This window comes from Paenibacillus sp. FSL R7-0026, assembly GCF_038004485.1.
Taxonomy (GTDB): domain Bacteria; phylum Bacillota; class Bacilli; order Paenibacillales; family Paenibacillaceae; genus Paenibacillus; species Paenibacillus xylanexedens_A.
Window position 1 is genome coordinate 3919977 of sequence record NZ_JBBORG010000001.1, and the last position, 115343, is coordinate 4035319.

The window sequence follows — 115343 nt, forward strand, 5'->3', positions numbered from 1 at the left end:
CCAAATGCTTTGAATTTATTTCGTTGTTGTCCATCTGCATTGATCTCCCTCCAGCCATGAACGATTGTATTGATTTCATTCTTCAAAAATATAACATACCACACTAACGAATAAAAAAAACACTCCGGCTATCCTCTAACCTGTCTTCAATGAATAAGATGCACTTATTATTGAAGGATCAGGCTAAAAAACACCAGAGTGTTATAAGTTCATATGTGTTCAGACGCTTCACAGGCGTCCAAAGGTTTCATCACAAAAATCTGTATTGAGCTTCTATTAATCCATTATAGACGCCTTGTTTTTGGATCAGCTGCTCATGGTTCCCCTCTTCTTTAATTTCACCATGATCCAGGACGATAATGTTATCTGCATTCCGGATGGTTGAGAGACGGTGAGCGACCATAAAGGACGTTCTTCCCTGCAACAGCACCTTCAACGCTTCCTGGATTTTGAGCTCTGTCTCCGTATCAATGCTGGCTGTAGCTTCATCCAGAATCAGTATGCGTGGATCAGCAAGCAGCGCACGGGCAAAGGATAACAGTTGTCGCTGTCCCATGGATAATACGTTCCCGCGTTCCTCTACTTCAGTATCATATCCGCCAGGCAGCTTCATGATGAACTCATGTGCATTGACTGCTTTGGCTGCATCCTCCACCTCTTCATTCGTTGCATCCAGTCGTCCAAATCGAATATTGTCACGAATCGTACCCGAGAAGATGAAGGTATCCTGTAATACAATGCTGATCTGGCTGCGCAAACTCTCTACCGTTACATCCCGCACATCCTGTCCGTCAATGGTTAGACGTCCGCCGGATATATCATAGAAACGACTGATCAGATTGATGATCGTACTTTTACCTGAGCCCGTATGACCAACAAGTGCAATCGATTGTCCCGCAGCCGCTGAGAAGCTGATTCCTTTCAGCGCCTGTCTGCCCTTCTCGTATTCGAACACCACATTTTCGAATGCGATATCTCCTTTAATAGAAGGAAGTGGCTTGGCACCTGGTTTATCCGCAATACTTGGTTTTTCATCCATGAATTCGAAGATACGCTCCGATGATGCCATCGCAACCAGCAACTGATTGTACATCTGTCCCAGACGGTTGATTGGGTCCCAGAAGTTGCCGACATAGTTGGCAAAAGCCACAAGTAATCCCACAGTCAATTGACCTTCCTGAATCAGATAAGCACCAAACCAGAAGAGGATTAATGTACCAAATCCACCGGTAATCTCAATCAGCGGTCCAAAGCCCTGGTTCATCGCTGATGCTCTATCCCATGACTTTTTGCTGGACAGATTCATGTTGTCAAAATACTTCATGTTCTCTTTTTCCTGTGTGTAAGCCTGAGTCACTCGAATCCCCTGAATGGATTCATTCAAGTGGGAGTTAATACGAGAGTTCTTCATGCGCACATCCTGCCAAGCACGGCGGATTAGTACCCGCAGCTTTGTCGAGATGATAAACATGATTGGCACCGTAATAATTACGGCAAGACCCAGTTTCCAGTTAATCAACAGCAAGATTACAATGATCCCGAGCAGTTGCACGCAGTCGATCATGACGTTAACTGCACCGTTGGTGAATAGATCCTGAAGGGAGTTAATGTCATTCGTAACACGAACCAGTACCGAACCTGCCGGTCTTTTGTCAAAAAAGTTAAAGGACAGCTTCTGGATATGCTTGAACAGATCCGAGCGAAGGTCATAAATAACACGCTGTCCGATAATGTTTGTCAATTTGATCCGGTACGTATTGGCAGCCCACTGGATGAGATACAACACAAATATAGAGCCTGCGATAAGATATAGCATAGTCATGCTTGGCAACCCCGTTGCCGGTGCAATGGCCCGGTCAATCGCCATACTGATCAGAAAAGGTACGGACAATTTCGTAATGGTACCCAAGATCATCATTAGAATAACGAGTGGTAACAGTTGTTTTGCATAAGGTTTCATGTATGCAAATAAACGTCCGAATTCTTTCCAGTTAAACGGTTTTTCAATAATTTCATCATCCTGATACACAAATCGTTCATTCAGTTTCTTCTCAGAGGCCACTTTTGCCTCGCGCCTGTCTGCTATCGTTTCGGCACTCATGAATTCACCTGCTCCCCAGCCTCCCGCTTACCGCGGGCAATATAATCTGCATATTGAATTTTATAAACATCCTGATATGGTCCAGGCACTTCAATGAGTTCGGTATGTTTACCACGTTGTACCACGCGGCCTTCATCGAGCACCAGAATCTCATCTGCATGTCGTAGTGAAGATATCCGGTGTGCAATAATAAATGTCGTTCTGCCGCGCATAACTTCCTGGAAACCGGACTGAATCTCATGTTCCGTCTCCATGTCCACGGCGCTGGTTGCATCATCAAGTACCAGAATTTTCGGATTTTTCAGCAAAGCCCTTGCGATCGCGATCCGCTGTTTCTGTCCACCCGATAAACCCATACCGCGCTCACCAACCACCGTGTCATATCCGTCCGGGAACTCCATAATGAAGTCATGAGCCTTGGCCAGCTTGGCTGCACGGATGATCTCATCCATGGTGACGTTCTTAAGCCCGTAGGAAATATTATTGCGAATGCTGGATGAGAACAGGAATGTTTCCTGGAAAACAGAAGCGATCTGACTCCGCAAACTGCGGATACCTATATCTTTGATGTTTTTGCCATCCAGCTTGATCGTTCCCGAGTTGACGTTATAGGCACGCATCAGAAGCTGAATGATGGTCGATTTACCAGACCCTGTACCCCCGAGGAAACCGATTACAGAACCGGGTGCAGCATCAAAATTAATATCAGTTACCGCTGGCATTTTGTTGCCGTAGGCAAAGGTAACGGATTCAAATGTCACATGGCCATTCACCTGGTCTGCCTCAACAATGACTGGATCTTGCGTTTCTTCCACATCCACTGGCGTATTCAGCAGTTCGAGCACCCGTTCACCTGAAGCTTTGGATTGCGTATAGTTGTTGATATGGAACCCAAGGTTCCACATTGGACCGATTATGTACCAGATCAAACTGAAAAAGGCAACGAGTTCACCAAGTGTCAGCGTCTTCTGTATAACCATTCTTCCACCGATCACCAGCATCAGTACGATACTCACCGAAGCAAGAATCTCCATGATCGGAAAATAACGACTCCACAATGTTGCGGCATGAATCTGATTTGTTTTGTAACGTTCATTACGTGTGGAAAATTTCTCCACTTCATATGGCTCACGTGCAAAGGATTTTACCGTACGTACGCCAGTGATATTCTCCTGTACCGCTGTTGTCAGTGAACTGAGCGCCAGCCGCATCTCCTGAAACGCAGGGTGAATTTTGGATTCGAATCTCAGCGCAACGAAGGCAAGTAATGGGATGCATATGAGCGTGAACAGCGTAAGCTGCCAACTCATGGTCATCATCATGATTGCGCCGAATACGACCATGAAAACCATGTTAAGAATCTGGGCGAAACCAAATCCGATAAAGTTACGGATGGCTTCCAAATCTCCCGTGAGGCGGGACATCAGATCACCTGTCTTGGCCGTATCATAATAACGGAAGGATAAAAATTGAAGCTTTTCATAACATGCGTTACGAAGTCTGTACGCCAGGAAGTTACCCAAGCGTCCTCCAAAAAATCCGTGTAAAAACTGCATTCCCGCTTTCAAAATAACTACACCTAACACAGTCAAGGCAATTATGGGAACGTCTTCAAAAGTTCGCGGAACAATAATGTCATCAATCAGTATCCTCAGCATGTACGGATACACCAACCCAAGTGCGGTCGCTAAGGCGAGGAACAAGATTGATACAAATAAATACGTTCGCTTTTCCCAAAAAAAGGTTTGCAGTTGCCTAAGAACATCCATGTTTCTCCTCCTCTTATGTCGTTCAAAAATACTATGAACATTTATGAAGTTTATCACCGTACCCCATTCGCGGCAAAGCGAATAACAGACCATATTCTGCCTGCTTTCAGCTTATTGACGCATTAACGAAGGTAAATACCCACCTTTCAATCAAATGTTTGAATATTCTCTTTATTTCAGGTTGTTCGTACCAAAAAAAGGCTCCCTATATGCCTTTTGGGCAGGGGCCTTTTTGGGTTGATTTTCGCAACATTTTCAATGTGTTGCTGTATCATTCATTTTGTTTTACAAAGACTTCCAGAGAATACGCGTTATGCCGTGATTTTAACTGCGTTCAATCTGTTCCAGTTGGTTAGACAAGCTGGTCCATTGCTCCGCCGGAATTCCGCTCTCCAGTGTATCTTGAATTCCACTTACCGCCTCTTCCAGACGTTCTTCCAACTGACGGGATTGGTGTTGCAAGGATTGACAGAGCTGGTTGTCATAAAACTGAATCAGTTTTTCTTGCGCAGCAGGAAGAACTTCAATGATCATCTGTTTGAGGACAGGATCAAGTGCCTCCTGTAACCGCTGACGTCCATCCCCTTCGAAGAACTGCTTCGGATTACGGAAATAATTCAAATAGCTTTTCCATCCAGATGGTTCTTCCAGACGAACTTCTTCAAGCACAGGTGTACTCCAGCGTTCGTTCAGTGGCAGTGACACATCCACGCCCCCTGATAACTGTCTCACCTCATCTATACAATCCGTAACTTGCTTCATCAGCCAGGTCTGACCTGCTTGTTCAAGTCTGAGGGTGGTAGCGAGCAGTTCCTGCTCCAGTTCAATGGCAATCATGCGTAACAGTTCACGTCCACAGGCTGCAAAAGCCGCCTTCAGATTGCCTCGATCCTCCCGAAGTACGGATGGATGGAATGCTTCTGCCATGAATAGACCAAGACGATAAGCAAGCCGCTGCCGCACATGGAAGAGCAATTCTGCTGTTTCCTGTGACAATTCTTCCTTCATGGATCTTGCTGCAAGTTGCTGTATGCGCTGACGTGACTGTCCCTGAATCGTCTCCAGTTCATCCCGCCGCTGCTGCAATACTTCTTCACCCTGAGCCGCATCCTCTGCACGATTCTTCAGCCGCTGAATCACACGTGCCATCTCTTCGGAAGCTCCACCTACAGCAAGATCGGCTAATTCTCTGCCTGCAAATTGGTTGAACTCTTCCTCAAAACGGTTAAAACCAGATTGCTCAAGCAGCTTCGAATCCCCTTCCATCTTGCCTTCCATTGCCAGTATGCTGGATACCGGGAAGAGTCGTGGTGCCCGAATTCCATTACTGCGCAGTTGGGTACTCACATGATCGAGAACCTGCTCCAGTTCTTCCTCAGAGGAAGACAAGTCACTGGCATTCACAACAAAGAACATCTGATCCATGGCAGAACTATCTTTAACACGTCCCAACTGATTCAGGAACTGTCGATCTCCTTGGGAGAAAGCATGGTTGTAATACGTTACAAAAATGAGTGCATCCGCATTCTTCATATAATTGAAGGTTACACCCGTATGACGAGCATTCACGGAGTCCGCTCCTGGTGTGTCTACCAGTACAATGCCTTGTTCAGTCACATCGCAACTGTAATACAGATCGATACTGTCTACAAAACAGGACTTCTTCTCGTTTGCGACAAAGTTACGATAACCGTCCAGATCCACCAGCACATCCTGACCTAACTGGTCCGCTGTTTCTTCCCAGCCGGCTGCTGCCGCCTGCAAAAAGCTGTAATGCGGGCGCCCCGCGGGGTGTACATCCTGTGGTGAGAGGGAGCGTACTCGCTTCTGCCACTCCGCTCCCGGCTCACCCAGTCCGAGTAATCGGAAGGAATAGCCGAGGTCTTCCTGGAAGGCGTCCCGGGTCTTCATGCGGACCCGGGCTGTTCCATGCTCCGCGCCCCCGGCAGGAGCCATGATTCGGTTAATCGCCGCTGTTGTTGGATGCGGCGAGACGGGTAGTACAGCTTCGCCCAGCAACGCGTTGGCGAAGGAGGATTTGCCGGCGCTGAATGCTCCGAACAGCGCCAGAGTGAACGTGCCGCCCGCAAGCGAAGCCGCGCGTGCACGCAGATCCCGTACCGCCGACCCCATGGCGGGGTACGGCTCTACCAGCGCAGCAGCGGCTTCAAGCCGTGCCGCTGCTGCGTCCAGGCGTCGGCGGCGTTCAGCAACAGCCGCCGCCGATGGCCCAGGCACCGCCGCTGCGGCTGCGCGCTGCGCTGGCGGTGCCTCTGACGTCTGTGGCTGCGCAGCCACAGACGTTGACGTGCCCGCATGCGAACCGGGAGCTTCGCCCGGTTCTGGCACCGCGGGCACGTGCGGGCCCTTCACCTCCGGCAATAGCCCGGAGGGGAGGGGGCCCGCATGGGGCAGCAGGCTGCGCAGCCCTGCTGCCTCTGCGGCGGCGCTGCGCTGGAGCGCCGTGTAGCGCGCCGCCGCCGCGGATTGCTCCAACAGCGCTGCGCGGCTGGCGTCCAGCGCCTGGAGCGCGGCTTCGCCTCGCGCGCCCAGCGCCTCCAACATGCGGTCGGCCAGCATCATGGCCGACTTGCGATAGCGGGCCTCAATTTCGCCCCGCACATCTTTACTGAACTGAATCACATATTCTGGAGATACCTCTGCACTGACACTGCGTTTCATCTCCAATAGTGCTTCATCTACAGCAGGCAGCTCCGTATTAAGCGCCTGCTCCCACTCCGCTCCCCATAGCTGATGGGATTCACCCAGCTGTCTAAGCATCGTACGAATATGTACCTCAACTTGTCCGGAAGCCTGATCCTGTAACAGTCTGACCAGCTCAGAAGCACGACGTTGTTTCTCCTGCTCGGTTTTTCCACCTGAGAACAATAAACCTACCCTGAAACCTGGTTTGCGGCTCTCCAAATAGGCAGCAGCCGACGCACGAATATCCGCAGGAGTAAGATTTGCATTCGCCAGAAGAGGTTCAAGCTCCGCCCGGAATTTCTCACGCACTCGCGAAGGCCCGTTACGAATGTCTGCTGCTTGTTGATCAAGAAGCTCCAGCTCTCGTTCCAAGCGTTCAATTCCTTCCTTGCCACCAATTTCATCCAGCAGGGAATTCTCTTCGTCTTCACGTTTCTCGGCTTCTCTCGTCAGGTGTTGCTCCGTTACATGACTGGCCGAACTTGCCAAACTGTGCGTAATTAACGCTTCCTTCTCTTGCATCATGTGTCCAATGAGTTCCGGAAGCACATCCCACTGGTTGTAGCGATGCTGCTTGTCGCGGAGGGAAGTAAACAACAGTCCGTCATATCTGACTTCCCAGGCCGCAAATATAGCTTCGACACCTTCGGTATATTGGTCAAAAGAGAGCTCACGCTCCCGATGCTTGTCGATCTGGTTCACGATCAAAAACAACGGTTTGCCCCAATCCGACAGACTCTTGGCAAATGAAAGGTTTGTCTCGGACTGGACATGGTTATAGTCCATGACATAGAACACCACATCCGCCAGATGGAGCGCTGAATGGGTTGCGAGACTATGTCCGCGATCTGTTGAATCCACACCTGGTGTATCCAGCAGGACAGCATCATCTTTCAGCAGCGGAATATCATCCCATACCTCAATTGAGCTGTAAGCTCCACCATTTTTGCAATACTCCTCCAATTCCTCTGGAGAAACTTCAAGTGTTCCTGCCCCATTGTCAGCGCTTACGTTTGGAGTAGTATAAATAAGCGCTCTTGGCTTACCATTACGTATGGATACCACATTTGCACTTGTTGGAACGGGACTTGAAGGCAGCACCCGCTTACCGCATAAACTGTTGATGAGACTCGATTTGCCTGCAGAGAAATGACCACAGAACGCAATCGTCAGATGTTTCATTTCCGCCTTGCTGATTAAATCCGTTATAGCCTGTACAGCCGTATGGTCCCCTGTCTGCTCCATCGCTTCACGCAGCGGAAGCAGAGGTTTGGCCATTTCTTTTGGGTAATCTGTTCTGGACATGACTGGCCTTCCCCCTGGCTCCTCTAATTTGACATCCGTTTCGACGCCTATCTCTTTTACAACATTTATTTTAACATTATCAAGTTTGAATTTGAACGGTTGGAATTGAATATACATAAATGAACGTATAAGTTCTATAATCTAAAAAAAATAAAACCGAACAAGTCGGTTTTATCTGTAATACGTTTTATACTCGGTATTTAGCAAATGCTTACGCCAAGGGTCTGTTGCATGAATGCGATGCGATCACCTTAACCACAACGATCCTCATCACATTAATACAACAGAACCAATAGTGTAATCACTTCTTATGAAACTGCGTTCTCCATGGAAGGCAGCAAGATTTCAAATACTTGTCCATGTTGCAGAATTGTAATGTCTCTGCCTTTGTCTCTCATAACAACAACTTCGGGTTTAACGGACATACGCTCCAGATAATGTTCAGGCACGTCGCCAGAGTGGCTTACTGTGATGCCTTCTACTTCTTTTTCTTCATTTTCAGCCATTTCCTGTTCAACGATTTGTTCAAAGATATCGGAGAAGGCCTCAAAATTGTCAGTGTACACGGAAATGCATTTCATGATTATTCATCCTTTTCTGCTCATTAATTTATTTTTCGTTTTCGGGTGGTGACACGTTCCTTATCTTTCCTGATTTGGGACGTTTTCATACGTTTTTTCCCTTCCCTGCATATGTCCAGCAATGGACAGATATGACATGCAGGGTTCTGTGCCTTGCAATGGTAGCGTCCAAAAAATATAAACCGGTGGTGAGTTAAAGTCCACTCGTCCCGGGGTACGCGCTTCATTAGTTTCTTTTCGACTTCAAGTACGGAGTCATCCCAACCTGCAAGCGCCAGCCGCTTGGATACACGTTCAACATGAGTATCTACCGCAATTGCCGGTACTCCAAACGCATTGGAAACAACTACATTCGCGGTTTTCCGCCCGACACCTGGTAGCGTCACAAGCTGATCATGTTCCTGCGGTACATCACCGCCATACTGCTCTATTAAAATTCGGCACATGTTCTGAATATGCTTGGCCTTGTTCCGATACAAACCGATTCGCCGAATATCCTGTTCCAACTCTTCGAGAGGAACCGCCAGATAATCTGCTGGGCTTCTGTACTTCTGGAACAAATCTGCGGTTACCTTGTTCACCGTTTCATCGGTGCACTGGGCAGACAAAAGGACAGCTACCGTCAATTCAAATGCATTGCTGTGATTTAATTCGCAATGTGCATCAGGAAACATTGCTTCCATAGTTTCGAGTATATGTCTAACCGTCGCTGCATTCATGAAGAGCTACCTCCCACAAAATGACTCCACTCTGCGGAGCCTTACTTCGAAGCTTCATCCGAGTACTTTGCGGGGACCTCAAAAAGCTTGCAAAAAAAACGTCTTGATGCGGGAAAGATCCCGTATCAAGACGGTCATTCTTTTGATCCTCGAAAAGAAACGATTACTGTTTTTGAATCTCCAGAATAACATTGTTCAGGAGATACAATACAATATTATCATTATCTCTGAGAGATTGCACGCTTAAAGTATTGTCACCCTGGTGAACAAATACACTTGATCCGAGTGCAAAACGATAGTTTGTGTCTGCTGTCGTTTCCCGTTTAACCAAAATCTGGTTGCCAACGCCATCATAAGACCAGAATTGTTTGCTCATGACAGTTAGTACTCTGAAACGTGTGGAATTATCCGTATCTTTTGTCATTTCCACACGATCTCCTACCGTAAGACTAGACAATGAAGTTAATGTGGAGCCAGATTTTACGACTTTAACCGAACCGCTAACAGGCACGGTTTCAGTCTGGCCGTTAAACTGTTTGAGCGTTACAGATGAAGCATCCACCGCTGTAACTTCAGCCAGCGTACGCTTCACAACTTGAACCGCTTTTGGCGTAGCTCCTTCAAACGTTACATTAATCAGGTTACCTGCTGTCAGTTGTGAAGGCGTGATCGTCTGACCACTCTCTCCTGTCAGTACGGCTTGATCCACGTAGAACTGACTTGTCAACAGATCGGATTTTACTCGAATACGACTATTTGCTTCCAAGGCAACCACTTCGAATTGAGCCACAGTGTTCAGTGCAACCTTCTGCACTACATCCTGATTTGCTCCAAGCGTTACGGTCACTTTGTCACCAATCTTCAAATCTCCCAGACTTGCGCCCGATTTGTTATAGATCTCAACCGTAGGTGCGGTAGTATAAGGCACTGTAATCGTCTGATTACCAGACAACAAGCTGATTTTCTTGCCAGAAGTATCAATGTTGCTGATCGTACCTTCATACTTGTAAATCACTTTAACGGATAATGCACGTGTCCCCACATAGGTCAGATCCAATTTGCGACCATCATTTAAGAGTGACTCCAGACCAGCCAGTGTAGGTTTGGTTGTATTGTAATCCAGTTTGGTTTTCTCATCCAATGTAAATACAAACGGTTTTTTGTTGTTATCTAACACGGTAAGTAACTTTGTTTTACTATTGTAAGACACAACCGTTACCCCGTTCATAGGTTCCATTTGACGTCCAATCACCTGAATACGCGTTACCTGGTCGTCAGAGTTCAATGTCAACTCCACCTGATCCCCGTTCGTTGCATCTGTGATGAGATCATTTAGCGTCGCATCCTGAATACCATTAATAATAACTTCCGGCTTTTCAGTCAGCAATTTCGCCTCAAGGGAACCCCCTTCACGTTTAAACGTTAACGTGGACTGGTTGCCACCGATCTCAACCAATGTTCCGCGCACAGATTGCTCCACACCTTGAGACAATGTGATAGTTTGCAAAACACTGTCCTTTACGGTATATTTCACGGCACTGCCGGCTTTGAGATCAGCCACTGACATGATACGGTTTTGATATGTGATAAGCAGATTGTCATTGTATGCGAACTGTTCTGTAGCACCCGCTGCATTGACAAGTTTGATCGTTTTTCCAGAAGTGGATACTTCAGCAACTACGCCATTATCACTCTTGTTAACAATGCCGGATTTCACACGAATAGCGACTGTTTTTTTGTCAGCCGAGAACGTCTCACGCTGTACTTCGATGATGCTATCTGTCGTAATATCGGACAGTTTGATTGCATTACCATTCTGATCGATGAATGCAGTTGCCTCATCATAACTGTACGTTTCGTAATTCTCGCCCACAAAGATACCAATTTTATTACCAGACAATGAACGTGCAAATGTACCTTCAACACTTTCCACCTGCGGTGTAGCATCAACAACTTCCACATAGGAAGCCCCACCTGCCGAACCTACAATCATAACTTTCGTATACAGCTTCACATCTGTGGCGGAAGCACGAGTTTCACTGTCTTTCGTAAAGTAAGGCGTACTGCTGTTCACTGCGAAGTTAACGGCTTTTCCGTCCACAACCAGCGTGATCTGCCCATCTTTCAATCCTGTCACATAACCCGTGGATGTGTTCGGGTACGTTGTATCCGTTAACGATTCACCACGACTGAAGAAGGTAGCCAGTTGAGCACGGGTTACGGAACCAGTTGGATTGAATTTGTTGCCTTCCACACCTTTGGCCAGATCCAGGCTAACAGCCAGATTGACATAACCTTTACCACTTTCGGAAATACTTGCATTATCAGCAAATCCGGTAGATTGATTGTTTTGTGCCTTCGCTTCAGCATCCTTGTCCAATGAACGGATTAACAATTTCGTAATCCATTCCCGTGAAGCCGGTTTTTGACCCCAGGAGGTCTTGGATACATCCACCGTTGATTCTTCCGTTTTGTCAATCAGTCCCAGTTGAAGTGCCAGCGCGACATATGGCTTGAAATAATTTCCCACTTCCATGTTTGTCGGTAATGCCGCAGCCGTGTCGGTATTCAACTGGCCCTCTTGATTCATAAAACGGATTGCCATCGTTACAGCTTCTTGCTGTGTTACCGCGTCTCCTGGACGGAACAGGCCGTTGTTACCGAGAAGAATACCTTGATATGCCAGTTTGTACACATGTTTTTCAGCCCAGTATCCGACCTTGATGTCACTGAACAAACCAGTTGGTGCAGCCGTATTTGTTATTGCAGCAGTCTGACCCTGCCCCGTTTCTGTTGATTCTGCTGCCATGGCAGCTCCGCCGGCGCTAAGGGCCATCATGCCTGCAAGCACGGCTGATACTACTTTTTTAGAGTGTGATGTATGGTTATATTTAAAAGTCACCTATGATTCCCCTCTCTCATGTAAAACGACCCATATTCCGTGGATTCACGGTACAACAGCATGCTGTACATCCTATTCGGATCTTGTCATTGGATGTTCAAGATCCACATGGCCCATCAGACTCTCCGTCTGCTGACCATCCACCAGTAAATCAAGTGATTTTACTTCATCAAACTGGAAGAACGTTTGTTTTAGAGCATCCAGCGCATAAGATTCTCCACCTGCTCCAAGACGTGCCGTATCTGGCATATGAATATCCAGCGTAAGAGCTCCATCCTTGAACTGAACAGACTTCAATTCAATTTCTTTAGACCACAGCGGAACAAGTTTAGCGTCTTTGCTCTGTTGCAGTGATTCAAAGGCAGCTTTATATTTGGCATCATCCGATGCGTATGAAATCTCTGCCGAAGCTTTGTGCAACTCCAGTTCTTCTTCATCCGTATAGAATACAGTGATCGTTTTCTTTTCATTACTTTCGGAAGTTGCCGGCTTCTCCGTAGACGTTTCGCTTGGCGGAGTAGTTGTAGTCGCTTCCTCTGAGCTGCCTTCCTCCGTGGATTCTGTAGGCGTTGTATTCTCTTCAGGCTCAGCAGTTACCGGTTCGGTAATTGTTTCACCTTCAACCTCGGTTACATTGTTTTCAGTTCCTGCGCCTTGCGTCTGATTCGGAGCAGCTGTTGGCTTGCTTCCACATCCAGCAGCAACTGCCATAACCGTTACCAGCAAGGCTGCAATCCATATTTTCTTGTTCATTCTAACTCCGCCTCCTCAACATAAGGGCTTGTCCCTTATTTAATTCCCAGATACTCCTTGATTCCTGCAACAATCCCTTTGGCAACACTGTTCTGGAAACTCTCAGTGAACAGGGCTGCTTCGTCGCTCTTATTGCTAAGGAATCCACCTTCCAGCAGAACTGCTGGCATTGTCGTTTCACGGGTCACATGGAGACTTGCCGTTTTCACTCCACGATCCTTCAGTCCGGAAGACTGTAAAAGATACTTGTGCATCACTGTAGCAAGTGCTTTGCTGTTGGAGCGTGTATAGAATGTCTCTACACCGTTCGCAGCAGCAGGGCCACTGTTAGCATGAATGGAGATGAAGATATCCGCTTTTATGTCTTGTGCAATCTTCACACGTTCTTTCAATGCCAAAAATGTATCATCGCTGCGTGTTAACACAACGTCAATTTTGGATTCTTTTTTCAACAAGGCTTCCACTTTCAGAGCCATTGCCAGATTGAAGTCTTTTTCGCGTTTACCAGTTACACCGATTGCCCCAGGATCATGATCTCCGTGACCTGCATCGATAACGACAACTTTTTTGCCATTATTACCAACTGGAGGAGCAGGTGTACCACTTTGATTGTCGAGGTTAATCATAACCAGTCCGGAATCATTTTGCACACTGTACCCTTTTGAACTGGACAGATCGATCACAAAACGAATTGTAGATGGACTGTTGCTGTATAATGAGTAACGAATCTTCGACACATCCGGATAACCGCTAACGACGAGTTGTCCATTCTGGTTGCTGTCTAGAGCCTGTCCTTCACTGAATGAATCAGCAAATGCGGTATTCGGCAAGTCTATAACGATTCGATCTGGTCCTGTCATCGTGAAGACGTTCGGCTTCGTACTTCCGCTTGTTGCAATCATGAAGCGGTTGTCGCTGAAGCTGATGCCGTTCACCAGTACAAGACCTTCCTGATCCGATCCTCCGCCATTATTGCCAGAGTTCGGAGGAGTGGTTGTCCCGTTTCCGGAACCTGAATTCTGGGTAACTAATGTTACCGTCTTCGTGGTGTTGTTCCAACCCACCTTAAGACCCATTTCCTCACCAATAAATCGGAGAGGCACAAGTGTAGTACCGTTTTTAACGAGTGGCGGGGCATCCAGGTTTACGTTACTGCCGTTCACCGTTGCCGTCTTCTGTCCAACAATCATCTGCATGGCAGTGTTGTCTTTGCTGATAGTCACCGTTTGCGTTTGCTGCTTCCACTCCACGCTATATCCAAGATTTTCAGACACAACCCGGATCGGAACCATCACCTTGCTGTTGATAATTTCCGCTTTTGTATCCGATGGCTGTACGATTTCTTTTCCGTCTAGGATAATTTTCGTGTCTGTTGCTGCGTGACTATAGCCCGGGAATACGAGCCCAAAGACAAATAACAGTACCAAAAAACCGAACTTCTTCATCCTTCACCCCTACCATTCTCATATTTTTTTGCCGCATGTTGTCATTTTCCAACTCCGACTGACCGTTTGGGCATTACCAGACACCTATTAGACGCCCCTCGCTCTCAAAAGTTGCGAATATATTCCAACATAACAGAAAAAAAACGTTGTCAGATCAAGCTTTTTTTACATTTTAATGTCTTCTTTTTTCCTTATTTATCAAATATACATCTCTAAACAACGTACTACCCTAACCTTCATATTTGCGCACAATTCAATTTACAGTCCCAAAAATTCAACAATTCCGTCCACAATCGCCTGTGCACATTTGTCCTGGTATTCTTCCGTGAGCATGACTGCTTCATCTGTAGGGTTACTTAAAAAACCAAGTTCAAGTAACACAGCAGGCATGGTTGTTTCACGCGTCACATGCAGACTAGCCGTTTTAACCCCACGATCCTTGAGTCCTGTTACCGGCAACACATATTTGTGAAGAGTGTCAGCCAAAGTTTTGCTTTCTTTACGACTGTAGAGCGTTTCAATGCCGTTTGGTACCGGTGTAGTGAATTTGTTTCCATGAATGGATACAAAAACATCTGCCTGATTCAATTCAGCAATATCCACACGCTGTTTGAGCGAAAGTTCTGTATCATCCTGTCGTGTAATGACCGTTTGAATATTTGAGTATTTTTGAAGGATTGCCTGTACCTTCAGCCCTACAGCCAGATTGAAATCCTTCTCATAAGCTCCTGACAAACTCACTGCACCCGATTGACGACCACCATGTCCCGGATCAATGACCACAATCGTTTTGCCATCATTGGTAGGTACTGCCGGTTGGCTTGTCGGTTCTCCACTCGTGGCTGTCAGGTCAACGAGCAAGACATTGTTATCTCCAACAGACCATTTGGCTGTAGCCTTCTGACTCAGATCTAGAACGACACGAACGGTAGAAGGCGATTTACTGAACATGGCATACCGGACTTTGGAAACTATTGGTGAATCCGTAACGAGAATCTGTCCACTGCCATCCGGGTTAGAGGCTTGTCCCTGAATGAATTCCTGAGAGAATTTCGCTGAAGGCAGATCAACAATAATTCGGTCTGGCCCACCAATACTGGATACTTTGGGGCTAATATTACCGTTTGTTGCTACAATCAAGCGATCTCCGCTGAAGCTGATGCCTTGAAGTTCTGTCAAACCATCCGGGACAGGTGCCTCGATGGGGTCACTGTCACCTTCCGTTTCAACTACGGGAGGAATACTAAATAGGCTTACTGTCTTGGTTCCATTGTCCCAGCCAACACGCAGACCCATGCCTTCCCCAACAAAGCGTAACGGAACAAGCGTAGTTCCCTGTTTGATCAGTGGGGGCGAATCCAAGTTCACCACGTTTCCATTCACTGTAGCTGCATCTTTGCCAGCTGTCATTTGAATCGTACTGTTTCCTTTTTGAACCTGGACTGACTGAGTTTCCTTCTCCCACTTCACCTTATAACCCAGGTTCTCGGATACAATTCGAATGGGAACCATGACCGTTTTCCCGATATTCTCTGCAGGTGCACCCGTCTGCTGGTTAATGGTTACACCGTCGAGTACAATCGAGGGAGTGGTGTCTGCATGGGCCATGACTGGAAATAAACATAGGAACAGAAGAAAAACAACTGCTGCCGACCATTTTTTCATACCTCATCCACCATTCTTTTTGTCTTTTGAACATCCGACCTGATTCTCTGCACAGCATAACATCAATGAGCCTATGTAACCTTCCATAATCTACTAATCAGTTTATCAGATATTGTCCCTTCATCCGGTTACAACGTTGTCATATTCAGTCGGAAATAAGATAAAAAAGCAGATCACATTTAAGAACATAATCTCTTTTACATGAATGTGTATCGATTTCGTATCAGTGATGTCATAAATTGACGATATTCCATCTATTAATGTAACTTTAAAGTATACATATACCGGAATAGGAAGTATTACAAAAAAAACGGATCATTAGTTCAACGTACTCTTTAAGATGGAAATGAATACTCACACAAGTGTGCTCAAAGATAGACGCGTTTGGATTATACTCCAATCAAAATTGCTTCCCTAGAACTAAATAATGGCGAAGATTACATGTTGAAATATTTGGCCAAGAAAATTCAGGGGTTCTATGTATAGCTGACTTATTAAGCTAATTTAGCTTCTGAAATTACAAAAAGCTTCTGTCTCACCGATGGGAACAAGGTCCCTTGGGCGAGGCAGAAGCTTCCTGCTATACGATACTTTAACGATTAACCGAACAGTTTTGCCGCGTGGCGTTGTTCGTAAGCAGCGATTTCATCATCATGTTGAAGAGTCAAACCGATATCATCCAATCCTTGCAACAGGAATTGACGACGGTGCTCATCCAGATCAAAATCGATATGCAGTCCGTATGCATCAGTAATCGTTTTGTTTTCCAGATTTACATTCATCTCATAGCCTTCATGTGTCGCTGTACGTTGGAACAAGTCTTCAACTTGCTCTTCTGACAACTTGATTGGCAAGATTCCATTCTTAAAGCAGTTATTATAGAAGATGTCTGCATAAGATGGAGCGATGACACAACGGAATCCATAGTCCAAAATCGCCCATGGCGCATGCTCACGGGAAGATCCACAGCCAAAATTGGCACGTGAGATCAGGATGGATGCCCCTTCATAACGAGGTTTGTTCATTTCGAAGGAAGCATTATTGTTGCCCTCTTCATCAAAACGCCATTCATAGAACAAAAATTGTCCAAATCCGGTACGTTCAATCCGTTTCAGGAACTGTTTTGGAATGATTGCGTCTGTATCTACATTGACCCGGTCTACCGGTGCAACGATGCCTTGTAATGTTTTGAATTCTTCCATATTAAACGTTCTCCCTTCTGTCTGTTATAGATTAGATCGCTGCTTCTGTTTTGAAATTCCAGTCCCGTACGTCCACAAAGTGACCCTTAACTGCTGCTGCTGCTGCCATTGCCGGAGATACCAGATGCGTACGTCCTCCGCGTCCTTGGCGTCCTTCAAAGTTACGGTTGGAAGTCGAAGCACAACGTTGTCCTGGCTTCAATACATCCGGGTTCATCGCCAGACACATACTGCATCCCGCATCACGCCATTCAAATCCGGCTTCCGTAAAGATTTTATCCAAACCTTCTTGTTCAGCCTGAATTTTAACACGTCCTGAGCCTGGTACAACAATTGCTGTAACCTGACTGGATACCGTGTGACCTTTAGCCACTTGTGCTGCTGCACGCAGATCTTCGATCCGTCCGTTGGTGCAAGAACCGATAAATACATAATCAATTGGAATCTCGGCGATTGGTGTTCCCGGTTCAAGTCCCATATATTCAAGCGCTTTTTCAGCCGCTTTGCGTTCGTTTTCTGTAGGCAATTCAGCCGGAACAGGAACTTTCGAAGAAATGTCGGTTCCCATACCTGGGCTTGTTCCCCAAGTTACTTGCGGAATCAATGTCTCCACATCGATTTCAACCACATGGTCGAACTCGGCACCTTCATCGGTTACAAGTTGTTTCCAACCCTCTACAGCTTCATCGAATTTCGCATCCGCTGGTACGTATTCACGTCCACGCAGATATTCAAATGTTGTTTCATCCGGCGCGATCAATCCTGCTCTTGCTCCACCTTCGATGGACATGTTGCAGACCGTCATACGCTCTTCCATGCTCAACTCACGGATGGATTCACCTGTGTACTCAATAACATAACCTGTTGCAAAGTCTGTACCGTATTTGGCAATGACTGCGAGGATCATGTCTTTCGCGGTTACACCCGGGTTACGTTTGCCGACAAAACGAACTTCCATCGTTTTAGCTTTTGCTTGTTGCAAACATTGAGTTGCCATAACATGCTCAACTTCACTTGTTCCGATTCCGAATGCCAGTGCGCCAAACGCACCATGTGTGGACGTATGACTGTCACCACATACAATCGTTTTACCCGGGTGAGTCAGACCCAGTTCAGGTCCCATAACGTGTACAACGCCTTGATCAATCGTGTCCAGATCATACAATTTCACGCCGAAATCACGGCAGTTTTGCGAAAGTGTATCAATTTGTTGTTTGGAGATAGGATCTGTAATGTTGAAACGGTCTTTCGTTGGAACGTTGTGGTCCATTGTTGCAAATGTCAGTTCAGGGCGACGAACTTTACGTCCGCTGAGACGAAGACCTTCAAATGCCTGTGGAGAAGTTACTTCGTGCACCAGATGCAGATCGATATACAGAATGCTTGGTTTGCCTTCTTCTTGATGAATTACGTGATTTTCCCAAATTTTCTCAAACATCGTTTTTTTACTCATCATTTTCACCTCATTATAAGTTCGGTCCTTGGAAGAGCCTCTGTTTTCTTTAAAAAGTGAAGCTCTTGAATGACATAAATATATCACCCTGTCCTTCATTGTTCCAAGATATAATATCTATAGATGTAATAGGTTTAACCTATAATGAGAGAAAGACAAATAAACCACTGCTCATCGCAGAGGTTTCAATTGATAACAATTATCATTATCATATAAGTCTTATACTACGTTTCCGCTGCTTCGCTGTCAATGCTTTTTATCTAGAACATAAAAAACAGCCCTGAATCCAGAGCTGCTTTGCTAGTTTATGTTATGAAATGAAAATTTATTATATCAACGCCTTCTATAGGAGAGTACTTGTCCGACTACTGTATTACAAACCGTTATTCGCAATCACATCTTTGTACCAATAGAAACTCTTCTTTCGTTTTCTCTCCAGTGTTCCATTGCCGTCATTATCCTGATCTACATAAATAAAGCCATATCGTTTCTCCATCTCTGAAGAAGAATAACTAATCAGATCAATCACTCCCCAACTGGTATAGCCGAGCAGTTCAACACCGTCCAGAATCGCCTCATGCATCTGTTCAATGTGAGAGCAGAAATAATCAATACGATAATCATCCTGAATGCTACCATCCGCTTCAATCGTGTCTACCGCTCCAATTCCATTTTCAACAATAAACAAAGGCACCTCGTAACGGCTGTACAGTTCATTTAGTGAGATGCGCAGACCTACCGGGTCAATCTGCCAGCCCCAATCATTCGTTTGCAGATACGGGTTCTTTACCCCTCCAGTTGTATTGCCACTCACCTGCTCCAATCGGTCGCCATCCACACTTGATACCAGGGACATATAATAACTGAATGAGATAAAGTCCACAGTGTGTACTTTCAAAATCTCTTCATCCCCCTCAAGCATATCCAGGTTAATCCCTTTTTCGGCAAAAAATCTCTTCGTAAAGTACGGATACGCTCCACGCACCTGTACGTCCGTAAACATAAGATTGAATTGATTATCCCGGGAAGCAACAAGTACGTCTTCGGGATTACATGTATGAGCGTATGTTGTCAGTTTGGTAAGCATACATCCAATCTGGGAACCGGGAATGATCTCATGACAGTATTTCACTGCGAGTGCACTCGCTACAAATTGATGGTGCAACCCCTGATATACAGCTTGCTCCACATTTTCGAAACGCTCCGGAACAATACCACCACTCGTAAACGGATGACGAACAATGCTGTCAATTTCATTAAATGTAATCCAATACTTCACTTTGTCCTTATAACGGGTGAACACGGTTTTACAAAAGTGAACAAAATACTCGACAACTTTCCGATCCGTCCATCCACCGTGGTGATTCACCAGATACATCGGCATCTCATAATGCGACAACGTAATTAATGGTTCAATCCCTTGTTTCAGCATGCCATCAATAACGCGGTCATAGAACTGCAAACCGGCTTCATTCGGCTCTGTTTCGTTGCCATTCGGGAAAATTCGGGTCCAAGCAATAGATAAGCGCAACGTTTTGAGACCCATCTCCCCAAACAGGGCCAGATCCTCCTCATAGCGGTGGTAAAAATCAATGCCTCTGCGTTTCGGATATTCTCTGTCCGAGCTAGACTCCATCGCAGTTTTGATCTGTTCTTCATTGATCGCATTATGTTTTTTATACTCACTCTTGGCTACACCTTTTCGATAGATAGCAATGTCGGCTGTAGACACACCTTTGCCATCCACATTCCACGCTCCTTCTGCCTGATTGGCAGCAATCGCTCCTCCCCATAGAAAATCTTCTGGAAACGTTCTTGTTGTATTGGTCATTGTGTATTCCTCCTTGGATTATCTCTGTAACTCTTTGATTTTTGCTCAATTGCGACTCATGACCCGATTGATATGAATAATCAAATACATCATCTCTTCATTGGAGATCGTATGTTCAAAGCGGGCTTCAATATAATCCTTGATTAGCAGTACGCAGGCTTCTTCCTGCGGATATTTATTCGCGATCTGCTCAAAGAGCTCATGATCCTGCGTGTTTAATGTTTTATGTTCAAAAAGCCGTTGAATGAAAAACTGCAAATGAGTCAAAAAGCGTGAATAGTTGATGCTGTGTGTATCCAGCTCCACTTGATAGTGAATTTTGATAATATTGAGTACATCCTTGACTGTATTGGTCATCATCATGACCTGATTCATATTGTCATCATTCTGCTGGGCATTAACGAGATGAAAGGCAATATTCGCCGCTTCCTCTTCAGGCAGGGAGAGTCCAAGCTGTTTTTGAATGAGAGACAGGCCATGCAACCCGATACTGAACTCCTGTGGATAGAACTTTTTCACTTCCCACAACATTCGATTCTGGATCGTCATATTGTCCTTGAATCGCTTCATGGCCATATACAGGTGATCTGTTAATGAGACATAGAGATGATCACTCAGATGGCGGGACAATGTATGTTTGGCGTGGGAGATGATTTCATCAGCCAGAATCAGGTATTCTTTTGGCGTTTCCTTCATCAGGTCGGTGAGATCCGAAGAGATCGTTTCATTTTCAAGAACATAGATCTTCTCGATCTCATCCTCCCCTACGACATCTCCCGGTTTGCTCCTGTAGCCGATGCCCTTTCCCATCACAATAATTTCCTTGTCATCCTCACCACGTCTGGCAAGAACAATGCTCGAATTCAATATTTTTATGACTTCCATATCAGGCAGCCTGCCTTTCATTCATATTTCAGCGGGTTATAACACCGTAATTAATGGTTTCCCCGGTCCTGTTGTCGCCGCAGTTTCATTGCCCAGTATCTCCAAATAATCCGATGAATTGGTCACAATTACAGGGGTCGTCGTGTCATAACCTGCGGCTTGTATAGCTTCAAGATCAAATTCGATCAGGAGCTGACCATGAGAGATCTGTTCTCCCTCGTTCACTTTTACATCAAAATGCTGGCCTTTCAGTTTCACCGTATCCAATCCGACATGAATCAGAAGTTCTACCCCCTCTACCGATCTCAGACCGATGGAATGTTTGGTACGGAACACCGTTTCAACGGTACCATCAAACGGGGCAAACACCTTGCCAACACTTGGCTGAATGGCCATACCTTGTCCCATGGCTTCTTGCGAGAAGGCCTCGTCCTTCACCTCTCTTAATGGCAGAACTTTACCTTCCAATGGAGCAAAAACGATCTTTTTCGATTTGATCCCTGTGGATGGCTGGATTTCAGATTCGCCTCTCGCTTTGTTTGTAGGACTGCCTGCTATCGGCACTGCTGTTGGAACAACATCCTGAAATCCAATGACATATACGGCGACAAACGCGACAATGGCAGAGATCAGCATGGTAATAATCGCATAGATAATATTCATATGATCTTCACTGATAAACATAGGCATAGATGCAATCCCCGGACCCACGGCAGCATATGCCTTGAGATTCACAATACCTGCGAACAACCCAGCGACTCCGGCGCCGATCATGCAGGCAAACAGCGTTTTCTTGAGCCTTAAATGTACACCGTACAGAGCAGGTTCCGTGATACCGAATACACCTGAAATTCCTGCAGACAAAGCGACTTGTTTCAGCTTGATGTCTTTGGTTTTGAATGACACCGCCAGTGCGCCTGCTCCCTGCGCCATATTGGATGCCAGCATCGCGACCAGCACCAGTGTTTCATATCCAGGTGAAGCCAAGGCTGCGAAAATAATGGGATAAAATACTTTATGCATACCAAACATGACAATCAGAGGCATCAGTATAGCCATAATGACAACGGTCAACCATCCAATCTTATCCTGAATCCAATAGATCAGGTTGGACATTCCCGTTCCGAGATACATTCCCAGAGGTCCAAGTACAATCAGGGCAACTGGAGCAACAATGAGAATAACAATCAAAGGTTTAAGGAAAATTTTGACCGGTCCTGGTGAGATCTTGTCCGCGAACTTTTCAATGTAAGACATGAACCAGACCGTTAAAATAATCGGTACCACGGATGTCGCATATTGAACGGATGCAACAGGTATGCCAATAAAGGACACCGGATCTTCACCGCCAAGCAGACCAATCATATTCGGGTGTAACATGATTCCACCAAACAGAACGGCAACAAAGGGGTTCGTTTTAAATCTATTTGCACTTGAGTAGGCCAGTAGAATCGGAAGAAAGTAAAAGGCAGCATCAGACATGACACTCAAAACGGTATATGTCTGGCTCTCTTTAGACATCAGGCCGGTCACGGTCGCCAGTAGCAAAAGTGCCTTAAGCATGCCCGAGGCAGCAATGGCTGGGATAATAGGTTGGAAAATGCCTGCAATGACACTGGCAAAAGTATTAAACAGACCTTTGGGGCTATAATCCGCTTTTTGTTTCTCCTGAATCTCGTTTGATTGCCGAGTACCCATCCTCTTGGCCAGTTCATTGTAGACGTACGCGACGTCATTACCGATAATAACCTGATATTGCCCGCCGCTATTCACTGCGCCAATAACACCATCGAGGCTCTTAATTTCTTGGGTCTTCGCCATATCCGGATTCTTCAGGGTAAGTCTGAGCCTGGTAGAGCAATGAATTAACGTGTTGATATTATCATTGCCACCGACCAACTCCATAATCGATTGGGCTAATTGTTTGTGATTCATAACGACACCTCCGCCATTTCTTCATGATGGGAACAAAAAAAGACCTAAAAAGGGTAGGAAAAAGAAACTCTTCCCACCCAATCTAGGTCTTGCCTGCCGAACAGTAACACGCCATCGTTGGATGAATGTTATTCAATTATATGAACGAAAAAGAATATGAGCATTTGAAATGGTTCTGTGCTAACACTTGAAACTGCTAAACATGAAAACGTTGATTTTGTTTTACCCGGGTAAGTGGTTCTTATTAAGCGTTTTCAAAATCAGTATATCAACTCTTCTGATGGAGTGCAAGCGGTTAAGCGAAATTAATGATTTCTTCATCTGTAATGATATAATGGTGGCATAACGAAAGGAATGACCAATGACGATGGAATTCAGACAACTTCAATATACGTTGCAAATTGCGGCCGAACGCAATTTCTCCCGGGCAGCAGAGAAGCTGCATATTGCCCAGCCTTCATTAAGCCAGCAATTATCCAAATTGGAAAAAGAATTGGGTGTACTCCTTTTTCAGCGTAATACGAGTACCGTAGAGTTAACCCATGCCGGTGTTACGTTTGTCGAGCAAGCCCAGAAGATCGTAGATGCCGTGGAGCTATTGCGTCAGGAAATGTCCGATATCTCCCAGCTTCGCAAAGGTAAAGTCGTTGTGGGCAGCATGCCGATCACGGGCTCACACTTGCTCCCACATGTGCTTCCTGCGTTCCAACAAGCTTATCCCGAGATTGAGGTTACCTTATTGGAAGACTCCGGGCTTACACTTGAGAAATTGACAGCAAGCGGCAAAGCAGATCTCAGTCTGTTATCTCTTCCTTTACAAGAGCCAAGTCTCGCCTATGTTGCCATTGGAGAGGAAAAGATTGATCTGGCCGTTCCCCCGAATCACCCTCTAGCACGCAGGGCAGATCCGGAGCATCCGCTTCCTGTGCGAATTGAAGAGCTTCGTGATGAACCGTTTGTTGTATTGAAAAAAGGACAGGGTTTCCGCAAACTTACATTTGATCTCTGTGAGCAGGCTGGTTTTGATCCCCAAGTTGTGTTTGAAAGCACCAATATTGAAACCGTTCAGTCGCTGGTCGCCACAGGTATGGGTATTACCCTGGTTCCACGCTTTATTGCCCGTGCGCCGCGCAGTGAGTTCGTGCCTGTGTATGTGCCACTTGCTGAGCCTACTCCCAGCAGAACACTAGTTGTCGCTTATCGTCAAGGCAGAGTGCTGTCGAAGGCAGCCGAAGCATTCATCCATACGTTTCAACAAACCGTGACCGAACTGTCAAAGGGAGACTAAAAAATTTCTCCTATGAGTATGGGTACATTTCATACTGTAACAAAACAAAGGCTTGACCCTTATGGGCCAAGCCTTTGTCATATACTCGTTTCCCGCATCCGCAGGATAGAGTTCTTACATTGCAATCACAGTAACTGGTTACAGTACAATGTTGCTTGTTAAATTGTTTAGCTTCAATGCTAATTTATAATGTTAACGTAGAAACGTACATAAGAAAACTTCATGTTTGGCGGTTTATTTACGCAAATTACGATCGCTTGTCAGCCTGTTTTGCTGATTCATGACACGGCCTTCGTCCTGAACAGTTGAATCAGGGGGGGATAGCCCTCCTGCTCCATTCTCTAAGAATGCCCTTAAGTGATCTTCCCTTGTGTTATCCTGTTCCAGTCTCCTGAGCGTATCTTTCACATGGTTGTCCATTGATTGATCATCTCCTTGGTAACGGGATAGTTATCATTACCCGTGTCCTGGAAGAATAAACACTTTTTCTGAAGAATTTTATTTCAGTTTTTATTTTTTGCCAAAATAAACGCCAGGTCGACGGTCTTCAAATACGGGAATACGTCCGCGAACCTCATCTACCAGAGCTGGACGAATAATTCCGGTCACGATCTCTTCCTCTTCGCCACCTTCAGCCACAATCTCACCCCAAGGATCAATGATAAGGGAATGTCCGAAAAATTCAGTCTCTCCCCCTTTACCTACACGGTTACAGGCGATCACATACATCTGATTCTCAATCGCTCGTGCCGTAAGCAACGTACGCCAATGGTGCAGACGAGGGTTCGGCCATTCGGCCGGTACAATCAATGCCTTGGCACCATTCAAAGCAAGGGTACGGGCAAGTTCCGGGAACCGGATATCATAACAGATCGAAGCACCCGCTGTCAGACCGTTCTCCAATTCAAAAATTTCAGGTTCCGCACCAGGCTGCAGATATTTCTCCTCATCCATCAAACGGAACAAATGTAATTTATCGTATCGAGTTACCTGTTTTCCTTCACGATTATAAGCGTACATTGTATTGTATATTTGACCATCCCGTTTTTCAGCGATTGAACCGCCAACGATGGAAATTTGATGTTTTTGAGCAAAAGCAGACAGCCATTCCCGAGATTTCTGGCCTTCCGGGTCAGCGAGTTCATGAATTTGAGTCAAAGCGTATCCGGTATTCCACATCTCAGGTAACACAGCCAGCCCCAGATCCGGATATTGTTCTACCGCACGCTCAAGCAACGTCTGCATATGTTTATGATTGGCCTCAGGGTCTCCGAGTTGAATATCGCCCTGAATCAGGGCTACACGCATTTCTCCCTGTTGTTTTTCTGTCATGACAAGCACTCCTCTGAACCGTAATACCTGCTATCATAGCTTGATCCTCTTGAGGACTGCAACCCTGTTTTTATTATGAACTTGCACACAACAACTCAGGGAGCAGGGTCAACAATCGATCACTCGTGAGTGCATCACCCACATTCCAAGTTGACTCCTCCACAGGGTATACCCGTCCATTCTGCACAGCCGGAAGGGCCTGCCAACTGGGACTTTTCATCAGCATCTCTGTAGCCTGTCTTGCCACAACTTCCTCAGGCAGCATAACAAACACATGATCTCCCGCGTACTGACGTACCGCTTCAGCCGAAATTTCCTTATAGGCTCTGCCTGCCGAAAGTGCTTCTCTTACTTTGGTAACTGGCCTGAATCCCATTGGATGATATAACATAGGCGCCAGACCGATATTGCCCATAACAAATAATCGTGCACCCCGATGGTATGTAAATACGGATGCCGTTTCCCCCTCTTCAATCACAGTATGGATCTTCGCCCACATCTGCTCAGTACGCTCAGCATAGGTGGTTAGCCATTGTTCAGCCTGCGGTTGTCTGCCAAACCAGCTGCCCAATCTGCGCATTCGTTCTTCCAACGTAGCATGTGAATTGTAAGCAAGCGTCGGTGCAATCCGGTAAAGTTGTTCATACTGCTGTTCATTGCTGCTATCAAAAATAATCAAGTCCGGCTTCATGATAACAGCGGCTTCCACATTAACCGGGGCGACCGCGTCATATGTCCGATCTTCCAGCAACTGAATGCCCAGCATCAGCAGATCCCCAGCGGAATCTCCGTAATACATAATTCGCTCTGGGTTAACTGGAATATTCACATCATGACCCAACCAATCTTGTACTAATGTCTGCTGCTGAATCGATCTGTCATATTGACGAGGAGATAATCCGGTCATTTGGCGAAAACGCCTGCTGAAATAATACTCATCCTTAAACCCCACGCGGCTCGCTATATCCCGAAGTGGTTCATCTGATTTGCGAAGCCAATCCTTGGCATGTTTGATGCGTACATGATTCACATAGTCGAGCGGCTTGTGACCCGTGAGTTGTCTGAACAGGGTCGTATATTGTACAGGTCTGATCTCCGCAAGACGTGCCAGTTTCTGTACAGTGATTTCTTCAGCATAATGGTCGTCTACATACTGAATCGTACTGTGTAGTCTTGCTTCCATACTCTGTTCCGTCTTTGGAGAAGTGTACCGGGTAATGATCATCTCCATCCATTTTTGGAACTGTGCATTCAAATGACTGTATTCGGCATCTGTTTTATAATTCCGAATGACATACATCTGCTCCAGCAACCCACTTAACGGAGCATAGGGATAACCATTCAATTGGTTTCTGTGCTCAAATACAGGGCGGGTAAAGAGCTCGGGATCACCCGTCAACACATGAATAACATCAAAAGCCATTATGATATATTTCAATTCCGAGTTATTACGATGTTCAATCTGGTACCCCTCTCCCGGAGAAAGCGGATAAACACATCCCGTAGTAAACGGAAAATGTTCATGTCCTATATATAAACGCCCATCCCCTTCTTCACAGATCAGGAAGGCATGTTTCTCGCAAGCAACTTCCAACATCACCTGTTCAGGTGGTTCAATTCGACGTACCAGATGATCCAGCCGAAACATGAATGCTGAAAAGAACAACGTTCCCCCATCGGCATCCAAAGCCTGCATGTCGGTTCACCTCGTTTTTCTAAAATGAGAATAATTATCAATCATTCTGTATGGTCTGATTATAAGCGAGAGATTGTTAATAATCCAGATATGAGTTTAATCAGCAAAAAGAGCGTTCAACGAAATGTTGAAGGCCCCTTTTACTTTTTTTATAAATGCATTACTCAAAGGTGTTACTGCTGCCTCACTAGCTCGTCACCATTATTGAATCATCTGTTTTGGCAGCTCTTGTAACAGCCACTCCCTGGAAAGAGCATCACTCGAAGCTTTGGCGATATCAAAGCGATATACTTTTCCTTCTTTCACCGCAGGCAGGTTCTTCCAGATTGTACTATCCAGCAATTCCTTGGTGGATTGTTTCGCATCGTCGGTCACGGGATCCAGAATAAAAATCCGATCACCGGCAAATTCAGATAATTTTTCAGTCGAAATCTCTACAAATCCCATGTCTTCATCCAATACTTTCTGGATTTCCGCGGTTGGCTTCAGCCCGTCTTTTCCGTATAACAACTGTGGCAATCCTGCACCCGCCATGACAAACAGACGATTCCCGGGATACATGGTGAATACTGAAGCAGTCTCCCCTTCTTTTAATCCGTTCTCATGAAGTTGTGTCCACATCTCTTCAGTCGCTTTTTGATGAGCCGTAATCCAGTCCTCCGCTTCTTGCTTCTTGTTCAACAAGTCGCCAAGGATACGCATTCGATCTTCTATTGATCCGAACGAATCAAATGTAACCGTGGGTGCAACCTTCGCGATCTGATCGTATTGTGCCTCATCACTGTTCGAGAAAATGATTAGATCGGGATTCAAGGCTAGCGCCTTTTCCACACTGATAGGAAACCCTATATCCTCTGCCTGAGCAACCTGATCATCAAATACGGTTCCCTCTTGACGAAGTATGCCGACAGGAACAACACCAAGAGCGAGCAGATCCCCTGTAACTTCTCCATGATAGATAACTCGCTTCGGATTTACAGGGACCTCAACCTCATGGCCAGTCCAATCTTTGAATACTCGGGTCTCGCCCTCGTTCGTCTCTTCCGTTGCGGGTTGGGTCTCCTTGGTTTCTGTGGCTGCTTTGGAATCATCTGCGCCAGCAGCAGGTGTTGCAGCCTGATTTCCACATGCCAGCAGCAGAATGGATAACCACGTAACCGTAAATAATACTGCCGTATTTCGAATGCCCTTTTTCATTTCTATTTCTCCCCCTATATCATGTGCGTTGTGCAATAAATTAATGATATTGATTATCATTATCGGACATTATCATAAAACATGGCTTCTCTCAGCTCAATGGACAAAACTAAATGAGCACTTTCAGTTTTGTACAATACTCCGCTCTTTGCGCCTATGTACTGTATATTCAAGTGTATTTCCCTCTATACAGCTCGGGATTGGCGTGATAAATTAATGAGAACTATTTGCCATTTTTAATAACCGGAGTGATGAATCTAATGACCCATTCAGACCATATAACTGCTCGTTCAGCCTTTACGATACCAACTTCTGATGTGATGGCACAGCTGCCAACGCAATTTTTTGCTACCCTTGTTCAAAATGTAAATCGTGAAATCGCAAGTGGACATGACGTGATTAATCTGGGTCAGGGGAACCCGGATACACCTACACCACCTCATATTGTGAAAACACTGCAAGAGTCGGCTGAGAATCCCCTCTACCACAAATACTCCCCTTTTAGAGGGTACTCTTTCCTGAAGGAAGCCGTCGCCAAACGTTATAAGGAAGATTACAACGTTGATCTGGACCCCGAGACTGAAGTAGCCATTCTGTTCGGGGGCAAAACCGGATTGGTTCAGTTACCTCAGGTCCTGCTTAACCCCGGCGACACCGTTCTCGTTCCCGATCCGGGCTACCCGGATTACTGGTCTGGTGTAGCACTCGCCAAAGCAAACATGTCATTTATGCCATTGCTGGAGTCCAACGCATTCCTGCCGGATTACGAAGCTGTTACAGCCGAAAATCGGGAGAAGGCCAAGCTGATGTTCCTCAACTATCCCAACAATCCAACGTCGGCAACGGCTCCCCTTTCGTTCTACGAAGATACGGTTGAATTTGCCATTCAAAATCAAATCGTCATTGCCAGCGACTTTGCTTACGGTGCGATTGGATTTGACGGACATCGTCCCGTAAGTTTCCTGCAAGCCCCTGGTGCCAAAGAAGTGGGCATTGAGTTCTATACGTTATCCAAAACATATAATATGGCTGGATGGCGTGTTGGATTCGCACTTGGCAACGCAGAGATTGTCTCTAAAATCAATCTGCTTCAGGATCATATCTATGTCAGTCTTTTCGGTGGAATTCAGGCTGCGGCAACGGAAGCACTTACTGGCTCCCAGGAATGTGTTACTTCGCTGGTTTCACGTTACGAATCCCGTCGCAATGCATTTTATGACTCTCTTTCCTCGATTGGCTGGCAAGCTTCGAAACCCGCAGGTTCATTTTTCAGCTGGTTGCCTGTACCTGCCGGTTATACCTCTGCTTCATTTGCAGACTTGTTACTGCGAGAAGCCAAGGTGGCCGTAGCCCCAGGTATTGGTTTTGGTTCACATGGCGAAGGCTATGTGCGCGCGGGACTGCTAAGTGATGAAAACCGATTACGCGAAGCTGTGGAGCGGATTGGCAAGCTGAATTTATTCAAGTAATTTACAGGATCATAACCCCTTTGCATATGCCAAGTTTCCATGGTATGTTATAAGAAATATTGAACGAAACGTGATGACGGGACCAGTAAGAGAATATCAGTCGCGCCCAGAGAGTAAATTCCACCCTGCTGAAAGAATTTACCGCGGCTCTTCTCTGAAACCTACCCCTGAGCGGCCTGTTACGTGCAGGACAGTGCCTTCTGTTACAGGGCATGAAGCCGGATGATCTAATCATCAATAAAGGTGGTACCGCGGAAGTAACGAACTTTCGTCCTTTTTAACTAAAGGGCGGGAGTTTTTTTTGTACCCGCTAAAGCCTGCTCCAGAAGCACTTATTAATCATGTTTAAGGAAGTGAAACCATGACTTCACGTATTGTAGTTAAGATTGGAAGCAGCTCGCTTACAACGGAAGAAGGCGGTCTGGATCGCAGTTCGATCACTTTTTTTGCCGGAGAAATTGCAGCATTAGCTGATCAGGGTCATGAAGTACTCCTGGTCACCTCAGGAGCGGTAGCGGCCGGATTCCGGGAGATCGGTTACCCTCAGCGGCCCAAACAGTTGCATGAGAAACAAGCTGCAGCAGCCGTTGGGCAGGCATTACTGATGCAGGCATATCAACAGGCTTTTGCAGCGCACCGCGTTACTACGGCGCAAATTCTGTTAACTCGTACAGACTTTCACAGTCGTAAACGCATGGGGAATGCAGGTATGACCGTAGAGGAACTGCTTAAACAACGAGTGATTCCGATTTTTAATGAAAATGATACGGTATCGGTGGATGAATTGAAGTTTGGTGATAATGATCTATTGTCCGCATTGGTTGCAAACCTGGTGAAGGCACAGCATCTGATCATTCTTACCGATACCAACGGGCTGTACACCGCAGATCCGCGCAAAGATCCTTCTGCCGTGCGTTACGACCGTATTCCCGAAATCACGGCTGAGATCTACGCTTTTGCTGGAGGCTCAGGATCATCGGTTGGCACAGGTGGAATGCGATCCAAAGTTGATGCAGCCAAGGTTGCTACACGTGGAGGCGTACCTGTATTCGTAGGAAGTGTGAAAGAACCAGGAGATATGCAGAAAGCCGTTGATGGCACGGGCAAAGGAACTTACTTTGAGACACGACTCGCTTCGCTATCCCGTAAAAAGCAGTGGCTTGGCTTCATGTCTACTCCGCTGGGAACAGTCGTTGTGGATGATGGTGCTGAAGAAGCCCTTGTCCATGGGGGGCACAGTCTTCTACCTGTAGGGGTCAAGCGAGTACTGGGAACTTTCCATGCAGGAGACGTCGTAGAGGTCATTGGCATGGACGAAACTTTGCTTGGTCGCGGTATTGTCAATTATGATGATGACCAGCTTCGACTCATTGCCGGACTTCCCAGTGGCGAAGTAATGAAACAACTCGCTAGCATCCACAGACTTGAGGTTATTCATAGAGACGAGTGGATTACGTTAAAATAACTATGAAGCTATATAGTGGTTAAAATTTTAACTTTATATATATGAGGAGGAATTACGATGAGTGAAGTCAGAGAAAAAGCCAGCAAAGCCCAAGCAGCGGTTCCACAGCTGAACCGATTGAATACAGAACAGAAAAATACGGCCCTGCATGTCATGGCAGATGCTTTGATTAAGGAGACGGATTCCATCATTACGGCAAACGCCGAAGATCTGGAACGCGGCAGAGAACAGGGTACGCCGGAATCCATGCTGGATCGGCTCGCACTTAATAAGGAGCGCATTGCTGGCATTGCTGAAGGGTTACGTCAGATTGCAGATCTGCCTGATCCAGTCGGTGAAGTGTTAGAGACATTCACCCGTCCAAACGGATTACATGTTGAAAAATTAAGAGTGCCGATTGGCCTGATTGGCATCATCTACGAAGCTCGTCCTAATGTAACTGTAGACGCAGCCGGATTATGTCTCAAAACAGGTAATGCAGTGCTTCTGCGCGGCGGCTCCTCTGCCCTGTCTTCCAATCGTAAAATTGTGGAGGTGCTGCATCAGGCACTCACAACGACAGACATGCCTGCTGATGCTTTGCAACTGGTTGAAGATGCAGATCGTGCTTCCGTTGATGAGATGCTCAAGTTGAACGGGCTGCTGGACGTTATCATTCCACGCGGAGGCGCTTCCCTCATTCGTAATGTGGTTGCCAATGCAACGGTACCTGTCATCGAAACTGGGGCGGGCATCTGCCATACCTATGTGGATGAATCAGCCGATCCAGTTATGGCAGCCGAAATCGCCATCAATGCGAAGGCACAACGTCCATCTGTATGTAATTCCATGGAAACGTTGCTACTGCATGCCGCATACGCGGAAGAGCACCTGTCTGCTCTTGCCGAGCAATTCCGTGAGGCCAATGTGGTCTTGAAAGGTTGCGACACGGTGCGCCGTCTTGTTCCTTCTGCCCTTGAGGTAACCGAGGAAGACTATGCGACTGAGTACAACGACTACATTTTAAATATCCGGGTGGTCGAGAACCTGGACGAAGCGATGCAGCACATCGCACATTATGGAACCAAACATTCCGAGTGTATCGTAACCCGGGATACAGCCCATGCAGAGCGCTTTATGCATGATGTGGATGCAGCAGCCGTCTATCACAATGCGTCCACACGTTTCACCGACGGGTTTGAATTTGGCTATGGAGCCGAAATCGGAATCAGTACCCAGAAACTGCATGCTCGTGGACCGATGGGACTGCCAGCACTGACATCAACCAAATATCGGATTACAGGCAATGGACAGATTCGTCAATAATATCCCAGCACCAGTTATATAGGAGGAACGGTAAATATGAGTCAAGAGCAACAGACGTTACTACAACAGAAGATTACTTTCCACGGAGCAGGCGCGATGGCTGAAGCCATCGTGCGCGGACTGATCTCCCGCCTAGTCGTTCGTCCTCAGGATATTACGATGCTGAACCGCAGCAACCAGAAACGTCAGGAGGAGCTCAGTACCCGTTATGCAGTACATACCGGAACGGCTTCACAATCTCTGGATCACCTTGCCTCCACTCCGGTCATTGTACTCTGTATGAAACCCAAAGATGCTGCCGTAGCGCTGCGCGAACTTGGGCCACTGTTATCACCGGATCAACTGATCGTGTCTGTCATCGCCGGATTATCAATCCGCACGATGCAGTCCTTGCTTGGTCGTAAACAACCGATCGCGAGAACCATGCCAAATACATCCAGTACCATTGGACTTGGTGCAACCGGTCTTGCCTTCTCTGCGGAAATTACGGATGATCAGCGCAGTACGGTGATGACCATGTTTGAAGCGGTTGGTATCGTGACTATCGTACCTGAAGATAAACTCGAAGTGCTCACTGGGATTTCCGGAAGCGGCCCTGCTTATGTATACTATTTAATGGAGGCCATGATTGCCGCAGGTATTCGTGGTGGCTTATCTAGCCAGCAATCTCGTGATCTCACTGTTCAGACGGTGCTTGGCGCGTCACGTATGGTACAACAAACCGGTTTGGAACCGATGAAGCTTCGTAGTGATGTGACATCCCCGGGAGGGGCAACCCAGGCAGCACTGAAAACGCTGGACGAAGGAGATTTCTTTGAAAATGTAATCGCAGCCGTCAACCGCTGTGCAGAGCGCTCACGGGAGATGGGAGCTGCTTTGGAAGGGGATTTAAAATGAATAACATGTGCACAGCCACATATCGTCTGCATGATGATCATGCAGACTTTCGCAAGAAAGCTCAGTCCATCGCGATCGGCATGACCGTGGGTAGCTGGACGGAGTTGCCACAAGCCCAGCGTGAAGCGATGCAAAAACATCTGGGTGAAGTAATCAGCGTAGAAGTAAATGAAGCTGAAGGCATGGCTGCGGGTGAGCGTTACGCCGATATTACTATCGGATATCCTGATGTTAACTTCAGCCGTGATATCCCTGCCCTGCTCGTGACGGTCTTTGGCAAAATCTCAATGGATGGCCGGATCAAATTAACAAAGCTTGGTTTCTCGGATGGCTTCCTCAGTGCATTCCCGGGACCAAAGTTTGGACTGAATGGTGTTCGTGATCTGCTTGGTGTGCATGATCGTCCACTGTTAATGAGTATCTTTAAGTCAGTTATCGGGCTGGATGCAGATGAACTGCGTGAACAATTTATTCGTCAGGCCCTTGGTGGCGTTGATCTGATCAAGGATGATGAGATTCTGTTCGAAAATAAATTGACACCTATCGAAAAGAGAGTCGAGGTCTGCATGAAAGCTGCCGAACAGGCACGCCAGGAGACGGGCAAGAAACTTCTGTATGCAACCAATCTTACAGGACCTACATCTCGTCTGAAGCAACAAGCTGAACGTGCCATTGGTGCAGGAGCCAATGCCCTGTTGTTCAACGTATTGTCTTACGGATATGATGTCCTGCATGAACTCAGCAGTGATCCTGATATTAATGTGCCAATTATGGCTCACCCTGCTCTTGCAGGTGCACTGTATCCTTCACCACATTACGGCATGTCCGCTTCGGTTGTACTAGGCCAGTTGATGCGTCTTGCGGGTGCCGATCTGGTACTCTTCCCTTCTCCTTATGGTTCGGTTACGATGCCGAAGGAAGAAAATATGGCGATCACGGAGCAATTACTGACAGCTGATCTGCCAGTACGAACCAGTATGCCAGTGCCTTCAGCTGGTATCCATCCAGGCCTTGTACCGCTCATTTTGCGCGACTTTGGTACAGATGTCATCGTTAATGCTGGTGGCGGTATTCACGGACATCCTATGGGCACTGAGGCAGGCGGACGTGCATTCCTGCAAGCCATTGAGGCAGCTCAGCGTTCCATTCCACTCGCGCAATATGCAACCGAGCATCCGGAGCTGAAAAGCGCATTGGACCTGTGGGGTGGCGAACGATGAGAAGTGATAAAAAAACAGTCATTTTCTGTGACTTTGACGGTACGATTACGCTCTCGGACAATATTGTCGCGATCATGAAACATTTCAAGCCTGAGGGCATTGAAGCGATTATGAAAGATACGATTGAGCAGAACATCTCGCTGCGTGAAGGTGTTGGAGCCATGTTTGCTCTGTTGCCCGCATCGCAAAAAGATGAAATTGTGGAATTTGTGCTTGGACAAGCGGGGATCCGTGAAGGATTCAGCGAATTTCTTGACTACGTTCGCAGCGAAGGGATCGAATTCAATGTGACCAGCGGTGGTATGGACTTCTTTATCGAACCCTTACTCGCGCCATTCGATATCCCTAAGGATCATGTCTATTGCAATGGAGCTGACTTCTCGGGTGAAACCATTAAGATTGAATGGCCGAATCCCTGTCAGCCTCCTTGTGAAAATGGCTGCGGCATGTGCAAAACAACCGTGATTCGTACCTTCCCGGAAGAACAATACAATCGAATCCTCATTGGAGACAGTCTGACAGACTTTGAGGGTGCAAAGATTGCCGATCTTGTCTACTCTCGCTCCATTTTGACGGACAAATGTATTGAACTTGGTGTGGACCATGTGCCATTCGCTACCTTTTACGATATCATCGAAGATATGAAACAGAAGCAAACACAAGGAGTGCTGTAAACGATGGGCTTTGAAAAGATTACATTGGAACACAAACGTCAGGTCCTTGAAGAACTGGCTGATATTAAAGCGTTGTTCGCCAGTCGTAACTGGTTCCCCGGAACAAGTGGCAATCTGTCGATGCGTGTAGGAGATTTTGACCCGGAGCAATTTTATTTTGCTGTTACCGCCTCAGGCAAAGACAAATCTCTTCGCACACCGGAAGACTTTCTTTTTGTGGACAAACACGGCAAAGCGATTGAGACAACAACATTGAAACCAAGTGCCGAAACGTTGATTCACTGTGAAATCTATCGTTTGACTGGTTGTGGCGCTGTATTCCACGTGCATACCGTGTTTAACAACCTGATCAGTGAATTCTTTGGAGCAGATGGACACGTACCGATTCAAGGAATCGAATTGATCAAGGCTTTCAACATTTGGGAAGAAAATGCGGAGATTCGTGTACCTGTCCTGCCTAACTTTGCAGATATTCCATCTATCGCTGAATTGGTGCCAGGTGTACTTGATGCCAACGTACCAGGGATCTTGCTTCGGAACCACGGCATATATGCCTGGGGTAAAGATGCTTTTGAAGCGAAACGTCATCTGGAAGCGTTCGAGTTCCTGTTCGAAGTGATGTACCGTCAACTTCTGTTGAAGGGCGCCACGAAATAGCAATCATTTATTCGAAATCAAAGCTGCATAACCAAAAAACACGCCAGAGGCTGATATACGTAGCCCTTGGCGTGTTTTTATGCTATGGGATAACAGCGATTAGAAGGTTGCTCTGTCATCGTAGTGTCAGTGTAACTTTTCTTTAGGTCACTCTACAGTCGATCATCCCGATCCTTGAATAAAAAGAGACTGTCTGCTCCCTCATCATTTCGATGAGCAGCACTTTGGATACCCGTCCCCCGTTGCTTGCCAAACAGCAGTTTCAAACCGCCAAAAATGAGTAGCAAGGATACAATGACGGTGTTTAAATAGGAACGTATCTCATACGTCATAAATGCATTTGGGAAGAGCTCATTCAGCTGTGGAATGACAAGTCGGATCGTCAGGTAATATAGACCCAGCGCGGCAATCCCGAATCCAATCAGACGCTGATGGCGGGCCCAGTCCTTGAAGATCGGTTGATCAACCAAAGGCTCGCGTCCATAACGACTGGAGCACTGGAGCCCGTCAAAGAAGCTGTAGAACCAGACCAGTGGAATCATGAACAGAAACACAGATAAGTGAAGCAGGTCCAGAACATAGATGCTGCCCAGGAACAGGAACATCAATTGCATGCCTCTTTTTTGCAATCCCAGATAGAGATGACCCGCACCTGGAAAAGCGGAAAGCAGCGTTGCAAGCACTTTGCTACGTCGTCCGGCTACTCTGCCCATCTCCAATTCTTCGAATAAAGTCCGATCCTGTAACACCTCACCAGCCTGCTTACGGTGGACATGTTGCACCGCATCAAACATGCAGTATACCCATATTACAGGCAGTATGAGCAGGAACATTAAAAATACGGATTCATTGGTGATCGAAGCCACAAAAACCATCATGGCAAATGAACCAAAGAACGCCATCAGAAACGACAACCCGCGATGCAACAATCCCAGATGAAGGTGGCCCAATCCCGGAACAAATGAGAGCAAAATGGTGAAGAACCGTTCACCCTCACTGCCTTTTCGATACATGGGTTGACCATAGGGTCCCTCAGGATGGCCATATTCACCACCTGGATGTTGACGTAGCTCATCTTCATTCATCTGCTCCATAGGCCCTTGCTGACCCATGTATGCTCCCTGGTAGGCTGCTCCTTGGTGTGGAGGAGATCCATAAGGCGCACCGTATCCCCTATAATGTGCTTCTCGGGCAGAAGGTGTACGGAGCAGAACAATAACCATATCCAGCATGCTGATCCCCCAGAAGAAAGCAGCAAAAAGTGCACCGAAAATCAATAAATCTCGTTCATTAGTGACCATGGCTAACATGAATGAGCCAACAGCTGTTCCGAAGAAAAGCAATGGATAGATCACAGCCCTTGCAGCCCGTCCCCAATACATGAAACCGAGACCTGGTATCAGGTTTAATAGAAATGCGAGTAATTTGTTACGATCTGAGTGCACAGTCGTCATCCTTTCTTTTCAGGCAATGCGAAACTATTTATGGTTTAGGCTTGAGGTTATCCAGCCATGAAGTGGCTGCCTCCGTCCATTTCTCGGTAAATGACCCTCTGTGGTCGCCATCCTGGAACTTGTGATAGGGTGCTACCTTGTCAAAAAGTCCAGACGAGAGGAAGATCAATGTCAAACAGGCCGCTACCGCGTAATGGAACACTTTATGATCAAGCCAGCGCCGGTTTCGTCCAGCACGGGATTTGCGTTGTACCTTGGGTGATTGAATGCCCTCAATCCGATGCATGACTGAATCCGCAAAACCTGTCGGGTCATGTAGCGGAGGCAGTTCTCCATGTATACCAAGCGCTTCCAGATAGATGTCCATCGCATCCGGATCTTCCATCAGAAGCTGTTCCATTTGGTTCGCTTGAGTTTCACTCATATGGCCTTCAATATAATCAGTCCATTGCGCAGCGGTATACTTCTCCTGTTTACTCACGCCATTCATCCTCCTTCCAATGTTTTCGAATCCACTGCCGTGCACGATACAAGCGGGATTCCACAGTCTTCACAGCCACCTGTGCATCACTGGCAATCTGCTCATAATTTTTTTCGCTTAGATAATACGCAGTGATAATGTCACGATGCTGAGCAGGCAACTGATTAATTCGTTCGCGAAGTTTATCCTGACGTTCTTCACGAACGAGACGGGTAAGAACGTCTTCATCCCGTCCGGGCATATTGATTATTTTTTCTTCTCCACCCAGATCCTCAGCATTTCGTCTGCCCAGCTTGCGTTTGGCATCAATCGCTTTGTGAAAGGCAATTCGGGTTAACCACGTTTTGAAACCTTCAGAACGGTAGTCGGGGAGAGACTTATACATCTGTATGAACGCCTCCTGAGCTGCATCCTGTGCTTCCTGATCGTTCCTGAGTACGGAATAGGCCACATGGTATACATGCTGGCTGTACTTATCAATCAGAGTACGCATCTGGGATGTATCTCCTTGACGGATTTGTTCGATTACGCGCGCTTCATCAATAACTCTCCCCTCCTCTCCAATACAATAGACGACAGCCTGTGCGTTAACCCCTGCGTAATCCATCAAATTTTTGTGAAACAAAATGAATTCATTGCCTGAAAGGTTGATGTTGCTGATAACTCATCCAATCTTTAATCCAAAAAAAACAGGCACAGAATGACTTCTGGCCTGTTTTTTGTTCCTGCCTACGCTGGAATTAACGTCCACCATTACGAAACCGCTGCGTGTACGCCTTCGCGTCTTGAACGGTCTTGACACGATTGCGACTCCACTCAAGCAGTATTCGATCGATATACCGGAAATGTACTTTGCCTGCAAAAACTGCTTCCTTCAGAGCCATTAGAATCAATTCCTCTTGATAACGGTCCTGATCCAACCAGCCGGATATCGTCTCGCACTCCATTGGAGAGAGCGGACGTCCAAATTCTTTTTCAAAGATGGAGAACATATTCCGTTCTTCCTCTTCTTTTTGAACACTGTTCGAATCTTGACGTGCTGTATTGCTACTCTGCTGCTCCGCACGGAATGCGGCTACTTCTTCAGCAGTGCACGCTGCAAGCTTGGCATATAATCCATGTAAATCATATCGCTCGTACTGGATGTCCCGTTCTTCGTCACGGTGCTCGTCAATAGCAATATACCCATCCCTCATCAGACGTTGCAACATTCTGGCAATACCTTCAGGTGCAAGTCCCATGCGCGCCGCAAGCTCTTCAAGCGTGGGAAACTCATTGAACTCTGCCTGACGGAACCCTAGCAGTTGAATCAGAAGAAGCACTTCTGCATCTGATAGGCCAAGCTGGTGATAAAAACGTAACAAGGCATACGGCAGATGGGCTGTACCCGAAGTCATGCCATAAGCTGCTCCATCCAACCAAGCTTTGGATGTGGTGTCTTCCATAGATGCTCCTCGGTTAAACATTAAGGGTACAGACGATAGAGCATACGTGGGAATGCGATTGTTTCACGTACATGATCCAATCCACAGATCCATGCTACCGTCCGCTCCAATCCCAGACCGAAACCGGAGTGAGGAACCGATCCGTATTTACGCAAATCCAGATACCATTGGTAAGCTTCATCCGAGAGATTGTGCTCCTCAAAACGTTGTTGCATCAATTCCGGATCATCGATACGCTGCGAACCGCCAATAATCTCTCCGTAGCCTTCTGGTGCAATCATATCAGCACAGAGAACAACTTCTGGACGATTCGGATCTGGTTTCATATAGAATGCCTTGATTCCAGCAGGGTAATGCGTGATAAAGACGGGTGTATTGTACTTCTCAGCAATTGCTGTTTCGTGCGGTGCACCAAAATCTTCTCCCCAAGGAATATCAAAGCCTTGTCCATGCAGGAATTCAATTGCTTCATCATACGTAATACGCGGGAATGGAGCTACGATGCCTTCGAGTTTGGATACGTCACGACCGATAGATTCCAGTTCTGCACGGCAATTTTTCACTACGGATTGAACGACATGAGCGATAAATTTCTCTTGTACACGCAGACTTTCCTCGTGATCTACAAATGCCATTTCCGGCTCAATCATCCAGAACTCAATCAAGTGACGACGTGTTTTGGACTTCTCCGCGCGGAATGTTGGACCAAATGAATATACTTTGCCCAGCGCCATAGCTGCGGCTTCCATATACAATTGACCACTTTGTGTCAGATAAGCATCTTCATCAAAGTATTTGATGTGGAACAGGTTCGTTGTTCCTTCCGCAGACGATGGTGTCAAAATCGGAGGATCAACTTGTGTGAATCCGTTACCATCAAAGAACTGCTGAACAGCACGAATAATCTCTGCCCGAATCACCATAACAGCACGTTGCTTCGTAGAACGAAGCCACAGATGACGATGGTCCATCAAGAAATCAACACCATGCTCTTTAGGCGTAATTGGATAGTTTTCAGTCAGGTGAATGATTTCAACCCCTGTAACAGTCATTTCGTAACCGGACGCACTGCGAGGTTCTTCACGAATAATACCTGTAACATACAAAGAGCTTTCTTGAGTCAGGCTCTTGGCATTGTTCCAGATCTCTTCACTAACTTCACTTTTCACAACAACCCCTTGGATATATCCGGTTCCATCACGCAGCTGCAAAAACTGAATTTTACCGCTGGAACGTTTGTTGTTAATCCATGCACCGATTGTTACGGTTTCGCCCACATGCTCGTTCACATTACGAATTACACAATTCGTATTCATGCCCATATCTCCCCTTGGTTCCTGAATTTGAAAATGCAGCGGGCAGGCTTATGCCTGTCCTCTGCACTTCCTTGTCATTCTATATTTACTTTACAGTTAGATTACTGAGAATTCAATACGATTCGGTGTGTATCACGTGCAATTACCAATTCTTCGTTTGTTGGCACAACGAGAACTTCCACTTTGGAGTTCGCTGTTGTGATCCGGCGTGGTTCGCCAGAACGAATGGCATTCAGCGCTTCATCCAGTTCAACACCCAGATAAGTGAGCTGCTCACATACTTTTTGGCGAAGTACAACAGAGTTTTCACCTACACCAGCCGTAAAGACGATCACGTCTACACCGTTCATTGCAGCTGCATATGAGCCGATGTATTTACGCAGACGGTATTCGTACATTTCAAAAGCAAGCGTGGAGTTGGCATCGCCATTCTCCATACCTTCTGTAATCTCACGCATGTCACTGCTGATTCCGGAGATCGCAAGCAATCCACTGTGTTTGTTCAACATGGAGTTCACTTCGCTTACGCTCAGTTCTTCCTTGTTCATTACATAAGGTACGATGGCTGGGTCAAGGTCACCAGAACGCGTTCCCATCATCAGTCCTTCAAGCGGAGTCATACCCATCGAAGTATCCACGGATACGCCACCTTTAACTGCTGTTACACTACCACCGTTACCCACGTGACAAGTGATAATTTTCAGATCTTCCACTGGACGATCCAGATATTCAGCAGCTGCCTTGCTTACGAAATCATGGGAAGTACCATGTGCCCCATAGCGACGTACTTTATATTTTTTGTAAAGTACACGCGGAATAGCATACAGGTAAGCTTTTTCAGGCATCGTCTGATGGAACGCTGTATCAAAGACCATTACCTGAGGCACACCTGGCATATTTAATTCAGCCGCACGAATACCCATCATTGCAGCAGGGTTATGAAGTGGAGCCAAGTCGAACAAACGACGAATTTCAGCTTTGGCAGCATCATCTACCAATGCAGATTCTTTAAATGCTTCACCACCGTGAACAACACGGTGTCCAACAGCTTGAATTTCACTTACAGAATCCAGTACACCATTTTCTTTGTGAGTCAAAATATCAATGACTTTACGGATCGCTGTTGTATGCTCCAGAATCTCACTAACTTCTGTAACATCCTCACGGCCTGTCGGTTTGTGTGTCAGGATGGAGGAATCCATTCCGATCCGTTCTACCAAACCTTTAGCCAGTACAGATTCGTCAGTCATATTATACAGTTGATATTTGAGCGAGGAACTCCCCGCATTAATTACGAGTACTTTCACAGTCGGTCACCATCCTTGTCGTACTTGAAGAATCCTTCGCCTGTTTTGGCACCCAGGTGTCCTGCACGCACCATTTTCTTCAGGACTGTAGAAGGACGATATTTCAATTCTCCGAATTCACGGAACATTCTTTCGAGTGCAGCTTCAACAGAATCCAATCCGAAACGGTCAGCCATTTCGAGTGGTCCATGTTGGAAGTTGTATCCGATACGCATTGCATCATCGATATCTTCAGCAGATGCAACACCTTCTTGCAATACATGCAACGCTTCGTTAATCAGCAGGCAGATCAGACGGGAAGTTACGAATCCAGGGGATTCATAAATCATGACTCCTTTTTTGTCCGCTACTTCTTCAACAAAACGTCTGGTCTCTTCGAATGTTGTATCCGAAGTTTTCAGTCCTCGAATAATCTCTACAAGATCAACCCGGGATACCGGGTGAATAAAGTGCATACCAATAACACGCTCTGGGTATTTGGTCGAGCTTGCAAGCTCGGTCAAACTCAGCGTGGATGTATTACTTGCCAGAATGACATTGCTTGGACAAACTTGGTCTAGTTGGCTGAATACTGCTTTTTTCGCATCCAGATCCTCTGAAATTGTCTCAATGACCATGTCGCAAGTTCCAAGTTCAGCTAAATGAGCTACCTTGGTAATACGGGAAAGAATCAATTTCTTCTCCGCTTTTGTAATCGCCCATTTCTCCAGTTGTTTATCCAGATTGGTTTCGATCATGTCATATGCATGATCCAGCTTTTGTGTTGTATGCTCCACGAGAAGCACATCAAGTCCTTTGGCTGCGAGCATCTGGGAAATACCTTGCCCCATCGTACCGCCGCCGACAACTCCTATTTTTTTGAAAAACATGGTTCTGCTCCATCCTTTCGGTTCTCTATTTCTCTATTGTACCCTGTTCGCCGAAAATTACAAATTTCGACCCAACATATAATAATATCTTAGCACGAGTGAAATGTAAAAAAAAATAACCAGCATAAATAAATTATGCTGGTAGAAGGGCACTGTCACGAAATTGACAACGAAATTGCTCGCCAGACAAAACTTCTTCACGAATCAAGATGTCGAGTGAATTGTCGAAAATTGTCCGTTGTTCTTCGAGCAACTGCTTTGTCTGTTCCATAAGTTCTTGCAGAATTAATTTATTCTCTCGCATCAGTTCCTCGGTTGTGACCATATCCATGTTCACAATCCCAAGTGAAGTCAACCCCGAAGCCATCATCGTCTGTACAACATTGGTTGCCTGATCAAAGTCATTGCGTGAACCTGTGGAACGACCACCGTAGTACATTTCCTCCGCAGCTGCTCCTCCGAGTGCAATCATGATCTGCTCTTCCAGAAAGCGCTTCGTATAAAGGAACTGTTCTTGTTGCGGGTTATGACGTACATATCCCAGCGCCTGACCACGCGGACTAAGTGCCACCTGACTAACACTGCCTGGACGAACGAGTTCTGCCATGATGGCATGTCCCAATTCATGAATGGCAACCCTTTTCTTCTCTTCCACACTGGACTCACGGTCTGTCTTCTCACCCATCATGACTTTATCAATAGCCAGGGACAAATGCCGCTGTTCGATATTTAACAAGCCGTCTCTCATGGCGTATATTGCTGCTTCGTTCATCACACTTTCGAGCTGTGCACCGGAGAAACCATATGATTCTTCCGCTGTCTTCTCCAGATTAACTTCCTTCATCAGAGGTTTGTTCACCGCATGCAGTTCCAGAATATGCTTTCTGCCCTTTTTGTCAGGCAAGTCCACTTGAATGTGGCGGTCAAAACGTCCCGGGCGCGTCAGAGCGCTATCGAGCATCTCTTTGCGGTTTGTTGCAGCGATAACAAGGATTCTCGGCGTATCGGAAGAATAGATTCCATCCATTTCCGTCAGGAGCTGATTCAGGGTCTGATCATATTCACGCTGTTGACCACCTTCACGTTTCCCCCCGATGACATCGATTTCATCGATAAAGATAATAGCGTTTTCCTTATTTTCCTTGGTGGCACGGGTTCTCGCGTCCTTGAACAAATCCCGAATTCTGCTGGCACCCACACCAACATACATTTCCACGAACTCACTACCCGATGCTGCTACAAAAACAGAATCGGTGTAATGGGCAGCAGCCTTGGCCATCAACGTTTTCCCTGTCCCTGGAGGACCCGTCAGCAAGATCCCTTTTAACGGGCGAATCCCGAACTTCCGAATTTCTTCATGTTTGATGAGAAAGTCAAGTGCTTCACGCAATTCCTGCTTGGCACTGTCCTGTCCGCCAATTTCTTCAAAAGTAAGCTTGGAAGGTCCTTTTTTCTTCCGTTTACGTTCCTGTGCAGCGCCTACTGTAATCCCGCCACGCATTTGCATCATGAACAGCAAAGCTCCGACAAGCACCGCTGCAATTAGAATCGGAACAATATTAACACCAGTAAAAGCAAGGAAAATAATCAATACGGGAAAAAAACCGATGGCAACTTCTTTTGTCCACTTAGGCATTAGGCCACACTCCTATCTGACCGGGCACACGCGGCAGAATAATAAACTTGCTGGCATCTCCGTCTCTGAGACTGACATATACATTGTTGTCATCCATCGCTGTATTTACCTTTATTCCATTCGTCGCCATCTTTGACAACGTTGGTGTAATCTCGGTGTATTGCTTGTTCTCCATCGCCTGAGCTACGGTAAACATGGCATCACCCCACCAACTTTCCAGTGCTTCACTGGAATGATCCACAACGTCCAATTTTAATGATCGTGTTCCAATCAGGGTCTGTCCTTCTTTGTGAATATATTGTACCAGTCTGCCCAAATCAACATCAGGTTGCAGATCCAGTTTCAATTGTACGTCATTGCGGTTAATAGTTAATTGAACGTCATTGACTCCATCGTACTGGGTTACCATTTTTTCAATCGGATTCTGCACAGCCACCTGACGATATACAAACCAACCTCCAAACAACACAACGGCTGAAATGACGGCAGTTATAGCAATAGGCAATACTTTTAGCTTCAAGTGAATTACCCCTCCCAGATTTTGGCCCAACCTACTGGCTTATTGGTATATACGAATATGTGCACATTGACTCCTGCGATAATTTCGACAGGTTTATTTGTTTTTGAATGCAACTTTGAGTACATATCTGAGTATATCACATCGTATATACAATTTCGAAGGCGAAAATATGAATAAATTATTAATTTTAACTATTTAAATCAAATATGTTTACAGACAACACAAAGAACCGGTACAGTCGGATATCCGTCTGCCGGTTCTTTCATTTCTCTAATTCTCTAGTTATGTCACTCTATTTGTTCTAACTGTTCGGGAGTGTGTAGACCAGGTCCACCTGTTCTCCGTTGCTAAAACGATAAAAGCGATAATGGTTATGCGTACCGTCTTTATAATACACTTGCCACACATATATTCCATTCACAACTCCGGGCATGATTCGTTTAATCTCACCGGCAGGAACTTCGGAACTAAAGCGATTGCGTATCTGCGCTTCGGACATACCATTTTGCAGTAGCTCACTGTGTACAGCGTTTGCACCCTTAGCCGGTTGATTGTTTGCGTCGAACTTAACCCAGACCATAACATCCTGGTTATCCTTGTTTTTGCCGATCAGGGTCCAGTAGATGTTGTCAGAGCCTTCTTTGTCTCCCCAGATGTACTTGCGCAATTCATCATAGGATGTAATGCCCAGTTGCTCCTGTGCTGCTTGTATAGCGAGCGCTTCTTCCTTGCGCTGGTCCTGAGTGACATAGACGTAATAACGCTGAAGTCCAAACAGAATCAGAACCAGTGCAAGCAGCGAAATCCATATCCACTTCTTTTTTTTCTTCAAAAGCCGAACTTCCTTTCCCTATGATGCTGTCCTGCAATTAACGAGCAAGCAGACCATCAAATGCCAATTGAGACTCACGCAAAATGCGTTCTTCATCCAGCGTCAGACATTCGCCATGTTTCACCACTTGTTTTCCATCCACCCATACGTGCTCAACATCTTTGGCAGAAGCCGAGTAGATTGTATGTGAGATCAGGTCTGTATGTGGATAGAAATGTGCCTGTTCAATGTCCAAGGCGATAAAGTCAGCCTTCATGCCGACCTGGAGTGCTCCGGTATTGTTCAAGAAGATGGATTTGGCACCGTATGACGTTCCGAGTAGTAACGCTTCGCCTGCTGGCACTGCCGTCGGGTCACCGGATACACCTTTGTGGATCAATGCAGCCAGTCTCATTTCCTCGAACATATCCAGGTTGTTGTTGCTTGCCGGTCCGTCTGTTCCGAGTGACACAGTAACTCCTGCTTTCAGCAACGCAGGTACCCGCGCAACACCGGAAGCGAGTTTCAGGTTACTTCCCGGGTTATGGGACACAGCCACATCATGTCGGGCCAGAATCTCAATCTCTTCGTCATTCAGATGCACCGCATGTGCAACCAGGGATGGACGGGAGAAAAAGCCCAGTTTCTCCAGATGTGCCACAGGACGCAGTCCATAATCAGCCACGTTCTGCTCGACTTCACGAAGCGTTTCCGACATATGTGTATGAAGGGGAAGGTTTAGGTCGTTCGCGACCTGCACAAGCTTCTCTATGTAGTCAGGAGGGCATGTATATGGTGCATGTGGCGAGATTACGGTTGTAATGCGACCATCTGCCTGTCCATTCCACTCACGCGCAAACGCAGCCGACTCCTCCAGCTTCCGCAATTGTTCTTCTTCCGAGCACAGCCCGATTACACCACGTGCCAGTGCTGCTCTAACGCCGGATTGCTCCACAACTTTGGCAACTTGATCCATATGATCGTACATGTCCAGGAACGCTGTAGTTCCGCCTTTCAACATTTCAAGCACTGATAGCGAAGTTCCCCAATATACGTCTTCTGAAGTCATTTTCGCTTCCATCGGCCACATTTTTTCCTGCAACCATACTTGCAATGCAAGATCGTCTCCGTGCCCTCTGAGCAACGACATCGCTGCATGACCATGCGTATTGATCAGACCCGGCAGGAAGAACAGTCCTTTTCCATCCACTTTGGTACAATTTTTGTCTTCATCCGGCAATGTCTCACCAATATGCACAATCTTGTCATTCTCAACAACCATGTATCCTTGGACCACGTTCCATGTTGTGCCGCCTTCATTAACGGCAAATTTGCCGTTGTGAATTACCCATCTATTTGTTGTCATCTTCCTCGTCGTCCTTTCCAGTCTCCAAGTAATAGGCCAAACTTAGCAGATCCGTTGTAAAGTCAGCATGGTGAATGCGGATATGCGGCGGTGTTTTTAGAATTGTTGGTGCAAAATTAAGGATCGCTTCAATTCCCGATTCAATAAGCTGATCGGCTACATTTTGGGCTTCCGTATCCGGAACCGTGATAATACCGATGCGGATGTTATCCGTTTTAACCGCTTCCGTCAATTCATTCATTGGTTTTACCGTCAAACTGTTGATTTGACTACCAATCTTCGGTCCATATGCATCAAATACAGCAACAATCTTCATGTTGTCTTTCAGATATGCGTTGTAGTTGGACAAGGCCTGTCCGAGGTTACCCGCGCCTACCAGAGCTACATTAATTTGCTGATCAATTTTGAGAATGTGACGAATTTTCTCGATCAAATAGGATACATCATACCCGATCCCTTTACGACCAAAATCACCGAAGTAAGCCAGGTCTTTACGAATTTGGGCCGGATTCAGATCCAGCCTCTGTCCAAGCTCTTGAGAAGAAACAGTAGCCACCTCACGCTGATGCAACTCGCTCAAATAACGCAAGTAAACAGGCAGACGTCGTACCACCGCTTCCGAAATTTTATCCGATTTCATTCTTGCTCCCCCTTACCAAGGCCACGATAAAATAATAGATGAAAAGATGAGCATTCTGTATAAACTCAAAGATAAACGTGACATTTTATACAGAATGCTCCTTGTAATTTAGGTTATAAGTTCTTACGTGCAACTGCTTTAATCGGATACGGAAATATCTAATAAAGTTTAACGCCAAACGATAGTGTCATGCAATGATATAACGAACAAAACAACCATTATTTTTGTTCATTAGCAGGTTTTTCCAACCACTCGGTAATTCGTGGAACCATCTGCTCCGTGAGCATATGCTCCATTTTGGGACCTGGTAATGAATATAAAAAGAATTTACCATAGTACGCTTCAATCACCCGTGTATCATAAACAATGACAATTCCTCTATCCTTCGCTGTACGCACCAATCGGCCAAATCCCTGCTTGAAACGAATGACCGCTTGTGGCACGGACAGTTTCATGAACGGATTTTTCTTCTGTTCCTGAAGCAACTCACTCTTGGCTTCCACCAACGGATGATTCGGTGGCTGGAAAGGCAGTCGCACAATAGCGAGACAGGTTAGCGCCTCTCCCGGGATATCTACACCCTCCCAGAAGCTACTTGTACCCAGAAGTACCGTAGCTTTGGCATCTTGGAACCTGCGAGTCAATTTGGAACGACTTCCACTGTCAACGCCTTGCCCAAGCAATGAGATGTCGTTGCCAGACAGAGCTTCTTTCAGCGGATCATAGACCTGTCGCAACATCTTGTATGAAGTAAACAGAACCATCATGCGTCCACGCGTAGCAATTGCCGTCTCTGCGAGTGATTGCACCAGCATATTGACAAAGTGCGCATCACCCACACTTCCCTTCACACTTGGGAAATCACGCGGAATCACCAGAAGTGCCTGATCGCGATAATTGAAAGGTGATGGCAACATCGACGTTAATAGCCGATTGTTCTCGGCGGCTTCCTGTAAGCCGAGCTGTTCAATCATGAACTGGAATGACTTATCCACGGAGAGCGTAGCGGATGTAAGAACAACACTTTTCTTTTTGTCAAAAAACAAATCCTTAAGTTGTGCACTCACATCTACAGGTACGGCATACAGCTGGAGAGATTTGCTGCGGAACTGGCCGCTGGCTTCCATCCAGTACACCGTTTTGGCGTCATCCATACGCATGAAGAAACGTAGATTTTCCTTCAATGTGGTCAGATCTTTCAGTAATCCTGTAATGTCCGTGATCAGACTATCCGATTGATAATCATCCTGATCTTCTTTCACCTCAAGCAGCAATTTGTCCCCTTTGCGAACCAAATCGCCCAGAGTCACATAGATCTGGTTCTCCAGATCCTGCAACTCCTGCCATTTTGCAGGTTTCTGAGATGCTTTCAGACGCAGTGAAAATTGCCCCGTCTCTCCCGGTGAAGCATCACTTCGTTCAGGCAACAGACCAAACAAGGCATCGCTCATACGATCCCACAGCTCCTTAACTTCAAGAGCGAGCGGGAACATCTGATCCACCATGGAGCCCCATTGCACCGAATTTTCATGCCCGGATAACTGCGACCGAAGCATAGGCAGCTGTCCATTACGACTGTCTTTAAACAGGCGGGTCAGTGTATGAACCAAAGTGAAATATTTCATATGCATTCCAAGATGTTTACCAGCGACATCCTCCAGATGATGTGCCTCATCGATCACAAGACTCTCATAGGCTGGCAGCAGCTGATGCGCGGCTTTCACATCCGTAAATAATTTGGAGTGATTGGTGATTACGATATCAGACAACCCAGCCTCATGTTTGGCACGATGGTAGAAACATTTGCGGAACCATGGACAGGATCTTCCCAGACATGATTCGGATTCGCTCTGTACCGTCTCCCAGAAGTCCCCTCCGCGTCCGCTAAGGTTAAGTTCCTCATCATCTCCGGTTTCGGTCTGCGTAAGCCAGACGATCATCTGAGCGGCTGTGAAGTAATCCTCTTTGGGTGTAGCGAACTCACGTTTATTGATTTTGTGTTCAAATTTGCGTAGGCACAGGTAATGTCCACGTCCTTTGAATACAGCAGCCTTAAACGGGAACGGAACCACTTGAGTCAGCATCGGAATGTCCCGCTCTCTCAATTGCTCCTGCAGATTGATCGTATGCGTGCTGACCATAACTTTCTGTTCTTGCTTCACACTTTCGTAAATAGCAGGCAACAGATACCCTAGAGATTTACCGGTACCTGTTCCTGCTTCGATTAAGAGATGTTTCTCTTCATCCAGGGCTTGCCTTACACTGCTGAACATCTGAGTCTGCGCTTCACGCTCTTCGTAATGATCCAGCGTATCCTTCAGGTTCTCCCGAACCTGGTCCATAAACTGTTCGAAGCTTACACCATCGAGGGGGTTAGCCTCCCGCTCATCGCGTGGTGCGCCAATATCGGTCCAATCACTTACATTAAGAGCAAGCTGACGATAATAGGTATGTCCGTCCAGATCCTGAATCGGCTCTGCTTCCTTCTCACTGCGCATTCCGTCCAAAAACCAACCCAAGTCACTGTCTTCAGGTGCAAACAGGTCACTGAGGCGCTGAATCGTTATGAGCGGTAATTCCTTTAACTCATCCAGACACTTGAGCAGCACATAGGCTGTCGCCAGTGCATCACTGTCTGCCTGGTGAGGGCGATCATGTTGAAATCCAAATTCGGAAGACACATAACCGAGTTGATAAGAACCTAGTGATGGGAATGTAATCTTCAGAAAATCAATCGTGTCCAGAATGCGGCCAGTGAACGGCAAATAACCGCAACGGTCGAGAGCATTCTGCAAAAAGTGAAAATCAAAAGCGACGTTGTGTCCAACAAGCACCACATCATTAAGCAGCGGAACCATCTCCATCATCATCTCTTCGAGTGAAGGAGCGTCCGCCACATCTTCATCGGTAATACCCGTCAACCCCGAAATAAACGGGGGAATCGGTACACCAGGGTTCACATAAGAACTATATATTTGAGTTATGCTGTAGTCATGATCTATGATGGCAAGTCCGGCCTGTATAATCTCACCGTCGGACTGCGTGCCGGTTGTTTCGAAATCCAATACGGCAAATTTCATTGCAATGTACGGTCCCTTCCATTCCAGTCTATGTTACAGCATAGCAAAAAAAAGGGGATTTGAAAATTAACTGACAAAAAAGCGGTGTCCCCGCCGCTATGCCAAAGGAGGGAACACCGTTTTTTTGTCGCCGAATTCCCGCTTAATGAAGGGTCGTCAGCTGATTAGCATATTGCAATTTTCCCCTGTTCAACCTGCAAGCTTCCATGTTGTACAGTGGTTCGGTCAATGTCGGGTCATACTGAAGGGCCTGTGCAAAGAGTGAACATGCAGCTTCGGGATTCGCAAGCTTGGCTTGAATACAGCCCAGGGCGTTACATACAAGCCCTTTCAAGCGAGGTGAACCTTTAAGGTACATGATCTGCTGCAAATGTGTCCCGGCTTCCGCCATTTGTTCCAGATTCAGATACGCGAGCGCCAGGTAAAAACGAGTTAATGCACTCTCCGGATGGTCGGTCACAACCCGGGAGAACTGCATGATCGCCTGCGGATACATCTGTAATTTGAAATAACCCTGACCTCGACTGAAACATTCCAGATGGAGTTCAGGCAGAGCGGTAACAGCTTCCTGTTCCGGTTCAAGGGAAGCAGGCTTATCCATCTCCCGCTCCCTCACCTGGCTCATCTTTTCTTCAAACATCAGCCATTCATCCAGCATTCCGTCACTCATCCGCTTAAGCAAGTTCCACTTTTGCAGCAATTCCTGTTTGTTCAGGCCTTCAGCGGAAGGATAGCTCTTGATAATTTCATCTAACATGTCGTTCATTTCTGCGAAAACATGCTGGAACATCGATGCATCCCCACCCTTGAAAAAATGGATTAGTGCAGTGACCTGTACTCATTTTTTGCTTCAAGGGCCGATTTCATTCTCCTTACCAGTCGATTACATAATTGTTGCGTGGACTTCCTGTTTCATCGTTTGTACAGGTTTATTCTGTCCATCTACAAATACAACGGTTGGTTTGTGAGTATTTGCCTCTTCTTGCGACATCATGGCGTAAGAAATGATAATGACGTTATCTCCAGGCTGCACCAGACGTGCAGCTGCGCCGTTAAGACATATGACCCCGCTTCCGCGCGGTCCTGGAATCACATAAGTTTCCAGACGTGCACCATTGTTGTTGTTCACAATTTGCACTTTTTCGTTTTCCATCATGTCGGATGTTTCCATCAAATCTTCATCTATGGTAATGCTACCCACATAGTTCAAATTGGCTTCCGTTACCGTAGCCCGGTGAATTTTGGATTTCATCAGTGTTCTAAACATGGGACAGTACCTCCGATTTTTGCAACCTTATATTGTCAATCAATCTTGTTTTTCCGAATTTCACCGCAAGTGCGATGAGCAGATCATCACGTCCTTGAACTTCTTCCTGATCTGCGAGCGGCTCCAGACTTGGAAAAGCCTGAATCTCGGCGTAGTCGATAACGGCAAGCGATGAGGTTGCAATGTGCTCGCGCAGAATACGACGGATATCTGCGGCTGTAGTAGCTACACCTGTATCTGCGGCTTCCTGAGCTGCACGCAGTGCCTTCGACAGAACCAAGGACTGTGTACGCTGTTCTGCGCTAAGATAGACATTACGTGAACTGAGAGCAAGACCATCCTCTTCGCGAACAATCGGACAGGGTACAATTTCTACAGGCATATTCAATTCATTCACCATCTGTTGAATGACCGCTACCTGCTGAGCGTCTTTCATTCCAAAAAATGCACGCTGTGGCTGTACGATGTTGAAGAGTTTGGAGACTACGGTTGTTACCCCGTCAAAATGTCCTGGACGTGAAGCGCCACATAAGCGCTCCGTCAGTTTTGAGACAGATACCGTCGTTTGTGTTGCCTGTGGATACATCTCTTCAACAGAGGGAATAAATACGATATCCACTCCTTGTGAGCGTGCTGTTTCCACATCTCTGGCTTCATCCCGCGGATAGCTGTCAAAATCTTCATTAGGGCCAAATTGAATCGGATTAACAAATATGCTTAATACCACGATATCGCTCTGTTGTCTGGCTGCCTGCATCAAACTTGCATGACCTTGATGAAGATAACCCATTGTTGGTACCAGACCTACAACGGATGCAGTGGACCGAATCGCTTGACGCTTCAAGCTTAGTTCCTGTCTTAACTCTGCGATTGTCCGTAATACTTTCATGAGTTACTCCCCACCTTTTCCTTGCGTTGTCCGCCGTACAGTTGATCCAGAACACCATCCGCAGCATTGAATACATGCTCTTCGGCCGGGAACGAACGATCTTTCACTTCTTTCACGTAAGCTTCGATGCTGGTTCTGATTAATGTACCCACATCTCCATAGGTTTTGACAAATCGTTTGGGCGTATACGGAGAAGCGTATTGAACCACATCGTGGAATACCAGTACCTGACCATCACAGCCTCGTCCTGCTCCAATTCCGATGGTAGGGATGGACAGTTCCTCCGAGATCGCTCGTGCAACTTCTTCCGTAACCAGTTCAAGCACAATGCCAAACGCGCCTGCAGCTTCCAGGGCTTTGGCTTCGTCCATCAGACGTTTCGCGTCCGCTGCATCCTTGCCCTGAATGCGGTAACCACCAATCTGATTAACCGATTGAGGTGTCAGTCCGATATGTCCAAGAACAGGCACGCCTGCTTGCACGACTGCTCTAACGGTGTCTGCTATCTCGACTCCGCCTTCCATTTTAACGGCATGGGCATGCCCCTCTTGCATCAGTCGACGTACACCCTTAAGCGTCTCATCCACGCTGCCATGATAGGTCATAAAAGGCATATCAGCCACAATAAATGTCTTCTCAGCTCCGCGCACTACGGAACGTGTGTGGTACACCATATCGTCGATGGTCACCGGAAGCGTCGAGTTATAACCCAGTACTACATTGCCGAGTGAATCACCAACCAAGATCAGATCAATACCTGCTTCCTCTGCGAGAAGCGCTGTTGGATAATCGTAAGCCGTGATCATACTAAGCGGCACGCCATCCTGCTTATATTTTTTCATTTTCACAATATTCAACGCTTGTTTGTTCGCCATTTTTTTCATGGCTCCTTTCTTCTTTTCAAATAAACGCAACAAAAAAACCTTTTAGTTTTCCACTAAAAAGTCCCGAAAAGTCAAAAAAGAGTCACTTGCGATCGTCCCTTCTGTCTCGGTCCTCTTCGGCTCAGAGCAGAATCCAACAACTCACTTAAACGTATTTCATTCTTGCACTGCGGTCTGCTTATATAAAACACATCAAAGCAGAACAAAGGTTACTGTTACGGGAGTGCAATTCGGTCTGCATTAGCCGATATCGCCTCACGAACACAGTATACCAAAGTTCTGCTCAAACTTCACGTCTTATGTTCATTTTACCAGTGAAAATCCGACAAATTGTTTATGATTTCCAGGAAATCTCACCAGAGATGATTAGTGTATGTTCTCCATCGTGCTTCTCCACGATAAGTGCTCCAGATGGGTCAAGACCGATGGCCTTCCCTTCAATGACACCATGAGGATTCGTCACTGTAATCTCTCGATTCATCGATACGGACAGGGCCTCCCATAGAGCTGAGATCACGCCAAATCCTTCTTTTTGATACAAAAAATACAATTGTTCAAGCTCCGTCAAAATGGCAGCCGTTAGTTTAGTACGATCAACGGATTGCCCCGTCTCCATCTTGAGTGAAGTAGCTATAGTTGTAAGATCTTCCGGATAATCCTCGGGATCAAAGTTCACGTCAACCCCTATACCTGCAATACAGTATCTGACTTCATGATCTTCTACCGTAGATTCAAGCAATATGCCACATACCTTGCGTCCGTCAATCAACACATCATTTGGCCATTTGATGCCTGCATCAGCTCCTGAACAAGCTCGAACGGCACGACATACAGCCACTCCTGTTAATAAAGTTAGCTGCGGCGTATGCTGAAGTGGTAGATCAGGGCGTAACAGTACACTCATCCAGATTCCTTTACCTGGAGGAGAGAACCACTGTCGACCGAAACGTCCTCTTCCTCCTGTTTGTTCTTCCGCAATGACCACAGCACCTTCCGCCTGCCCTTGCTCAGCTAGCTTGAGAACATCCCCTTGCGTAGACAGGGTCGAAGCCAACAAAACAGCCTTACGGCCAAATACGGTTGTATCCAGAGCCAATTGGAGGCCAGTAGCGTCAATGCTATCCGGCTTCGTTACTAGACGGTATCCTTTGCGGGATACCGCTTCAAACTCATAACCCATGTCTCGCAACTTGTTCACATGTTTCCACACAGCGGTCCGACTGATGGACAGATTACGGCTGATCTCTTCACCCGATACGAATCGTCCTTCTGCATTTAATAACATATGTAACAGATCTTCATGTTTGGTCATCTTGAACCACCCGCTTCACTTCTGCACTTAGTGCTTCATGCTGATTCGCTATCGTTCCAATCGCCGTTTCTCGTAACAAATGTTTCATTAGTTTCCCCAGCCAAGGCCCGCCTTTGCGCTGCACCATTTGTAACACTTGTTCCCCTGTAATATCCAACTCTTTCAAGTCATGCACAGGGATCGATTGACTCCATTCGGCTGCAAGCTCTTGAACCAAAACAACTTGCATTTCTGCCTGTTCGGATTGATTCCGCCATCCTGCTGGCAGTGTAGACTGTATTCGAAGCCAATCATCCGCCGCCTGAACGCCGCAAGCCAGAACAGTAACGATCCAATCAGAACGGAGACTGACCGTATCCTTCTGCTCTTGAACGGAAGTATGAATCAAATGTTCCACCTGAAGGACCCCTGTTATACGAGAACGATGTTCATTGGAAAATGTCCACTGACGTAATAATACATCTGCTTCATCCTTGCTATATCCGCCAGCAATCAGGATGAGTGACCAGCGGAGCAACACATGCTCACCTGACAATTGTTCCAGATTAGATAACAACGTCTTGTTAAAACGCGCCGAGCTAACCGCCGCTTTGATGTGCGCAAGGGCATCACTTCTGTATAACAGCTCCAACCCTCTTAAAGGATGCGGTCCCGACATCATTTTTACCATCTCGGTACGTACCCGTTCCATTGCTATATGTTGAAGCAGGTCTTTCTGCTTTACAAGACCTTTCCACGTGTTATAGGCAATTTTAAAATCAAATACGGAAGCAAACCGGACACAGCGGAGCATCCGCAGTGCATCTTCTCCAAATCGTTCCATCGCAGAACCCACACATCTGACTCGCTCTTCTTTGATATCTGCCTGTCCACCGAATGGGTCAACGATTGTCCCAGTGACGTCCATGGCAAGAGCGTTCATCGTGAAGTCACGCCGCTGTAAGTCTTCCTTGATATCCTGAACAAATTGAACCGCAGCAGGTCTGCGATTATCCTGATATTCGGATTCTGTTCGAAATGTGGTCACTTCAAAGTAATAACCGCCTGAACGAACGGTAACCGTACCGTGTTGTAAACCTGTAGGAATACAATCGTCAAACAGTTCCATGACTTGCTCAGGAGAAGCAGATGTCGTGATATCCATATCGTCCACAACACGTTCCAGCAATTCGTCACGAACGCAACCACCTACCCAATATGCCTTGTAGCCATGTTTGTTTAATGTTGTGAGTACATTCTCACTTTGCATTGCCATTTCACGATCTACCTGTGTCCATTGAACCACCACATATCACCTCTTCTCTTGCCTGTTGTGGTATGCACAGTATGATTTCGTCAAAGAAATGATTAACCGCAAACCGGCTTCAGATTCGGAACTTCCCTTCCTAACACCCGGTAATATATCTGTTCATATTCATGCCGAATAGCATCATTGCAAAAGTCGTGATGCGCGCGCTGAAGACATGCTTCCCTGAACTCAGCAGCCAAACGATCGTCCGTCAATAAACGGATGGTGTTCTCGGCCATGGATTGTGTATCCCCGATCGCGGATAAATACCCCGTCTTACCATGCAAGACCAGTTCCGGAATTCCTCCGGCCTGTGAACCGATCGTGGGTACGCCACAAGCCATTGCTTCGAGCGCCACAAGTCCGAAACTTTCCTTCTCCGATGGAAGCATCAACACGTCAGCCATGGAAATGACCTGAGCAATGTCATCCTGTTTGCCAAGGAAATGAACTTTATCATTCAACCCGAGATCATTAATTTTCCATTGCATCTTCGGCAAATCAGGTCCTTCACCAACAAATAACAGTTTGGCAGGAACCTGCTCCTGTACCTGACGGAAGACCTCTACCACATCCTGAGTTCTCTTCACTGGTCGGAAATTGGAGATGTGCATTAATATTTTTTCGTCGGGCGCAGCAAAGTCTCTTCGCAGACTGGCAGCATCACGCGGATAATATATTCGTTTGTCAATAAAATTATAGGTCAGATCGATTGGACGCTGAATATCCAGCAATTCGACCGTTTCTCGAATCAAATCTTGTGATACGGCAGTAACCGCGTCACTTTCATTAATGGCTAGACGGATCAGATCCTTCAGAGATTCATCCTGAGCCAGAACCGTAATATCTGTTCCGTGTAACGTGGTAACCACTTTAAGGCCGTCCCCTACCATTTGTTTCGCAAGAAAGGCACATACTGCGTGTGGAACGGCGTAATGAACATGCAGCAGATCCAGCTGCTGTGACTTAGCCACCTGAGCCATCTTTGTTGCCAGTGACAGGTCATACGGAGGGTAACGGAAAACATAATAATCATTTACTTCAACTTCGTGGTAAAAAATATTTTTCTGGAACGTACCCAGTCTGAACGGGATACTGTTGGCAATAAAATGAACCTGATGCCCCTGTTCGGCAAGTAATTTGCCCAGTTCCGTTGCGACAACGCCAGACCCGCCGAGGGACGGATAACAGGTGATGCCGATTTTTAGCTTTTTATCCATCCTGTGGACGCTCCTTTGATCTCCCGCTTCATGCAGGTTGATATAATGCAATGGAATAATGAAACCCTTCGTTTCATTAGACGTAAAATGTGAAATCGCTTATTGGGCACCCGGGCCAAATTGATGAACCACGTAAGGTGTAATTGTAGCAAAACCTTCTGCAAACGGGATGAGACTGCGTTGTCCGAGCAAGGAATCACGGGCTCTTACACGTTCAATATACCCTTGATTCAATGGTGTCGAGACCGCTCCGTCTCCCAGTTCGAATTGGGAACGATAAGAAAGTAATGATGCTTCTTTTTTCTCATAGTGTTCCGTAATATCAACAATCAAATCCGTAGGACCGATGTCATTAATAAAGTAAAAATAAAGTTCCTTCACCTGCACGGCAGGCATATCCGGCATGTAGTTGCGAAGCTTGGCGTTAAATACAGCCTCCTGCACAAGCTTACTGCAATTGACATGATCCGGATGACGATCTTCCCAATACGGAGCAAACACCATCCGAGGGGCATGACGCCGTATCTCAGCCGTCACCGCCTGTACATGTTCAGGCGTAAGATATAAGCCACGATCTGGAAGACCCAGATTCGTTCGACACGAAAGACCGAGGACGCGGGAGGCTTGCTCCGCTTCCTCGGTTCTGCGCTCTACTGTTCCGTTGGAAGACATCTCAGCACGAGTCAGATCACACACGCCTACTTTCAAGCCGGCAGCGGTATGTTTGGCAATCGTTCCACCCATACCAATCTCCGCATCGTCTGCATGTGCTCCAAAAATGAGAATATCCAGACTCATTCGGAATCACCCGAATTCAATCCAGCCTCCGGCTTGTACTTATGTACCAGCTCTCTCCAGGCAAAATCGCCACGATCCAGAGCCTTAACCAGAATCTCAGCGGTTGCGATATTGGTGGCAAGTGGAATTCCCTGCACATCACAAAGACGCAGCAACGCATTAATATCTGGCTCGTGAGGTTGTGCCATCAATGGATCGCGCAAGAAAATAATCAGATCCATCTCATTTTGCGCAACCAAAGCTCCAATCTGCTGATCTCCGCCCAATGGGCCTGATTCGAATCGATGAATCTTCAGGGACGTTCCTTCCATAATACGAAGGCCTGTTGTTCCTGTAGAATATAATTGATGGTCCGTAAAAACAGGCTCATATGCCGTCACGAAGTTAACCATCTCTTCTTTTTTACGATCATGGGCGATAAATGCTATTTTCAACATGACAATCTCCTTTAGTCGATAAAGTGGTCAAATCCGTAGATCATTCCTGTATACTCCATAACCTTTTGCACACCAATCTTAACACCAGGCATATAACCTGCGCGCTCGTAGGAGTCATGCCGAATTTTGAGTGACTGTCCATAGTCTCCGAAAACAACTTCCTGCTGCGCGAATACGCCAGGCAATCGTACACTGTGAATTCGGAAGCCATTGTAATACCCGCCTCGTGATCCTTCAATCGTTTCTTCCTCATTTGGATTACCTTGACGAAGTTCTTCACGATTGGCAGCAATCAGTTCCGCTGTTTTGATCGCAGTTCCGGAAGGAGCATCCAGCTTCTGATCTCCGTGATATTCGATAATCTCCACATTTGGCATATGTTTGGCAGCCTGTGCTGCGAATCGCATCATCAAAATGGCACCAATCGAGAAGTTAGGGGCAATAAGCCCTCCAATTCCTTTGTCCTGGCACTGCTTGTCCAACTGTTCGATCTGCTCCGGCGTGAAGCCGGTAACACCCATGACAGGTCTGACTCCATGACGGATCGCGATCTCGGTATGTGTAAAAGCATATTGAGGCACTGTAAAATCAACCATAACTTGAGGTTTTGTTTCGGCAAAAGCCATTTCGATATCATCAGTCACCAGCACCCCACACTCTGGCAAACCAACAAGGGTTCCTGCATCCGTGCCTGCTCCGGAGCGGTTGACAGCCGCTGCAAGCTCCAATTCCGGGTCCTGAAGTACCAATTTCACAACTTCACGGCCCATACGGCCAGCCGCTCCGATCACGGCAACTCTGATTACTTCACTCATATTGACTGCATCTCCTCGCTATGTTGGATCATATCGTTGAATCCATTTCTACTCAAAAGAAATCTTTGCAAAATGAATTCTTATTGAATGGATTTCATACGTTGCTTGATTTCCTGTAACATCTGATGCAGTTGCCCATTCTGCGGGTCCAGCAAAATTGCCTCACGCAGCGCCTGAATTGCATAGTCAAATTCATTCAAATCACTGTAAGCCAGCGCAAGCATAACATGAGCTTCCACTGAGAGCGGATCAAGTTTGACCGCTTCTTGCAGAAGCGTAGACGCTTCCACATAGCGCTCCTGTGTTGCAATACCCGCCTGCTCCAACAGCAACTTCGCTCTGGAGGTCAATTCTTTTGCTTCCAACGTCTGCAGATGCAAAATATACTCTTCTGTTCCTGGCGACAATTCAACCGACTTGCGCGCATATTCAAGTGCCGGAACCAGATGTTTGCTGCGGGCGTGTGTAATGGAACAGCGATAATATAACTCCGCATGTTTTGGATGAGCATGAATGGCTGATTCGAACCAACGAATGGCCTGCTCAAAATCATTTTGCAATATACAGCGATAAGCCTGCTGCATATATTCTTCCGGTTTCATCATCAAGCTGCCCCTCCCCGATCGGGTGATGGTACAGCATATGTAATCTATGCCTAATCGGTGTTTTTGGGAGTCCACCGATTGGCATCGCGGGTGTTAAATTTATGCATGACTTTATCGTGCGCCTCAGCCAGATCAATTCCCAGTGAGTTCGCAAAACAAATCGTGATAAATAAAATATCTCCAAGCTCAAGTTCAATGGAATTGGCTGCTTCGGAAGATTTCTTCGGCTTCTCGCCAAATTCATGATTCACTTCCCTGGCAAGCTCCCCAACCTCTTCAGACATCCGGGCCAACATGGCCAGAGGACTGAAATACCCCTCCTTGAACTGGGAGATATACTGATCAACCTCACGCTGCATTTCTGCGATGCTTTTCTCCATGAGAACGGATTCTCCTTTGAAATGATGTCGTATTTGTTCCTAATAATATCAGTTATTTAGATTCACTTCCACCATCATCAGCGACAAATCATTTTTAAAGAATCAATAAACAGGTATACTAGATGGGAATGATTGCTTCTTCATTCTAATTTGTCTACAGCGAGGGATCTTATGAGCACTGCCAAAACCTGGATACAAGTTAAACTGGTTCTTCCCATCGTACTGGGTACAGCCTTATATGCCTTTGGGCTCCTCTATTTCATTATCCCCAACCAGCTTATGGAAGGTGGCCTCACCGGGGTTACGGTGCTGATCAATTACGCCTTTGGCATCTCACCTTCACTTACAACCTTGATTCTGAATGTTCCCCTCTTTCTGATTGGGCTCAAAATTTTGGGCGGCAGACAGATGATCTATACGGGTATCGGAATCGGGGCACTGACCGTTTTTCTATGGTTGTTTGAGAAGTTGATTCATCTGGGCTGGATTGAACCATTACATACCGAGAATGACCTCCTGCTCGCAGCCCTATATGCAGGTGTCACCCTTGGAGCCGGCCTTGGCATTGTATTCCGTTGGGGCGGAACGACGGGCGGTTCAGACATCATTGCCCGTATTCTCAACCGCAAGTATGGATGGAGTATGGGCCGAGTATTACTGGGCATCGACTTTGTCATTATCGGGCTCTCTCTCATCTACATCCCCAAAGAAAAAATTCTGTATACGCTTGTAGCTGTATTCATCGCCTCCAAAGTCATCGATTTTATTCAGGAAGGTGCATATTCTGCCCGGGCATTTATGATCATTAGTGACCATGCACCCGAGATTGCGGACCAGATCACACGGGATATGGATCGTGGCGTCACCCTCATTCCAGCCATTGGCGCGTACTCTAAACAGGCCAAACACATGGCCTACTGCGTAATCTCCAGGCAAGAGTTCAGGCGATTGCAGACCATTGTACGTTCCATTGACCCAAGAGCTTTTGTCATCATCAGCGATGTTCACGATGTACATGGCGAAGGTTTCAAAGAAAGCTGATATAACACAGAAACTACAAAAAAACCTCTTTTACATGAAGAGCCGTTAGCGTGGCTACTCATGCGGAAAGAGGTCTTTTTTTATATACCACTTATAGACCAAGATCAAGTTCATGTTCTATTAACGCCGAAAAGGAAAAATCCCCTGCTGCTGCGCACGATATTTACGATATCCGGCGTAACTTAACGTCGCCACAATGACCGAACTAATGAGCAGCCCGGCTGCCCTGCGATCGGGACCCTGTACAAACGGTACAAAGGCACTCTCGTCCTTCTCGCGACCAAACAACTGGTTAACCAGTTCCTCCCCATGGCCAACCATGCTCTTTAATTGAGCCAGATCAGGTTGCTTGGCAGTGGTAAGCCCTTTGGTATGAGATAACCAGGCGTCCATCTGAGCAATTTCATACGGTTCACGGCGAATCAGTGCGGCAGGACGAATCGTCTCATAATGCTCCTCCAGAACGGTGTAGCGGTTTGCCAGTACGGCCGCAGTTTGCCCTTGATTTGTAGCAGCGGATAAAGCGTCCAGATCGTTTTTCACGATTTTATAATACTGAAGCCATAAAGGCTTGGTTGGATTCGCGAGACTATCTGCTGCAAGTCTGAGCTTGGCTGAGGACTGCTGAAGAGAAGCATCGTCATTTTTCACCTTCACAACGGCTTGTTTCACTTCAACTATGGTTTCGGACAAGGCGTGAATGCCCTCGACTGTTGTTTGTCCCTCAAAGGAGATATGCTCCAGACTTTTACTGATACGCAGAATGCTTCCGCGCACTTCTTCAATATTATTCTCGAGCGCCTGACGATACAATATGGCTGCTTCCTCATTCAGTTGTGCAATTGAATTGCTTGTGGACACTTGCTGATCTGAATTCGAATTCAATGCTTCACTTTGCGCGGATACACGATATGCTAAGTTCGTCCAAAGCATTAGAGCCATGAACGATACCACCAGTAAGCCAGTTTTGATCCCAAACGTTCTCTTCATGGACATCCCTCCCACCACCAATGTATGGCGGGGGACAGTTCATTAGAACAAGCTCAAGATCGGATATCAGGTTCGTTTCGCCTGTCTTAAGGCCAGCCACGCGCACAGAATGCTTACCAGTGTCAGTCCGAATGTGAAATTACGCACACCATCTACATGATCATAGAGGGAAGCGGGTAACCAAGGGTAAATATCATATGTATAATCCATCGTATCGTTCAACAGTGTCCAGAGACCTGCAACGACAAGGGAAGCCCAGCGGAAGCCGAAAAAGCGTACATAAATTAGAGCTTCAATGGCCATCGCACTATGCGAAGCAATCAACATCCAGTCTTGCCAGTGCTGTGTACCACCTTGCATCCAGCCAGCGAAAATAATGGATACGGCCCACACGCCATATTTCACAGATGTGACCACGGCAAGCGCCTGAATCACATGTCCGATCCGTTTGATGATGATGGACCGTGGTGGGTACAAGATCCATAACAACGCTAAAGTAAAAAACAAACTCGCTGTTGGGCTATCTGGCACAAATACGATCTGCCACACCGGCTGCTCAGCCAGCGTCAATTTCATTTGCTCTCCGTACCAGATGTATCCGTATACCGTTCCTACTGCATTACACCAAAATAATAACCACAGGAAATAACGATTGGTTAAAAATTCCCTACTCCAGAAATACGATAAAGCCACATTCCCTGCCCCTTCCTTCATCATAAATTGTGCACGATACAGTGCTGTCCAAAAAACATTTCAAAAAACCTGACCGCATAAACGATCAGGTTTCATTGGTTATTTCGATTTTACTGTTCTGCTTTCTGTTTCGCAAGCCATTCGGTCAGATGAGTGATCTCTTCATCCGTGACACCTTGAGCGATGGCGTTATTGTACTGAGGAGGCATCTCGTTATAACCATCTTTAATGATGGTCAGAATCTCTTCTTGGCTGTGCTTGTCACCCACACCCCGAAGTGAAGGTCCACTTGCGCCCTTCATATCAGCAGCATGGCAGCCAATACATCCGGCCTTTTTGTACGTTTCCATTGCAGGATCATCCTGTTCCACGATCGCAACCTCTTCTTGCTGTCCAGGTGCATTGGAAACGGGTGGGAGCCCCTGTTCACGCCTCTCCAGCGCTTCTTCTTCACGTTGAATATGTTCAGGTTTCTGTCCACTTGCTTCCAACTCATGCTCGTAGTGCGTCCATGCTACATTCGTCAGGTAGAATACAGAAATGACCGACAAAATCATCAGTGATGAAGCAATTGGGCGTTTATAGAAACGCCGCTCCTTGCCTGTGTCCAGGAATGGTGCCAGCAGCAAAGCTCCAAAAGCGACTCCGCTGACCCCCAGTACCCCGAGCAGAACGTAATCGCCCGATGCGTATGGATACTTCAAGTACTGATACAGAAAAAGGAAGTACCAGTCCGGCATAGGAATTACGGATGCGCTCGGATTGGCCGGATAGCCTAAAGGTGCAGGTTCTGAGATCGTGAGAACCAGAATCCCCACCAATACAACGACACCAACCATCCATTCTTTCAGCAGGAAGTTGGGGATAAAGGCTTCTGATTTGCCGGGATACGCCGTGTAATCAGGAGGGGTAATGAAACCCGCCCCTTTACGGACCCGTGAATCACCGACAAAGATAACCTTTTCCTCATCATCCTTCTTATGTCCGTGAGCCATTGCGATTCCTCCCTTCTCAGTTTATAGTGGTCCCGAAATGCCCTGTCTGCGGATCATGATAAAGTGTCCGACCAGAAGCACCAGAAGCACAGCGGGGAGGAAGAATACGTGCAGGGCAAAGAATCGGGTTAGTGTCTGTGCACCAACAATCGTACCGCCTTGCAGGAATTCTTTAATAATCGGTCCCAGCCAAGGAACCGTATTGGCAATCTCCAGTGTTACTTTTGTTGCAAAATAGGCTTTGTTATCCCATGGCAACAAGTACCCTGTCAGCCCCAGGCCCAACATGACGAAAAAGATCAGCATGCCGACAACCCAGTTCATTTCACGCGGTGCCTTGTAAGAGCCTGTAAAGAACACACGCATCGTATGTAAGAACATCATTACGATAACCAGACTGGCTCCCCAGTGGTGCATGCCGCGAACAATTTGGCCGAAGGCTACTTTGGTCTGCAGGTACTCCACACTTGCGTAGGCATTGATAATATCAGGTACATAATACATGGTCAGGAACATGCCTGACAGAATCTGAATAACAGTAATAAAGAACGTCAATCCACCAAAGCAGTACACGAATGCGGAAAAGTGATGAGCCGGATTTACATGCTCTGGAACTTCATGATCCGCAACGTCCCGCCAGATTGGCGTGATGTCAAGACGCTCGTCAATCCAGTCATAGACATTTTTAAACATCTGCGTTCACGCCTCCTAATTCACTCGGGTGTTCGGAACAATGTCGCCCAGATATACCCAACCCTGCTCTTCCTTGACTACATACTCATCCAGCGGTTTGGGGGCTACGGCAAGATTCTTCCCTTCCTTGTCATAGTGCGCGCCATGGCAGGGGCAATGATACTCGTCAGGATACTGCTTGTCACTATTCCAGCCTACTGTACATCCCAGATGTTTACAGATAGGTGAGAGTGCATAAATTTTACCCTGCTCGTCTTTGCGAATCCACGCCACTAACGATGCATTACTCAGATACCAACCATCCTGTTGTTTAAGTTCAAAGGTGAATTCTTGAGGCTCATTCGTAATTTTGCTGATTTCAGCTACTTTGACAGAGGTGCCTTCTCCCTTATGTTGCAAAATCGGGTCCACCGCAAAACGGACCATAGGAAGGATTGCACCGGCGGCCATGTAGGCTGTAGCTCCACCAAGCGTGTACGTCAAAAACTGCCTGCGTGACATCTCCATGCGGCTTGGCAATTTCAATGAAGCTTCGTGGTCATGCTCACTGCTCATACTGTCTCCAACCCCCTTTTTCAGCCAACTCTCTCAAACGTTTTCATTTTCATAAATTCCACGACTTACTAGAACATACATAATCATATAGTAGCCCTAGAACACCGTCAAGAATTTGTCACACATTTTTAAGGTTCAATTGTAAGCGTTATTAAAAAATTGTTGTAAAATTGTCACATTTGTCGCTAAAAACTATTTTTTCCACAACTCTCGTATCTTTTCCCCTATAAATCTCGCAATCCCTTCTTCTCCGACCTCATGAGTTAAGAAGGACCGACTCAAAACCAGATCAGCAGCTGGAATTTCCACGCCATCCAAATGACCATCTGATGACATAATAACCACATATTTGAATCCCGAGGATTTAAGCTGTGCGGACAAGGAATTTAATGTCATTGACAATTCCGAATTAGCATAATGAAAGGCTGGATAAGTCATGATTCTCCCTTTGAAAGGAATTTCGACCAGATCCAGAAAATCTCTCAGCCGCTCCAATGCCTCGGTAGCTTCAACTGGCGACTGCTCACCGCTAAGAGCTGTGTATGGAATAAGGCATGTATCCAGATAGAGTTGCAGTTCAGCCCAGCTGTCTTGAGTCATCTCACTGAATTTCAATTCCCTATATCCCCTCTCTATCCATTTTATTCCCATATTATATATGACTATATCTTATAAATCCAGACATTCATTTCGGAATTACACATATCAAAAAAAAGGAAACACGCATCTGCGCATTCCCTTTTATCTCAGAAAGGATATATTTAGCTAATCAGTTTATGGTCCTCAGTTCATCCGTCAGACTCCGGAAAGCTACTTCGTCTCCGGTAGCTAACGCTTTATCGATTTCCAAATAGAGCTTCTCGCTGCGCTGTTTGCGAAGCGCTTCGTCCCACACCATCTCAGCTGCCAGCCCCAACATGACTTCATACGTAACTTTCATTTTATCCAATAGGATGCACCTCCAAAACGGATTTAAGAGCTCCTATATTCTTTTCCTTTGGTAACATAACCCAGTGAAGTTCTGGACATCCGCTCCAGATCGGCATCAGTCAGCTCACGTATCACTTTGGCAGGTGTCCCCAAAGCAAGAGTATAGGGCGGAATTTTACTATTCTCAGTAACAACAGAACCGGCTCCAATCAGCGTATATTCGCCAATATCGGCTCCATTCAGCAGAATGGCTCCCATGCCGATTAATGATCCTGTTCCAATACAACAACCATGAATGATCGCTGTATGTCCTACTGAGACATCATCTCCCACGATCAAAGGTTGATCAGTATTGACATGCCCGACAACGTTATCTTGAATATTACAGCGCTTTCCAATGATAATAGGAGCCAAATCAGCCCGAAGGACTGCATTGAACCAGACGGAAGACTCTTCTCCCATTCTCAAATCACCGATCAGTTTTGCACCTTCAGCCATATATACCGAAGGGTGTAACTGAGGTTGTAGACCTTTGTATGGAATTATCATTATTATCACTCCTTAATTTGGGAGTGATTTTAGCAACTTGTCCTTCACTTGTCAAACATAATAGGTGTAATGTCTCCTGAGATGGAGCGACAGGATGCAGCAAGACGTGTGCCCCAGGCTGTCATTTGTATAGTCCTGCCTTCCTCATGTTCCCCAATACGGACCATGCCAAGATGCAACATCATTTTAACAATTCTGTTATCATAAATGGCCTCGGCCGTATCATAGTAAAACGGCTGAATGAACGGACCGATCTGACGAAACAGCGACTCGGCGGTTGACCATTCTTGGGCACATTCGCCTGTCCAATACACAATAGAGGACAGATTGGGAATAGCACCTTTATACAATCTTAACCAAAACCTAAATAGCTGTATCATTTCGGCTGTTTTCTCAGCTCCCAGCTTGTCTTCTCCAGCTGGTGATAACTTCAGCGTGCCTTGCTCCTCACGAACCAGCCGATGGTGAAATGCATAGTCGTAGAGAAGTGCGAAACGATCCGGGTAATCCTTGAAGGAACGGCCATATCCGAATCTCCATCCACCTTTGCCCACCAATTCCTCACTAATGTGCAGATGCTCCATAATCTGCTGTTGAGAGCGACGGTACATCATGCCTTCAGCGTTAAGGGCAATTTCGTGCTGCTGGACAAACTGCAGGAACAACTTGAGATCATCCGCTAAGAGATGATACTCATCCCGATACATGGGTGGTTCCGTTGTTTTGGTAATCCCTGCTCGCAGATGTGTGGATAACACATCCCTGAATCTTAATTTCAGATCCTGGGGTACCTGATACAAATACCTGGTCTGCTGCGTTGTCCCATTGAACAACCATCCACTCTTATTGAAGCGAACGATGAGATCACGTGGACTCGCGCCAGCCTCACTCTCCTTTTTGTCCATCGATTGACGGGCTATGGCAATGAGTTCTTCCATACCATAATACTGGCGAGGATCAAACAACAAGTTGTTCAAAAAGCGCTGATCTGCTTGATTCAGTTGACGTACCTGCTGCTCAAAAAAGGGTCTGCTGCCCAATGTAGTGAGAATACTCTGGATGAGTTCATGTTTGGAATTGGGCTTGCATTCACATTGGTAATAGTCTGCTATTCGATTAAGCTGGCCAATATCGGCAAAAGTAAGCATATCCGCTAGATTCATGGGTCCATCGCCTCGCCCGTTAACTACTTCGACTACTGATTCGGAGCCTGAAATAGTTTGGTTTTGTAAACATCGTTGACGGAATTCCCATAATCTAAACCTCTTTTTGGAAATCTTTTATGTTTTAAACCATACTATGCCCCGAGTTGGTCAATCAGAAGAAAAATGAGAGGTTTGAAATCATATACAGTCTTTATTTCCCCATAAAACGCAAAAAAACAACCCAAGTTGGATTACTCAGGTTGTTTCGCTGTGTCCAAAGACAGATGTCGTGTGCAATTATATAACAGCGGACTCCAGTCATCACGTTCCTTTTCCAGGATCGTCAGTGACAGGTTTCCAATCCGTTCTGTATACCGATCTTTAAACAAGGCTGTTAACAGGTTGGCTAAGAAAGCTCCGTGAGTGACAATGAGTACGTTTTGGTCCGGATAGGCAGACCATAGATCTTCCAGAAACGCCAGTGCACGAATCTGGATATCCGCTATCTGCTCCTGTCCCAAGTCCAATGTCTCCCAGGCTTGGCCCCAACGGGCAACCCGTTCTTCTGAAGTCAGACCTTCAATCTGACCAAAAGCCCTTTCTTTCAACCGTGCGTCCGGCTCAAGCAAAGGTACATTCAACAGTTTAGAGATAATCTCCCCTGTTTCCTGTGCCCGCGATAATCCACTTGTGATGATATAGTCCCATTGGTATTCTTCCGTCAGCAGACGTCTTCCCAGGCGCTCTGCCTGTTCACGACCTTCTCCATTCAGAGGAATATCCGTCTGACCCTGTATACGGCCCGCCGCATTCCAGTCTGTAAGACCGTGACGAATAAGCCCGATTCGCACTTACATCCCTCATTTCTCCACACGGCGAACGAAAGGTTATTACCTATGCACTCGCACCTTGTTTGCGTTTATTCGTTGTTCGATGCATACGTCCAAGAGAAAATAACGCCATTCCTATTGCAAGTAAAGAGAGGGCCATCCAATACTGCGGATAAGCAGGTCCCATGCTTACAACAAAAGGTTCTATGATACTTCCTCTGTCCGCTCCAGTCATGTTGTACTGATACACTCCAGAGGACGATGGTCCGCTTCCGGCAACCCCTGTCTCCAGGATACCAGTAGTAACAACTTTGGTTTGCTCAGCTTCTGATACGTCTGGCTTAAACATTGCCATATACAGAAAGCTGCATAAAAAAATAGCCAGGAACGCGGCAATCCACAAAGACATATGCTTGCGGATCACAGCAGAGAAACGATTAACCTTTGCCTCTTCCGGCAGTAGCCATGGAGACTCCGCATAGATCCGGTCCATAACGTTACGGTTCACTCTCTCTGCTTGTTGTTCTGTCACTGGAACCGGAATGCTGTGCAGCAAGATCTGAGCTTCTTCCCAGACCTCAAACTGCTCGGAGCACTCTTCACAACCAGCGAGATGAGCATGAAATGCAATCCGCTGAGGATGAGTTTCCGGCAAGTCCCAGACCAGTGCAAACAGTTCCTGGGCTTCATTGCAATTCATCGGTTCTTCATCCCTTCATATGGCTCGTACACCGGTTCGAAGAAATAAGGTTCCAATTGAGTTTTTACGCTTGATCTTGCTCTGAATAATAGCGATTTCACAGAACTGACGCTCTGCCCAAGAATATTCGCAATCTCTTGGTAGTCTAGTTGATCATACTCGCGGAGTATAATCGCAGAACGCTGCTTCTCCGGTAAATTGTTAATCGCATCCCTAACCAGCATCACCCGCTCGCTGCGTAGTACAGCATACTCCGGTGTATTCTCCGAAGGAGCAACGGGAACAATCCCGCTTTCTTCAAGTGGGACATTTCCGCTGCGCTGTTTGCGAAGCTCACTCAGTACCGTATTTCTCGCAATGGTATATAACCAGGTTGAGAATGAGGCATCCACCTCACGGAAAGAGTGCAGACTGCGGAACGCCTTATAGAAAGTCTCAGAACAGAGATCTTCCGCAAGCAGCTCCATATTGGAACTTTTCAACATATGATATACGAAAGCCAGTATTTTACGCTGATAACGACTCATCAGCTCGGAATATAACTCCAGGTTACCTTCCTTGATCTCTCGAATCAACTGGGAATCCGTCATTTGAGTGCGACCCCTCCTCGCCCATCCATGTGCTTCTCCCCGTTCGACTCTATCCATGTATTACCGAACAGGCACAAAAAAGTTGCGGTTCTCACCGCATATAAAAAGCGTTCAGCGCCATAACTGGCCTTCCCGCCAAATTCCCCTATGTAATGGCAATTTCCCCAACGTTTCTACATTAACAGTATTTATTGTACAACGGTCTGCATCATCCTGGCAAATCCATTGGTATCCACAGAACCCGACCTGTCATTCATATGCGGTCATTTTCACGTTCATGACTTCATTTTGAGCCTTTTTGGTAACCCTTGCTTATATAGACGGACGACATACCAAAAAGGTTACAAAAATGTGATATTTATTTGATCTAAGGTATCCTAACAGATTAAGGAGAGAGATGTAAATAGAGGATATAAGCTTAAGTGTAACTATTAACATATCAATGCCTTTCCCATAACTTTTCAAGACAAAAAAAAGACCGCTTACATAAGCGGCCATTGCTCACGTGGAGCAATACAGTTATTGGATAGGAGTGGAGAGAAACCATACTGTACCCTTATTATATGTATACGTTTTCATTTTGTCAACACTTTCAGTAAAATTGTTTGAATTAATTATATCTTTCGGTAATTCAGGATAATACATCCTTTTTTTTCGTGACTGAAAATCAAATAACATCTCCAATATAACCTCACAAAAAAGAGGGCTTTCGCCCTCTTTCTCGTCTTATATCCACACTTGATAACCTAAGGAATCCAATAACGTCTTGGCTCGTTCCATATCTTCTTCCTGACGGAAAGACAGACGCATAATGCCCGGCACATCCACCCGGTTTTCGATAATCTCCAAGTTGCTCAAGTTGATGTCATTCGCCCCAAGCTCAGTTGCGATCTTACCAATCATACCCGGTGCATCCTGGACATCAGTATATAGATCAAATAACGGCGAAATCATGCCTTTGCGTCGTTCTGGTAATATACTGCGAAACTCGCGGGCCTGACGGAATGCCTCCTCTATACCTTCACCGTTCTTATGCTCCAGCATATCCGTAAAGGCCGTCATCTGGCTATTCCAGTCCTTAAGCAAGCCCAGCAGTACATCACGGTTGCTAAGCAAGATATCTCTCCACACAATCGCATCACTGGACGCAATCCGGGTAATATCCCGGAAACCACCTGCAGCCAGCATTTTATAAAGTGGATTCGACTCATTATATTCACGCACCTGATTCACCAGCGCAACAGCAATAACATGTGGCAGATGACTAATCGCCCCCACGATGTCATCGTGCAGTAGAGGCTCCACACGCACGATCTGTGCCCGCGTATACGCAAGCAGGTCAGACAACCTGCTGTAGGCTTCCTCAGGTACATGTTCTGAAGGGGTTAAGACATAGTATGCATTCTCAAATAACACGGCTGAGGCCGCATCTACGCCTGCACGCTCCGACCCCGCCATAGGGTGACCACCAATGAAGTAAGCGTCAGTCAACCGCACATGCTCGGCACAAGCGGCAATGGAAGCTTTAGTGCTTCCTACGTCCGTGATGATACATCCTTTTTTCAATGGCAGCTTGGAGAGTTTCTCGAAATAGGATTCTAACAAACCTACAGGAACGCACAAAAAAATAAAGTCGGCATCCTCTACCGCTTCTTCCAGAGAGAGCGTAGCATCATCCACTACACCGCTCGCTATGTACTTGTCCTTCAGTTCATCCAAGTGGGCGTAGCCCATCACGGTTACATCTGGCTTGCCTTTGAAGCAGAGTGCCAGTGAACCGCCGATGAGTCCTACACCAATCATTGCAATTTTTAGTTTCATGGGTCCTCACTCTTTCATCGCCAGTATTAAGGGCGTGCTACCGCCTTCTCAGCCAGCGTGTTCTCCAGTGCCGTGACAAATGCACGGTTCTGTTCTGATGTTCCGACGGACACACGAATGTAAGTTGGGTATACGTGGAATCCTGAGCGAACGATAATGCCTTGTTTGAGCAAGGATTGGAACGCAATTGCCGAAGGCATATTCAGATCAACCATAATGAAATTACCCTGTGAAGGGAAATACGACAATCCGAGCCGTGTAAATTCATTTTGCAGGTAATCCCGATCCGTTGCATTCCGCTTCGAGCACTCTTGAACAAAATCCTGATCCAGTAGTGCAGCTTTTGCCGCAACCTGTCCAAAACGGGAGGTGTTAAACGGTTCACGTACACGGTTAATCAAATCAATAATTTCGGGACGTGCAATACCATATCCGATCCGAAGCGAAGCCAAACCGTAAATTTTGGAGAATGTCCGCAGGATGACCAAGTTCGGATACCGTTCGATCAATGGTATACTTTGCGGGTATGCTTCATCGGTTACGAATTCATAATAAGCTTCGTCCAGTATGACCATCACATGGGCAGGCACACGGTCCATAAAGGCTGTAAGTTCCTGCTCGGAGATAATCGTACCTGTCGGATTATTTGGATTACACACCCATACTGCTTTGGTTTTGTCGTTAATTTGCGCGAGCATCGCGCTCAGATCATGCGTGCCATCTTTCAGAGGCACTTCGATGGACACGGCACCCTCAATATCTGCATTGCTTTTATATACAGAAAATGTCTGATCTGCCATGATAGTCTCGTCACCCGGCAAGAAGAAAGCTCTCGTGATCAAAGCAATAATCTCATCGGAACCACAACCAAATATCAGATTGTTCCGTTCAACGCCAAGATGCTTGGCAAGAACTCCCGTCAGCTCAACCGAGCTACCGTCTGGGTATATGCTTATATTAGTCATTTCTTTCGTAATGGCTTCCAGAGCGGCAGGAGAACTGCCGTACGGGTTTTCGTTGGAGGCCAGCTTGATGACTTGTTCAAGCCCCAGTTCACGTTTCACTTCTTCAATCGGTTTGCCCGGCTGGTACACAGGCAGATTGACAATCTGGGATTTCGGTTTCAACCCGACCGCCTCCTGTTATTGAAATAATGTTAGACACGAATCAGCGTGCACCTCATGTGTCCAAAAGATGTCCTTTCAGGACATCTCTATCCCTTTAATTGTGCCACAAAGTTGCGAATTTGCAACAGTCCCGTTGCACGCGTATCCGGATTTTCAAGCAGAGGAATCGCATCTTCCACTTGACGAACAATGGCACTACCTACAACAACGCCATCGCAGATGCGGGAGAAATGTGCCACCTGCTCATGACTGGAGATACCAAAACCTACCGCTACAGGGAGGTCTGTCAGGCTTTTCACCGTCTCAATGAAGCTCTCTACGCCATCAAAGAAAGAAGCTCTCTCTCCGGTTACCCCAAGGGATGATACACAATAGATAAAGCCACTCGCTCCCGTTACAATCCGCTCAATCCGTGCATTAGATGTAGGTGCAACAAGCGGCACCAGATGCACACCAGCACGATTTGCGCGTTCTCGCATCTCTTCCGCTTCCTCAATTGGCAGGTCCGGAATGATCATGCCACTAATATCGTGTTTGACCAATTCATCAAAGAATACATCCAGTCCTGTCTGCAATACCGGATTATAATAGGTGAACAGTACAAACGGCAGTTTCACACCTGCCTTACGAGCTTTTGCAGCGGTTTCCATCACAGTACGAATGGTAATCTGGCTTTTCAGCGCGCGTTCGGAAGCACGCTGAATGACTGGGCCATCCGCAAGCGGATCGGAATAGGGAACACCCAGTTCCAAAATGTCCGCTCCAGCCTGTTCAAGCTCCTTGATGATATCAATCGTTGTGTCCACATCCGGGTCTCCCACGGTTAAGAATGGAATAAGTGCCGTACGATTCTGTTCCTTCAATTGCTGGAAGGTCTGGTCCATCAGATTCATCCCAAGTCACCTCCCGTGTATTTCATGATCGATTCAACATCCTTGTCTCCACGTCCCGACAGACAAATGACTACAATATCATCTGCTGTAAGTTCAGGCGCCAGTTTGACAACTTGAGCTACCGCATGTGCAGACTCCAGAGCAGGAATGATTCCTTCCGTCCGACATAGGAGTTGCAGGGCATCCAGTGCTTCCTGATCCGTGATCGGTACATATTTTGCCCGTTCAATATCCTTGAGATAGGAATGCTCCGGACCAACACCCGGATAATCAAGTCCGGCCGAGATGGAATGCGCTGGCTGAACCTGTCCATACTCATCCTGCAACAGGTAACTCATAGATCCCTGGAATACACCATGTGTACCTTTGGTCATCGTCGCCGCGTGATACTCGGTTTCGACCCCTTTACCTGCGGCTTCAACACCAACAAGCTTCACATCCTGATCACCGATAAATGGATAGAACATACCGATCGCATTACTTCCTCCACCAACAGCTGCTACAATTACATCTGGCAAACGCCCTTCGATCTCCTGAATCTGACGACGGGTCTCATCACCAATCACACGTTGGAAATTCCGCACCATCATCGGATATGGATGAGGACCAACCACTGATCCGAGCACATAGAATGTATCCTCCACATTGCTGACCCAGTAGCGAAGCGCTTCATTACCAGCATCCTTCAGTGTCCGTGTTCCGGACGTCACCGGAATGACTTCTGCTCCGAGCAGCTTCATCCGAAATACGTTTAACTGTTGACGCTCTGTATCCTCTTCGCCCATAAATACTTTGCATTCCAATCCAAGCAATGCAGCTACGGTTGCCGTTGCAACGCCATGTTGACCTGCACCTGTTTCGGCAATAACTTTCTTTTTGCCCATCCGTTTGGCAAGCAAACCTTGTCCAATGGCGTTATTAATTTTGTGCGCACCTGTATGATTGAGATCTTCACGTTTCAGATAAATTTTCGGTCCGCCCAATCGGCGTGACAATTGCTCTGCATGATACAATGGCGTTTCACGTCCAGAATACTCGCTTAGCAGATAGTTCAGTTCCTTGTTGAATTCCTCATCTTCAGAGAAGTGGCTATATGCCTCCTCCAACTCTATGAGTGCGTTCATTAGTGTCTCAGGTACAAAGCGGCCTCCGAAGTGACCGAAACGCCCGTGTTGATCCGGCAATTGATGTGTCATGCCTGCTTCACCCTTTCTACGAATGCTGTAATTTTGGCAATATCCTTCACACCTTCAGTCTCCACGCCGCTGGATACATCGACGCCGAAAGGTGCATATGTCTGTATTAGTTGTTGTACATTGTCCGGCTGCAAACCTCCTGCAACGAACAGAGCAATTTCGCGACTTTTCGCCCATTCAGCATAGGCAGGGATTCGCTCCCAGGCAAACGTTTTCCCGGAGCCCCCTCCATATAGAGGATCATGGGTATCAAGCAATATCGCATCCACGAATTTATCGTAAGTATCAAGAGCCCTTATGGCTGCATCATCAGCTTCCGGCCCCGTTTCATCTTTGGGAAAAGAAAAAACTTTGAACACTTTGGCATTCCACCGCAGCTTCACCTGCTGGCAAAATTCCGCAGTCTCCTGTCCATGCAGCTGAATAACATCCAGTTGAGCAATCTCCATAATGTGTTCCAGTTCTTCGAGCGTAGGATTCACAAATACACCCGCAAGCTTCGGCCGATCATAGGTAGACCATTCGAACAATACCGTTCTTAATGCAGCAGCCTGCTCGGGTTCGATTCGGCGGCGTGATTTGGCAAAAACAACACCAATGTAATCCACAGGCAAGTTTATCATCGATTTTAGCACTTCAACGTCCTGAAGTCCACATATTTTTACGGCCGCTGGCAGCGGGTTTCTCAGTTCTGACATACTGTCGCCTGTGCCATCGTATATGGAATTATTCATTATTTGGGTCCCATCAGATCATATACAGCCGCCTCGACATCATCCTTGCGCATGAGATGCTCACCTACGAGAATACCATGAACACCGGCCTGGATCAGAGGTACTGTTGATTCTGGTCCGTCAATACCACTTTCGCTAATCAAGGTAACGCCACTTGGAATCAATTCCATCAAATCCAGTGTTGTGTTCAGACTGGTTTCGAATGTTTTCAAATTACGATTGTTGATGCCCACTAGTGTTGCCTGCGGAATCTCCAATACCTGCTCCAATTCTGTTCGATCATGGACTTCAATCAAGGCATCCAGCCCCAAACTTTTGGCAAATTCCAGATATTGACGAATCTGTTCAAGTGTCAGAATACTGGCAATCAACAGTATCGCATCCGCACCCAGTAATCTTGCCTCCGCAATCTGTCGTTCATCTATAATAAAATCCTTGCGTAATAGCGGAATGTTCACTGCTTGATGGATTGCCTGCAAGTACTCGTTGCTGCCTTGAAAATACGACACATCTGTTAATACGGAGATGCAGTCTGCACCCGCTCGTTCATAAGCCGCAGCAATCTCTACCGGATGAAAATCCGGACGGATCAATCCTTTGGACGGCGAAGCCTTCTTCACTTCAGCAATAAGGCCGAGTTTGCGATTGCGTCCGCTTGATAATGCTTGTTCAAACCCCCGGGTTGCGGGTAATTGTTCGATTTTTTGGATTGCCTCATCCATGTTAAATGTTTGTGCCAGAACTTCAACTTCTTTATGTTTGGTTGCAACGATTCGATCAAGATACATGACTGTACGCCTCCGTTGTATGAATTAACTGTTCAAGCTTCCCGGCAGCTTTGCCCGAATCTACCGCTTCTGCGGCAAGTGTCACCCCTTCAGCAATGCTATCTGCAAGACCGGATACATAGATGCACGCTCCGGCGTTCAACAGAACGACATCACGATAAGCACTCTGCTCACCCTGGAAGATCCTCTTAATAATTTCGGCATTCTGTGCCGCATCTCCTCCAAGTACCGCTTCAAGCGGATGCAGAGACAAGCCCATATCACGTGGATCAATATCATAGGTGTGCACTTCACCATTGCGAAGTTCAGATACCTGAGTTGGTGCCGAGATACTGATTTCATCCAGACCATCATGGCTGGCCACAACCAACGCTCTTTTGAGACCAAGACGATTCAGTACTTCAGCAATCATCGGCGTCCGGGAACGATCATACAGGCCAAGCAATTGGCGATCTGCTCCCGCAGGATTGGTTAACGGTCCGAGCATATTGAAAATGGTACGAACACCCAGCTCTTTTCTTGGTCCTGCCGCATGTCGCATGGAAGGGTGATATACCTGGGCAAAACAGAAGCAGATTCCGATATCATCCAGACATTGTCTAGCCTGCTCACCGTTCAGATGGATATTTACACCGAGTGCCTCTAATACATCTGCACTACCCGCTTTGCCTGAAGCTGAACGGTTGCCATGTTTGGCGACCCGAACCGAGACGGCCGAAGCAATGATGGCGGATGCTGTGGAAATGTTGAATTTGTGAATACCCGATCCACCTGTTCCACAAGTGTCCAGCAAGCCGCTGCCATCCGTTAGAATTCGTCCGCCCTGACCACGCATGGCTTCAGCAAAACCGGTGATCTCATCCACCGTTTCCCCCTTCATCCGCAGCGCCATCAGCAAACCTCCGATTTGAGCCGGCGTTGCCTCACCTCTCATAATCGAGTACATCAAATCTCTTGCTTCGGCTTGCTCCAGATGGCTGCCCTCCAAAATCTTCGCCAGGCCATTCTTCATGCCTCCCTCACGAGTAATCTCAGCAATGGGGGTTACAGGGTTCTCATTCATTATTGGGTTTATGTTCATCTCCGGTCTCTCCTCTCTCAGTTCTTAGCGGCCGCTGGTGTGACAAAGTAGTCTGCATTCGCCAGTCTCAACGTGCTGTCCTTTTCTTTGGCGGGAAACATTGCTTCTGCTGTTCGAATCGCTTTGAGCAATGCTTTAGCTTTGTTAACTGTTTCCTCATATTCATTCTCAGGCACAGAATCCCATACGATTCCCGCTCCAGCCTGTACATATGCTTTTCCCTTTTTGAAAATAATCGTACGAATCGTAATACAGGAGTCCATGTTACCCGAGAAACCAAGGTATCCGATTGCTCCTGCATAAGCACCCCGTGCCTCTTTCTCCAGTTCCGCGATAATCTCCATTGCACGCAGTTTCGGTGCTCCGGATACAGTACCCGCTGGCAAGCAAGAGAGGAATGCATCGAAGAAATCCTTATCTTCTCTAAGCTCGCCCGTAACGTTCGATACCATGTGCATAACGTGAGAATACCGTTCAATCTCCATGAACATGTCACACTTCACACTGCCGAAGCTGGATACGCGGCCCAGATCGTTACGCCCCAGATCAACAAGCATCAGATGCTCCGCGCGTTCCTTCTCATCCTGGAGCAGATCAGCAGCGAGTGCACGATCTTCCGCTTCTGTTGCCCCCCTTGGACGTGTACCTGCAATCGGTCGTGTCTCCACACGATTCCCGTCCACCTTGACCAGCGCTTCAGGCGAAGTACCAACAATAATCTCATCATCCATTTTGAGGTAGTACATATAAGGTGATGGATTCAGGGTCCGAAGCACACGATACACGTGAAGCGGAGAAACTTCCGTATCAATGTGGAAACGCTGGGACAATACCACTTGAAAAATATCACCTGCGCGAATGTAATCTTTGGCTTGCTCCACATTACCGATAAATTGTTCCTTCGTGAGGTTGGAGCGAATATCCCCCAGTTCCACGTCTCCCGGAATAGAACGCGGATTCAGGTTCTCCCCTGGTCCTTGCTGCTGCAAACGTTCTGCGGCCTGCTCCAGCTTCTCCGAAGTCACTGCATACGCTTGACGTATCTCGTCATCCGTTGCACCATCTTTGATGTGTACATTCCCGACGAGCAACATCTGCTGCTTCACATGGTCAAACACGATAATCTGGTCACAGAACATAAAGCGAATGTCATCCATATTCAGGTCATCCAGCGCGTGAGCTGGAAGCTTCTCATAATAGGACAGCAGATCATATCCAAAGAACCCAATTGCTCCACCTGTGAATGGTGGCAGTTCATCATCTTTTGGACTGCGATACTTACGCAGCAGTGCTTTCAGTTCTTCGATCGGTTTGCCTGGCAATTCACGAGTCTTCCCTGCTTCTTCTACAACGATCCGGCCTTTCTTGGCCGAAATCATCAGGAACGGATCTGTACCGATGAACGAGTATCTCGCCCATTGAATACCACCCTCTACACTTTCCAGCAGGAATGCCCGATCGTTGTCAGCATAACGGCGGAATATTCGAATCGGAGTCTCCATATCTGCCAGAATCCGCTTGACTACCGGAATCAGATTATACTCATTCGATATTTTCAGTACTTGATTAACGTTTGGCGTTATCATCAGATCACGTCCTTTCAGATTTAGGTAAGTTCAACTAAAGAGGTTTACACTGAGCACTCCGATGACAGAACAACCTTCCGATCGCTGTTATCCCCAGATTTTTTGATTTCTTTTCTAAAGGGAAAATCCGGTGATAAATGCGAACGCTCCGCTTCTTCACGTTATTTCTGTCCTCTGCGTTTTTGTGTAAAAGTTTAGTTGAACTTATAGGGGTAGAAGAAAAGGGTATATGTACAAAAAAACCTCTACCATCAGGTAGAGGTTTGGTTATAAGCTGTATTTAACAGGGTGATGCTTCATAAATAACAAGTCTCTATACTTCGCTGTCGGATTATTCACAGGTTGCTGAATTGATGCATCTCACATCATCCAAATCGGGAAAATAAATTAGTTATAACACTTCAACTACTCATTCCAATATTTCGTAAAATATAGGAGAGTGCATTGATTGTGTTTGTACCAAAATATATCAAAACAAAAGATGTCCTATGACACGTTTGTTTTCCCTGTTCCTGTTACCTATTCCGTAGCACGACGTACCGTGAATCAGTTGACCGGTTTCTGTTGCCCCGGTTACCACCCACTGGACTCTGCTATATACTCCACTAGCTCAGCTGCTCTCAGCTCAATCTCTACTCTACTCAACTGGTTCTCACTATACATCATTATGATCGGTTTGACAACCCACTACTTAAGAGCCAGAAGGTGCTGCCAAATCCGGACGTAACGCCTGTGCACCGTTCAGATACACATGGTTGATTTCATTCTGAGCTTTGTTTGTATTCACATGCACCATGAAACGAATGCACTGCGCCAAGGCACCTTTAACAGGAACCTCCAGTGCACACATTAGTGGTACGAGTTCCCAGCCATCCAGTTGACGAATAGCTTTTGCCGGGAAAGCAGCATCCAGATCCCCAGTTAACGTAATCCACACACTGCAGATATCTTCCGGTTGGATCTCATTGCGATCCACGATCTCCTGCAACAATACAGCCGTTTCCTTCAAAATCTGTTCTTCGTTGTTCTGCGTGACTGTTGTAGCCCCGCGAATTCCCCGTGTGACCATTGCTGTTATTCTCCCTTCCTGAGCATTTCAATGACGTCCCGAACCGCCGACACAGGTACGTCCTTCACAATTCTTGCAGCCCCAATCCGATCAGGAATGATAAACACCATATGACCTTCACGGAACTTTTTGTCATGCATCATCGCTTCCATTAATGCATCCGTGTCGAGATGTGCAGGCATCGTTGTTGGAAGGCGAAGTGACCGCAGCATACGGACCGTATCTTCATAGAGTCCTGCTGGCGCACCAAGCTTCTCACCAAGCAATGCTGATCCAGCCATACCGATCGAGATCGCCTCTCCGTGCAGGAATTCTCCATAACCGGCAATCGCTTCAATGGCGTGACCAATCGTATGTCCCAGGTTCAACAACGCACGTTCTCCATTTTCACGTTCGTCTCTGGATACAATCTCTGCCTTAATACCACAACCGCGCTCCAAGCCGTATCCCAATGCTTCCGGATTAAGCGCAAGCAGTTCCTCCGCATGTTCCTCACACCAATGTGCAAAAGCCTCATCACGGATCAGTCCGTGCTTCAACATCTCTGACAAACCTGCCGAAACATCTCGTGGCGGCAAGGACTGAAGTGTGTCCACGTCATAGAGTACTAGCTCGGGCTGATGGAATGCACCGATCATATTTTTGGCCAGCGGATGATTGACAGCCACCTTGCCGCCTACACTGCTGTCATGCGCCAAAATCGTTGTAGGTACTTGAACAAACTTGATTCCTCGCATATATGTAGCAGCAACAAAGCCAGCCAGATCACCTACGACACCACCACCTAGGGCCAGAATCGCAGAACTCCGATCCAGTTTGCCTTCGATCGCAACGGTCATCATATCCTGGTACACCGAAAGGGATTTCGATGTTTCACCAGAGGGCACAACCGCAGATACGACTGTATAACCAGCCGTACGCAGCGTTTGCTCCAAACCTGACAAGTATTTGGGAGCCACATGTTCATCTGTAATGATGAGTAACGGACTTTTTTTGGTCAAGCCATATTGCTCAAAATATTGAGGGGCTTGTGCCAATAGACCGCTGCCAATCAGAATCGGATATGAGCGTTCCTCCAACTGTACCGTCAGCTGACGCATATTAGTAATTCTCCAGTTGGGCGTTATAGCTAGCAACATTAGCACGGATCTCTTCCATGGAATCCCCGCCGAATTTCTCCAGGAATGCTTTGGCAATTTCCCACGCTACAACATGCTCCATAACGACACTCGCTGCTGGTACAGCACAAGCGTCCGAACGCTCAACCTGAGCCGTAAATGCTTCTTTTGTATCAATATCGACACTTTGCAGTGGCTTATACAACGTTGGGATCGGCTTCATTACACCACGTACAACGACTGGCATACCGTTTGTCATACCACCTTCGAATCCACCCAGACGGTTGGTTGCCCGGTGGTAGCCGCGCTCATCCGTATGCATGATTTCATCATGTACCTGTGATCCCCGAATGACTCCGGCTTCGAATCCGATACCAATCTCTACACCTTTGAATGCATTAATGGACATTACGCCTTGAGCGATTCGTGCATCCAGCTTGCGATCGTATTGAACATAACTACCCAGACCAATAGGTACACCTTCAACGATACATTCCACTATTCCTCCGATGGAATCGCCTTCTTGTTTAATCTGGTCGATGTAGGCCTCCATCTTCTTCTCTGTCTCAGCATCCGTAACACGTACAGAGGAAGCTTCTGTCACTGCGATCAGTTCATCAATCGGAAGGTCCTGATACGGAGCTTCGATCTCTCCAATACGAAGTACACGTCCAGCTACCTTGATTCCGAATTCAGCCAGGAATTGACGTGCAATGGCGCCACATGCCACACGTACCGTTGTCTCACGTGCACTGGAGCGCTCCAGTACGTTACGCAAGTCTTTAAGATTATACTTGAGTCCACCGTTCAGATCAGCGTGTCCGGGACGTGGACGATGAACGCGACGTTTCTCTTCGTCACTGCCTTCAATCGGCTCAATATTCATAATATTCTGCCAATGTTTCCAGTCATTATTTTGAACAACCAGCGCTACCGGAGCACCTGTTGTATATCCGTGACGGATACCACCAACAAAATTCGCCTGATCCTTCTCAATCTGCATCCGACGTCCACGGCCATATCCCTTTTGGCGGCGGTGAAGCTGGAAATTCAGTTCTTCAAAATCAATCGTCAAATTACTTGGCAATCCTTCAATAATAGCGGTCAATTGGGGTCCGTGCGTCTCCCCTGCGGTTAAATAGCGTAAACTCATAATACGTTCCCCCTTTAAACTGTTAAACTTCACATTGCTAAAATCCCATAATTTCTTTGCTTATTATAGTATAGCTGACCGGCTTTGACAAGAAAGTCGGCTCTTTCTTGTACTTGGTATACAAATAACCGCCTGAAGCACATGTACATGTGCTTCAGACGGCTCAACAACCATTATCATTATTTTTTCCGATAGAAGAATGTCTCTGCTGTCTCCAGACCATATTGTCCCGGGGAGAAGATCTGCTCCGTACTACCCACAAACAAAATACCGCCTGGACGCAAACTTGCTGCAAATTTGTGATACAACAGGTTTTTGGCTTCCTCGGTAAAATAGATCATGACATTTCGGCACACAATCAGATCGTACCCATCGTCAAAACGGTCCACCAGCAAATTCTGTTTCATGAACTTGATTGAATTTTTGAGTTGCTCATCAATACGGTATACCAAGCCATCCTGCTTGAAGTAACGGTTCGCCGTTTCCTTTGGCACATCCTTAAGCGAGCGTTCCATATAACGCCCTTCCTTGGCTTTGGCCAATGCACCTTCATCCAGATCACTTGCCGTAATGGAGCTGTCCTTCAAAATGCCCATCGTGTCCAGAATCATGGCAAGTGTATAAGGTTCTTCACCTGTTGAACAGGCCGCACTCCAAACTTTAGCACGACGCTTGGACCCCAGCAGCTCAGGCAGGATCTCGTCCCGCAGCACTTCCCAACGATTGGGATTACGCCAGAATTCCGACACGTTGATCGTCATACGATCAAGGAACTCGTAGAACAATGATTTATCTTTCTGCATAGCTTCAAAAAAGTTAGAAAATGTATGAAACCCGTTTTTGTTGCGAAGTGTGGTCAGCCTTCTTTTCATCTGGCCTTCCTTGTATTGAGCAAGATCAATGCCTGTGCTCTCTTTGATTTTACGAATGAATCCGGTGTAATCCGGGTCTAGTAGTTGTTCTTGCTCCAGCATCGTGTATCACCCTTTTGGCTAATAATTACAACCAGGCTGCGATGCTCTTGTCGTAAACCACCAGTTCATCTGAAGCAAAGAAATTTGCTGCTTCACGGGAAGCACTTTCCGGTGAATCTGCCCCATGAATCAGATTATGTGGTGTGTGGCTGGCGAAGTCTCCGCGAATGGTACCCGGAGCTGCTTCCTTCACATTGGTTTTTCCGATGACGATGCGCGCAAGCGCCACAATATCGTCGCCTTCCCACACCATGGCAAATACAGGCCCCGATGTGATAAAACGAACCAGATCATCGAAAAACGGTTTGCCCTCATGTTCAGCATAATGGCGTTTTGCCTGATCCTCAGACATCTGCACCAATTTGCCTGCCACCAACTTAAATCCTTTGTCTTCCAGACGGCTAATAATTCGACCGATCAATCCACGCTGCACACCATCCGGCTTCACCATCAAAAATGTACGATCCATCAGCTCACTCCTCACTCACGGTTCAAAGTTAATCACTATGTAAACGCAATCCCTCTGATTGTAACATACATGTCCAAATCCTCCCAATGAGGAATCTCACAGTTCTGCTCGTCTTTGGGTATGAGTAATCTGAGAGTCGAAGGTCATACATTGTTTAATGCGTACGTTTAACCACAAAATGAGCGATATCACGCAGGTTTTTGGTCGTCTTGATGTTAGGTAGCTGATCGAGAGCATCGAGCGCTTTCTTCATATATCGGTCAGCAAGGGCTTCTGCTTTAGCAATTCCTTGACTTTGGCGAATCATTCCAATTGCATCCGATGCACTTGCCCGTCCTTCTTCATGCTGGACACGGGAAATTTCATTAAGTAAAGGTTCCCGCAGATCGGATTCTTCTAAGGCATAAAGTACAGGAAGAGTGATATTTCCTTGCTTCATGTCACTGCCAGGTGGCTTGCCAAGTTGTTTCTCAGTACCTACCAGATCAAGTACATCATCTTGAATCTGGAAAGCCATCCCCACATTGTATCCGTATGTATACAACAGGGAAGATACATGCTCAGGCGCACGTGTAGCCAATGCCCCTAACTGACAGCTAACCGCAATTAGAAGTGCTGTTTTGCGGCGAATCCGCAGCAGATAGTTACGAACACTTTGTCCCGTATTGAAAAAGTCGCGAATTTGCTCCATCTCACCAATGGACATCTGTACCATAGCTTTGGCAAGGATACGATGAATAGCTGGATCGGATAATCCGGCAGTCATTTCAAGTGCCTTACCGTAGATATAGTCTCCAGTGTACATGGCAATCCGGTTATCCCATTTTGACTTCACCGTGGGTTTGCCTCGGCGTGTCTCCGCATTATCAATGACATCATCGTGAACGAGGGATGCCGAATGAATGAGTTCCAGCGGAACCGCAACCAACTTCAGACGTTCAATGTCGTATGTACCAAATTTCCCACCAAGTAACACAAAAACGGGCCGCAACCGTTTTCCTCCTGCTTTGAGCAAATGAAGTGACGTTTCACTCAGCAGCTTCTGTTCTCCTCGAACACTGCGATACAACTCTTTCTCAATGTAATCCATGTCCTTTTTTAACAACCCGAAAATATCCAATAGTTTCATTCGTTCACCCGTATCAGCGTATTGTCAGTCCATAAATTCATGCTTACCTTCCCCTCCAGCAAGTCGGGCCTGCAGGCATTACGAAAAACCCGGCTTACCGTTCTTGCTTGTGTTGTTCTATAAGGTAATCTAACGTGTTTTTCTTCTCCGAATGTCATAGCCGACACCCGAAAATTAAACTCTGCGACTTGTTCTGAAACAAAATACAGAAGTTGCCGGAGCATGGGTCAAGACTGTGGTTCATGAAGACTCACCATCAGTGCTCACCAATACCCCGGGATTCGGGGGACAAATAAACCGAGCAACACTTTGGCAAAAAACAGCCTTGTATCGAACTCAGTCGTTATCCCCGTTCATCCGGTTCTCCCCATCTTGTAAACAGTTGATGTGGGATGCGCAAGCTATCCAGCACTTTCCCCACCAAAAACAGAATCAACTCATCCATCGTCTGAGGTTTGTAATAAAAAGCAGGCATAGCCGGTATCATTCGTACACCAAGACGAGAAAGCTTCAGCATGTTCTCCAGATGGATTGCATGAAGAGGCGTCTCACGTGGTACGAGTATCAATGTCCTTCCCTCTTTCATCATAACATCGGCTGCGCGAGACATCAGATTATCCGACGATCCCTGCGCGATGGACGAAAGAGTTCCCATCGAACATGGCATGATAATCATGCCGTCGGCCAGATAAGAACCACTGGCAATGGAGGCCCCTATATCACTCACAGGATGATAGATCAGAGAACCGGCACGGTTGCCGAATTTTTCTTCCAGCACCGCGTCCCGATTCGTCACATCCCAGTCCAATTCTTCTTTCAGTACACGCCACCCTGCATTGGATATGACCAGATGAACGTTATATTCCAAATCAAGCAGCGTTTCAATTAATCGAATGCCATATATGCTGCCACTCGCTCCGGTAATTCCGACAACCAGTCGTTTATTGTCCGGCTGCTGCACCATTTATTTCACCGCCAGATCAATTAGAGTGAACGTAAATACGATTATACTAAGCAAACTGTTCATGGTAAAAAACGCCGTTTGAACACGGCTCATATCATTAGGCGATACAATATAGTGTTGATAGAACAGAATTCCATACGTCACCAACATGCCTGCGCCATACCACCAGCTCAGATCTGTCAGCAACAATAACGCAAGAAAACCAATTGCAGTAATCACATGGAAGAACTTAGCGATCTGCAAGGATTTAACCAGGCCAAAACGGGAAGGTATGGAGTGAAGACCCTCTCCCTGATCGAATTCCAAATCCTGACATGCATAGATAATATCAAAGCCCGCTGTCCAGAACACAATCGTAACGTACAGCACAATCGCTGTCCAATCCATCGTTCCTGTTACAGCTACCCAGCCACCAAGTGGTGCCAAACCAATCGTCATTCCGAGAACAATGTGGCATAACCATGTGAATCGTTTGGTGTACGAATACAGTACCAACATAAACACAGCAATAGGCAACAGCTGCATCGATAATACATTAAGATTGGATGAGGCCCAGAATAACAATATAAATGAGATAATGACAAATATAACAACTTCCCCATTTTTCAACAGTCCTGCCGGGATGGCTCTCATTGCGGTACGCGGGTTTTTGCCATCAATCGCTTGGTCAATAATTCGGTTCAAACCAAAAGCCGCACTACGTGCGCCGACCATCGCAAGCAATACCCACATGATCTGCATCCAGCTTGGGAAGGTATCATTCACTACCATGGAGCCGAGGATGGCCCCCATAAATGCAAAAGGTAAAGCAAAAAGCGTGTGTTCAATCTTGATCATTTCTAAAAAGATGCGAATTTTCCTAAACATGCTGATTCTCCTTGGTTCCAATATGCAGTGCCGCTATACCTCCGGTGAGAGGGTAGGCCTGCACTTGTTGTAATCCAGTTTCTGCAAAAATATCTGCCAGTTCCTGCCTTCCCGGGAAAATGGCCAGTGAGTCCGGCAGCCATTTGTACTGCTCAAAACTTTTAGCAAACACTTTGGCAAGATTCGGTAAAACTTTCTCAAAATAAAAATAATAAATGCCTTTGAACGGCTGCCATGTTGGCTTGGACAATTCCAGGCACACAACCATACCACCCGGTTTGACCACACGTTTCATTTCAGACAACACTTGTCTGAGATCAGGTACATTACGCAACCCAAACCCGATCGTCACATAATCAAATGAATTGTCTTCAAAAGGAAGTGACATGGCATTTCCCTGTGTCAGGGTAATCTGCTTTTGACGTTGCACCGCATTGATCTTTGTCTGGCCGACCTCCAGCATGTTGCTACTGAAATCAAGTCCGTGCATGTGCCCCGTTTCACTTGCCTCTGCCATAGCAAGCGTCCAGTCACATGTGCCGCAGCACAAATCAAGACCGGTATCGCCTTTGGACATATTCATCTTTTTCATGGTGAATTTACGCCAAGCCTTATGCCTGCGGAAACTTAGAATATCGTTCATGACATCATATTTTCCGGCTATACTCTGAAAAACCGAATGGACATATTCTTCTTTCGGTTTGGTCTCTCCGCTCCCCATTCGTCTGTCTCCCCCTCAATCTTCCCTTACTGCCGCATGTGAAGGCTGCAAATATGCCAAGTAAGGCTCTAGAATTGCGTGTATCTCATGCAAGCCCATCCGCCCTTCCTCGTCTTGCAACAACAGTTGAATGCGGTGTGTACACTCGCGAAGCTTGTCCAGCAAAACCTCGCCAACCCTATGCTTCAGCACCATAGCGTTCCATGCACGTGCATCCGGTTCAGACTGACGCAACACATTGCGCTCATCGTCATTACCATGCTCGTATATGTGCCAGTATGCATAGCTGTGAAGATATTGTTTTGCGTCATTCATCCGCTTCAGTTCTTCCACGATCGTTTCGCAGGAGCTGAATTCGGTCAACAGGCTGTTCCATAATGACTCTTCGTTATGTTGAATCATGCCTGTAAATGAAAGAAACAGCTGCATCCTCAGCTGTACCGTTTCACGCAAGTATTCGTCAGCCGAAACGAGAAGCTTCTTCATCCGTTCATACAGCGTCATCTTGCGTGCGTTCACTCCGGATACAGCACCACTGAGTTTTCCAATCATTTCAATTCTGCCCGCTTGGGCAAGCAATTGATAAAAACGGCTACTTAAATAATCCCCGGCGAGTACATTCAACTGACGTGAACGCATCTCCTGCTCTTTCCGCTCACCGGAAATGGTATCGATTCGATCATGCGTATCCATGGCCAACTGAACGAGCGAAGTTGCAAGAGCATATAACTCTTGATGCACCTTTTCGTCTGTGCGGCCCACAAATACCTGCAACAGACGTGCCCGGCTATCCGGAAATGATGGGATTTCCGTATGTTGTCGAATCATGTCGTAATCCGTATATTTCTTTGCTAGTTGGGGTACGCGATATGAATTCATTCTCAGCCTCCGAGCCTTAACATTGTTAAACCATTTCTGCACTACAATCTTATATATTATAGCATATGTTGAACGGGCACGCACTGAATCCTGCTATTCTATTACCCCTGACTTGTCATTTCGAATTGCTTCTTCCAGAGTTCGGTCTCCATCAAATGAAACCAGTCCTTCAATTCATCCGAAAAGGCCGCACTTTTCCAGTTCCGTAATGTTTCAATCGCATACAGAGGCCACTCTCCACGCCGAATATCAGCAGCAAGTAACAGATGTCGTTTATGCATCCATTCATCTTCTGCCATCACACGTAGCAGCACCTGATCCACGTTATCCAGACTCCGAAAGCCCAGATCCGCCACAGCTGCCATGTTCTCATAGATTTCAGTGTAACTTGTACCCGTTCCTTTAACTTTGAGGTCCAGTGTCAAAATGGACTGTTTCCATTCCACTCTTGCAATGGGAGTTGATAGTTGCATGGAACTTAGCACATCAACCAGATTGTCATTCGTTAGCTGAACTGGATGATGTGATGCAGAGGCAGGCTGTACGTTGTCCCCGCCCCATGTACGCATATGTAAGGTTTGTATCGCAACAAGCAGAAAGACCGCCGCAACCGTTGCCAGCATTGAAGCAGTAACAATCATCCGCGGTTTCATATACGCCTCCCTGCCTTTACCTGTTAGTGTAGTCTGTCCGGTAAAGGCTCATACCTCATTGTACAATGAAAAAAAGCAGGCTATGCCTGCAATCTTCATTTGAATGTATTCAATCTGTCCATTACTCCGATTCAATCTGTCCATGCTTGGTAATCAGCGTGGCTTTGCCCCGGATTTTAATAGCTGAAGTATGGGTGGTAAATTGGGCGAACATCACTTCACCTTTGTCCAATTTCTCGGTGTGGTGAAAACGTGTATCCTGACCTCGGGTTAATCCGATCACCTGGACACCATTTTCCTCTGCCTTAATTACAATATAATCATTGCCGGTTGGATGATCCATCACGCATGTCCCCTTCTTTAGTTCGATAGCGTTAATGATGATTAAGATTGTTTCATTTGTCAACCTGCGCCTTATACGAATGAACCGTAAGAATCGGCTACCCTCGGGTCATACTACAGTTGTACAGCCACAGAAAGGAGAATCTGCATGAAGTACACCCCTGCCGCACTTACAGACGAGCATATTCATCAGTTAAAAGAAATCGAACAGCATCTGTCTGCAGCTGCTGGCGAAGAACTGATTCTGGTTGCTTATACCGGGCAACCGGAGGATCCTGAGCACTCGGATAGCCGCAAGAATCATCGTTAAAGGGCAAAAGAAAAGGCCGTGAACAAGTCACGGTCTTTTTGTCGACATATGGAATATGTAGAAATCTTATTTAATTCCGTCTTTGAGCGCTTTACCTGGTTTGAATGCAGGAATTTTGCTCGCAGGAATTTCGATTTCTTCACCTGTTTGCGGGTTGCGTCCTTTACGTGCAGAGCGCTCGCGAACTTCGAAGTTCCCAAAACCAACCAATTGTACTTTATCTCCGCTTTGAAGAGCCTCAGAGATTGCTTCGAATACGGCATCAACCGCTTTCGTTACATCTTTCTTGGACAATTCAGTCGCTTCAGATACATGTGTAATCAAGTCTGATTTGTTCATTTGTTTTTCACCTCCTGTATCAATGTCCTGAATGTTATACTGTGTTTCCGTTTTATAGCGAAATATACGTTCATACGCAAAAAATCTACGTACATCTTGAGCGCTGAACACAAATCTCCGCCTGCGGTCAACAGTCATTTTCGGCAGAATGTCGTCTGAAACCACGGGCATTTCAGACGCCGAACAAATTTCATACTAATACAGACAGCCCACAATTTCAAGTCCGGTTGCGGTTTAAGACGTAAAATGTAACCGCCAGGGCAAGCACGAGAACCCCACCTTTTACAATATCATGTGTGAAATACTGTACGTTCATCATCGTTAAACCGTTCACAAGTACACCAATCAGAACCGAACCAATGAAGGTTCCGATGACATTGGGTTTACCCGCACCAAACACAGAGAAACCGACAAATACTGCAGCTACGGATTCCATTAACAACGGTGATCCCGCATCAATTTGACCGGATCCTACTTTGGAGGCATAGATGATACCCCCGATTGCTGCAAACACTCCAGCGGCTACATAGGCGAGTGTACGCACCTTTTTCACCTTGATTCCAGACAACCGCGCAGCTTCCTCATTACCACCTGTAATGTACATCTGGCGACCATATTTCGTATACGTCAAAAAGATATGCACACCTATTACCGCAATAAGTAGCATGATAACTGATATCGGCATACCAAGCCATTTACCCTGCCCTATAAGCAGGAATGTCGGGTCCATCTCTCCCGCAGCTTTGCTCCCGTCAGGGAACTGCATGTGATTGTAAATGGTATATCCCTGTGCATACGTTTTGTGAATACCTCCGATGATGTACATCGTCGCAAGGGTTGCGAGCAAATCCGGAATACGCAATTTTACGATCAGCAAAGCGTTCAGTAAACCAATAACAGCGCCAATGATTAGTGGCACAATAATTACAATTGCCAGTGGTTGTTGATACCAAATCATTAACGAAGCAGTAACAACGGTAGTTAATGAGACAGTCGCCCCAACCGAGAGATCAAATCCATCAACAATGAGAGATAACGTGACACCGATCGCTACAAACGTAACGATAGAGATCGAGCCCAAAATATCGGTCAAGTTACTGTACGTAAAGAAATAAGGCAATTTAATGCCGAAAAATGCGATAACACCTATGATGACTATAATCGCCCCGTAACGGAACGCAAAATCCAGTGATTTATCCTTCATGATTGCACCTCTTGTCCACCGCTTGCATAGTATAGCAGCTGTTCTTGGTTAGTCTCGCATCGTTTGAACTCTTTTACGATAACACCCTCACACATGACAGCGATTCGGTCACCAATTCCCATGCCTTCATCCAGTTCACAGGTGAAATAGATTACACCCTTGCCCGCCAAAGCCAGTTCATTGATGATGCGGAAAATGTCACTTTTTGCCCCGATATCTACGCCTTTGGTTGGCTCATCAAATATAAATACATCCGCATCCGCATTAAGCCATTTACCAATGGCTACCTTCTGCTGGTTACCACCGCTTAGATATTTCACTTCCTGTTTCACGGACGATGTTTTAATTCCAAGCTGTTTCACCAATGACTCTGCATTCAGACGTTCCCGCTTGCGGCTTACGAAACCTAATGTACTAAGACGGCTTAGCAAAGGCAGACTTAAATTCCGTTCCACGTTCTCCTGAATCAGTATCCCTTGTTTACGTCGCTCCTCCGGTACAGAAACAATCCCCAAAGCCGCCGCATCCGCAGGCTGAGACAGGCGAAGGTTACGGTTGTTAAGCCGGATCTCGCCTCCCTCCAGCCGATCTGCACCAATCAGCAAACGAGAGCTTTCCGTTTTACCCGCGCCTACCAGACCCACCACAGCGAGGACTTCACCTCGGCGTACAGAGAGGTCAACACCTTTGACTTTCACTCCACGACGAAGCCCACGTGCCTCCAACAGCAGCTCCCCCACGGGCGCTTCCGTCTTTGGAAACTCTTCTTCGAATGGTTTGCCCAGCATCTGTGTAACCAAATCGTTGATCGTCAGTCCCTTTGCTTCACCGGTAAATACATGCTGCCCATCTCTCATAACCGTAACGCGATCACAGTGACCCGTCACTTCAGCAAGACGATGGGTAATGAAAATACAAGCTACGCCCCGATCCTTCAGGAGATGAACAATCCGGAAAAATGCATCCGTTTCTTCCTGGCTCAGCGGTGCAGTCGGTTCATCAAAAATGATGACTTTGGCATCCTGAATCAAAATCCGTGCCAGCAAAATCATCTGTTTTTCTGCAAGCGTCAGATCGGCCACTTTTTGGTGAACGGATATGTCCGCCCCTAATTGCTTCAACGCCTCAACCGCGCGCTGTTGCAGCTTCCGTGGACTTTTCCACCAACCTCCAGCAGATGAAGCCAACTGATCCAACATAATGTTCTCCGCAGCCGTCAGCTGTGGCACCAGTGCCGCGTCCACTTCCTGATAGACACAGTGAATCCCATTTGCCTTCGCGTCTCCCGGAGAACTCAGGTGAAGAGCTTGTCCACTCAATTGGATCGTCCCCTGATCCAATGGATAGGCACCAGATAAAATTTTCATTAACGTGCTTTTACCGGCACCATTGGCACCCAGCAGCGCATGAATCTCCCCGCCTTTTACAGAGAAATCCACATCCTTCAGTGCAGGAATACCTGAAAACTGCTTGTGGATATGTTCCATGTGAAGCAGTATCGGTGCAGTCCTCATGATGTTAACCTCCAATCGTTCCCTTCCGGGAGCATCCCTTTTTTCTTCCAGACCCACATACCTTCATTTATGTTTGAAAAAGCGCGCCTTGCGGCGCGCTTCCCATACGCTGCTTATTTAGCAGTAATTCCGTATTCGCTCATCCAGTCCTGGATTCCTTGTGTGCTGCCACCCCAACCTTCAACGAACTCTGACAGCTCCGAAGTGGAGATTTGTTTATCTGGCAGAGCTTCACGTTGAACATAGACCGGGTTAAGAACAACTGCATCTTCTGTCTCGTCCCCGTTCAGTTTCTGATAAGCATAACGTACTTGGACGCGACCAATATCTGTTGGATCAACAGCAGCTGAAGCTACCCAAGGATTTTTCGGGTCCTGAATCATTTGCAGGTCTTCGTCACTCATATCGATACCATACACTTTGATCTCATCACGTCCAGCTTGTTGAATCGCACGCGCTGCCCCTTTGGCGAACTCATCCCATGCAGTCCATACAGCTGTAATCTCACCTTTTGGATACTGCTTGAGAATAGCTTCCATTTTGGCTTGAGTATCCAGCGCTGGGTTCTGTGCGGAACCGAATGTAGCTATTTCCTTGATGTCCGGATTTGCTTTCATGAATTCACCGTATGCAATCTGACGGCGTTCCATCGGTGCGAAACCAGCTACCCATACTTTGACAATATTACCTTGTCCATTGATATCTTTTTTCATTTGCTCCAGCGTCAGCTCAGCCATCTTCTGGTCATCCTGCGACAGGACTGTGGCTCCTGGAACACTGATAGCTGCGTCAAACACGACCACTGGAATATTCTGTTCTACTGCCTTCTTCACGCCTGGCTCTAATAGGGAATCCCCATGATCCGTGAGAATGGCATCAAATTTCTGGTTAATAGCGCTATCAAGCAAGGATACCATCTTTGCTTTGTCATTATCGGCAACAAACGTTGTCAGTTCTCCACCGAATTTTTCGATTTCTTCTTTTACACCTTGTACATATTGCTGCGAGAAAGTACCTGTATTAAACTCCATAATAAGTGCAATCCGTTTGCCGCTTAGAGGGCCTGTAACTGCTTCCGTTTTTGGTGTATCATCTGATGCACCCGAAGCCGGAGTTGCTGCCGGTTCTTTTTTGATTCCGCAAGCGGACAGCGCCAATGTAAATACTAATAACACACTCAACCATACCCATTTAGTCTCTTTTCTTTTCATCTCTGTATCCCCCTGTCCACTCTCTGTGATCTCGATCACAATAGTTGAATATTAATATAACGGCTAATCCCTAGTATGTAAATGGGTTTTAGCAATTTAAAGCTAAAACTCGCTAAGTTTTTTCGAAAGCACTATTCTTCCTATCCATTTCATCCAAAATAAAGAAATCACGTAAAAAAGACCGCGAGGGGATGCCCCCTTACGGTCTTTTGATGTCTTACAGAATGATAGCGATCAAGCCGCCCGAACCTTCGTTAATGATTCTTCCAAGCGTCTCTTGCAATTTGTATCTTGCATTATCCGGCATCATGGCAATTTTGCCCTGAATCCCCTCTCGCACAATGGAGTGCAGCGAACGACCAAACATGTCTGAATCCCATACCTTGATCGGGTCGTTCTCGAAATCCTGCATCAGGTATCTCACCAGTTCCTCACTTTGTTTCTCCGTACCGATGATTGGAGCGAACTCCGATTCCACATCAACCCGGATCATGTGAATGGACGGTGCCGTTGCTTTCAGACGTACGCCAAATTTGGTGCCCTGACGAATGAGCTCAGGTTCATCCAGAGCCATCTCGGCAAGAGATGGAGCAGCAATGCCGTATCCGGTCGTTTTGACCATCTCCAGCGCTTCTGCGAAGCGGTCATATTCTCTCTTCGCATGCGAGAATTCCTGCATCAATTGCAGCAGATGATCCTTACCGCGAATCTCGATGCCAACCACTTCCACGAGAATCTGATCATACAGCTCATCCGGTGCGTACAGGTCTATTTCGGCTACACCCTGCCCCATATTCATGCCACTCAGGCCTGCGCGATCAATGAATTCATATTCCATGAACTGAGCGACAACCCGATCCACGTCACGAAGTCTGCGAATATCCTTAACGGTATCTCGTACGGAGTTTTCGTAGTTGCTACGCAGCCAGTGAGTCTCATTGAGTACCATAACCCAGCTCGGCAAGTTTACATTCACTTCATGCACAGGGAACTCATAGAGCACTTCACGAAGTACACCCGTCACATCATCTTCCGTCATGGTCGCTGCACTGAGTGTCATCACCGGAATGTCGTATTTGGCAGCAAGCTCACTACGCAATTGCAGGGCTTCTTCACTGCGAGGACGAGTGGAGTTGATGACCAGGACAAACGGTTTACCCACTTCTTTTAATTCCGCAATGACCCGTTCTTCAGATTCCACATAGGAACTGCGGGCAATTTCGGCAATTGTGCCGTCTGTTGTTACCACAACACCCAGTGTAGAATGCTCCTGAATGACTTTGCGAGTACCAATCTCGGCGGCTTCCTGGAATGGAATTGGTTCCTCGAACCAAGGCGTGGAGATCATGCGTGGACCATTCTCATCCTCGTATCCCTTGGCTCCTTCCACCGCGTAACCTACACAATCCACAAGACGCACATTGACATCGAGTCCTTCTGCCACCTTGATCTGGACTGCGTTATTTGGTACGAATTTTGGTTCGGTAGTCATGATGGTTTTACCTGCTGCACTCTGTGGAAGTTCATCCACTGCACGGGCACGATCAGCCTCGCTTGCGATGTTAGGCAATACGATCGTTTCCATGAATCGTTTAATAAATGTTGATTTTCCCGTCCGGACTGCGCCGACAACCCCGAGATAAATATCCCCTCCGGTCCGCTCAGCTATGTCCTTAAAAATGTCCACTTTCTCCAATGAAATCCCCTCCCTAAATTACTCCGAAGGAAAAATGCTAAAGAGCATCCGCTTCGTTTTTTCAATCAGAAGACTGAAATCCCTGCAACGGTAGAGCCGCCTTTGTGAGTGCCCGGAAGTCGTCCGCCGCCGAACGTTGCATTCTGATGAAACCGGCGAGAGCGGCGTTAACTCGTACATGCAATTGGACTAGTATCATCTTATGTATCCGTATGCGGCAATATGACGCGTATTTTTGTTTTTTTATCTTATGGCGATGACATTAGGAGAATCCCCCGATCTCGGACTGCGCGTCTTTATTTCAATCTACTTTATGTGATCCGTGAAGCTTTTATGACGGTTATTGCTCATACTGACAAAAGAAAAAAGAGATATCCCTTATTTGGAATATCTCTTTTTGAACCATTAGAGCCTTGGTGGGCATACAGCTAAATCATTTGAATTGCAACCATGCTTATTTTATTGGCTGGGCAACCGGCGCATTATTTTTCCAAGCGTAGAAAACCGATTTTACAGGTACGAAGTAGGAGTGTTCCACCAGCAAATCCCGAACATCTTCAGTCTCTGTTGGAGACACGTCAGACTTTTCCACTGCCTGCATAATATCAAAAGCATAATCTACATAGACCTTGCCTTCGTCATCCATCACAAAAGGTAAGGCCTGACCTGAATATACACTATTCAGCGTAATGGAAGGAATACCTGCCTGAGCAGCCTGCTCCATATCCACAGCATATAACCCCGGATACATTTCTTCCCCGCTTGGCAGCTTATTGTTATGTACGGACTTATATTGATTAACCATTCGTTGCACATCGTTTACTTTCTGTACGGTCAGAAGATCCATCACTTTAACGGTCGGATTCACTTCTTCGTCCTGAATAAGGAAGTAAGCGCTCCCACCACTTTCAAAAGCAGTCCCCGGTATTTCATCCAGATACCCCAGTTGTTTCAACTTGGGCAGATCCACTCTGAACTTTTCATATTTTGGCGTTTCCATATCTGCATTGATGATTGGCAAAATCCCCTCATCTTGCTGGAATGCCTCGACAGCACTCTGGATACGGCTCACGCTTTCCCGATAGGCTATCTTAGGGTCCGAATTGCTCTGGGATGGATACATACAACCAGTTGCTGTAAAAGCAAACAACAAGAATAACAGCAGACCGCCCGTCTGATGTTTCAGACGCTGCCGTCCGCTTCCTTCCACACATTTTGGCTTGTTCCTAATCATTCGTGTCCTCCTTGAATAACTCATTAGAGAATCAATTTCATAACGCTCAGAACCAGTCGTCTTCCTGTTGTTGACGTTCCAGTTGTTTCCGAATGGCTGCCTTCAGCGGGTCCTCTGGAACATGAACCGATAGAGATCCACACACCTTGGCCTGACAGGACAGTCTTATACCTGCTTCCAACAGTGAACCCAGCTTGCGCTTTTCTGCATCTGTTGGTGGATACAGTTCCGCCCGATGTTCTTCATCCACATTGACTTTGCACATCAGGCAAGCCGCTTTACCATCACATCGGGTCGTAATCTTGACTCCAGCACGTCGTGCTGCATGCAGAAGTGTTGCCCCTGGTTTGAGCGCTATCGATTTGTTCATAGGTAAAAAAGCAACTTTATAGTCCATCAATTTTCCTCCCTCAACCTACTGGGGCCATGTAAAGCCAACAAGCTCTTCCACTTCGGCTCTGAAGCGGTTTGTCCATACATTCTGTTGACTTAAAAGCATCATTATAGGTTGATGTGCATCTGGCTGCACGCGCATCTGTGTCGCAATGGGGACATAACGATCTTCACGACCTCGCAGCAGATTAAACAACAGCTCATGCGCAAGCGGCATCAGTCGCAGGCTATATGAACCCACTTGTGCTACTGGTGCATGCGGAGCAAGTACATGTTCAATCTCGATACGGTACCAACTTTTGCGAGCCCATATTTCGAAACCACCAACCAGTTCCAGCGCACATTCACCCACCTGATAGTGGCTCAACAGAGAAGCATACGGTCCTGTCTTGTCCACTGTAGGCTCGTCAAGCATTTCCCCCGGAGCGCTAAGGTGAAGTTCCTTAGCAGCAGCAACATCCGCATAGATATCAATATCTCTCGGAGCCTGTTGCAACTCCACCCCTTGAAGCAGCAACCCACAACTCCCTCCAAGTAACCATGTCTGCGGCTGTGTGTTCCAGGCTTTGGCCGTTTCCAGCAAAGCCGCGTGTAATTCCGGATAACGCTCTGTCCGACCCTCCGTATCATGCGGCCCCATAGGCTCACACTCCCCTCATCCGTGTTCATTGTGTCAGTTCTTATGATGTGCTTATGCGGATGTTATCTTTCAGGCATGGGAAATCAGGTCAGAGAAGCGATTCCACCGAAAAAGCCAATCAGCATAATCAAAAATGCAATCAGAGAAAGAATCCCCCGTACAATACCTTTTGTTTTGGCACGAGCAAACGTAATCAGGAATACAGATAGTCCCATAATGAGGATGGCCACCAATGACAGCCACATCTTGTCCATTGCGCTCATAATCCAACAGTCTCCCCTTCAGTCCGATATTCATCACTGACACTGTGACAATTGCAACCATTATAACACGAAATTCAGCTCAACTTTCCAAAAAAAAGACAAAAAAGCAAGCCGGCAGAAGCCGACTCGTCTTTTTGTCTTACTGGATCACCTGCACAAGCGGGTGTGATCTATTATTTTTTCATCATCATTTTCATTAACGATTCCATACTGCTCGGATTCAATCCGCTTTTCTTGACCGCACTCACAATATCCTTAACCGTATCCTCAGATACCGGGACTTTCGCCATGGCGGATACTTGTTTGATCAATTGGCGCAACTGAGCTTCATTCTGAATCGTCGTTGGTTTCACCGTGCTTGCCAATTTCTTAACGGCACCTTCCGTTATCGTTTTACCCGTTTTCTTATTGATTGCATTCAGTGCATCTTTGGAAATGTTGTTACCCATTCGTCTCCCCTCCTCCGGCAATACTCATGTGTATAGTATGAGTCTGCTACAGAAAAGGTGAATAAGCTTCTTATTTCACAAGGTACGTTTAGGCTGATTACAATCAGGAATGCCACTGCTCCCAGGTTTCAAGCTTCATGACTTCCATTTCAGTCTTCGGGTCACGTCCCATCAAGGCTTCAACCGCATCACGTGGCTGTCTCTCCTGGAATAAAACGTGATATAACTGATCCGCAATTGGCATTTGCACTCCGTATTTTTGGGAGATGAAATAGGCAGCTTGCGTAGTTCGAATGCCTTCTACCACCATGCCCATGGACTTCAGAACATCATCCAGCTTCTGTCCCTGGCCCAACATGGAACCTGCTCTCCAGTTCCGACTGTGCTGACTTGTAGCCGTTACAACCAGATCCCCGATTCCAGCAAGTCCCGAAAACGTTAGCGGATTTGCTCCCATCTCAACACCAATACGTGTGATCTCTGCCAAACCGCGTGTTAGCAAAGCAGCTTTGGCATTATCACCAAATTGAAGACCATCCGACATACCTGCACCAAGAGCAATGATATTTTTGAATGCGCCCGCCAGCTCAACACCGATCATATCCCGATTCGTGTAAACCCGGAAATAGGCATTCATAAACAAAGCTTGGGCAGACTCGGCAGATGCCTTATCCAGTGAAGCTACAACCACTGTCGTTGGACAACGCTTCACCACTTCTTCCGCATGGCTTGGGCCAGAAAGAACAACCACACGTCCTTCTTCACATTCAAGCTCTTCTGAAATGACTGTGGACATCCGTTTCAGGCTTTCTGTCTCAAAACCTTTGGTTGCATGAATGACTAACATCTCAGGCTTGTAATAAGCCTTAAGCTGGTTCGTAACCGCACGCATGGCTGAAGAAGGCGCAACAATTAACACAGCTATAGCGCCTTCCACCGCAGCTTCCATATCAGTTGTTGCTTGAATCCGTGTTGAAAGCTCCGCATCCGGAAGATAGCGAGTATTAGTGTGCTTGTTATTGATTTCGTTAGCCTGGTCTTCACCACGTGTCCACATCATCACGTCCAACTGATTGGCGGCGAGTACACTGGCCAGAGCCGTTCCCCAGCTCCCAGCGACCAGAACAGCAACTTTTTTAGACAACTCGTTTACCCCCTCCAGGGTTTTTCGATCCCAATTTATTTTCCTGTCCTTTGGCGAGCTTCGCAATATTGGTACGATGTCTCCAGAACGCAAACAGACAAATAATCAGACTCCCCCAGAAGATATTCATTGAATATCCGGGTAATACCAAGATAAAGATGGGTGTAAATGCTACAAAAATCAGAGACCCCAATGAAACATAGCGTGTCAATACAATAGACAGAATGGCGATCACCCCAGCACATAACGCAGGTAGGAAAGCAAGACTCACCAGAACACCAATGGCTGTGGCAATGCCTTTTCCTCCACGAAAATGGAAGTATAGCGGCCAGTTATGTCCTGCAATGGCTGCTATACCACTGAGTGCAGGAATCCAGGCAGAACCGTCACTCAGCCAGATTCCAATCCATACAGCTGCAACACCCTTAAGTACATCAAGTAACAGAACAGCAATTGCCGGTCCTTTACCCAAAATACGCAATGTATTGGTAGCTCCCGCGTTTCCGCTTCCGTGCTGACGAATATCGATCCCCCGTATCGCTTTGGCAAGGAGGACACTAAAGCTGATCGAACCGAGCAAATAGCTCAGTACAATCGCTGCGATTTGTAAAATCACACACTTCTCCCCTAACTTTCGTCGGACTTCTTCCGAGTAAATATGCGAATTGGTGTTCCTTCGAAATCAAACGCTGCACGGATTTTATTCTCCAGATAGCGCTCATATGAGAAGTGCATCAACTCAGGGTCGTTCACAAAAATAACCATGGTCGGCGGTTTAACTGCAACCTGAGTCACATAGTTAATTCTCATTCTCCGTCCTTTATCTGTTGGCGGAGGATTAATTGCAACCGCATCAGACACCACATCGTTAAGCAGATGTGTCTGCACACGTAACGTGTGTTGCTCTGCTACACGTTGCACAACCGGCAACAGTTTTTGTAAGCGTTGTTTTGTGAGGGCTGACAAGAATACGACCGGAGCATAAGTCATAAACAGGAAGTGATCCCGAATTTTTCTCTCAAATTCTTTCATCGTTTTGTCATGCTTCTCTACCACGTCCCATTTGTTCACAACAAACAATGACGCTTTACCAGCTTCGAATGCATATCCTGCAATATGCTTGTCCTGTTCAATAATGCCTTCTTCACCATTAATGACAATCAGAACAACATCTGCACGCTCAATCGCACGCATCGCACGCATTACACTGTATTTCTCAGTTGTTTCATATACTTTACCACGCTTACGCATACCTGCTGTATCAATCAGCACGTAACGTTGGCCGTCTTTTTCAAAAGGTGTATCAATCGCATCCCGGGTCGTTCCAGCCACGTCACTTACAATGACACGCTCTTCACCCAGAATAGCGTTCACCAGTGAAGATTTACCTACATTAGGACGTCCGATCAGAGCTACACGAATGACATCTTCATCGTAAGTCTCTTCCTCAAGTTCTGGCAACTTCTCCACAATTGCATCAAGCAAGTCACCTACACCTGTACCGTGACTTCCGGATACGCCGATGGGATCACCGAAACCAAATCCATAAAACTCATAAATGAGCTCACTTCGTCCGATATTATCCACTTTGTTAACGGCTACAACAATAGGCTTGCCTGAGCGGTAGAGCATCTCTGCTACCTCTTCATCCGATTGCGTAATACCTGCTTTTGCATCACACATGAATACAATAACATCCGCTTCTTCAATAGCGAGCTCTGCTTGCATCCGAATCGATTTTAAAATTACATCTTCACCATCAATTTCGATACCACCTGTATCAATGATACTAAATGGTTTACCGTTCCATTCACCGATTCCATATATGCGGTCACGGGTAATGCCCGGCTTGTCTTCCACAATGGCCAGTCTGTCGCCGATGATCCGATTGAAAATGGTGGATTTACCCACGTTCGGTCGTCCGACAATTGCCACAACGGGTCTTGCCATACATTCCACTCCTCCTGTCCATACTTACGATACTCATCATAGCAAAAAAGATATGTCTTGGCTAACGTTTCATGCCAAATTACTCGCAATAAAAACAATCGGCGAACCCGCCTGGGGCTCGCCGATCTTGCTTTTGTTATTCAGCAAAATATGCAGTATATAACTTAGAACCATGCATTGTTAACTTATTTGAATTTGCTGAGTTTGTCTCCAAACAGTTCGCCAAGCGTAGTGCTCATACCTTGATTGTTCAAGGAAACGTTTGGATTGTTGATTTCTTCACGCGGAGCGTTGTTTCTTGAAGGTCTTTCTGATTTTTGTGGTTGAGCTGGAGCTTCTTCTGTTTCTTTGATGCTCAAGCTTACACGTTGCTCAGAAGGGTTCATGTCCAAGATTTTAACTTGAACTTCTTGTCCTTCTTTCAACACTTCATGAGGAGTGCCGATGTGTTTGTGGGAGATTTGCGAGATATGCACAAGTCCCTCAACACCAGGAGCGATTTCAACAAATGCACCGAAGTCTACCAGACGTTTTACAACACCTGTTACGATATCGCTGGAATTGAATTTTTCGCTTGCTGTTTCCCAAGGACCTGGTTGAACAGCTTTCATGCTCAGGCTGATTTTGCCTTTTTCAGGGTCAACTTTCAGCACTTTCACACTAACTTTATCACCTTCAGACAGTACGTCGGATGGTTTTTCAACGTGTGTCCAAGCCAGCTCGGATACGTGAACCAAACCGTCAACTCCGCCCACATCAACAAATGCACCGAATTGAGTCAAACGTTGTACTGTACCTTCGATCACTTGACCTTCTTGCAAACCAGCCATTACTGTAGCTTTGTTTGCTTCGAATTCTTGCTCCAGTACGTCTTTTTGGGAAAGGATCACTTTGTTGTTCTCACGGTCGATCTCTTTCACTTTAACACGCAGTGTGCGTCCTTTGTAGTCGCTGAAGTCTTCAACGAAATGGCGTTCAACCATGGAAGCCGGGATAAATCCACGTACGCCCACGTCTGCTACCAGACCGCCTTTAACAACATCACCTACAACAACTTCGAATACGTCTTGGTCTTCAAAATGCTTTTGCAATTGATCCCATGCGTTTTCGCTGTCGATTGCACGTTTGGACAGAACGAGTTTTTCTTTCTCGTCGTCGATGCTAAGAACTTTAGCTTCAACTTCTTGTCCAACTTCTACTGCGTCAGACGCGCTGTCAACATGTAATGAAGACAGTTCACGAATTGGAATGACACCGTCATATTTATATCCAATGCTCACATAGGCTTGGTTATCTTCCAATTTGACGATGGTTCCTTTTACGGTATCTCCTTTTTTCAAGGAAACGAATTGATCCAACTCATCTTGGGTTGCTTCTTGATTTTTCATTTCTTCCGACATGTCAAATACCCTCCTCAATTCAAAAACCCCATTATATTCAAACCTGCCTGTAGCAGAGTTCAAAACACTTTCATCACTGAGTGCTCAAGCATTAGTCTCCCTCAAAAATATGGAAACATGCACTCAGCTACCGACGAAACCATTACTTGCTTGGCACGCCCGTTTGCACCATTTCGTTAATCTTGGACATAATCTTTTCAGTCGCCTTCTCCAGAGCTTCTCCAGATGGGTCTTCCTTGAACTCGTCCAAACTTACTGGTGCTCCATATACAACTTTCATCTTACGAAAAACTTTGTAGTTACCGATAATAGCAGTAGGAATAACTGTAGCGCCACTGCGGAGAGCAAAACTCGCTGCCCCTTTTTTGCCGATACCTCCATCATTGTGACGGCTTCCCGAGGGGAAGATTCCAAGCACTTGACCATCACGCAAAATATTGAGTGAGGTTTTGATAGATTCCTTGCTGACACCTCCACGTTTAACGGGGAAAGCGCCCACGGCTTTAATAATTCGGCCGAGTACCGGAATTTCAAACAATTCGCTTTTGGCCATGAAACGCACCTGACGGCGAATTTTGATACCAACGGTTGGAGGATCGAAGTTACTAATATGATTGGAACATAAAAGTACGCCGCCTTCTTTCGGAATATTCTCCCGTCCAACGGCCTCCAAGCGGAAAAGAATGGTATAAATGATCCGCAGTAATGTGCTGCAAAATGTGTAAATCATAGACCGATCTCTCCTCTGACCATTGTGCAATAAGATACGATTTTGTCAACCACTTCATGAATGTTCATCTCCGTTGTATCAAGGACGATAGCATCCTCAGCACAACGCAATGGGGAAATTTCCCGATTCTCATCCAATCTGTCACGGGTGGCAATGTCTCGCTCCAGCTGTTGCAACGTCAGTCCTTCAGAGGGGTCCAGTTCTTTGAAGCGGCGAAGCGCACGCTCTTCCACACTGGCAGTCATGAAGATTTTCACTTCCGCATCGGGCAGTACTGTCGTTCCGATATCGCGTCCATCCATGACGACGCCCTTGCGCAAAGCCATTTGCCGCTGAGTATCCACTAATTGCGTACGCAGCCCCTCGATTTGCGCATATCGGGACACGATTCCCGTCACTTCACGGGAGCGGATTTCCGAGGTTACTTCTTCCCCATTACAGAACACTTTCTGTCCGTCGGGATCCGGTTGTAAATCAATGACCAGCTTTTGGGCTTCCTGAAGTACCTGTGTCACTTCTTCCGGCGCAATATCATTCCGAAGCATGTGCAAGGTTACCGCACGGTACATTGCGCCTGTGTCGACGTATACATACGCGAGCGCCTCTGCAACCAATCGGGCCACCGTGCTTTTCCCGGCACCGGCAGGTCCGTCAATTGCAACGTTCATTTTCCCGTTCTCTGATGTGTTCTGGCTTGCCAACGGGGCATTCCTCCTCAAACGATAAACCTCAATAAAAAAACAGGCATTGCCTGCATCGTGAAAATTATACCACACTCTACACATGGATGCAAAAACAGACAAATCAACGACGTTTGTAATCATTCATCGTTTGCACTTCAATTGGCGTTCCTTCCAGGCGGTCAATGGTGGTCAAATTCTTTTTGAATCCTGGTACCAACAGCAGCAATTGATATACCACAAGCAGGATTAGAAGGACTGTAATCAGAATCGTAACCTTTCGTTCCATTCGCCTGGAGAAAACATAATAAAGTCGTTCATATCTGCGGGTTGCATGACGACGATTCAAGGCAATACCTCCGTTTTTTTCATTACGGTACCCGCAGTTCCCTCTCTTTATGCCACAACATTCCTATTTCGTGCGATAGTCAAGTTGCCGTTCGAAACAAAACTTGATAATTTTCTGGCGCTCCGAATCTGAAATCTGCACAAATTTCAGCATGCATAGCTGTCTGCCGGTTTCCAGGGTTTTGATCCGCACAACTTCAGCTTCAAAATTCACATGTTCAATGGTTGAATTCCGGTAGGGAACCAGCAACCAGCATTTCAGTTTTTGACCTTCAGCTATTGAAAAACCTGTTTCGCCGTAGATGGACAATCCACCGCCACCAATATCTTCAGTCAATCCGACGGCACGGGTCAGGTCTTCACTCTGGATGGCCAATTCGAGGTTTGCATGAACACGAAGAAAGCTGCGCCGTTGTATTTTGGATATATCGCTCGGAAGCGGTTTGCGGATACGGACAAGACGGACCACATCTTCCTCAAATCCCGTGACATAGGTATTAAAATAATGCCGGACCCCATCCTCCGTAATATATGAAATGGACAATTCCTCTCCGAAAAAGAGCCTTTTCAGACGGCTGCTTCCTTGTTGCATCGGGACCTCAATCAGAAAACTGCTGTCATCCATATCTGCAATGCGTGATTTGTACTCTTTGTGTTCCTCTTTTTCATCTGCAGAAGCAATCTGGATGTATAAAATTTCATTTATTTTAGGAAACAAGCTGTTCACCGCCACTTTATGTATTTATCTTCGTATGTACAAGGACTATTATACCATGACCTTTCTCACATTGAACAAGAAAAAAACAGACCACATCGTGGTCTGCTGCAGTTATTCGCCCAACTCCAAATTCAAATTATCCATCTTTTTATGAGGTTGCATTGACCGGTTTGATCTCTTCAACCGCTTCTTCTAATCCTGTATTCGCATTAATGTATATCCGGTAACGGGATCCGTTAATTTTCCCTCCGAATTCATAACATAATACTTCTTTGCTGTAATCATTCTCAATCAGGGATTTGCGAACATAATTTTCTTCGAACTCCGAATTAAGCTTTTTCCGCGCCTGTTGCTCTGTAAGAGTTGCTTTCGGAATTTTGCGCTTGTCATTATGTTCGTAGACAAAGTCACTCGCCTGGAAGCCGGTAACTTCGCCTGTATCCAAACCTACACGAACTGACATTTTCTCGGGATAGATCAACGTGTCCCCTTGCTTACGCACATAAGTAAGGTTACCCAGGTTACCATATTCATCGTAGTTTACAGCCTTCATATCCTTATAACCTTTGTTCATTAGAAATTGATCTGCTTTAGCCATGGCATTCTGACGAGATACTTTTTTGGTTCCGATTGGACGCGTATCACTGTAAGAAATCAGCATTCCGCCATTACGCGTGAAATCCATCATCAGTTTGCCATTCTTGGCATGATCAATCGTGGCAGTATACGACTCCCAGTCTGTTCCTTTACCGTTCTCCTGCACTTGGATTTTGCTACTATCCGCATCAGAGAATTTTGCAGCCTTGCTTTGAATCTGTTCTTTGGTCACCGGCAGGCCGTCCAGTTTCTTGACTGATCGTTTTGCATAGATATTGGATACGGAAGGACCCCAATCAAGCTCCGGGTATTCCTGTACCTTTTTGTTCACAGTACGAAAACCATCAACGATCGTGTTGTCCATGGTTTGCTCTTGTGTTGCCATGGCAGTCTCTGCATCCATCCAGCGCAATCGGTCCGTCAGCACTTTCTGCTGCACATCCTGGAGATTCTTGGTAATCTCGGATGAATTCTGATACAGCTTTTTCAGGTTGCCCATTTCCTTCTCACTTAGCGGTTCGTTCGTCAAGTCACGCATCGACGCCCGATAGGCAAAGTTCGAAATACGCGAGAGAAACTCCTCTGTCTCGTTAAATGGTAGCATGGTGAGTGGCAGTTGGTTGATCTCATTCTGCGCTTCACTGGTGAGTCGCCATACATTCATCAAACCTTTGCGATGCATCCCCTGTGAAGTAGAGTGAACCGCCAAGGTGTTACCAATCTCCGAATGCAATTTGTCCATATGAAAAGATAAATCGTGAAAGGCACGCTGATATTGGTTCTCTGCCTTGATCAGAATTGCATTCTTCTCCTGATTCTCCTGATAGCCCCACACGAGCGCACCGACCAGCAGAACCGCAAATATCGGAAACATAACTGAACTTAATCGTCTATACATCGGTAGAGTCTCCTTTCTTCTAAACCACTACCTCTATTGTGGATCGAAGAAAGATCTCTTATGCATGCGATTTCCAGTCCTTACACAAGCAGGCTGCTAAAGTACTGTCTGGGTCCTCCTTTTAATTCAGCTGAATCCCAGTTGCCATGCCCTCTTCTTCAATTTCGAACTGGTCTCTGTTATCGCAGAGGCACTGCTTGAATCCCGTCTCAATCCGGCCCCGTTCTTTCTTGCCTCGTAATGTAAATCGTTCACCGCATTGTTTGCATCTGATTTTAATTTTAATTCTCATCACAACGATCTCCGTTTCTGTTGGTCATTCCCCGGGAGTTTATCTGTAAAAATAAAAACACACCGGAGCCATAGGCGCAATATGCGCTTTATGTCCACCAGTGTGTCCGTATTTTTATAATTTAACCTCTTCCTCCCGCTTCACAAAACGAAAAGGAGAACGGTTATTAGCTCGTGTGATTTTACCCATTGCCCCATACCACAGGCCCGCCATTAGCGGCGCTATAAACCACAACCAATGATTCACCATGGTGTTCATGATGACATCGTACAATGCATGCCAGAAAAAAGGTAACACCAGAGAAAGAACCAGATACCACCGCTTTTTCTTACCACCGATAAACTTGGCTTTACCCATATAATAACCCATGATTACCGCAAACATAGCGTGCCCTGAAACAGGGAGCAGTGCCCGAAGGAACATGGCTGAGACGGATGCATTCCCCGCAAAGGCATACAACACATTCTCTACAGTGGCAAATCCAAGTGAAACAGCTACTGCATATAAGATCCCGTCATACGGCTCATCAAATTCGGTGTGATTATAGATGATATGATAAAGAACGAACCATTTAACGAATTCCTCCACACCACCTGAGATCATAATGGCCTCAAGATAAGGATTATCCCCGAGCCACATCATCATGCCACGCTGAATAATCATCACAGGCAGTACCATCAGAATCCCCATGAGGAAAACCCGCAATACCATATGAAGTGGCTCATAATCATAACGGTCTTTCAGGTAAAAGTATGTTAACAAGGCGAGACCCGGAGCAACTGCTGCCGCTAAGACCGAAAACAAAAGCACCGAAATTCCCTCCTCTGACTAAAGACGCGATTACAACTAGAGATTAATCCTGGCGTTTGAAGTGGGTGCAGATAACATCAATCGCTTGTGCAGGAATAACAACCTTACCATACTCTTCCATAACTGCCGGAGTCATTGAGGAGCCTTCACCAAATTCAGCAAGCAAAGCAATCAATGCCGCATGTTTGGTGGAATCTACCTCATCTGGCTCAAAATGCAAGAACCACTTGTCTTTATAAGAATAAAGTCTCCCAGCATCCGTAACATGCTGACGCAACATATGTGCAGCTTCAATGAGCACTTCAAAGTCCTTGAATGCATAAACGATGGAATCGCTTTGCTCGAGTGTAACTTCCATTTCATATACTTCTTCAGGAAGATCATCTTCATGACCTGAACCATATTGTTGCGGATCATATTTTCCACGTGTGACAATGACAACCATCCCTTGAGCGGGAAGTGCGAATACTTCGACAGCGAGTGGACCTGTGGCATCAAATCCAAGTTCGGAATAGGCCTGATCCATCATTTCAGTGAACAGTTCATGAACCTTAGGTATTTCCTGCCACATATCTTCTTTTTGTATTCCGCGCTCGCTCAGATCGTCAAAGGTCAGGAAAATCCGTATCTTATCGTGACTTAGTCGTTCTATTTTCATACAGGATCTCCCCTTTATAAGCAAGTCTTATAACAGATTATGAAGCACAAAACAATATGTGCTGAAAATAAATCTATGTAGTTATGTTATCATTTTATACCTCTAAATGCACGAAGTAAAATCGACAAAAAAAGAATCATTCCACAGCCAATCCAGACTGTGGATGATTCTAATTGGAGGTTTTGGTTTATAAACCCGGTACTGTTGTGTTTGTTTGACTTAAAATTTGCTCAACTTCATGCTTCACATCCGGATTGGTGCGAATAAAATCTTTGAGCATGCTCATATTCGCTTCTTTTTCCTGCGGTGTAATTGCTCTTGCGCTTTTTGCTGCTGGATTTTTGTGTGATTCACCATGTTGATTTTGCTTGCTTGTGAACCCATCCATACCCGGGAAAGTCATCTCCATCATCTTATGTTTTGCCTGATCCATCATATTTCGTGATGAACCCGATGACATCATGGGCAATTTGCCTTTGGACAACCATGAACTGGCTGCAACACCAATGACAATGCCCCAAAAAAAGGATGACGTCTTCATTACACCAACCTCCTTCAAGTGTTAAAATCATATTTAGTGTTTGCGGTAGTGAGCGATCTCATTCCGTATAAATACAGGAAAGCGAGTTGAAATCATGTTTAGACATACCGCCGCATTGATGATTGCTGCAAGTTTGCTGCTGTCAGCTTGTGGGACAGCGGAAGAAAAAACATCTGATAATTCCGTACCAGCAGGCGAATCAACTACCACAGTTCAAGAAGAGCAAGGTAACTCTAACCCAACTGAAACAGAAGAACCCGGAACTGGTGTGCCCGAGCCTTCAACGGAAGATTCAACTGCGACAGAAGAAGAACCTGAATCTTCGGAGAAGGTTTCTACAGAAGAGAAAGTGGAAAAGACGTACCATATGAATGAAAATTATTATATTAAACCAAACGATGAAGCGAGCCCAAACAAAGTGGTCTTGTTAACTTTTGATGATGGACCCAAAGAAGAAAAAATGATTACTTCACTGATCGATACTTTAGATAAACATAACGCTAAAGCGATATTTTTCGTCAATGGATATCGGGTGAAAAGCCATCCGGAATTGCTCAAACTCATACATGAACGGGGTCAGATTATAGGCAATCATGCCTGGGATCATGAGGATCTCCAAAAAATGTCCAACGCTGAGGCGACAAAACAGGTTACAGATGTCCAAAAAATTGTGAAGGATACCATTGGTGAGGAACCGCAATTCTTCCGTCCACCTTTTGGGTCGGGAAATGATGCACTGAAGGCTGCTGTGAAGAAAAATGGCATGTTATATATGACTTGGTCTAATGGTTCGCTCGATTGGGATAAAAGCACCAAAGACAAACCGGAAAAAGTCATTCAAAATGTATTGGACCAGTTAAATCCTGGAAGCAATATTTTGATGCACGAGTTGCCATGGACAGTTGAAGCATTGGATGAGTTGCTGACCAAGCTCGAAAAGAAAGGTTATTCCTTTGTTGATCCGCGTGCTATTGAATTGGAAGCTCGTTAAATTGTAATTTTGCACATTAAAATAAAACAGCCCTGATCCATTGGATCAAGGCTGTTTCTCTGTGAGTGCTTTTTCCGCAGGCTCTCTTAACGTGATGATATGCATCTCCGCAGGACAACTTAGTCGGAGAGGAAGATGATTTGTACCGTATCCTCTGCTAACAAGCATTTTGCCTTCTTGGTGAACTTCCTCCGGACTTCGCTTCAGGGAGTACCACCCGTTCGATACAGGACGATACGCTTTGCTCAGGAACACAGGTCCGAAAAATGGTAAAACCAATTGTCCGCCATGTGTATGACCGCTTAAAATAAGATCTGCATTTTCTTCCAAGCGAAGGGCCTGCAAAGGATCATGAACGATAGCAATTTTGCAAAAACGGTTACCGATCTGCTGTAGTAATACATCGCCCTGTTTGGAACGATAGTCTATGCCGATCAGGCTCAATCTGTCGTTACCCCTTTGCAAATATTCCACATTATCCTGCAGGAGTTTAACGTCCGATTCCCGAAGGATTCGCGAAAGTTGAGCGGTACCAGCCCTCTTGTCATGGTTGCCATACACCGTAAATGAAGGAGCAATGTTCGATAAAATTTTCATGTTATGTCTAACTAAAGACCATGAGATTCCTTTTTCCGCAACATCCCCGCCGATGAGAACCCAGTCCACCTTGTTTTTAACGTTTGCCAGATCCTTCTGCTTCAGCTTGCGCTTGTGCGTGTCAGATACATACAAAATTATAGCCCCGTCAAAGGATGTTGGCAGATGAGGCACTTCAATCTCTTCTTCAATCATTTGATGTATATGGGCTTCACGCCACATATGAAAAAGTAGTACAACTCCCATCAAAATGATTAAACCTGCGAGTAAAAGCATTACCACGGCAAGGGAAGGAACGTATTCAGAGCGGGTGCCCCTTCAACCCCCCACCAAACCAGACTAATCGTTAACATGACAAAAATAAAAATGAGTGAATTGACAAACCTCTTGCTCAATTTTAACCGACGTGAAGGATGTAATTCTGTCCGTGTAGGAAGCGAACCCGCTTCAGGGATCGATTCTTCCGTTGAATTTGGCGTTTTTTTGGAGCGTGCTGGTGCCCTTTGAGGAAGTACTGGACTTTCCAGTTTTTCTGTATAAGGCTTGCGCTGTGATCTAGGTAAAGAAACGGAAGTAATTGGTGTGATTCCGCCAACCTCAGCAGCTGCTGCCGTTTCAGCAACGATGCTTACTTGAGAAGCCACCTGACGCTCGGATTTCTCTTTTTTATCCGATTGACGATGGCGCTGACTGCCATATGTCTTCATTCTACTTAATGGCTGATTCATGATCCCCTCCGAAAACGTATCGCTAATCCGGACACCAAATCAATAATAAAGTGACATAATATAGGCGTCCATAATGTGCCGGACTGCAAGTAAATCCAACCCAATCCATAACTTGAGACAAACACCCATCCTGTTGGAATCCAGTGGCGCAAATAACGAATATGGATAACTGCAAATAAAATACTTGTCCAGTAAGGACCGATGGCATGTTGGATGGCTCCACGGAATAATAATTCCTCACACACAGCAACAATGGCGGCTATACATACAATGTGCCAGATCGGACGCCCACGGAACAGCATCTCGTTAATTCCACCGTCATCCATGCTTTCCTGAGGTATAACATACGACAGTACCAAGTCCATAACAAGCATTATTCCTGCAAGACCAAGACCCCACCATATAAATTGGTAATTGTCAGGCCATGCGAGTACATCTAACAAGTTTCGTTTCTGCAATAAGATCCACACAACTCCGATAATAAGTGTCAGACCTTGTGTAAAGTATAGATTGATTAAAAGCAAACGCTCGGTAAGCTGCTGTGGCTCAGCCTTCTGAATCTTGAACTTGGGAAACTTGAATTTTTTCATCGGATGCGTCTGTCCTCTTGAGTTAAATTTGATGGATAACAATTACGTTCTCCAATCGGATAGTATACTAAATGATAGCCAAAAAACCAATTAGGTTCAAGACCTGCCCCAAGTCCTGGTTATATGTCCGTGCCATTACTTCATTAAAGCAGTAAAATCCAGTTCACCAAACAGCTTACTTTCCATCTTCTTGTGGTAGGTATATTAACTATTGTATTACTTATGGTGACTCTGTTTATGTGTGAATCTAAAGACATCTGCAAAACATTTTAAAACATTTAAGCCTATTGACATGCTCATGTCAGCCATGATACATTATGAAAAAATTAGTCACGTTAAACACGATGATGGAAAAAAGACGTTGCTTCGTCTTACAGAGAGCCGATGGTAGGTGTGAATCGGTGGCAGGCAAATGGTCTTGAGCGCTCCTGAGTTATTGCATTGAAATTGGAGTAGGTGCAATCGGTTTAGACCCGTTATCCTCTTCGGTCTTCATTGACCGCTAAGACTGTCGTTGCGAAACGGCGGTGAATTAGGGTGGTACCACGACAACTCTCGTCCCTTATTGCGCAAGCAGTATGTGGATTGAGAGTTTTTTGATTTATTTTAAAGGATATCTGTGGGATCACTCTATTTGCTTCACCTTCCCCCTCTGTTGCGACACCGCGTTGTTGGGCGGAAGAATCAACCTGGTTTTAAGGAATACCTCTTCGCTGAGGTCAGACCTTGACGATATAGATACACATACCTAAGGAGGAAGAAACCATGTACAAAGTGTTAGTGTCGGACCCAATCAGTGATCTGGGGATCCAGCAACTGGTGGATGCAAATGATGTTGTTGTTGAGAAGAAAACCGGTCTTAGTGAAGATGAACTTGTTGCCATTATTGGTGAATATGATGCCCTCTTGGTTCGCAGCCAGACTCGTGTTACAGATCGTATTATGACGGCTGGTACCAACCTTAAGGTGATCGGACGTGCAGGTGTTGGCGTAGATAATATTGATCTGGAAGCTGCTACACAGCGCGGTATCATCGTTATTAATGCACCTGATGGCAATACCATCACAACCTGTGAGCACACGTTTGCCATGATGATGGCATTGGCACGACACATTCCTCAGGCATATGCCAAGACTATTCAGGGTACGTGGGATCGTAAAACCTTCCTGGGTGTGGAATTAAGAAATAAAACGCTGGGTGTACTGGGTATGGGACGGATTGGTAGTGAAGTTGCCAAGCGCGCCAAAGCATTCGGAATGGACATTCTTGCTTACGACCCGTTCCTCACGGAGGAGCGTGCCGAGAAGCTGCAAGTGAAGTTGGCTAGTGTAGATGATATCATTCGCAATGCGGACTTCATGACCGTTCACACGCCATTAACACCGGAAACACGGCATATGATTTCACGTCCACAATTCGAAGTGATGAAAAAAGGCATGCGTATCATCAACTGTGCTCGTGGTGGTGTAGTTGACGAGATGGCACTTGTCGAAGCCATTGATCAAGGTATTGTTGCTGGTGCAGCATTTGACGTATTCGAAAGCGAGCCGCCAGCCGCTGATCACCCGTTCCTGAATCACCCAAGCATTATCGTTACTCCTCACCTTGGTGCGTCCACAGTAGAAGCACAAGAGAATGTGGCTATCGATGTATCGGAACAAGTTCTTCATATTCTGCGCAATGAACCGTTCAAGAACGCAGTTAACATGCCTGCTGTTGCACCAACCGTGATGAACAAATTGCAACCGTATTTCAAACTGGGTGAAACGTTGGGTAGTTTTGCAGCACAGATTACACAAAATGCAGTGCAGGAGATTCGGATCGACTATGCTGGTGAACTTTCTGAAGTAGATACTTCTCCTCTCACACG

The 115343-nt window shown here is 46.3% G+C and carries 114 protein-coding genes and 1 other annotated feature (2 of these 115 cut by a window edge); of the genes, 12 read left to right on the forward strand and 102 right to left on the reverse strand.

Annotated elements, in window-relative coordinates; genetic code table 11:
• The 15 genes from MKY44_RS17225 to MKY44_RS17295 all read right to left on the reverse strand — a co-directional run.
• A protein-coding gene (locus tag MKY44_RS17225) for an AraC family transcriptional regulator (RefSeq protein WP_341008002.1) crosses the window boundary here: on the reverse strand, nt 1–40 show its 5' portion. Its footprint begins 1601 nt before the window's first position; only the first 40 of its 1641 coding nucleotides appear in the window; it begins with the start codon at nt 38–40; the stop codon falls past the left edge of the window.
• Between the two features lie 210 nt (nt 41–250).
• Entirely contained in the window at nt 251–2101 is a 1851-nt protein-coding gene (locus MKY44_RS17230; RefSeq protein ID WP_341008003.1) for an ABC transporter ATP-binding protein, read from the reverse strand.
• On the reverse strand, nt 2098–3870 hold the full coding sequence (locus MKY44_RS17235) for an ABC transporter ATP-binding protein (RefSeq protein ID WP_341008004.1): 1773 nt from the start codon (nt 3868–3870) through the stop codon (nt 2098–2100). The genes MKY44_RS17230 and MKY44_RS17235 overlap by 4 nt, the downstream gene beginning before the upstream one ends.
• 324 nt (nt 3871–4194) lie before the next feature.
• Complete coding sequence (locus MKY44_RS17240; protein ID WP_341008005.1) at nt 4195–7881, reverse strand: dynamin family protein; 3687 nt, start codon at nt 7879–7881, stop codon at nt 4195–4197.
• Nucleotides 7882–8189: 308 nt separating this feature from the next.
• Nucleotides 8190–8462, reverse strand: coding sequence for a hypothetical protein (locus MKY44_RS17245; protein WP_017687779.1), 273 nt, complete (start codon nt 8460–8462; stop codon nt 8190–8192).
• Nucleotides 8463–8485: 23 nt separating this feature from the next.
• Complete coding sequence (gene nth / locus MKY44_RS17250; RefSeq protein WP_036607558.1) at nt 8486–9181, reverse strand: endonuclease III; 696 nt, start codon at nt 9179–9181, stop codon at nt 8486–8488.
• Nucleotides 9182–9344: 163 nt separating this feature from the next.
• On the reverse strand, nt 9345–12083 hold the full coding sequence (locus tag MKY44_RS17255; RefSeq protein WP_341008006.1) for an S-layer homology domain-containing protein: 2739 nt from the start codon (nt 12081–12083) through the stop codon (nt 9345–9347).
• Nucleotides 12084–12155: 72 nt separating this feature from the next.
• On the reverse strand, nt 12156–12836 hold the full coding sequence (locus MKY44_RS17260; RefSeq protein ID WP_036671957.1) for a GerMN domain-containing protein: 681 nt from the start codon (nt 12834–12836) through the stop codon (nt 12156–12158).
• 35 nt (nt 12837–12871) lie between these two features.
• Nucleotides 12872–14281, reverse strand: a complete 1410-nt coding sequence (locus MKY44_RS17265; protein WP_341008007.1) for an N-acetylmuramoyl-L-alanine amidase family protein — start codon at nt 14279–14281, stop codon at nt 12872–12874.
• Nucleotides 14282–14539: 258 nt separating this feature from the next.
• Nucleotides 14540–15946, reverse strand: a complete 1407-nt coding sequence (locus MKY44_RS17270) for an N-acetylmuramoyl-L-alanine amidase family protein (protein WP_341008008.1) — start codon at nt 15944–15946, stop codon at nt 14540–14542.
• Between the two features lie 599 nt (nt 15947–16545).
• Complete coding sequence (leuD, locus tag MKY44_RS17275; RefSeq protein ID WP_036607574.1) at nt 16546–17148, reverse strand: 3-isopropylmalate dehydratase small subunit; 603 nt, start codon at nt 17146–17148, stop codon at nt 16546–16548.
• 31 nt (nt 17149–17179) lie between these two features.
• Nucleotides 17180–18601, reverse strand: coding sequence for a 3-isopropylmalate dehydratase large subunit (leuC, locus tag MKY44_RS17280; protein WP_036607575.1), 1422 nt, complete (start codon nt 18599–18601; stop codon nt 17180–17182).
• Nucleotides 18602–18974: 373 nt separating this feature from the next.
• The gene (locus MKY44_RS17285; protein WP_341008009.1) at nt 18975–20432 is read right to left on the reverse strand and encodes a glycoside hydrolase family 1 protein; all 1458 of its coding nucleotides are present in this window, start codon (nt 20430–20432) and stop codon (nt 18975–18977) included.
• 45 nt (nt 20433–20477) lie between these two features.
• A complete protein-coding gene (gene licT / locus MKY44_RS17290) occupies nt 20478–21317 on the reverse strand; it encodes a BglG family transcription antiterminator LicT (RefSeq protein WP_341008010.1) in 840 nt (279 codons plus the stop codon).
• Between the two features lie 36 nt (nt 21318–21353).
• The gene (locus MKY44_RS17295) at nt 21354–23252 is read right to left on the reverse strand and encodes a beta-glucoside-specific PTS transporter subunit IIABC (protein WP_341008011.1); all 1899 of its coding nucleotides are present in this window, start codon (nt 23250–23252) and stop codon (nt 21354–21356) included.
• Nucleotides 23253–23619: 367 nt separating this feature from the next.
• On the opposite strand from MKY44_RS17295, the gene MKY44_RS17300 reads away from it, so the two are divergent.
• Nucleotides 23620–24540: a LysR family transcriptional regulator gene (locus MKY44_RS17300; RefSeq protein WP_076318119.1), complete on the forward strand. Its 921-nt coding sequence runs from the start codon at nt 23620–23622 to the stop codon at nt 24538–24540.
• A gap of 234 nt (nt 24541–24774) precedes the next feature.
• Here the strand turns inward: MKY44_RS17300 and MKY44_RS17305 are convergent, their stop codons facing one another.
• From MKY44_RS17305 to MKY44_RS17320, 4 genes are all read right to left on the reverse strand, one after another.
• Nucleotides 24775–24960: a hypothetical protein gene (locus tag MKY44_RS17305; protein ID WP_017687767.1), complete on the reverse strand. Its 186-nt coding sequence runs from the start codon at nt 24958–24960 to the stop codon at nt 24775–24777.
• 90 nt (nt 24961–25050) lie between these two features.
• Nucleotides 25051–25872, reverse strand: coding sequence for a carbon-nitrogen family hydrolase (locus MKY44_RS17310; protein ID WP_341008012.1), 822 nt, complete (start codon nt 25870–25872; stop codon nt 25051–25053).
• Between the two features lie 73 nt (nt 25873–25945).
• The gene (locus MKY44_RS17315) at nt 25946–27568 is read right to left on the reverse strand and encodes an AraC family transcriptional regulator (RefSeq protein WP_341008013.1); all 1623 of its coding nucleotides are present in this window, start codon (nt 27566–27568) and stop codon (nt 25946–25948) included.
• A 201-nt stretch (nt 27569–27769) separates the two neighbouring features.
• The gene (locus MKY44_RS17320; RefSeq protein WP_341008014.1) at nt 27770–28765 is read right to left on the reverse strand and encodes an ABC transporter substrate-binding protein; all 996 of its coding nucleotides are present in this window, start codon (nt 28763–28765) and stop codon (nt 27770–27772) included.
• 260 nt (nt 28766–29025) lie between these two features.
• Here MKY44_RS17320 and MKY44_RS17325 point away from each other — a divergent pair, with 260 nt between their 5' ends.
• The 7 genes from MKY44_RS17325 (at nt 29026) to MKY44_RS17355 (ending at nt 36452) form a co-directional block, all read left to right on the forward strand.
• The gene (locus MKY44_RS17325; RefSeq protein WP_341008015.1) at nt 29026–30234 is read left to right on the forward strand and encodes a pyridoxal phosphate-dependent aminotransferase; all 1209 of its coding nucleotides are present in this window, start codon (nt 29026–29028) and stop codon (nt 30232–30234) included.
• 361 nt (nt 30235–30595) lie between these two features.
• Entirely contained in the window at nt 30596–31699 is a 1104-nt protein-coding gene (gene proB / locus MKY44_RS17330; protein ID WP_341008016.1) for a glutamate 5-kinase, read from the forward strand.
• 57 nt (nt 31700–31756) lie between these two features.
• Nucleotides 31757–33004 carry a glutamate-5-semialdehyde dehydrogenase gene (locus tag MKY44_RS17335; RefSeq protein WP_341008017.1) on the forward strand — a complete coding sequence of 416 codons (1248 nt, stop codon included), beginning with the start codon at nt 31757–31759 and terminating at the stop codon, nt 33002–33004.
• A gap of 36 nt (nt 33005–33040) precedes the next feature.
• Nucleotides 33041–33901: a pyrroline-5-carboxylate reductase gene (proC, locus tag MKY44_RS17340; RefSeq protein WP_341008018.1), complete on the forward strand. Its 861-nt coding sequence runs from the start codon at nt 33041–33043 to the stop codon at nt 33899–33901.
• Nucleotides 33898–35121: a 2,3-diketo-5-methylthiopentyl-1-phosphate enolase gene (locus MKY44_RS17345; RefSeq protein WP_339283226.1), complete on the forward strand. Its 1224-nt coding sequence runs from the start codon at nt 33898–33900 to the stop codon at nt 35119–35121. The genes proC and MKY44_RS17345 overlap by 4 nt, the downstream gene beginning before the upstream one ends.
• The gene (locus tag MKY44_RS17350) at nt 35118–35795 is read left to right on the forward strand and encodes a 2-hydroxy-3-keto-5-methylthiopentenyl-1-phosphate phosphatase (RefSeq protein WP_076250021.1); all 678 of its coding nucleotides are present in this window, start codon (nt 35118–35120) and stop codon (nt 35793–35795) included. Before MKY44_RS17345 ends, MKY44_RS17350 begins: the two co-directional genes overlap by 4 nt.
• Nucleotides 35796–35798: 3 nt before the next feature.
• On the forward strand, nt 35799–36452 hold the full coding sequence (locus tag MKY44_RS17355) for a methylthioribulose 1-phosphate dehydratase (RefSeq protein ID WP_036607600.1): 654 nt from the start codon (nt 35799–35801) through the stop codon (nt 36450–36452).
• 152 nt (nt 36453–36604) lie between these two features.
• On the opposite strand, the gene MKY44_RS17360 is transcribed toward MKY44_RS17355, so the two are convergent.
• The 25 genes from MKY44_RS17360 to MKY44_RS17480 all read right to left on the reverse strand — a co-directional run bounded on the left by MKY44_RS17360 (nt 36605) and on the right by MKY44_RS17480 (nt 61272).
• Complete coding sequence (locus MKY44_RS17360; protein ID WP_341008019.1) at nt 36605–37897, reverse strand: multi-tm2 domain protein; 1293 nt, start codon at nt 37895–37897, stop codon at nt 36605–36607.
• 37 nt (nt 37898–37934) lie between these two features.
• Nucleotides 37935–38387 carry a hypothetical protein gene (locus tag MKY44_RS17365; RefSeq protein ID WP_047843538.1) on the reverse strand — a complete coding sequence of 151 codons (453 nt, stop codon included), beginning with the start codon at nt 38385–38387 and terminating at the stop codon, nt 37935–37937.
• Nucleotides 38380–39012, reverse strand: coding sequence for an RNA polymerase sigma factor (locus MKY44_RS17370; protein ID WP_341008020.1), 633 nt, complete (start codon nt 39010–39012; stop codon nt 38380–38382). Before MKY44_RS17370 ends, MKY44_RS17365 begins: the two co-directional genes overlap by 8 nt.
• A gap of 115 nt (nt 39013–39127) precedes the next feature.
• A complete protein-coding gene (locus MKY44_RS17375; RefSeq protein ID WP_081745877.1) occupies nt 39128–39832 on the reverse strand; it encodes a DnaD domain-containing protein in 705 nt (234 codons plus the stop codon).
• 20 nt (nt 39833–39852) lie between these two features.
• On the reverse strand, nt 39853–41148 hold the full coding sequence (asnS, locus tag MKY44_RS17380; protein WP_017687752.1) for an asparagine--tRNA ligase: 1296 nt from the start codon (nt 41146–41148) through the stop codon (nt 39853–39855).
• Between the two features lie 101 nt (nt 41149–41249).
• Nucleotides 41250–42455, reverse strand: coding sequence for an acetate/propionate family kinase (locus MKY44_RS17385; protein ID WP_036671987.1), 1206 nt, complete (start codon nt 42453–42455; stop codon nt 41250–41252).
• Nucleotides 42452–43324, reverse strand: a complete 873-nt coding sequence (locus tag MKY44_RS17390; RefSeq protein ID WP_017687750.1) for a 3-hydroxyacyl-CoA dehydrogenase family protein — start codon at nt 43322–43324, stop codon at nt 42452–42454. The genes MKY44_RS17385 and MKY44_RS17390 overlap by 4 nt, the downstream gene beginning before the upstream one ends.
• Before the next feature lie 133 nt (nt 43325–43457).
• A complete protein-coding gene (locus MKY44_RS17395) occupies nt 43458–44960 on the reverse strand; it encodes an AAA family ATPase (RefSeq protein ID WP_341008021.1) in 1503 nt (500 codons plus the stop codon).
• On the reverse strand, nt 44953–45480 hold the full coding sequence (locus tag MKY44_RS17400; RefSeq protein WP_036671991.1) for a hypothetical protein: 528 nt from the start codon (nt 45478–45480) through the stop codon (nt 44953–44955). Before MKY44_RS17400 ends, MKY44_RS17395 begins: the two co-directional genes overlap by 8 nt.
• 301 nt (nt 45481–45781) lie before the next feature.
• A complete protein-coding gene (locus MKY44_RS17405; RefSeq protein WP_341008022.1) occupies nt 45782–46312 on the reverse strand; it encodes a DUF5590 domain-containing protein in 531 nt (176 codons plus the stop codon).
• Between the two features lie 37 nt (nt 46313–46349).
• Nucleotides 46350–47657: an amidohydrolase gene (locus MKY44_RS17410; RefSeq protein ID WP_100527244.1), complete on the reverse strand. Its 1308-nt coding sequence runs from the start codon at nt 47655–47657 to the stop codon at nt 46350–46352.
• Entirely contained in the window at nt 47644–48297 is a 654-nt protein-coding gene (locus MKY44_RS17415) for a redox-sensing transcriptional repressor Rex (RefSeq protein ID WP_062835163.1), read from the reverse strand. The genes MKY44_RS17410 and MKY44_RS17415 overlap by 14 nt, the downstream gene beginning before the upstream one ends.
• Before the next feature lie 218 nt (nt 48298–48515).
• Entirely contained in the window at nt 48516–51377 is a 2862-nt protein-coding gene (dinG, locus tag MKY44_RS17420) for an ATP-dependent DNA helicase DinG (RefSeq protein WP_282320926.1), read from the reverse strand.
• A gap of 142 nt (nt 51378–51519) precedes the next feature.
• Nucleotides 51520–52167 carry a tetratricopeptide repeat protein gene (locus MKY44_RS17425; RefSeq protein WP_036607621.1) on the reverse strand — a complete coding sequence of 216 codons (648 nt, stop codon included), beginning with the start codon at nt 52165–52167 and terminating at the stop codon, nt 51520–51522.
• Between the two features lie 93 nt (nt 52168–52260).
• Nucleotides 52261–52644 carry an aspartate 1-decarboxylase gene (gene panD, locus MKY44_RS17430; protein ID WP_341008023.1) on the reverse strand — a complete coding sequence of 128 codons (384 nt, stop codon included), beginning with the start codon at nt 52642–52644 and terminating at the stop codon, nt 52261–52263.
• Nucleotides 52637–53533: a pantoate--beta-alanine ligase gene (gene panC / locus MKY44_RS17435; RefSeq protein WP_341008024.1), complete on the reverse strand. Its 897-nt coding sequence runs from the start codon at nt 53531–53533 to the stop codon at nt 52637–52639. Before panC ends, panD begins: the two co-directional genes overlap by 8 nt.
• On the reverse strand, nt 53530–54408 hold the full coding sequence (gene panB, locus MKY44_RS17440) for a 3-methyl-2-oxobutanoate hydroxymethyltransferase (RefSeq protein ID WP_036607625.1): 879 nt from the start codon (nt 54406–54408) through the stop codon (nt 53530–53532). Before panB ends, panC begins: the two co-directional genes overlap by 4 nt.
• Before the next feature lie 343 nt (nt 54409–54751).
• Nucleotides 54752–55729, reverse strand: a complete 978-nt coding sequence (locus MKY44_RS17445; protein WP_036672005.1) for a biotin--[acetyl-CoA-carboxylase] ligase — start codon at nt 55727–55729, stop codon at nt 54752–54754.
• Nucleotides 55716–57014 carry a CCA tRNA nucleotidyltransferase gene (locus MKY44_RS17450; protein ID WP_341008025.1) on the reverse strand — a complete coding sequence of 433 codons (1299 nt, stop codon included), beginning with the start codon at nt 57012–57014 and terminating at the stop codon, nt 55716–55718. The genes MKY44_RS17445 and MKY44_RS17450 overlap by 14 nt, the downstream gene beginning before the upstream one ends.
• A 62-nt stretch (nt 57015–57076) precedes the next feature.
• Entirely contained in the window at nt 57077–58237 is a 1161-nt protein-coding gene (gene bshA, locus MKY44_RS17455) for an N-acetyl-alpha-D-glucosaminyl L-malate synthase BshA (RefSeq protein ID WP_076209934.1), read from the reverse strand.
• 99 nt (nt 58238–58336) lie between these two features.
• On the reverse strand, nt 58337–59035 hold the full coding sequence (gene bshB1 / locus MKY44_RS17460; protein ID WP_341008026.1) for a bacillithiol biosynthesis deacetylase BshB1: 699 nt from the start codon (nt 59033–59035) through the stop codon (nt 58337–58339).
• Complete coding sequence (gene mgsA, locus MKY44_RS17465; RefSeq protein ID WP_017687735.1) at nt 59032–59472, reverse strand: methylglyoxal synthase; 441 nt, start codon at nt 59470–59472, stop codon at nt 59032–59034. The genes bshB1 and mgsA overlap by 4 nt, the downstream gene beginning before the upstream one ends.
• A gap of 11 nt (nt 59473–59483) precedes the next feature.
• Complete coding sequence (dapB, locus tag MKY44_RS17470) at nt 59484–60287, reverse strand: 4-hydroxy-tetrahydrodipicolinate reductase (RefSeq protein ID WP_017687734.1); 804 nt, start codon at nt 60285–60287, stop codon at nt 59484–59486.
• A gap of 80 nt (nt 60288–60367) precedes the next feature.
• Nucleotides 60368–60892, reverse strand: a complete 525-nt coding sequence (locus tag MKY44_RS17475) for a tetratricopeptide repeat protein (RefSeq protein WP_341008027.1) — start codon at nt 60890–60892, stop codon at nt 60368–60370.
• Between the two features lie 50 nt (nt 60893–60942).
• Nucleotides 60943–61272, reverse strand: a complete 330-nt coding sequence (locus tag MKY44_RS17480; RefSeq protein ID WP_017687732.1) for a nucleotide pyrophosphohydrolase — start codon at nt 61270–61272, stop codon at nt 60943–60945.
• Between the two features lie 171 nt (nt 61273–61443).
• Between MKY44_RS17480 and MKY44_RS17485 the strand changes: the two genes are divergently transcribed.
• Nucleotides 61444–62313: a YitT family protein gene (locus MKY44_RS17485; protein ID WP_036607636.1), complete on the forward strand. Its 870-nt coding sequence runs from the start codon at nt 61444–61446 to the stop codon at nt 62311–62313.
• Nucleotides 62314–62433: 120 nt separating this feature from the next.
• Here the strand turns inward: MKY44_RS17485 and MKY44_RS17490 are convergent, their stop codons facing one another.
• The 32 genes from MKY44_RS17490 to mtrB all read right to left on the reverse strand — a co-directional run bounded on the left by MKY44_RS17490 (nt 62434) and on the right by mtrB (nt 90548).
• Nucleotides 62434–63303: a sporulation protein YpjB gene (locus MKY44_RS17490; RefSeq protein ID WP_341008028.1), complete on the reverse strand. Its 870-nt coding sequence runs from the start codon at nt 63301–63303 to the stop codon at nt 62434–62436.
• A 66-nt stretch (nt 63304–63369) separates the two neighbouring features.
• Nucleotides 63370–63996 carry a DUF1405 domain-containing protein gene (locus MKY44_RS17495; protein ID WP_341008029.1) on the reverse strand — a complete coding sequence of 209 codons (627 nt, stop codon included), beginning with the start codon at nt 63994–63996 and terminating at the stop codon, nt 63370–63372.
• Nucleotides 63997–64106: 110 nt separating this feature from the next.
• Nucleotides 64107–64991 (reverse strand): menaquinol-cytochrome c reductase cytochrome b/c subunit, encoded by an 885-nt coding sequence (locus tag MKY44_RS17500; protein WP_237174715.1) that lies wholly within the window; start codon nt 64989–64991, stop codon nt 64107–64109.
• Nucleotides 64992–65012: 21 nt separating this feature from the next.
• Entirely contained in the window at nt 65013–65684 is a 672-nt protein-coding gene (gene qcrB / locus MKY44_RS17505) for a menaquinol-cytochrome c reductase cytochrome b subunit (protein ID WP_017687726.1), read from the reverse strand.
• A 15-nt stretch (nt 65685–65699) separates the two neighbouring features.
• The gene (locus MKY44_RS17510) at nt 65700–66239 is read right to left on the reverse strand and encodes a QcrA and Rieske domain-containing protein (RefSeq protein WP_036607648.1); all 540 of its coding nucleotides are present in this window, start codon (nt 66237–66239) and stop codon (nt 65700–65702) included.
• 192 nt (nt 66240–66431) lie between these two features.
• The gene (locus MKY44_RS17515) at nt 66432–66854 is read right to left on the reverse strand and encodes a DUF2487 family protein (RefSeq protein ID WP_341008030.1); all 423 of its coding nucleotides are present in this window, start codon (nt 66852–66854) and stop codon (nt 66432–66434) included.
• A 154-nt stretch (nt 66855–67008) separates the two neighbouring features.
• Nucleotides 67009–67188 (reverse strand): IDEAL domain-containing protein, encoded by a 180-nt coding sequence (locus tag MKY44_RS17520; protein WP_017687723.1) that lies wholly within the window; start codon nt 67186–67188, stop codon nt 67009–67011.
• A 23-nt stretch (nt 67189–67211) separates the two neighbouring features.
• Nucleotides 67212–67718, reverse strand: coding sequence for a gamma carbonic anhydrase family protein (locus MKY44_RS17525; RefSeq protein WP_036607653.1), 507 nt, complete (start codon nt 67716–67718; stop codon nt 67212–67214).
• 44 nt (nt 67719–67762) lie between these two features.
• Nucleotides 67763–68881 carry a hypothetical protein gene (locus MKY44_RS17530; RefSeq protein WP_036607656.1) on the reverse strand — a complete coding sequence of 373 codons (1119 nt, stop codon included), beginning with the start codon at nt 68879–68881 and terminating at the stop codon, nt 67763–67765.
• 233 nt (nt 68882–69114) lie between these two features.
• A complete protein-coding gene (locus MKY44_RS17535) occupies nt 69115–69714 on the reverse strand; it encodes a histidine phosphatase family protein (protein ID WP_074095634.1) in 600 nt (199 codons plus the stop codon).
• A 43-nt stretch (nt 69715–69757) separates the two neighbouring features.
• Nucleotides 69758–70393 carry an anti-sigma factor family protein gene (locus MKY44_RS17540; protein ID WP_341008031.1) on the reverse strand — a complete coding sequence of 212 codons (636 nt, stop codon included), beginning with the start codon at nt 70391–70393 and terminating at the stop codon, nt 69758–69760.
• Nucleotides 70390–70983: an RNA polymerase sigma factor gene (locus MKY44_RS17545; RefSeq protein WP_036607662.1), complete on the reverse strand. Its 594-nt coding sequence runs from the start codon at nt 70981–70983 to the stop codon at nt 70390–70392. Before MKY44_RS17545 ends, MKY44_RS17540 begins: the two co-directional genes overlap by 4 nt.
• A gap of 726 nt (nt 70984–71709) precedes the next feature.
• Nucleotides 71710–72804: a prephenate dehydrogenase gene (locus MKY44_RS17550; protein ID WP_341008032.1), complete on the reverse strand. Its 1095-nt coding sequence runs from the start codon at nt 72802–72804 to the stop codon at nt 71710–71712.
• Between the two features lie 26 nt (nt 72805–72830).
• Nucleotides 72831–73931, reverse strand: a complete 1101-nt coding sequence (hisC, locus tag MKY44_RS17555) for a histidinol-phosphate transaminase (RefSeq protein ID WP_340386662.1) — start codon at nt 73929–73931, stop codon at nt 72831–72833.
• 86 nt (nt 73932–74017) lie between these two features.
• Nucleotides 74018–74824, reverse strand: coding sequence for a tryptophan synthase subunit alpha (gene trpA / locus MKY44_RS17560; RefSeq protein WP_076328309.1), 807 nt, complete (start codon nt 74822–74824; stop codon nt 74018–74020).
• On the reverse strand, nt 74821–76020 hold the full coding sequence (gene trpB, locus MKY44_RS17565) for a tryptophan synthase subunit beta (protein ID WP_017687714.1): 1200 nt from the start codon (nt 76018–76020) through the stop codon (nt 74821–74823). Before trpB ends, trpA begins: the two co-directional genes overlap by 4 nt.
• Nucleotides 76017–76718 (reverse strand): phosphoribosylanthranilate isomerase, encoded by a 702-nt coding sequence (locus MKY44_RS17570; protein ID WP_341009884.1) that lies wholly within the window; start codon nt 76716–76718, stop codon nt 76017–76019. The genes trpB and MKY44_RS17570 overlap by 4 nt, the downstream gene beginning before the upstream one ends.
• A 35-nt stretch (nt 76719–76753) precedes the next feature.
• Nucleotides 76754–77542 (reverse strand): indole-3-glycerol phosphate synthase TrpC, encoded by a 789-nt coding sequence (trpC, locus tag MKY44_RS17575; RefSeq protein ID WP_341008033.1) that lies wholly within the window; start codon nt 77540–77542, stop codon nt 76754–76756.
• Nucleotides 77532–78572 carry an anthranilate phosphoribosyltransferase gene (trpD, locus tag MKY44_RS17580; protein ID WP_445670692.1) on the reverse strand — a complete coding sequence of 347 codons (1041 nt, stop codon included), beginning with the start codon at nt 78570–78572 and terminating at the stop codon, nt 77532–77534. The genes trpC and trpD overlap by 11 nt, the downstream gene beginning before the upstream one ends.
• Nucleotides 78573–78640: 68 nt before the next feature.
• A complete protein-coding gene (gene trpE / locus MKY44_RS17585) occupies nt 78641–80209 on the reverse strand; it encodes an anthranilate synthase component I (protein WP_341008034.1) in 1569 nt (522 codons plus the stop codon).
• Nucleotides 80210–80900: 691 nt separating this feature from the next.
• Nucleotides 80901–81278 carry a chorismate mutase gene (gene aroH, locus MKY44_RS17590; RefSeq protein WP_047843558.1) on the reverse strand — a complete coding sequence of 126 codons (378 nt, stop codon included), beginning with the start codon at nt 81276–81278 and terminating at the stop codon, nt 80901–80903.
• Between the two features lie 5 nt (nt 81279–81283).
• On the reverse strand, nt 81284–82378 hold the full coding sequence (gene aroB, locus MKY44_RS17595; protein WP_047843559.1) for a 3-dehydroquinate synthase: 1095 nt from the start codon (nt 82376–82378) through the stop codon (nt 81284–81286).
• A gap of 1 nt (nt 82379) precedes the next feature.
• Entirely contained in the window at nt 82380–83549 is a 1170-nt protein-coding gene (gene aroC / locus MKY44_RS17600) for a chorismate synthase (RefSeq protein WP_017687707.1), read from the reverse strand.
• 179 nt (nt 83550–83728) lie between these two features.
• A complete protein-coding gene (locus tag MKY44_RS17605) occupies nt 83729–84523 on the reverse strand; it encodes a CheR family methyltransferase (protein WP_047843560.1) in 795 nt (264 codons plus the stop codon).
• 25 nt (nt 84524–84548) lie between these two features.
• Nucleotides 84549–84992: a nucleoside-diphosphate kinase gene (ndk, locus tag MKY44_RS17610; protein ID WP_017687704.1), complete on the reverse strand. Its 444-nt coding sequence runs from the start codon at nt 84990–84992 to the stop codon at nt 84549–84551.
• A gap of 154 nt (nt 84993–85146) precedes the next feature.
• Nucleotides 85147–86121: a polyprenyl synthetase family protein gene (locus MKY44_RS17615; protein WP_341008035.1), complete on the reverse strand. Its 975-nt coding sequence runs from the start codon at nt 86119–86121 to the stop codon at nt 85147–85149.
• Between the two features lie 343 nt (nt 86122–86464).
• On the reverse strand, nt 86465–87085 hold the full coding sequence (locus MKY44_RS17620; RefSeq protein ID WP_017687702.1) for a UbiX family flavin prenyltransferase: 621 nt from the start codon (nt 87083–87085) through the stop codon (nt 86465–86467).
• Complete coding sequence (locus MKY44_RS17625) at nt 87086–87952, reverse strand: UbiA-like polyprenyltransferase (RefSeq protein WP_341008036.1); 867 nt, start codon at nt 87950–87952, stop codon at nt 87086–87088.
• Nucleotides 87945–88673 (reverse strand): demethylmenaquinone methyltransferase, encoded by a 729-nt coding sequence (locus tag MKY44_RS17630; RefSeq protein WP_036607690.1) that lies wholly within the window; start codon nt 88671–88673, stop codon nt 87945–87947. Before MKY44_RS17630 ends, MKY44_RS17625 begins: the two co-directional genes overlap by 8 nt.
• Nucleotides 88674–88688: 15 nt before the next feature.
• Entirely contained in the window at nt 88689–89552 is an 864-nt protein-coding gene (locus tag MKY44_RS17635; protein WP_253501387.1) for a heptaprenyl diphosphate synthase component 1, read from the reverse strand.
• A gap of 101 nt (nt 89553–89653) precedes the next feature.
• The gene (locus MKY44_RS17640; protein WP_076209915.1) at nt 89654–90205 is read right to left on the reverse strand and encodes a hypothetical protein; all 552 of its coding nucleotides are present in this window, start codon (nt 90203–90205) and stop codon (nt 89654–89656) included.
• 121 nt (nt 90206–90326) lie between these two features.
• Complete coding sequence (gene mtrB / locus MKY44_RS17645; RefSeq protein WP_017687697.1) at nt 90327–90548, reverse strand: trp RNA-binding attenuation protein MtrB; 222 nt, start codon at nt 90546–90548, stop codon at nt 90327–90329.
• 147 nt (nt 90549–90695) lie between these two features.
• Between mtrB and MKY44_RS17650 the strand changes: the two genes are divergently transcribed.
• Nucleotides 90696–90857 (forward strand): hypothetical protein, encoded by a 162-nt coding sequence (locus tag MKY44_RS17650; RefSeq protein ID WP_341008037.1) that lies wholly within the window; start codon nt 90696–90698, stop codon nt 90855–90857.
• 66 nt (nt 90858–90923) lie between these two features.
• On the opposite strand, the gene MKY44_RS17655 is transcribed toward MKY44_RS17650, so the two are convergent.
• The 23 genes from MKY44_RS17655 to MKY44_RS17765 form a co-directional block, all read right to left on the reverse strand.
• Nucleotides 90924–91196 carry an HU family DNA-binding protein gene (locus MKY44_RS17655; RefSeq protein ID WP_024630670.1) on the reverse strand — a complete coding sequence of 91 codons (273 nt, stop codon included), beginning with the start codon at nt 91194–91196 and terminating at the stop codon, nt 90924–90926.
• A gap of 217 nt (nt 91197–91413) precedes the next feature.
• Nucleotides 91414–92400, reverse strand: a complete 987-nt coding sequence (locus MKY44_RS17660) for an ABC transporter permease (protein ID WP_017687695.1) — start codon at nt 92398–92400, stop codon at nt 91414–91416.
• On the reverse strand, nt 92397–93914 hold the full coding sequence (locus MKY44_RS17665; protein WP_341008038.1) for a sugar ABC transporter ATP-binding protein: 1518 nt from the start codon (nt 93912–93914) through the stop codon (nt 92397–92399). Before MKY44_RS17665 ends, MKY44_RS17660 begins: the two co-directional genes overlap by 4 nt.
• A gap of 113 nt (nt 93915–94027) precedes the next feature.
• Complete coding sequence (locus tag MKY44_RS17670; RefSeq protein WP_341008039.1) at nt 94028–95125, reverse strand: sugar ABC transporter substrate-binding protein; 1098 nt, start codon at nt 95123–95125, stop codon at nt 94028–94030.
• A 217-nt stretch (nt 95126–95342) separates the two neighbouring features.
• On the reverse strand, nt 95343–96821 hold the full coding sequence (spoIVA, locus tag MKY44_RS17675) for a stage IV sporulation protein A (protein WP_017687692.1): 1479 nt from the start codon (nt 96819–96821) through the stop codon (nt 95343–95345).
• 454 nt (nt 96822–97275) lie between these two features.
• Nucleotides 97276–98055 (reverse strand): hypothetical protein, encoded by a 780-nt coding sequence (locus MKY44_RS17680; RefSeq protein ID WP_341008040.1) that lies wholly within the window; start codon nt 98053–98055, stop codon nt 97276–97278.
• Between the two features lie 46 nt (nt 98056–98101).
• Entirely contained in the window at nt 98102–98452 is a 351-nt protein-coding gene (locus MKY44_RS17685; protein ID WP_341008041.1) for a 2Fe-2S iron-sulfur cluster-binding protein, read from the reverse strand.
• 18 nt (nt 98453–98470) lie between these two features.
• A complete protein-coding gene (locus MKY44_RS17690) occupies nt 98471–99088 on the reverse strand; it encodes a hypothetical protein (RefSeq protein WP_341008042.1) in 618 nt (205 codons plus the stop codon).
• 83 nt (nt 99089–99171) lie between these two features.
• Entirely contained in the window at nt 99172–99351 is a 180-nt protein-coding gene (locus tag MKY44_RS17695) for a DUF2768 family protein (protein ID WP_017687688.1), read from the reverse strand.
• A gap of 173 nt (nt 99352–99524) precedes the next feature.
• Nucleotides 99525–99800 carry a stage VI sporulation protein F gene (locus MKY44_RS17700; RefSeq protein ID WP_017687687.1) on the reverse strand — a complete coding sequence of 92 codons (276 nt, stop codon included), beginning with the start codon at nt 99798–99800 and terminating at the stop codon, nt 99525–99527.
• Nucleotides 99801–99903: 103 nt separating this feature from the next.
• Nucleotides 99904–100944 carry an NAD(P)H-dependent glycerol-3-phosphate dehydrogenase gene (locus MKY44_RS17705; RefSeq protein ID WP_211083487.1) on the reverse strand — a complete coding sequence of 347 codons (1041 nt, stop codon included), beginning with the start codon at nt 100942–100944 and terminating at the stop codon, nt 99904–99906.
• Nucleotides 100937–101560: a glycerol-3-phosphate 1-O-acyltransferase PlsY gene (gene plsY / locus MKY44_RS17710; protein ID WP_076209908.1), complete on the reverse strand. Its 624-nt coding sequence runs from the start codon at nt 101558–101560 to the stop codon at nt 100937–100939. Before plsY ends, MKY44_RS17705 begins: the two co-directional genes overlap by 8 nt.
• A gap of 11 nt (nt 101561–101571) precedes the next feature.
• The gene (gene der, locus MKY44_RS17715; protein WP_047843568.1) at nt 101572–102894 is read right to left on the reverse strand and encodes a ribosome biogenesis GTPase Der; all 1323 of its coding nucleotides are present in this window, start codon (nt 102892–102894) and stop codon (nt 101572–101574) included.
• A 185-nt stretch (nt 102895–103079) separates the two neighbouring features.
• On the reverse strand, nt 103080–104294 hold the full coding sequence (rpsA, locus tag MKY44_RS17720; protein ID WP_036607712.1) for a 30S ribosomal protein S1: 1215 nt from the start codon (nt 104292–104294) through the stop codon (nt 103080–103082).
• A gap of 142 nt (nt 104295–104436) precedes the next feature.
• The gene (locus MKY44_RS17725) at nt 104437–105024 is read right to left on the reverse strand and encodes a lysophospholipid acyltransferase family protein (RefSeq protein ID WP_091018056.1); all 588 of its coding nucleotides are present in this window, start codon (nt 105022–105024) and stop codon (nt 104437–104439) included.
• Nucleotides 105021–105725 carry a (d)CMP kinase gene (cmk, locus tag MKY44_RS17730; protein WP_315936052.1) on the reverse strand — a complete coding sequence of 235 codons (705 nt, stop codon included), beginning with the start codon at nt 105723–105725 and terminating at the stop codon, nt 105021–105023. Before cmk ends, MKY44_RS17725 begins: the two co-directional genes overlap by 4 nt.
• A 103-nt stretch (nt 105726–105828) precedes the next feature.
• Nucleotides 105829–106053: a hypothetical protein gene (locus MKY44_RS17735; protein WP_076317426.1), complete on the reverse strand. Its 225-nt coding sequence runs from the start codon at nt 106051–106053 to the stop codon at nt 105829–105831.
• 63 nt (nt 106054–106116) lie between these two features.
• On the reverse strand, nt 106117–106770 hold the full coding sequence (locus MKY44_RS17740; protein WP_017687679.1) for a flagellar brake protein: 654 nt from the start codon (nt 106768–106770) through the stop codon (nt 106117–106119).
• A 148-nt stretch (nt 106771–106918) separates the two neighbouring features.
• Complete coding sequence (ypeB, locus tag MKY44_RS17745; RefSeq protein ID WP_341008043.1) at nt 106919–108265, reverse strand: germination protein YpeB; 1347 nt, start codon at nt 108263–108265, stop codon at nt 106919–106921.
• A 121-nt stretch (nt 108266–108386) separates the two neighbouring features.
• Nucleotides 108387–108557: a hypothetical protein gene (locus tag MKY44_RS17750; RefSeq protein ID WP_165980215.1), complete on the reverse strand. Its 171-nt coding sequence runs from the start codon at nt 108555–108557 to the stop codon at nt 108387–108389.
• A 114-nt stretch (nt 108558–108671) separates the two neighbouring features.
• Nucleotides 108672–109367, reverse strand: a complete 696-nt coding sequence (gene prsW / locus MKY44_RS17755) for a glutamic-type intramembrane protease PrsW (RefSeq protein WP_017687676.1) — start codon at nt 109365–109367, stop codon at nt 108672–108674.
• 43 nt (nt 109368–109410) lie between these two features.
• On the reverse strand, nt 109411–110025 hold the full coding sequence (locus MKY44_RS17760; protein ID WP_338587613.1) for a genetic competence negative regulator: 615 nt from the start codon (nt 110023–110025) through the stop codon (nt 109411–109413).
• A gap of 187 nt (nt 110026–110212) precedes the next feature.
• Nucleotides 110213–110566: a hypothetical protein gene (locus tag MKY44_RS17765; protein ID WP_124116197.1), complete on the reverse strand. Its 354-nt coding sequence runs from the start codon at nt 110564–110566 to the stop codon at nt 110213–110215.
• 94 nt (nt 110567–110660) lie between these two features.
• On the opposite strand from MKY44_RS17765, the gene MKY44_RS17770 reads away from it, so the two are divergent.
• Entirely contained in the window at nt 110661–111557 is an 897-nt protein-coding gene (locus tag MKY44_RS17770) for a polysaccharide deacetylase family protein (RefSeq protein WP_341008044.1), read from the forward strand.
• A 45-nt stretch (nt 111558–111602) separates the two neighbouring features.
• Here the strand turns inward: MKY44_RS17770 and MKY44_RS17775 are convergent, their stop codons facing one another.
• Genes MKY44_RS17775 through MKY44_RS17785 form a run of 3 tightly spaced genes read right to left on the reverse strand, consistent with a single transcriptional unit; the run spans nt 111603 to nt 113472 of the window.
• Nucleotides 111603–112400 (reverse strand): metallophosphoesterase, encoded by a 798-nt coding sequence (locus MKY44_RS17775; RefSeq protein ID WP_341009887.1) that lies wholly within the window; start codon nt 112398–112400, stop codon nt 111603–111605.
• Nucleotides 112401–112429: 29 nt separating this feature from the next.
• Nucleotides 112430–112882, reverse strand: a complete 453-nt coding sequence (locus MKY44_RS17780) for a hypothetical protein (protein WP_341008045.1) — start codon at nt 112880–112882, stop codon at nt 112430–112432.
• A complete protein-coding gene (locus tag MKY44_RS17785) occupies nt 112879–113472 on the reverse strand; it encodes a CPBP family intramembrane glutamic endopeptidase (RefSeq protein ID WP_341008046.1) in 594 nt (197 codons plus the stop codon). Before MKY44_RS17785 ends, MKY44_RS17780 begins: the two co-directional genes overlap by 4 nt.
• A gap of 335 nt (nt 113473–113807) precedes the next feature.
• Nucleotides 113808–114038: a binding site (T-box leader), on the forward strand.
• 199 nt (nt 114039–114237) lie between these two features.
• Here MKY44_RS17785 and serA point away from each other — a divergent pair.
• Nucleotides 114238–115343: the 5' portion of a phosphoglycerate dehydrogenase gene (serA, locus tag MKY44_RS17790; RefSeq protein ID WP_017687669.1), read on the forward strand. Its footprint extends 490 nt past the window's final position; 1106 of the gene's 1596 nt are visible here — the first part of the coding sequence; its start codon is at nt 114238–114240; its stop codon lies beyond the right edge, outside the window.

Coding starts and splice junctions, on each gene's coding strand:
- MKY44_RS17655 (WP_024630670.1), bottom strand. CDS start 91,196: ATGAACAAATCAGACTTGATTACACATGTATCTGAAGCGACTGAATTG.
- MKY44_RS17725 (WP_091018056.1), bottom strand. CDS start 105,024: ATGATTTACACATTTTGCAGCACATTACTGCGGATCATTTATACCATT.
- MKY44_RS17485 (WP_036607636.1), top strand. CDS start 61,444: ATGAGCACTGCCAAAACCTGGATACAAGTTAAACTGGTTCTTCCCATC.
- MKY44_RS17635 (WP_253501387.1), bottom strand. CDS start 89,552: ATGAATTCATATCGCGTACCCCAACTAGCAAAGAAATATACGGATTAC.
- MKY44_RS17395 (WP_341008021.1), bottom strand. CDS start 44,960: ATGCCTAAGTGGACAAAAGAAGTTGCCATCGGTTTTTTTCCCGTATTG.
- MKY44_RS17545 (WP_036607662.1), bottom strand. CDS start 70,983: ATGACGGATTCCCAGTTGATTCGAGAGATCAAGGAAGGTAACCTGGAG.
- MKY44_RS17345 (WP_339283226.1), top strand. CDS start 33,898: ATGAATAACATGTGCACAGCCACATATCGTCTGCATGATGATCATGCA.
- MKY44_RS17325 (WP_341008015.1), top strand. CDS start 29,026: ATGACCCATTCAGACCATATAACTGCTCGTTCAGCCTTTACGATACCA.
- MKY44_RS17775 (WP_341009887.1), bottom strand. CDS start 112,400: ATGGGAGTTGTACTACTTTTTCATATGTGGCGTGAAGCCCATATACAT.
- MKY44_RS17375 (WP_081745877.1), bottom strand. CDS start 39,832: ATGGAAGACACCACATCCAAAGCTTGGTTGGATGGAGCAGCTTATGGC.
- bshA (WP_076209934.1), bottom strand. CDS start 58,237: ATGGATAAAAAGCTAAAAATCGGCATCACCTGTTATCCGTCCCTCGGC.
- MKY44_RS17480 (WP_017687732.1), bottom strand. CDS start 61,272: ATGGAGAAAAGCATCGCAGAAATGCAGCGTGAGGTTGATCAGTATATC.
- trpE (WP_341008034.1), bottom strand. CDS start 80,209: ATGATAACGCCAAACGTTAATCAAGTACTGAAAATATCGAATGAGTAT.
- MKY44_RS17630 (WP_036607690.1), bottom strand. CDS start 88,673: ATGGGGAGCGGAGAGACCAAACCGAAAGAAGAATATGTCCATTCGGTT.
- MKY44_RS17605 (WP_047843560.1), bottom strand. CDS start 84,523: ATGCTGGAGCAAGAACAACTACTAGACCCGGATTACACCGGATTCATT.
- MKY44_RS17625 (WP_341008036.1), bottom strand. CDS start 87,952: ATGTTTAGGAAAATTCGCATCTTTTTAGAAATGATCAAGATTGAACAC.
- trpB (WP_017687714.1), bottom strand. CDS start 76,020: ATGACACATCAATTGCCGGATCAACACGGGCGTTTCGGTCACTTCGGA.
- MKY44_RS17530 (WP_036607656.1), bottom strand. CDS start 68,881: ATGAATCTAGCGGATATGCTTACTTTTGCCGATATTGGCCAGCTTAAT.
- MKY44_RS17670 (WP_341008039.1), bottom strand. CDS start 95,125: ATGAAAAGAAAAGAGACTAAATGGGTATGGTTGAGTGTGTTATTAGTA.
- leuC (WP_036607575.1), bottom strand. CDS start 18,601: ATGAGTAAAAAAACGATGTTTGAGAAAATTTGGGAAAATCACGTAATT.
- MKY44_RS17650 (WP_341008037.1), top strand. CDS start 90,696: ATGAAGTACACCCCTGCCGCACTTACAGACGAGCATATTCATCAGTTA.
- MKY44_RS17490 (WP_341008028.1), bottom strand. CDS start 63,303: ATGAAGAGAACGTTTGGGATCAAAACTGGCTTACTGGTGGTATCGTTC.
- aroC (WP_017687707.1), bottom strand. CDS start 83,549: ATGAGTTTACGCTATTTAACCGCAGGGGAGACGCACGGACCCCAATTG.
- MKY44_RS17230 (WP_341008003.1), bottom strand. CDS start 2,101: ATGAGTGCCGAAACGATAGCAGACAGGCGCGAGGCAAAAGTGGCCTCT.
- qcrB (WP_017687726.1), bottom strand. CDS start 65,684: ATGTTTAAAAATGTCTATGACTGGATTGACGAGCGTCTTGACATCACG.
- MKY44_RS17785 (WP_341008046.1), bottom strand. CDS start 113,472: ATGAAAAAATTCAAGTTTCCCAAGTTCAAGATTCAGAAGGCTGAGCCA.
- trpA (WP_076328309.1), bottom strand. CDS start 74,824: ATGAATCTGATGGACCAGACCTTCCAGCAATTGAAGGAACAGAATCGT.
- MKY44_RS17620 (WP_017687702.1), bottom strand. CDS start 87,085: ATGGTGCAGCAGCCGGACAATAAACGACTGGTTGTCGGAATTACCGGA.
- dinG (WP_282320926.1), bottom strand. CDS start 51,377: ATGAAATTTGCCGTATTGGATTTCGAAACAACCGGCACGCAGTCCGAC.
- MKY44_RS17750 (WP_165980215.1), bottom strand. CDS start 108,557: ATGAGAATTAAAATTAAAATCAGATGCAAACAATGCGGTGAACGATTT.
- MKY44_RS17285 (WP_341008009.1), bottom strand. CDS start 20,432: ATGACCAATACAACAAGAACGTTTCCAGAAGATTTTCTATGGGGAGGA.
- ypeB (WP_341008043.1), bottom strand. CDS start 108,265: ATGTATAGACGATTAAGTTCAGTTATGTTTCCGATATTTGCGGTTCTG.
- MKY44_RS17410 (WP_100527244.1), bottom strand. CDS start 47,657: ATGACAACAAATAGATGGGTAATTCACAACGGCAAATTTGCCGTTAAT.
- MKY44_RS17270 (WP_341008008.1), bottom strand. CDS start 15,946: ATGAAAAAATGGTCGGCAGCAGTTGTTTTTCTTCTGTTCCTATGTTTA.
- mtrB (WP_017687697.1), bottom strand. CDS start 90,548: ATGGATCATCCAACCGGCAATGATTATATTGTAATTAAGGCAGAGGAA.
- licT (WP_341008010.1), bottom strand. CDS start 21,317: ATGGAAGTCATAAAAATATTGAATTCGAGCATTGTTCTTGCCAGACGT.
- MKY44_RS17760 (WP_338587613.1), bottom strand. CDS start 110,025: ATGAAAATAGAACGACTAAGTCACGATAAGATACGGATTTTCCTGACC.
- MKY44_RS17780 (WP_341008045.1), bottom strand. CDS start 112,882: ATGAATCAGCCATTAAGTAGAATGAAGACATATGGCAGTCAGCGCCAT.
- MKY44_RS17355 (WP_036607600.1), top strand. CDS start 35,799: ATGGGCTTTGAAAAGATTACATTGGAACACAAACGTCAGGTCCTTGAA.
- MKY44_RS17335 (WP_341008017.1), top strand. CDS start 31,757: ATGAGTGAAGTCAGAGAAAAAGCCAGCAAAGCCCAAGCAGCGGTTCCA.
- MKY44_RS17500 (WP_237174715.1), bottom strand. CDS start 64,991: ATGGCTCACGGACATAAGAAGGATGATGAGGAAAAGGTTATCTTTGTC.
- MKY44_RS17305 (WP_017687767.1), bottom strand. CDS start 24,960: ATGGACAACCATGTGAAAGATACGCTCAGGAGACTGGAACAGGATAAC.
- MKY44_RS17265 (WP_341008007.1), bottom strand. CDS start 14,281: ATGAAGAAGTTCGGTTTTTTGGTACTGTTATTTGTCTTTGGGCTCGTA.
- MKY44_RS17300 (WP_076318119.1), top strand. CDS start 23,620: ATGGAATTCAGACAACTTCAATATACGTTGCAAATTGCGGCCGAACGC.
- MKY44_RS17240 (WP_341008005.1), bottom strand. CDS start 7,881: ATGTCCAGAACAGATTACCCAAAAGAAATGGCCAAACCTCTGCTTCCG.
- trpC (WP_341008033.1), bottom strand. CDS start 77,542: ATGTATCTTGATCGAATCGTTGCAACCAAACATAAAGAAGTTGAAGTT.
- MKY44_RS17680 (WP_341008040.1), bottom strand. CDS start 98,055: ATGATTAGGAACAAGCCAAAATGTGTGGAAGGAAGCGGACGGCAGCGT.
- MKY44_RS17570 (WP_341009884.1), bottom strand. CDS start 76,718: ATGTCAGAACTGAGAAACCCGCTGCCAGCGGCCGTAAAAATATGTGGA.
- bshB1 (WP_341008026.1), bottom strand. CDS start 59,035: ATGAGTCTGGATATTCTCATTTTTGGAGCACATGCAGACGATGCGGAG.
- MKY44_RS17665 (WP_341008038.1), bottom strand. CDS start 93,914: ATGAGGACTGCACCGATACTGCTTCACATGGAACATATCCACAAGCAG.
- MKY44_RS17765 (WP_124116197.1), bottom strand. CDS start 110,566: ATGAAGACGTCATCCTTTTTTTGGGGCATTGTCATTGGTGTTGCAGCC.
- der (WP_047843568.1), bottom strand. CDS start 102,894: ATGGCAAGACCCGTTGTGGCAATTGTCGGACGACCGAACGTGGGTAAA.
- proC (WP_341008018.1), top strand. CDS start 33,041: ATGAGTCAAGAGCAACAGACGTTACTACAACAGAAGATTACTTTCCAC.
- aroH (WP_047843558.1), bottom strand. CDS start 81,278: ATGGTCACACGGGGAATTCGCGGGGCTACAACAGTCACGCAGAACAAC.
- MKY44_RS17525 (WP_036607653.1), bottom strand. CDS start 67,718: ATGATAATTCCATACAAAGGTCTACAACCTCAGTTACACCCTTCGGTA.
- MKY44_RS17770 (WP_341008044.1), top strand. CDS start 110,661: ATGTTTAGACATACCGCCGCATTGATGATTGCTGCAAGTTTGCTGCTG.
- MKY44_RS17350 (WP_076250021.1), top strand. CDS start 35,118: ATGAGAAGTGATAAAAAAACAGTCATTTTCTGTGACTTTGACGGTACG.
- MKY44_RS17260 (WP_036671957.1), bottom strand. CDS start 12,836: ATGAACAAGAAAATATGGATTGCAGCCTTGCTGGTAACGGTTATGGCA.
- aroB (WP_047843559.1), bottom strand. CDS start 82,378: ATGCGTCAGCTGACGGTACAGTTGGAGGAACGCTCATATCCGATTCTG.
- rpsA (WP_036607712.1), bottom strand. CDS start 104,294: ATGTCGGAAGAAATGAAAAATCAAGAAGCAACCCAAGATGAGTTGGAT.
- MKY44_RS17245 (WP_017687779.1), bottom strand. CDS start 8,462: ATGAAATGCATTTCCGTGTACACTGACAATTTTGAGGCCTTCTCCGAT.
- MKY44_RS17390 (WP_017687750.1), bottom strand. CDS start 43,324: ATGTTTTTCAAAAAAATAGGAGTTGTCGGCGGCGGTACGATGGGGCAA.
- MKY44_RS17685 (WP_341008041.1), bottom strand. CDS start 98,452: ATGGACTATAAAGTTGCTTTTTTACCTATGAACAAATCGATAGCGCTC.
- leuD (WP_036607574.1), bottom strand. CDS start 17,148: ATGGAAGAATTCAAAACATTACAAGGCATCGTTGCACCGGTAGACCGG.
- MKY44_RS17235 (WP_341008004.1), bottom strand. CDS start 3,870: ATGGATGTTCTTAGGCAACTGCAAACCTTTTTTTGGGAAAAGCGAACG.
- MKY44_RS17445 (WP_036672005.1), bottom strand. CDS start 55,729: ATGACCAAACATGAAGATCTGTTACATATGTTATTAAATGCAGAAGGA.
- MKY44_RS17615 (WP_341008035.1), bottom strand. CDS start 86,121: ATGAAACTATTGGATATTTTCGGGTTGTTAAAAAAGGACATGGATTAC.
- MKY44_RS17510 (WP_036607648.1), bottom strand. CDS start 66,239: ATGAGCAGTGAGCATGACCACGAAGCTTCATTGAAATTGCCAAGCCGC.
- MKY44_RS17295 (WP_341008011.1), bottom strand. CDS start 23,252: ATGAATCACAAACAATTAGCCCAATCGATTATGGAGTTGGTCGGTGGC.
- mgsA (WP_017687735.1), bottom strand. CDS start 59,472: ATGTTGAAAATAGCATTTATCGCCCATGATCGTAAAAAAGAAGAGATG.
- panB (WP_036607625.1), bottom strand. CDS start 54,408: ATGGCGAACAAACAAGCGTTGAATATTGTGAAAATGAAAAAATATAAG.
- MKY44_RS17700 (WP_017687687.1), bottom strand. CDS start 99,800: ATGGGTAACAACATTTCCAAAGATGCACTGAATGCAATCAATAAGAAA.
- panD (WP_341008023.1), bottom strand. CDS start 52,644: ATGTTTAGAACACTGATGAAATCCAAAATTCACCGGGCTACGGTAACG.
- MKY44_RS17550 (WP_341008032.1), bottom strand. CDS start 72,804: ATGAAACTAAAAATTGCAATGATTGGTGTAGGACTCATCGGCGGTTCA.
- MKY44_RS17310 (WP_341008012.1), bottom strand. CDS start 25,872: ATGACAGAAAAACAACAGGGAGAAATGCGTGTAGCCCTGATTCAGGGC.
- MKY44_RS17415 (WP_062835163.1), bottom strand. CDS start 48,297: ATGAAATCGGATAAAATTTCGGAAGCGGTGGTACGACGTCTGCCTGTT.
- MKY44_RS17640 (WP_076209915.1), bottom strand. CDS start 90,205: ATGAAACCGCGGATGATTGTTACTGCTTCAATGCTGGCAACGGTTGCG.
- MKY44_RS17475 (WP_341008027.1), bottom strand. CDS start 60,892: ATGATGAAACCGGAAGAATATATGCAGCAGGCTTATCGCTGTATATTG.
- MKY44_RS17315 (WP_341008013.1), bottom strand. CDS start 27,568: ATGCAGGCTTTGGATGCCGATGGGGGAACGTTGTTCTTTTCAGCATTC.
- ndk (WP_017687704.1), bottom strand. CDS start 84,992: ATGGATCGTACATTTTTGATGGTGAAGCCGGATGGTGTGCAGCGTGGA.
- dapB (WP_017687734.1), bottom strand. CDS start 60,287: ATGAGTGAAGTAATCAGAGTTGCCGTGATCGGAGCGGCTGGCCGTATG.
- MKY44_RS17695 (WP_017687688.1), bottom strand. CDS start 99,351: ATGAGCGCAATGGACAAGATGTGGCTGTCATTGGTGGCCATCCTCATT.
- MKY44_RS17540 (WP_341008031.1), bottom strand. CDS start 70,393: ATGAATTGCAATGAAGCCCAGGAACTGTTTGCACTGGTCTGGGACTTG.
- proB (WP_341008016.1), top strand. CDS start 30,596: ATGACTTCACGTATTGTAGTTAAGATTGGAAGCAGCTCGCTTACAACG.
- MKY44_RS17660 (WP_017687695.1), bottom strand. CDS start 92,400: ATGAAGGATAAATCACTGGATTTTGCGTTCCGTTACGGGGCGATTATA.
- asnS (WP_017687752.1), bottom strand. CDS start 41,148: ATGAATACGAATTGTGTAATTCGTAATGTGAACGAGCATGTGGGCGAA.
- MKY44_RS17320 (WP_341008014.1), bottom strand. CDS start 28,765: ATGAAAAAGGGCATTCGAAATACGGCAGTATTATTTACGGTTACGTGG.
- MKY44_RS17425 (WP_036607621.1), bottom strand. CDS start 52,167: ATGTTCCAGCATGTTTTCGCAGAAATGAACGACATGTTAGATGAAATT.
- panC (WP_341008024.1), bottom strand. CDS start 53,533: ATGAAAGTATTACGGACAATCGCAGAGTTAAGACAGGAACTAAGCTTG.
- MKY44_RS17690 (WP_341008042.1), bottom strand. CDS start 99,088: ATGGGGCCGCATGATACGGAGGGTCGGACAGAGCGTTATCCGGAATTA.
- nth (WP_036607558.1), bottom strand. CDS start 9,181: ATGAATGCAGCGACGGTTAGACATATACTCGAAACTATGGAAGCAATG.